110 protein-coding genes and 1 riboswitch (1 of these 111 only partly in view) are annotated in these 115343 nt (G+C 44.5%); of the genes, 90 read left to right on the top strand and 20 right to left on the bottom strand.

Features of this window, described 5'->3' with window-relative positions:
* Positions 1-210: 210 nt before the first annotated feature.
* Positions 211-1851 (top strand): ABC transporter ATP-binding protein, encoded by a 1641-nt coding sequence (locus DWB64_RS06615; RefSeq protein WP_164980278.1) that lies wholly within the window; start codon positions 211-213, stop codon positions 1849-1851.
* A gap of 219 nt (positions 1852-2070) precedes the next feature.
* Here DWB64_RS06615 and DWB64_RS06610 read toward each other — a convergent pair whose 3' ends face one another.
* The gene (locus DWB64_RS06610) at positions 2071-3099 is read right to left on the bottom strand and encodes a helix-turn-helix domain-containing protein (RefSeq protein ID WP_129487423.1); all 1029 of its coding nucleotides are present in this window, start codon (positions 3097-3099) and stop codon (positions 2071-2073) included.
* Between the two features lie 218 nt (positions 3100-3317).
* On the opposite strand from DWB64_RS06610, the gene DWB64_RS06605 reads away from it, so the two are divergent.
* The 15 genes from DWB64_RS06605 (at position 3318) to DWB64_RS06535 (ending at position 18026) form a co-directional block, all read left to right on the top strand.
* Positions 3318-4196 carry a radical SAM/SPASM domain-containing protein gene (locus DWB64_RS06605; RefSeq protein ID WP_164980277.1) on the top strand — a complete coding sequence of 293 codons (879 nt, stop codon included), beginning with the start codon at positions 3318-3320 and terminating at the stop codon, positions 4194-4196.
* 37 nt (positions 4197-4233) lie between these two features.
* Complete coding sequence (locus DWB64_RS06600) at positions 4234-5100, top strand: serine hydrolase (protein WP_129487421.1); 867 nt, start codon at positions 4234-4236, stop codon at positions 5098-5100.
* Between the two features lie 46 nt (positions 5101-5146).
* Positions 5147-5626 (top strand): helix-turn-helix transcriptional regulator, encoded by a 480-nt coding sequence (locus tag DWB64_RS06595; protein WP_129487420.1) that lies wholly within the window; start codon positions 5147-5149, stop codon positions 5624-5626.
* A gap of 171 nt (positions 5627-5797) precedes the next feature.
* Positions 5798-7381, top strand: a complete 1584-nt coding sequence (locus DWB64_RS06590; protein ID WP_129487419.1) for a hypothetical protein — start codon at positions 5798-5800, stop codon at positions 7379-7381.
* Positions 7382-7393: 12 nt separating this feature from the next.
* The gene (locus DWB64_RS06585; RefSeq protein WP_129487418.1) at positions 7394-7813 is read left to right on the top strand and encodes a hypothetical protein; all 420 of its coding nucleotides are present in this window, start codon (positions 7394-7396) and stop codon (positions 7811-7813) included.
* A 211-nt stretch (positions 7814-8024) separates the two neighbouring features.
* Positions 8025-9014 carry a polymer-forming cytoskeletal protein gene (locus tag DWB64_RS06580; protein WP_129487417.1) on the top strand — a complete coding sequence of 330 codons (990 nt, stop codon included), beginning with the start codon at positions 8025-8027 and terminating at the stop codon, positions 9012-9014.
* A 197-nt stretch (positions 9015-9211) separates the two neighbouring features.
* Entirely contained in the window at positions 9212-10261 is a 1050-nt protein-coding gene (locus DWB64_RS06575; protein ID WP_129487416.1) for an FAD:protein FMN transferase, read from the top strand.
* 12 nt (positions 10262-10273) lie between these two features.
* Complete coding sequence (locus tag DWB64_RS06570) at positions 10274-12127, top strand: NAD(P)/FAD-dependent oxidoreductase (RefSeq protein WP_206736652.1); 1854 nt, start codon at positions 10274-10276, stop codon at positions 12125-12127.
* 15 nt (positions 12128-12142) lie between these two features.
* Positions 12143-13123 (top strand): polyprenyl synthetase family protein, encoded by a 981-nt coding sequence (locus tag DWB64_RS06565; RefSeq protein ID WP_129487415.1) that lies wholly within the window; start codon positions 12143-12145, stop codon positions 13121-13123.
* An 11-nt stretch (positions 13124-13134) separates the two neighbouring features.
* On the top strand, positions 13135-13479 hold the full coding sequence (locus DWB64_RS06560) for an FMN-binding protein (RefSeq protein WP_129487414.1): 345 nt from the start codon (positions 13135-13137) through the stop codon (positions 13477-13479).
* Positions 13480-13487: 8 nt separating this feature from the next.
* Positions 13488-15059: a sensor histidine kinase gene (locus DWB64_RS06555; RefSeq protein ID WP_129487413.1), complete on the top strand. Its 1572-nt coding sequence runs from the start codon at positions 13488-13490 to the stop codon at positions 15057-15059.
* A complete protein-coding gene (locus DWB64_RS06550; RefSeq protein ID WP_129487412.1) occupies positions 15037-15726 on the top strand; it encodes a response regulator in 690 nt (229 codons plus the stop codon). The genes DWB64_RS06555 and DWB64_RS06550 overlap by 23 nt, the downstream gene beginning before the upstream one ends.
* Before the next feature lie 14 nt (positions 15727-15740).
* Positions 15741-16697 carry a 1,4-dihydroxy-2-naphthoate polyprenyltransferase gene (locus tag DWB64_RS06545; protein ID WP_164980276.1) on the top strand — a complete coding sequence of 319 codons (957 nt, stop codon included), beginning with the start codon at positions 15741-15743 and terminating at the stop codon, positions 16695-16697.
* 102 nt (positions 16698-16799) lie between these two features.
* Complete coding sequence (locus DWB64_RS06540) at positions 16800-17051, top strand: DUF2164 family protein (RefSeq protein ID WP_129487410.1); 252 nt, start codon at positions 16800-16802, stop codon at positions 17049-17051.
* Between the two features lie 9 nt (positions 17052-17060).
* Positions 17061-18026, top strand: a complete 966-nt coding sequence (locus DWB64_RS06535) for a TIM barrel protein (protein WP_129487409.1) — start codon at positions 17061-17063, stop codon at positions 18024-18026.
* 59 nt (positions 18027-18085) lie between these two features.
* Here DWB64_RS06535 and DWB64_RS06530 read toward each other — a convergent pair whose 3' ends face one another.
* Complete coding sequence (locus tag DWB64_RS06530) at positions 18086-18394, bottom strand: hypothetical protein (RefSeq protein WP_129487408.1); 309 nt, start codon at positions 18392-18394, stop codon at positions 18086-18088.
* Between the two features lie 220 nt (positions 18395-18614).
* Between DWB64_RS06530 and DWB64_RS06525 the strand changes: the two genes are divergently transcribed.
* From DWB64_RS06525 to DWB64_RS06470, 12 genes are all read left to right on the top strand, one after another.
* Positions 18615-19352 carry a GntR family transcriptional regulator gene (locus tag DWB64_RS06525; RefSeq protein ID WP_129487407.1) on the top strand — a complete coding sequence of 246 codons (738 nt, stop codon included), beginning with the start codon at positions 18615-18617 and terminating at the stop codon, positions 19350-19352.
* Positions 19353-19373: 21 nt separating this feature from the next.
* Complete coding sequence (locus tag DWB64_RS06520; protein ID WP_129487406.1) at positions 19374-20171, top strand: GNAT family N-acetyltransferase; 798 nt, start codon at positions 19374-19376, stop codon at positions 20169-20171.
* Positions 20168-21013: an S-adenosyl-l-methionine hydroxide adenosyltransferase family protein gene (locus tag DWB64_RS06515; RefSeq protein ID WP_129487405.1), complete on the top strand. Its 846-nt coding sequence runs from the start codon at positions 20168-20170 to the stop codon at positions 21011-21013. Before DWB64_RS06520 ends, DWB64_RS06515 begins: the two co-directional genes overlap by 4 nt.
* 140 nt (positions 21014-21153) lie before the next feature.
* Positions 21154-21711, top strand: a complete 558-nt coding sequence (locus DWB64_RS06510; protein ID WP_129487404.1) for an ECF-type riboflavin transporter substrate-binding protein — start codon at positions 21154-21156, stop codon at positions 21709-21711.
* A gap of 45 nt (positions 21712-21756) precedes the next feature.
* Positions 21757-23460 carry an ABC transporter ATP-binding protein gene (locus tag DWB64_RS06505; protein ID WP_129487403.1) on the top strand — a complete coding sequence of 568 codons (1704 nt, stop codon included), beginning with the start codon at positions 21757-21759 and terminating at the stop codon, positions 23458-23460.
* Positions 23457-24290: an energy-coupling factor transporter transmembrane protein EcfT gene (locus DWB64_RS06500; RefSeq protein WP_129487402.1), complete on the top strand. Its 834-nt coding sequence runs from the start codon at positions 23457-23459 to the stop codon at positions 24288-24290. The genes DWB64_RS06505 and DWB64_RS06500 overlap by 4 nt, the downstream gene beginning before the upstream one ends.
* Positions 24291-24338: 48 nt before the next feature.
* Positions 24339-24896, top strand: coding sequence for a nitroreductase family protein (locus DWB64_RS06495; RefSeq protein ID WP_129487401.1), 558 nt, complete (start codon positions 24339-24341; stop codon positions 24894-24896).
* A 108-nt stretch (positions 24897-25004) separates the two neighbouring features.
* A complete protein-coding gene (locus DWB64_RS06490) occupies positions 25005-26783 on the top strand; it encodes a diguanylate cyclase (protein ID WP_164980275.1) in 1779 nt (592 codons plus the stop codon).
* Between the two features lie 75 nt (positions 26784-26858).
* Positions 26859-27287: a MarR family winged helix-turn-helix transcriptional regulator gene (locus DWB64_RS06485; protein ID WP_129487399.1), complete on the top strand. Its 429-nt coding sequence runs from the start codon at positions 26859-26861 to the stop codon at positions 27285-27287.
* 95 nt (positions 27288-27382) lie between these two features.
* Positions 27383-28267, top strand: a complete 885-nt coding sequence (locus DWB64_RS06480) for a permease (RefSeq protein WP_164980274.1) — start codon at positions 27383-27385, stop codon at positions 28265-28267.
* Positions 28268-28514: 247 nt separating this feature from the next.
* On the top strand, positions 28515-30440 hold the full coding sequence (locus DWB64_RS06475; RefSeq protein WP_164980273.1) for a translation factor GTPase family protein: 1926 nt from the start codon (positions 28515-28517) through the stop codon (positions 30438-30440).
* Between the two features lie 147 nt (positions 30441-30587).
* The gene (locus DWB64_RS06470; RefSeq protein ID WP_129487396.1) at positions 30588-31214 is read left to right on the top strand and encodes a hypothetical protein; all 627 of its coding nucleotides are present in this window, start codon (positions 30588-30590) and stop codon (positions 31212-31214) included.
* 161 nt (positions 31215-31375) lie between these two features.
* Here the strand turns inward: DWB64_RS06470 and DWB64_RS06465 are convergent, their stop codons facing one another.
* Both DWB64_RS06465 and DWB64_RS06460 read right to left on the bottom strand, forming a co-directional pair.
* Positions 31376-31819 carry a MarR family winged helix-turn-helix transcriptional regulator gene (locus DWB64_RS06465; RefSeq protein WP_129487395.1) on the bottom strand — a complete coding sequence of 148 codons (444 nt, stop codon included), beginning with the start codon at positions 31817-31819 and terminating at the stop codon, positions 31376-31378.
* A 5-nt stretch (positions 31820-31824) separates the two neighbouring features.
* Entirely contained in the window at positions 31825-32301 is a 477-nt protein-coding gene (locus tag DWB64_RS06460) for a glutathione peroxidase (RefSeq protein WP_129487394.1), read from the bottom strand.
* Positions 32302-32603: 302 nt separating this feature from the next.
* Here DWB64_RS06460 and DWB64_RS06455 point away from each other — a divergent pair, with 302 nt between their 5' ends.
* The 3 genes from DWB64_RS06455 to DWB64_RS06445 all read left to right on the top strand — a co-directional run bounded on the left by DWB64_RS06455 (position 32604) and on the right by DWB64_RS06445 (position 35155).
* Entirely contained in the window at positions 32604-33662 is a 1059-nt protein-coding gene (locus DWB64_RS06455) for a GNAT family N-acetyltransferase (protein ID WP_164980272.1), read from the top strand.
* A 25-nt stretch (positions 33663-33687) separates the two neighbouring features.
* Positions 33688-34716, top strand: a complete 1029-nt coding sequence (locus tag DWB64_RS06450; protein WP_129487392.1) for a S66 peptidase family protein — start codon at positions 33688-33690, stop codon at positions 34714-34716.
* Positions 34717-34807: 91 nt separating this feature from the next.
* The gene (locus tag DWB64_RS06445) at positions 34808-35155 is read left to right on the top strand and encodes a hypothetical protein (RefSeq protein ID WP_129487391.1); all 348 of its coding nucleotides are present in this window, start codon (positions 34808-34810) and stop codon (positions 35153-35155) included.
* 41 nt (positions 35156-35196) lie between these two features.
* On the opposite strand, the gene DWB64_RS06440 is transcribed toward DWB64_RS06445, so the two are convergent.
* The gene (locus DWB64_RS06440) at positions 35197-35766 is read right to left on the bottom strand and encodes a DUF5052 family protein (protein ID WP_129487390.1); all 570 of its coding nucleotides are present in this window, start codon (positions 35764-35766) and stop codon (positions 35197-35199) included.
* A gap of 162 nt (positions 35767-35928) precedes the next feature.
* Between DWB64_RS06440 and DWB64_RS06435 the strand changes: the two genes are divergently transcribed.
* The 8 genes from DWB64_RS06435 to DWB64_RS06400 all read left to right on the top strand — a co-directional run bounded on the left by DWB64_RS06435 (position 35929) and on the right by DWB64_RS06400 (position 46980).
* Positions 35929-37644 carry a methyl-accepting chemotaxis protein gene (locus DWB64_RS06435; protein WP_129487389.1) on the top strand — a complete coding sequence of 572 codons (1716 nt, stop codon included), beginning with the start codon at positions 35929-35931 and terminating at the stop codon, positions 37642-37644.
* Positions 37645-37809: 165 nt separating this feature from the next.
* The gene (locus DWB64_RS06430) at positions 37810-38757 is read left to right on the top strand and encodes a substrate-binding domain-containing protein (protein ID WP_164980271.1); all 948 of its coding nucleotides are present in this window, start codon (positions 37810-37812) and stop codon (positions 38755-38757) included.
* Positions 38758-38770: 13 nt separating this feature from the next.
* Positions 38771-40273: a sensor histidine kinase gene (locus DWB64_RS06425; protein WP_164980270.1), complete on the top strand. Its 1503-nt coding sequence runs from the start codon at positions 38771-38773 to the stop codon at positions 40271-40273.
* Between the two features lie 4 nt (positions 40274-40277).
* Positions 40278-41849: a response regulator gene (locus DWB64_RS06420; protein ID WP_129487386.1), complete on the top strand. Its 1572-nt coding sequence runs from the start codon at positions 40278-40280 to the stop codon at positions 41847-41849.
* Positions 41846-42892: a sugar ABC transporter substrate-binding protein gene (locus DWB64_RS06415; RefSeq protein ID WP_129487385.1), complete on the top strand. Its 1047-nt coding sequence runs from the start codon at positions 41846-41848 to the stop codon at positions 42890-42892. Before DWB64_RS06420 ends, DWB64_RS06415 begins: the two co-directional genes overlap by 4 nt.
* Positions 42893-43060: 168 nt before the next feature.
* Positions 43061-44152: a sugar ABC transporter substrate-binding protein gene (locus DWB64_RS06410; protein WP_129487384.1), complete on the top strand. Its 1092-nt coding sequence runs from the start codon at positions 43061-43063 to the stop codon at positions 44150-44152.
* A 117-nt stretch (positions 44153-44269) separates the two neighbouring features.
* Positions 44270-45787, top strand: a complete 1518-nt coding sequence (locus DWB64_RS06405; protein WP_129487383.1) for a sugar ABC transporter ATP-binding protein — start codon at positions 44270-44272, stop codon at positions 45785-45787.
* Positions 45788-45798: 11 nt separating this feature from the next.
* A complete protein-coding gene (locus DWB64_RS06400; protein ID WP_129487382.1) occupies positions 45799-46980 on the top strand; it encodes a sugar ABC transporter permease in 1182 nt (393 codons plus the stop codon).
* A gap of 112 nt (positions 46981-47092) precedes the next feature.
* Here DWB64_RS06400 and DWB64_RS19340 read toward each other — a convergent pair whose 3' ends face one another.
* Positions 47093-48895, bottom strand: coding sequence for a putative Na+/H+ antiporter (locus DWB64_RS19340; protein WP_206736651.1), 1803 nt, complete (start codon positions 48893-48895; stop codon positions 47093-47095).
* Between the two features lie 163 nt (positions 48896-49058).
* On the opposite strand from DWB64_RS19340, the gene DWB64_RS06390 reads away from it, so the two are divergent.
* The 15 genes from DWB64_RS06390 to DWB64_RS06320 all read left to right on the top strand — a co-directional run bounded on the left by DWB64_RS06390 (position 49059) and on the right by DWB64_RS06320 (position 59638).
* The gene (locus DWB64_RS06390) at positions 49059-49352 is read left to right on the top strand and encodes a hypothetical protein (protein ID WP_129487380.1); all 294 of its coding nucleotides are present in this window, start codon (positions 49059-49061) and stop codon (positions 49350-49352) included.
* Positions 49353-49415: 63 nt separating this feature from the next.
* On the top strand, positions 49416-49907 hold the full coding sequence (locus tag DWB64_RS06385) for a Na+/H+ antiporter subunit E (RefSeq protein WP_129487379.1): 492 nt from the start codon (positions 49416-49418) through the stop codon (positions 49905-49907).
* Positions 49907-50158, top strand: coding sequence for a monovalent cation/H+ antiporter complex subunit F (locus DWB64_RS06380; RefSeq protein ID WP_129487378.1), 252 nt, complete (start codon positions 49907-49909; stop codon positions 50156-50158). The genes DWB64_RS06385 and DWB64_RS06380 overlap by 1 nt, the downstream gene beginning before the upstream one ends.
* Positions 50158-50451 (top strand): monovalent cation/H(+) antiporter subunit G, encoded by a 294-nt coding sequence (gene mnhG / locus DWB64_RS06375; RefSeq protein WP_129487377.1) that lies wholly within the window; start codon positions 50158-50160, stop codon positions 50449-50451. The genes DWB64_RS06380 and mnhG overlap by 1 nt, the downstream gene beginning before the upstream one ends.
* A 3-nt stretch (positions 50452-50454) precedes the next feature.
* A complete protein-coding gene (locus tag DWB64_RS06370) occupies positions 50455-50997 on the top strand; it encodes a DUF4040 domain-containing protein (RefSeq protein ID WP_129487376.1) in 543 nt (180 codons plus the stop codon).
* The gene (locus tag DWB64_RS06365; RefSeq protein WP_129487375.1) at positions 50994-51263 is read left to right on the top strand and encodes a hypothetical protein; all 270 of its coding nucleotides are present in this window, start codon (positions 50994-50996) and stop codon (positions 51261-51263) included. The genes DWB64_RS06370 and DWB64_RS06365 overlap by 4 nt, the downstream gene beginning before the upstream one ends.
* Entirely contained in the window at positions 51256-51642 is a 387-nt protein-coding gene (locus DWB64_RS06360) for an MnhB domain-containing protein (protein WP_129487374.1), read from the top strand. Before DWB64_RS06365 ends, DWB64_RS06360 begins: the two co-directional genes overlap by 8 nt.
* 4 nt (positions 51643-51646) lie before the next feature.
* Positions 51647-52021: a sodium:proton antiporter gene (locus DWB64_RS06355; RefSeq protein ID WP_129487373.1), complete on the top strand. Its 375-nt coding sequence runs from the start codon at positions 51647-51649 to the stop codon at positions 52019-52021.
* Positions 52018-53622 carry a complex I subunit 5 family protein gene (locus DWB64_RS06350; protein WP_129487372.1) on the top strand — a complete coding sequence of 535 codons (1605 nt, stop codon included), beginning with the start codon at positions 52018-52020 and terminating at the stop codon, positions 53620-53622. The genes DWB64_RS06355 and DWB64_RS06350 overlap by 4 nt, the downstream gene beginning before the upstream one ends.
* Before the next feature lie 99 nt (positions 53623-53721).
* Complete coding sequence (locus DWB64_RS06345; RefSeq protein ID WP_129487371.1) at positions 53722-54162, top strand: SoxR reducing system RseC family protein; 441 nt, start codon at positions 53722-53724, stop codon at positions 54160-54162.
* Between the two features lie 150 nt (positions 54163-54312).
* The gene (locus DWB64_RS06340) at positions 54313-54987 is read left to right on the top strand and encodes a response regulator transcription factor (RefSeq protein WP_129487370.1); all 675 of its coding nucleotides are present in this window, start codon (positions 54313-54315) and stop codon (positions 54985-54987) included.
* Positions 54988-54996: 9 nt separating this feature from the next.
* Positions 54997-56439, top strand: a complete 1443-nt coding sequence (locus tag DWB64_RS06335; RefSeq protein ID WP_129487369.1) for a cell wall metabolism sensor histidine kinase WalK — start codon at positions 54997-54999, stop codon at positions 56437-56439.
* An 89-nt stretch (positions 56440-56528) separates the two neighbouring features.
* Positions 56529-56987 carry an Hsp20/alpha crystallin family protein gene (locus DWB64_RS06330; RefSeq protein ID WP_129487368.1) on the top strand — a complete coding sequence of 153 codons (459 nt, stop codon included), beginning with the start codon at positions 56529-56531 and terminating at the stop codon, positions 56985-56987.
* Between the two features lie 72 nt (positions 56988-57059).
* The gene (locus tag DWB64_RS06325; RefSeq protein ID WP_164980269.1) at positions 57060-58322 is read left to right on the top strand and encodes a S1C family serine protease; all 1263 of its coding nucleotides are present in this window, start codon (positions 57060-57062) and stop codon (positions 58320-58322) included.
* Between the two features lie 161 nt (positions 58323-58483).
* Entirely contained in the window at positions 58484-59638 is a 1155-nt protein-coding gene (locus DWB64_RS06320; protein WP_129487366.1) for a hypothetical protein, read from the top strand.
* Here the strand turns inward: DWB64_RS06320 and DWB64_RS06315 are convergent.
* The 3 genes from DWB64_RS06315 to DWB64_RS06310 all read right to left on the bottom strand — a co-directional run bounded on the left by DWB64_RS06315 (position 59622) and on the right by DWB64_RS06310 (position 61350).
* Positions 59622-60527 carry a DUF2156 domain-containing protein gene (locus DWB64_RS06315; protein WP_129487365.1) on the bottom strand — a complete coding sequence of 302 codons (906 nt, stop codon included), beginning with the start codon at positions 60525-60527 and terminating at the stop codon, positions 59622-59624. The two genes, DWB64_RS06320 and DWB64_RS06315, sit on opposite strands and share 17 nt — an antisense overlap.
* Positions 60528-60660: 133 nt before the next feature.
* The gene (locus DWB64_RS19220) at positions 60661-60804 is read right to left on the bottom strand and encodes a hypothetical protein (protein ID WP_164980268.1); all 144 of its coding nucleotides are present in this window, start codon (positions 60802-60804) and stop codon (positions 60661-60663) included.
* A gap of 222 nt (positions 60805-61026) precedes the next feature.
* A complete protein-coding gene (locus DWB64_RS06310) occupies positions 61027-61350 on the bottom strand; it encodes a hypothetical protein (protein WP_129487364.1) in 324 nt (107 codons plus the stop codon).
* A 280-nt stretch (positions 61351-61630) separates the two neighbouring features.
* Positions 61631-61726, top strand: a riboswitch (glycine riboswitch).
* A gap of 65 nt (positions 61727-61791) precedes the next feature.
* On the opposite strand from DWB64_RS06310, the gene lipA reads away from it, so the two are divergent.
* From lipA to lpdA, 6 genes are all read left to right on the top strand, one after another.
* On the top strand, positions 61792-62658 hold the full coding sequence (lipA, locus tag DWB64_RS06305) for a lipoyl synthase (protein ID WP_129487363.1): 867 nt from the start codon (positions 61792-61794) through the stop codon (positions 62656-62658).
* An 18-nt stretch (positions 62659-62676) separates the two neighbouring features.
* Positions 62677-63783 (top strand): glycine cleavage system aminomethyltransferase GcvT, encoded by a 1107-nt coding sequence (gene gcvT, locus DWB64_RS06300; RefSeq protein ID WP_129487362.1) that lies wholly within the window; start codon positions 62677-62679, stop codon positions 63781-63783.
* Positions 63784-63869: 86 nt separating this feature from the next.
* The gene (gene gcvH, locus DWB64_RS06295; RefSeq protein ID WP_129487361.1) at positions 63870-64253 is read left to right on the top strand and encodes a glycine cleavage system protein GcvH; all 384 of its coding nucleotides are present in this window, start codon (positions 63870-63872) and stop codon (positions 64251-64253) included.
* Between the two features lies 1 nt (position 64254).
* Positions 64255-65601, top strand: coding sequence for an aminomethyl-transferring glycine dehydrogenase subunit GcvPA (gcvPA, locus tag DWB64_RS06290; RefSeq protein ID WP_129487360.1), 1347 nt, complete (start codon positions 64255-64257; stop codon positions 65599-65601).
* A complete protein-coding gene (gcvPB, locus tag DWB64_RS06285; RefSeq protein ID WP_129487359.1) occupies positions 65598-67055 on the top strand; it encodes an aminomethyl-transferring glycine dehydrogenase subunit GcvPB in 1458 nt (485 codons plus the stop codon). The genes gcvPA and gcvPB overlap by 4 nt, the downstream gene beginning before the upstream one ends.
* A gap of 9 nt (positions 67056-67064) precedes the next feature.
* Positions 67065-68462 (top strand): dihydrolipoyl dehydrogenase, encoded by a 1398-nt coding sequence (gene lpdA / locus DWB64_RS06280; RefSeq protein WP_129487358.1) that lies wholly within the window; start codon positions 67065-67067, stop codon positions 68460-68462.
* Between the two features lie 62 nt (positions 68463-68524).
* Here lpdA and DWB64_RS06275 read toward each other — a convergent pair whose 3' ends face one another.
* The 4 genes from DWB64_RS06275 to DWB64_RS06260 all read right to left on the bottom strand — a co-directional run bounded on the left by DWB64_RS06275 (position 68525) and on the right by DWB64_RS06260 (position 72050).
* Positions 68525-69715 carry a hypothetical protein gene (locus DWB64_RS06275; RefSeq protein ID WP_129487357.1) on the bottom strand — a complete coding sequence of 397 codons (1191 nt, stop codon included), beginning with the start codon at positions 69713-69715 and terminating at the stop codon, positions 68525-68527.
* A gap of 125 nt (positions 69716-69840) precedes the next feature.
* Positions 69841-70323: an RNA polymerase sigma factor gene (locus DWB64_RS06270; protein ID WP_129487356.1), complete on the bottom strand. Its 483-nt coding sequence runs from the start codon at positions 70321-70323 to the stop codon at positions 69841-69843.
* 152 nt (positions 70324-70475) lie between these two features.
* Positions 70476-71330 carry a DUF4438 domain-containing protein gene (locus DWB64_RS06265; protein ID WP_129487355.1) on the bottom strand — a complete coding sequence of 285 codons (855 nt, stop codon included), beginning with the start codon at positions 71328-71330 and terminating at the stop codon, positions 70476-70478.
* A 9-nt stretch (positions 71331-71339) separates the two neighbouring features.
* Complete coding sequence (locus DWB64_RS06260; protein WP_164980267.1) at positions 71340-72050, bottom strand: LytTR family DNA-binding domain-containing protein; 711 nt, start codon at positions 72048-72050, stop codon at positions 71340-71342.
* 121 nt (positions 72051-72171) lie between these two features.
* Between DWB64_RS06260 and DWB64_RS06255 the strand changes: the two genes are divergently transcribed.
* From DWB64_RS06255 to DWB64_RS06240, 4 genes are read left to right on the top strand one after another with little or no spacing between them, the layout of a single operon-like run.
* Complete coding sequence (locus DWB64_RS06255) at positions 72172-72459, top strand: DUF503 domain-containing protein (protein WP_164980266.1); 288 nt, start codon at positions 72172-72174, stop codon at positions 72457-72459.
* 5 nt (positions 72460-72464) lie between these two features.
* The gene (gene nth, locus DWB64_RS06250) at positions 72465-73118 is read left to right on the top strand and encodes an endonuclease III (protein WP_129487352.1); all 654 of its coding nucleotides are present in this window, start codon (positions 72465-72467) and stop codon (positions 73116-73118) included.
* Position 73119: 1 nt separating this feature from the next.
* The gene (locus DWB64_RS06245) at positions 73120-75159 is read left to right on the top strand and encodes a cell division protein FtsA (protein ID WP_129487351.1); all 2040 of its coding nucleotides are present in this window, start codon (positions 73120-73122) and stop codon (positions 75157-75159) included.
* Between the two features lie 9 nt (positions 75160-75168).
* Positions 75169-75861, top strand: a complete 693-nt coding sequence (locus DWB64_RS06240) for a DUF2225 domain-containing protein (protein WP_129487350.1) — start codon at positions 75169-75171, stop codon at positions 75859-75861.
* A 42-nt stretch (positions 75862-75903) separates the two neighbouring features.
* Here the strand turns inward: DWB64_RS06240 and DWB64_RS06235 are convergent, their stop codons facing one another.
* Positions 75904-76260: a hypothetical protein gene (locus DWB64_RS06235; protein ID WP_129487349.1), complete on the bottom strand. Its 357-nt coding sequence runs from the start codon at positions 76258-76260 to the stop codon at positions 75904-75906.
* Positions 76261-76527: 267 nt separating this feature from the next.
* On the opposite strand from DWB64_RS06235, the gene DWB64_RS06230 reads away from it, so the two are divergent.
* The 8 genes from DWB64_RS06230 to DWB64_RS06195 all read left to right on the top strand — a co-directional run bounded on the left by DWB64_RS06230 (position 76528) and on the right by DWB64_RS06195 (position 86751).
* The gene (locus DWB64_RS06230; RefSeq protein ID WP_129487348.1) at positions 76528-79212 is read left to right on the top strand and encodes a methyl-accepting chemotaxis protein; all 2685 of its coding nucleotides are present in this window, start codon (positions 76528-76530) and stop codon (positions 79210-79212) included.
* Positions 79213-79285: 73 nt separating this feature from the next.
* Entirely contained in the window at positions 79286-79795 is a 510-nt protein-coding gene (locus tag DWB64_RS06225; protein WP_129487347.1) for a DUF2179 domain-containing protein, read from the top strand.
* A 104-nt stretch (positions 79796-79899) separates the two neighbouring features.
* On the top strand, positions 79900-80784 hold the full coding sequence (locus tag DWB64_RS06220) for an ROK family protein (RefSeq protein ID WP_129487346.1): 885 nt from the start codon (positions 79900-79902) through the stop codon (positions 80782-80784).
* A gap of 31 nt (positions 80785-80815) precedes the next feature.
* Positions 80816-81877 (top strand): serine hydrolase, encoded by a 1062-nt coding sequence (locus DWB64_RS06215; protein ID WP_129487345.1) that lies wholly within the window; start codon positions 80816-80818, stop codon positions 81875-81877.
* Positions 81878-81974: 97 nt separating this feature from the next.
* Positions 81975-82550, top strand: coding sequence for an NfeD family protein (locus DWB64_RS06210; protein ID WP_129487344.1), 576 nt, complete (start codon positions 81975-81977; stop codon positions 82548-82550).
* Positions 82551-82582: 32 nt separating this feature from the next.
* Positions 82583-83995, top strand: a complete 1413-nt coding sequence (locus DWB64_RS06205) for a flotillin family protein (protein WP_129487611.1) — start codon at positions 82583-82585, stop codon at positions 83993-83995.
* A 177-nt stretch (positions 83996-84172) separates the two neighbouring features.
* Positions 84173-85852, top strand: a complete 1680-nt coding sequence (locus tag DWB64_RS06200) for an S-layer homology domain-containing protein (RefSeq protein WP_129487343.1) — start codon at positions 84173-84175, stop codon at positions 85850-85852.
* Positions 85853-85932: 80 nt separating this feature from the next.
* On the top strand, positions 85933-86751 hold the full coding sequence (locus DWB64_RS06195) for a hypothetical protein (RefSeq protein WP_129487342.1): 819 nt from the start codon (positions 85933-85935) through the stop codon (positions 86749-86751).
* A gap of 42 nt (positions 86752-86793) precedes the next feature.
* Here DWB64_RS06195 and DWB64_RS06190 read toward each other — a convergent pair whose 3' ends face one another.
* The 3 genes from DWB64_RS06190 to DWB64_RS06180 all read right to left on the bottom strand — a co-directional run bounded on the left by DWB64_RS06190 (position 86794) and on the right by DWB64_RS06180 (position 90425).
* Positions 86794-89031 carry a methyl-accepting chemotaxis protein gene (locus DWB64_RS06190; protein ID WP_129487341.1) on the bottom strand — a complete coding sequence of 746 codons (2238 nt, stop codon included), beginning with the start codon at positions 89029-89031 and terminating at the stop codon, positions 86794-86796.
* A 100-nt stretch (positions 89032-89131) separates the two neighbouring features.
* Entirely contained in the window at positions 89132-89434 is a 303-nt protein-coding gene (locus DWB64_RS06185) for a YerC/YecD family TrpR-related protein (protein WP_129487340.1), read from the bottom strand.
* A gap of 76 nt (positions 89435-89510) precedes the next feature.
* Positions 89511-90425 (bottom strand): LysR family transcriptional regulator, encoded by a 915-nt coding sequence (locus DWB64_RS06180; RefSeq protein WP_129487339.1) that lies wholly within the window; start codon positions 90423-90425, stop codon positions 89511-89513.
* Positions 90426-90554: 129 nt separating this feature from the next.
* Here DWB64_RS06180 and DWB64_RS06175 point away from each other — a divergent pair, with 129 nt between their 5' ends.
* The 15 genes from DWB64_RS06175 (at position 90555) to DWB64_RS06105 (ending at position 110190) form a co-directional block, all read left to right on the top strand.
* Positions 90555-94292: a phosphoribosylformylglycinamidine synthase gene (locus DWB64_RS06175; RefSeq protein ID WP_129487338.1), complete on the top strand. Its 3738-nt coding sequence runs from the start codon at positions 90555-90557 to the stop codon at positions 94290-94292.
* Between the two features lie 119 nt (positions 94293-94411).
* The gene (gene purE / locus DWB64_RS06170; protein ID WP_129487337.1) at positions 94412-94903 is read left to right on the top strand and encodes a 5-(carboxyamino)imidazole ribonucleotide mutase; all 492 of its coding nucleotides are present in this window, start codon (positions 94412-94414) and stop codon (positions 94901-94903) included.
* Between the two features lie 11 nt (positions 94904-94914).
* Complete coding sequence (purC, locus tag DWB64_RS06165; RefSeq protein WP_129487336.1) at positions 94915-95613, top strand: phosphoribosylaminoimidazolesuccinocarboxamide synthase; 699 nt, start codon at positions 94915-94917, stop codon at positions 95611-95613.
* Positions 95614-95624: 11 nt separating this feature from the next.
* Positions 95625-97040 carry an amidophosphoribosyltransferase gene (gene purF / locus DWB64_RS06160; RefSeq protein WP_129487335.1) on the top strand — a complete coding sequence of 472 codons (1416 nt, stop codon included), beginning with the start codon at positions 95625-95627 and terminating at the stop codon, positions 97038-97040.
* Positions 97041-97052: 12 nt separating this feature from the next.
* A complete protein-coding gene (gene purM / locus DWB64_RS06155) occupies positions 97053-98084 on the top strand; it encodes a phosphoribosylformylglycinamidine cyclo-ligase (RefSeq protein WP_129487334.1) in 1032 nt (343 codons plus the stop codon).
* A complete protein-coding gene (gene purN / locus DWB64_RS06150; protein ID WP_207713437.1) occupies positions 98081-98707 on the top strand; it encodes a phosphoribosylglycinamide formyltransferase in 627 nt (208 codons plus the stop codon). Before purM ends, purN begins: the two co-directional genes overlap by 4 nt.
* 41 nt (positions 98708-98748) lie before the next feature.
* Positions 98749-100278 (top strand): bifunctional phosphoribosylaminoimidazolecarboxamide formyltransferase/IMP cyclohydrolase, encoded by a 1530-nt coding sequence (gene purH, locus DWB64_RS06145; protein WP_129487333.1) that lies wholly within the window; start codon positions 98749-98751, stop codon positions 100276-100278.
* Between the two features lie 257 nt (positions 100279-100535).
* Positions 100536-101783, top strand: a complete 1248-nt coding sequence (gene purD, locus DWB64_RS06140; protein WP_129487332.1) for a phosphoribosylamine--glycine ligase — start codon at positions 100536-100538, stop codon at positions 101781-101783.
* A gap of 149 nt (positions 101784-101932) precedes the next feature.
* Entirely contained in the window at positions 101933-102625 is a 693-nt protein-coding gene (locus DWB64_RS06135; protein ID WP_164980265.1) for a polyphosphate polymerase domain-containing protein, read from the top strand.
* Positions 102626-102639: 14 nt separating this feature from the next.
* Positions 102640-103308 (top strand): DUF4956 domain-containing protein, encoded by a 669-nt coding sequence (locus DWB64_RS06130; RefSeq protein WP_129487330.1) that lies wholly within the window; start codon positions 102640-102642, stop codon positions 103306-103308.
* Complete coding sequence (locus tag DWB64_RS06125) at positions 103301-104686, top strand: CotH kinase family protein (RefSeq protein ID WP_129487329.1); 1386 nt, start codon at positions 103301-103303, stop codon at positions 104684-104686. Before DWB64_RS06130 ends, DWB64_RS06125 begins: the two co-directional genes overlap by 8 nt.
* Positions 104683-106767, top strand: a complete 2085-nt coding sequence (locus DWB64_RS06120; RefSeq protein WP_129487328.1) for a hypothetical protein — start codon at positions 104683-104685, stop codon at positions 106765-106767. The genes DWB64_RS06125 and DWB64_RS06120 overlap by 4 nt, the downstream gene beginning before the upstream one ends.
* Before the next feature lies 1 nt (position 106768).
* Positions 106769-107929, top strand: coding sequence for a HEAT repeat domain-containing protein (locus tag DWB64_RS06115; protein ID WP_129487327.1), 1161 nt, complete (start codon positions 106769-106771; stop codon positions 107927-107929).
* The gene (locus DWB64_RS06110) at positions 107919-109325 is read left to right on the top strand and encodes a glycosyltransferase family 2 protein (protein ID WP_129487326.1); all 1407 of its coding nucleotides are present in this window, start codon (positions 107919-107921) and stop codon (positions 109323-109325) included. Before DWB64_RS06115 ends, DWB64_RS06110 begins: the two co-directional genes overlap by 11 nt.
* A gap of 10 nt (positions 109326-109335) precedes the next feature.
* Positions 109336-110190, top strand: coding sequence for a hypothetical protein (locus DWB64_RS06105; RefSeq protein WP_129487325.1), 855 nt, complete (start codon positions 109336-109338; stop codon positions 110188-110190).
* Between the two features lie 91 nt (positions 110191-110281).
* On the opposite strand, the gene DWB64_RS06100 is transcribed toward DWB64_RS06105, so the two are convergent.
* Entirely contained in the window at positions 110282-111163 is an 882-nt protein-coding gene (locus tag DWB64_RS06100; protein ID WP_129487324.1) for an alpha/beta fold hydrolase, read from the bottom strand.
* Between the two features lie 189 nt (positions 111164-111352).
* On the opposite strand from DWB64_RS06100, the gene DWB64_RS06095 reads away from it, so the two are divergent.
* The 3 genes from DWB64_RS06095 (at position 111353) to DWB64_RS06085 (ending at position 113664) form a co-directional block, all read left to right on the top strand.
* Positions 111353-111886 (top strand): GNAT family N-acetyltransferase, encoded by a 534-nt coding sequence (locus DWB64_RS06095; RefSeq protein WP_129487323.1) that lies wholly within the window; start codon positions 111353-111355, stop codon positions 111884-111886.
* 288 nt (positions 111887-112174) lie between these two features.
* Positions 112175-112795, top strand: coding sequence for a class I SAM-dependent methyltransferase (locus tag DWB64_RS06090; protein ID WP_129487322.1), 621 nt, complete (start codon positions 112175-112177; stop codon positions 112793-112795).
* Between the two features lie 185 nt (positions 112796-112980).
* Positions 112981-113664 carry a Type 1 glutamine amidotransferase-like domain-containing protein gene (locus tag DWB64_RS06085; protein ID WP_164980264.1) on the top strand — a complete coding sequence of 228 codons (684 nt, stop codon included), beginning with the start codon at positions 112981-112983 and terminating at the stop codon, positions 113662-113664.
* Positions 113665-113717: 53 nt separating this feature from the next.
* Here DWB64_RS06085 and DWB64_RS06080 read toward each other — a convergent pair whose 3' ends face one another.
* Both DWB64_RS06080 and DWB64_RS06075 read right to left on the bottom strand, forming a co-directional pair.
* Entirely contained in the window at positions 113718-114440 is a 723-nt protein-coding gene (locus DWB64_RS06080) for an MBL fold metallo-hydrolase (protein ID WP_129487320.1), read from the bottom strand.
* A gap of 361 nt (positions 114441-114801) precedes the next feature.
* Positions 114802-115343: the 3' portion of a hypothetical protein gene (locus DWB64_RS06075; RefSeq protein WP_129487319.1), read on the bottom strand. Its footprint extends 241 nt past the window's final position; only the last 542 of its 783 coding nucleotides appear in the window; the start codon falls outside the window, past its right edge — the gene reads right to left on this strand; its stop codon occupies positions 114802-114804.

Here is a 115343-nt window from a genome sequence, read left to right as displayed (position 1 = left end):
GTTGAATGATGGACAGTATAGCTTAAAGAGGGGTGCATCTGTCTTAAATCATGCCGTCTTTGAAAGCTAAAGGATAATTGATCATATCGAAAGGTCAGATGTCAATGGAATGATTCAACTATTGATTGAATCAACTCTCTGTTTGGGTTATTGAAGGACATGCCCAGCTTCACCATACTTGAATTAGCAAAGGAAGATGGAGGAGTGAAAATGAAAAAGTATAAAATGGAATCGTTGTGGCTGTTGTCGCTTATGGTTATTTTGGGTGGTCTTTCGAGTATTGCCCTTGGTTCGATGGCATTTTTATCGAAGGTATTAATTGACTATGACTTTGAACGTGGTATCAGTCGCGTTGTTCTGATCGTTGTCTTTTATCTGGTCTCAAGTAGTTTAAATTTACTATTTGAATATGCCAGTCAGAGAATGTCATGGAAGTTCAGAAAAAAACTTACGCTTTCATTGAAAAAAGATCTTTTCAAGGCAATATTCAGCTGGTCATATGAGCGATTTAGCGGTGAGGAGATCGGTACCTATCTTTCTGTCTTTTCTAATGATCTGGAGTCTGCTAAAAACTACATTGAGCAGCATGCCGAGGTGGTGAAGTATCTGATTCAACTGATTGTCTTTACCACATTCTTAGTAAAACTTGACTTTAGGATAGCGATTGTAATCGCCTTATTTTCATCTCTTGCAGCATTTCTGCCATCCATCACTAATCCGAAATTGTCTCGGTATAAAAAGAATCATCTAAAGAGTCAAGCGAGCTATAGCAACGTGCTAAAGGATTTGCTTTCCGGGTTCAAACTGATTTCTGTCTCTCCGAAAGATAAATTTGATAAGGTTCATTATGAAGAGGCTGACTGCTGTGAAAAGAGTCTTATGAAATTTTCGATATTCAAGTCATTCTCTTTGATGGTCAATGCCGGATTTATGTATCTGCTGAACTGTACAGCCTTTGCCATGATCGCTTTGTTGCTTTATAAAAAGCAAATCACACTGGGATCTGCGACGGCAACGCTGTATTTTATGGAGAATTATGTGTTTTACATTCGTTATCTTCTTGAAGGTTACAATAATTTAAAAGCGTCGAAGGCGGGAGCGGATAGGTTGCTCTACTACTTGGAACAAGATGACACACACAAAAAAGAAGATGCTTTTGAAAGCTGCATTGAACTTGAAGCGGTTGAGTACCATGTCGAGGACTTCCGTTTATCTGAGTTGAATCTTGTATTTGAAAAAAACAAGAAGTATGCGATTATCGGTGAAAGCGGATCAGGTAAATCGACATTGCTGAATCTGATTGCGGGACATCTGCAACCTTCAAGCGGACAGATTAGAATAGATCAAGAAAGTTTGAGGTGGCAAAGGCCTAACGTTCCACTTCTGAAAGTAGATCAATTTGAACATGTGTTCAGTTGCGGTTTCTTTGATAATGTGACCCTGTTTGACACATACGATAAAGACGATTTAGTGGGAATTTTGGATACACTTTGCATGGACAAGCTGAAGCGACTTGTCAGTCAGGAGAATGTCAGTGGAGCAAGCGGAGGTGAAAGGCAGTTAATCGCACTAGTCAGAGCGATGCTTATTGACGCTAGGGTTCTACTGCTGGATGAGCCTTTTGCATCGCTTGACATACATCATGCATCAAAAATGAGAGCATGGTTAAGGTGTCAGAATAAGACCGTCATCACTGTCACGCACGATTTAACCTATGATAACTTGAGCGACTATGATGAGATCATTATGATGAAATCCGGTAAGGTTGAATTCACACTAAAAACAAATGATTATTTTGGATCGGATGAATATCTAAGCAAAAGTAAAAAGCTTGGAGGCTTGTCGGCATAATAAGGAGAATCTTGAATTGCTGATATAGGATAAGGATTTGAAAATGCCCGACCGCGACGATGCGATCGGGTATTTTCTTCGAGATGTAGACTCGGCGAGACTTAGCTGAAAATGCTTTAAAGAGTGTGTCATCTGGAAGCTGATACGATCAGAGACACAATTATAGCCTTTTATGGGATTAACTGTGTCTCTGTGGGAAGCTGATACGATTTGAGAAAGTTAGTTGATGAGGGCTTTTAAGCGTTCTATTTCTCGTTTGGGGCCGTCTATGCCTTCGCCGAAGGTGATGTTCCATTCGGTTTTCAGTACATTTATGGCGTCTTCCCATGCCCTGATCGCCTGGTGGTAGTCGCCTTTTATTTCGTAGATGTGCGACATGCACTCATGGGCGTCGATGTATCTTGGTTTTGGCTGGACCTCGAGGACTTTCAGGTTGTCCTTGACGGCTTGGTCGTAGTTGGTCACGCGTGCGTGTTCATCTGCTCTTGTCGCCCAAACCATCCAGTTGTCGGGATCTGTTTCGACCATCTTGTCGAAGTATTCGAATGCCTTTTGATGGTCACCGGCAGCCTTCGCTATCCTGCCTTCGTACCATAGGACCCTGAAGTCGTCTTCTACCTGCTTGAGTTTTTTGAGCGTCTCTTTGGCTTCTTCGAGTCTGCCGTCTTCTATGAGGTGGTCGAGCAGATACATGTGGCCCCTTTGGACGGTGGGATTGTTTTGCGTGAACTCCTTGTAGTAGTCGATCAGTTTTGTGTGGTTCGAGTAGTTCCAGTCGCAGATTTTTCCTCGCATGGATTCGATCAGCGCACTGTGGCTGTGCTTGTGCACCGGGTCGATTTCGAGCGCCTTTTTGATGTAGCCTGTAGCCATTTCGTAGTCGCTTTTTGCAAGGTGTGTGTGCAGTACGCCTAATAGGTAGTAGGCTTTTGCGTTCTTTTCAGGGTTGTTTAAGAGCTCATTCAACTGAGCGCTTGCGTAGGTTTCATCCTGCAGTGTCAGGTGCCTTTCGTTTTCGAGCATTCTTTCAATGCGTTCCAGATGGGCGTCATCGCTTAGTGTGAACAGGTCGTCTATGGTGATTCCAAAGTAGGTCGAAAGTAAAGGCAGCAGGGAGATGTCTGGCGATGTTGCGCCTTGCTCCCATTTTGATACGGCTTGAAAGCTGACGTTGAGGTGTTCTGCGAGCTTTTCTTGTGTGATGCCTGCGCTTGTTCTGAGTTTTCTAATTTTTTTACCTATTTCCATGTCATGTCTCCTAATTGTTTGAGTGGGTGTGTTTCATTTGCTTAACCGGTTGACTCAAGTATAGGTTTTGGCTTTATATCTTACAATAACTTACTATTTGAGTCGATTCAACCGCGGGTTGAGTCTGATATGACATTTTATTTTTAGAAGGAGGAGTATAGGTTTCGATTATCTGATATAGTGATAGCATGCATGAAGTCAAACGTAAGGAAGATGAGATGAAAACCTTTAAACGGATCTATATAGAAATTACCAACAGCTGCAACCTAAAGTGTAGCTTCTGCCCTCCCTCTAAAAGGGAGAGCAAGAGGATGAGCCTGGCTGAGTTTGAGGCGGTGCTAAAGAAAATCGACGGGCACGGAGACTTCATCTACCTGCATATAAAAGGCGAACCGCTGATGCACCCCGAGTTCGACCAAGTCTTAGAGCTTTGCGCCGCCTACGGCAAGAAGGTGAACTTAACGACAAATGGAACGCTGCTGGATGTGCGCGCGCAGAGTATCTTGAAGAACAAGGCCGTCAGGCAGGTCAGCGTCTCGCTACAGAGTTTTGAAGTGATGGAGAACGAAAGAGCCTATGAGATGTATGTGAGAAAAGTGCTCGATTTTGTTGCCAGAGGGATTGTGGAGTCGGGGATTATTTTTGAACTCAGGTTATGGAACTTCGAGGATGAAAAGCTCCTAGTCGATGAAGTGAAGCAGAAGACGCTTATGATGATCGAGGAGCGGCTTGGGCTCGATGAGAAGGTGACATTGTCCGCGCCAAAGGGCAAAGGGATCAAACTCTTGCCGAAGGTGTATCTGAGCAAGGGGTATGAGTTCAAATGGCCTGACTTGTCGGTGGATGTGATTGCTACAAGGGGAACGTGTTACGGTCTCAGACAGCAGGTGGGGATACTCTCAAACGGCGATGTCGTGCCCTGCTGCTTGGACGCGGAAGGAAGCGTGGTGCTTGGCAATGTCTTTGAGACCGATTTTGAAGGAATTGTAAGTTCAAAAAGAGCCCTTGAGATGATCACCGGATTTGAAAACAATCACCTGGTGGAGGAGCTTTGCATGAGGTGCGGTTATAGGGAACGATTCAATCTTAACAACTAGATGATGGGTGCAAGATAATGTGCGTCCATGGAGAGCGATGGAGTATTCAATTAAGAACCACGAAGTGAATTCACTGACTGCGAATATTACTGTGCCGTGGTGGAGTTTTGGCAAAACAGTGCTGGCAACAGCGATTCTCGTACTGGTCGAACAAGGGAAACTGGATTTGGAGACCAACTACTACGGATTAAGAGCGACGTTGAAGGAGCTGTTACAGCACCGGTCGGGGCTCAAGGACTATGGTGACTTTGAATCCTACCAGCTAGACGTTAAAAACAAGGCGTTGCCATGGACCTTTGAAGAAATGCTGCTGAGGACAAACTCGGATGAGCTGCTATTTGAACCTGGAACGGAGTGGAAGTACTCGAATATAGGGTACGGCTACATCAGGAATCTGATTGTCGAAACGACTAAGATGGACCTTGAGGGCGCGTTAAAGAGCCTGATCTTTGATAAGTTGAAGTTGACGGATGTGAAGGTGGCGGTCACTTCGAACGATTTGAAGTACTGCGCGTACGTGGTGAAGAACTATGATCCTGGGTGGGTATATCACGGTATGATCACAGGATCTTTGAAAAGCGCAGCCGTTTTTTTTGACCGTCTGATGACAGGTGAGATCCTATCCATGGAAAGTATAGATCTGATGTTTACTCCACACCTGCTGATCATTGATTCTGATGACAGGCCGTGGAAGGTTCCTGCCTATGGACTTGGAATGATGATGGATATGCAGGAAGGAAATCTTCATTGTATGGGACATACCGGCATTGGCCCTGGGAGTGCGATCGCTGTGTATCATTTTCCTCATGGAAAGGTACCGATCACTGTCGCGATTTCTAAAAACGTGACAGAAGAGGGGCCTATCGAGCATGATGTGGTGAACAACGCGAAGTACAATCAATAAACCTTTATGTTATAATGGTAAAAAGTAAATTAAAGGTGGTTATATCATGAAAAAGGATAATATCTATCGCGAAGCCCGCGAAAAGTATAATGAGGAAAATGAAGTCCCCCTCAACAGGGAAGAGGCCGCAGACCGCTTGCATGTGAGTGTGGCGACGCTTGGCAGGTATGAGACAGGTGAAAGTGAGCCGGGACCCGAGGTCGTGTATGCCATGAGCAAGGTCTACATGAATCCCGCGCTACGAAGAAAGTACTGTTCGGAGTGCTGCCTGATCGGTCAGGAGGATCATCCCTACAGCGTACCGAAAACGCTCTTCGAATCGGGATATGGACTGATCAACGCCAACAAGGTGCTCGACATGTTCAAGGATGAACTGTTTGAAATCTTATCGGACGGCAAGGTGGACGAGTTTGAAATCATCAAGCTAAGGGAAATGATTCCTCAGATTAAAAATGTGCAAAAGCTTTTGAGCGATATTGAAATCGAGATAGAAAAGCATTCCCTTATGCACCATATTGTCGATTGACTCATGACTACAAATTTTTTAATGCTATATTTTACAGCACAGCTTATCAAAGATGAGCGATTGTGCTGTGAAATATAGCATTTTTGCTTTTGATGGATCAAGGATTAAGACTCATAATTAAAGTAGAAGGGCGGGTCATGGATTCGCATGATATAGAGAGGGAGGAATACAATGAAACATACTTTGATAGGTGCGGTGGCCGGTGGGCTTGCAACCGCACTGATTGCGATACTGGTCTTACCGGTAATCAGCTTTAATTTTTTAGGTGTCATCTTCTTGCTAGGAGTGTTCTCTGTGGTGGCGATCACTGCGGGGTTCATCGGTCAGGATGTGAAAGCGGTGAATCTGACACACGCGAAGATCTTTGGAGTGATCCTTGCGGCATCGCTCGGTTATTTTGTGATCGGAACGATCGGGTCATCGGCGATCTTCAATGCGTCGACAAAACAGCAGATGCTTGATGTGAAGGAACTTGTTTTTGATGAATCGGTGCCCAATGTCGATATGGAGAACCTGATTATCTGGGATGAGTCGGATGCGATCAGATTCGGTGAAAAACTGATTACTGAAAAAGACGCGTCACTGGGTTCCATGTATTACATTTCAGAGGAATACGGTACCCTTTCTGTGGTGGACGGCAAGCCCAACTGGCTGTTTCCACTTGAACATTCCGGGTTTTTCAAGTATTTGTCCAATAAAACGATACCTGGATACATCAAGGTGAACGCCACAACAGGTGATGCGGAGTTTGTCGATCTGGAGTATAGTGTCGCTCCATCTGCTGCATTTGGTGACGACTTAAAGCGAGTGGTCTATTCGAAATACAAGACCGTGGGGCTCACAGACTTCTCTTTTGAAGAGGATGACAAGGGACATCCTCAGTGGGTGATCACGGCCTATACGCACAAGACCTGGCTTACTACCAGTGATGTGCTTGGGGTTGTCATTGTGGATCCTGTGACAAAAGACGCGGCTTTTTATGATAAGGGAGAACAGCCGGAGTGGGTGGACAGGGTCTCTTCGATGGACATTTTCTCTGAACAGCTCGATGACTGGGGCGCATATGTGAACGGATGGTGGAATCCATCGGATGCGGGCAAGCTGCAGAATACAAACGGCATCGGCTATGTCTTTAAGGAAGGGAACCTTTATTTCTACACAGGTATCACGTCTTACGGCGGAGACGAGGCGACCACGGGATTCATGATTTACAATCCCAGGACCTGTTCGGCGCAGTACAACAGGATGTCGGGATCGACAGAGCAAAAGGCGATGGGACTTATGGAAGAACTTGTGCAGAACGCAGGCTATACGGCCAAGTATCCGTATCTGATCAACATCAATGGAGAGGCGACCTATCTTTCCACTTTAAAAGGAAACAGCGGCAATGTGGTGGGATATGCGCTATCTTCAGTCAAGAACTACCGCGCGGTCGCATGGGGCAAGACCTTAAGGGAGGCACAGACCCAGTACAACCGTATCCTCATCTCAGAGGGGGCATCGACGAATGCGTTAAGCGATCAGTTTGATTCTTTAGAAGAGGTGAAGGGAACGGTATCCAGGGTGGGTGCTTATAAAGACGGCTATTATCTGCTAAAGATCGAGTCGAACGAGACGCTGTACATGGTTTCAGCAGACCAGTATCCTAGAATCGCCCTTACAGAAAAGGGGGACCAAGTGGTCGTCTCCTTTCTTAAGACTGATGAAACGGTTAAAATCGACGCTATCGACTTTAAGAACACTTCTATAAAATAATTTGGAGGACAAATGAGTTCAAGACCAAAAATACTGAAAATCATCAAGAACTGTATTGTCATGACGCCTGCCTTTTTCATAGCGGTTGCTCTGATGATAAAGGTGGTGCTACTTTTTTTCTCCAAAGGGGATCAGGACATGACGATTATCCTGATGGTGCTGATCTTTTCGATGATGGTGATCATCATAAAAGTGGCAAGCGTCTATCATCACCTATCAAATGGCAGGAGAGTATGCGCGGAAATCGATGGGCTAGAGGGGCTTGGCGGGTTTAGACGTGTGGTTTACAGGTATCGTATTAACGATGTCATCTATAGTGACCACGATCTTATTCCTTGCTCAAAAACGCTGAAATCCATCAACTATCCTGTCACCATGATTGTCTGTAAAAAGAATCCGCAGAAGGCTTTGGTTGAAGCGATGTTCTTTTAAATAGGATCGAAAATCAAGCAAATCAAAACGCGTAGGGCAACGCTTCTAAAAGAACTAGATTTAATTAACATAATGAACAATAAGACCAAAATTCGAGTACGGGCTAAAATCGTTAATTAGTTAACTTAGAATGGAATAATCTATGCTATACTCATGTTGAATGGCGCTTCGGTGCTAAAAAAAATTATTCCATTATGAGGAGGACAAATTAATGAAAAAGACATTAATTATTATTTTGGCGATTGCGATGATGGCGTTTGCTTTCACTGGATGTGCTAAAACAGAAGAACCAGCAGCTACAGAAACACCAGCTACAGAAACACCAGCTACAGAAACACCAGCTGAAGAAGTTGACGTTGTAACTACCGCATCTATCGTCGACAACGGTGAGGCACTTGTTAAAGCCCTTTCTGCTGAAGGTGCTTGGATTGCGGCTACACTTAAGGATATCGAATTAAGTGAAGATCTTGTAATCGACGGTGAGTTGATGAAAGGTGATGCGGTTGCTAGAAAACTTGCTCTTTACACGCAAGACGAAAATCGCAATATCACTGCTCAGTTCACGTTAACTGCTCCAAAAATGATCGTAAAAAGCCCTATGTTCAAACTTACTGGCGGAACTTTCAAAGGTGATGTTTACGTAGAAGCAGAAGGATTTATTTTAGATAAATCCGCTACTATCGATGGTAACCTTTACTTCGCATCTCAAAAAAACCTTGATACTTTCACGATGACTGATTCTGCTGTAGTGACTGGCATGATTCAAGTTGACGGTGTTGACGTTGTTACAACAGCTTCACTTGTTATTGATGCTAACGATCTAGTAAAAGGATTAAGCGCAGAAGGTACTTGGATTGTCGCTGCATACAACAACATGGTTCTTTCACAAGAAATCATCGTTGACGGCGAGTTCATCAGCAAAGAGAAAATTGCTAGAAAATTAGCGCTTTACACTCAAGATGAAGAACGCAACATCATTTCTCAATTCACGCTTAAAGCACCAAAAATGACGGTTAAATCTGAAAACTTCAAGATTCAAGGTGGAACATTCATCGGTGATGTCTACGTTGAAGCTAACGGTTTCCAACTTGCAAAAGCAACAACTTTAAAAGGCAATATCTTCTTCGCTAAGCAAGAGTACATGGATTCATTCATCATGGATGAATCAGCGGTTCTTGAAGGCGAAAAGTCAGTACAATAGTTTATTCAAGAAAAAGCTCTCACATTGATGTGGGAGCTTTTTTTATATCATGAATTTTTTTGCGATTTGCTAAATAATAAAGTCAATTACAAAATGAACAAAACGAACAAATCACGACTAAAGAGTGACATAAATTTATCAGAAGGTATAGTGGAAAGGTAGAGAAATCATACAGTGGAAGAGCGTAAGGGGCAAGGATGAATAAGAAGTTGTTTATTTTACTTTGTTTGTTAATTGTTGTAATTAGTGGCTGTTCATTAAAAGACTCAGGCAGCAAACCTGCAACAGATAAGGAAACAGCAGATTCTGAAATTAGCGAGACACAATTTGTACTCGGCACGATAGCGACGATACAGATTAGAGATCATGGAACAAATGACTTGATGAAGGCGTGTTTTGAGCGCTTGGTCGAAGTGGAAAACCTGATGTCCACGTCGATAGAAGGTAGCGATATTTGGAACGTCAACCACAATGGTCAGGTGAAAACGACAGTTTCTGAGAAGACCGCTTTCGTCATTGAAAAGGGAATTGCTTTCGGGGCGGTTTCTGAAGGTAGGTTTGACATCAGCATAGGTCCGCTTGTCGACTTGTGGAAGATAGGAACGCCAGAAGCAAGGATACCAGAGCCCGAGGAAATCACAGAGGTGATGAAAAGGATAGACTATAAAAAGATTATGCTTGACGGCACGAATGTCAGCATCATGGAGGGAATGTCAATCGATCTTGGCGGTATCGCAAAAGGTTACGCGGCCGATCAGGTGGCACAGCTCTTGGTTGACAGTGGTGTGAAAAGCGCAATCATCAACTTAGGCGGGAACATCAAAGTAATCGGATCAAAAGAGGGAGGCCTACCCTTTAAAGTAGGCGTTCAAAATCCTTTTGATGGCAGAAATAGTTACTTGGGTATTATTAGCACTAGGGACATGTCGGTGGTATCCAGCGGAGACTATGAGCGGTATTTTGAAGAGAACGGCAAAAGGTATCATCATATCTTCGATAAGCAGACAGGATATCCTGTCGATACACAAATAGCGTCTGTAAGCGTTGTGACACCTGATGGAATCAAGGCGGACGCCTTGTCGACCGTATTCTTCTCGATTGGGGTCGACAAGGGATTTGAACTCGCACGTGAGCTTGGCGATATAAGCCTTGTGTATGTGATGAAAGACAAAACAGTGTTTTTATCAAAAGAGCTTCAAGAGACTTTTGAATTAAAGGATAATACGTTTAATGTTATGGTAAAATAATGGGAGGAGAGTATGATGAATAAAGAGACGCACATAGTTGTTCTCGGCGGGGGCTACGGCGGAATTTTGACCGCGAAGAAGCTCGCTAGAAAGTATCACAAGCATAAAGAGGTCAAGATCACACTGATTGATAGAAAACCCTATCATACCATGCTGACAGAGCTTCATGAGGTTGCGGCAGGCCGTGTACCTGTAGATGCCATCAGAATCAATTACGACAAGGTGTTCGCAGGTCGGGCGGTTAAAGTGGTGCTTGATGATATTCACAATATCGACTTTGACAACAAGGTGCTTGAAGGAATTGTCACTTGCTACGATTATGATTATTTGGTTTTAGGTACAGGTTCAAAGCCGACCTACTATGGTACTACTGGTGCCGCAGAACATTCGTTCTCACTTTGGTCGTATGAGGATGCGGTTAAAATCAAACACCATATCCTAGAAGTGTTCGGTAAGGCGTCTTATGAGCTTGATCCTGAAAAACGCAGACACTTGTTGACCTTTGTTGTCATCGGTTGCGGCTTTACAGGTATCGAGATGATCGGTGAGCTTGCCGAATGGCGGGATAAACTGTGCAAAACCTTTAATATACCAGAAGAAGAAGTTAGAATGATTGTAGCGGACATGCTACCTAAAGTGCTTCCGAACTTCGATGATAGACTGATCAGGAAGACCATGAAACGCCTTCAAAAAATGAAGGTGGAAGTGCTTCTTAACTCTCCGATAAACAATGTACAAGAAGACTTTATCGAGATCGGCGGAGCTGGTAAGATTGAAACCTATACGGTCATCTGGGCTGCAGGTGTCGAAGGTTCTGACATCATGGCCGCCATCGACGGAGAAAAGATAGAAAAACTGGCGCGTAACCGCGTGCAGACAGATATGTACTTAAGAGCAAAAGGTTATGACAACGTGTTTGTCGTCGGGGACAACATCTTCTATATTCCTGAAGGTGAAGAAAGACCTGTTCCGCAAATGGTTGAAAATGCCGAGCATTCAGCTACGACTGTCGCTAAAAACGTGGTCGCCACACTTAGTGGAAAAAAACTTCATGCGTACAAACCCGAGTTCCACGGAGCAATGGTCTGTATCGGTGGTAAATATGGTGTCGCTCAGGTAGGCAACAACAAGCGTCAGTTTGTCTTATCAGGATTTTTCGCGATGCTTACCAAGCATTTGATCAACTTCATCTACTTCTTGCAGATCGCTGGATTCAATAAACTTTGGACCTACTGGATGCATGAGTTCTTCCATGTGGAAGACCGAAGAAGTTTCTTTGGCGGCTATTTTGCCAAGCGTTCTCCAAACTTCTGGCTTGTGCCTCTTAGAATGTTTTTAGGGGTGATGTGGTTCCTAGAAGGATGGCATAAGATCGATAGGGTTCTGAAGGATCCGAATGATATTTTCCTTCTTGTTTCAAAACTTCCTGTCGCTGCGGCGTCTGAGGAAGCGACTGAGGCTGCGGGTGCCGCTGCCGAATGGGGTCAGGCACTTCCTGTTCCTGAGTTCATTTCGAACATCGTCGATTGGTCGATGGACCTTGTCTTCTATACGGCAGACGGCGCGTTTACCTTTATGGCGACTATCTTCCAGACCGGTATGGTCTTTGCAGAGCTTGCTGTGGGTCTATGCCTACTTGGCGGACTTTTCTCGGCTCCTGCTGCGATAGCATCGATCATCATGGGTATGATGATTTGGGCGTCTGGAATGGCTCCTCCTGAAATGCTTTGGTATATCTTTGCAGGTGTCGCAATGATCGGCGGTAGCGGATCGACATTCGGTATGGATTACTATGTATTGCCGTTTCTTAAGAAGCATTGGAAGAAGCTCAACTTTGTTAAAAAATGGTATTTATATACTGATTGATGAAAGGTTGGTTTTATGGCTAACTGGTTTGAGGATGAAAAACTTGAAAGCCAATTGAATATTGTAAAAAACAAGATGCAAAATGATTTGAAGTCGGGCAATGCCTATTTGAACGAGTCTTTGGATTATTTGATGATGAGCGGGGGCAAAATGTTGCGCCCTGCTTTCTTGTTGATAGGTAGTCGATTTGGCAAGAGTTATAAGAAAAAAGAGAACGAGCTGATTAAGCTCGCTACTGCGATTGAGACACTCCACATCGCGACGCTGCTTCATGATGATGTGATCGATGAGGCGACGCTTAGAAGGGGTCAGGCATCCATTCAGTCGAAATATTCCAAGGAGTATGCGATCTATATGGGGGATTATCTGCTGAGTCGATGTTTTTTGCTGTTGACTGAACTTCAAGTTCCTAAGGAACTTGCTGTACGGCTTGCCCGTGTGGTCAGCAAAATATGCCTAGGTGAAATCAGACAGCACACAAACCGTTATAATCTTGAGGTTACTCCAATGGATTACATCCGGATCGTTTCGGGTAAGACGGCAGCCCTGTTCGCTATCGGTCTGAGTGCAGGCGGATACATGACAAAGGCTAGTGAAGATGTGATCAAGAAACTGGCTCATGCGGGCTATGAGCTTGGAATGGCGTTTCAGATGATCGATGATCTGCTCGATTATTCGGGTAGTGAAAACGAAGTCGGCAAGGACCTTAGGATGGACCTGCTTAACGGGTATTACAACATGCCGGTTATCTTCGCACTTAAGGATGAGTCCGTCTACCGCGATGAGATAAGGGACTTACTGTCACAAGGACTTGAATCACATCAGGTGGAACATGTGCTTGACCTGATACGTAAGGCAGGTGCTATTGATAAGACAAAATCCCTTGCGCTTAAGTATCATAGACGTGCAGTGAGTTTGATCGAGTCGCTTCCTGATAACGAAGGAAGAACGATTCTGCTAAAACTTGTCCCCAAACTGCTGGAACGTATCTACTAAGGTGATCTCGTATGAAAAAGTTTAATTTGTTTTCCATAATACTTGTTCTTTTGTTAATGTTCAGCGGCTGTGACAAAGGTGAACCCCTCTATTTGGCAGGTACTTATCTCGGCCAATCGGAGGGGTATTATTCTAAGGTCACGGTTAGCGTCGTGGTGGACGACTATCAGATTATGGATATTGAGATAGTGAGCCACGAGGAACCTGAAATACTATCAAAAATAGTCTTTAAGGAATTGCCACCAAGAATCATCAAGAAGAACAGCACAGAGGTGGATGTGATCAGTGGTGCTACATATACAAGTCTGAGTCTGCTCGATGCGGTTGAAAAAGCGCTGACCAGTGCGAGACAGTAGGTGATGGTATGAAGTTACATTATAAGATTTTGATGAGTGTCTCCGCGATGATCGCGTTTGTGGTCGCAGTGCTTGCAATTGTTGTCTATAGTCAGTTCAATGCGACGCTAAAGGCACAAATGGAGTTTTCTGCGATGGACATGGCTACGACCTTCGCTTCGATGGGCGATATTCAGCATGGGCTGGAAAATGGCGCCACTCCTGAGCAGATTCAGAGCATCGTAGAACCGATAAGAAAGGGTACGAGATACCAATACATCATCGTCATGGACATGACGGGCAAGCAATACTCTTATCCATATGAAAGCGGTCTGGGAAAACCCTATAAGAACGGCGGAGAATCCAGGGTGCTCGATCATGGCGAAGCCTATCTGCTCGCCGACAGCAATAAGCTGATATCTGCGATTAGGGCGTTTGTTCCGATAAACCATGATGGAAAACAGCTTGGAGCGGTACTTGTGGGGCTTCTTACCGATCAGGTGAAGGTGGAGAGCGAGATTCATCAGCGATCACTTGAACTGGCCCTCGTGGTTTCGGTGTGTATCGGGATCATCATCGCTTATTTTTTGTCGATGAACATTAAAAAATCAATTTTCGGACTCGAGCCTAAGGAGATAGGGCTTTTGCTTTCAGAAAGAGATCTAATTTTTCAAAGTATGGATAAGGGCATCATCGCAGTCGATACCAAAGGAAAGTTGCTGCTTTCGAACGACAAGGCAAGAACGCTATTAGGACTGCCAACCGATGCTGACAATCAGGAACTGTCGGCTTATGCCTCAGGCCTCTCCAGCCGCCTGATGCAGGCGCTTGAAAAGAGAACCGGATGTGAGAATGAGACATTTGCGATACACGGCGCGAATACGGTCGTGATCAATGTTTGCCTTATGCATGATTCGAAGCATGAAGTGACAGGCGTGGTCGCTAGTATCGAGGATTTGATTCAGGCAAGGGCCTTTGCCGAAGAAATAACAGATTATAGGACATTAGTGGATACGCTTAGGGCTCAGAACCATGAGTTTATGAATAAACTGCATACGGTCTCAGGATTACTGCAGCTGGGTCACTTGGATGAGGCCATAGATTTTGTGGACCAGATCTCCCAGGGGAGCTCACAACTGGATCACCTGCTTACAGAACACATCAGGGACCATAAGCTTGCGGGCCTGTTACTGAGCAAGTACAATCAATTCAGTGAAAAACGGGTGCAGCTTGAGATCACTGACGAGAGCCATTTGGTGGAGCTGCCGGATAAGCTGAACTCCGAGGAACTTTGCTCGATTGTCGGAAACCTGTTGGACAACAGTTTTGACAGCATTATCGAATCGGATGTTGCCGAAAGAAAGATTTCATTTTTCATCAATGACCTTTCCGATGTGCTTGAAATAGAAATCTACAATACGGGACCTGAAATTGACGAATTGACTGGTGATGCCATTTTTAACAAAGGGTACACCACTAAAAAAGACGGTCAGGGAATCGGCCTTTATCTGGTGAAGAGCATTGTGAGTTCGATTGGCGGAACGATAGAGTGGCAAAACGACGAGGGGGTATTCTGGCATGTTGTCATCCCATTTGATTAAGGTGATCATTGTTGAAGATGACCCGATGGTCCAAAGGATAAATGAAGAATTTTTAAGTAAGATAGACGGTTATGAATGTTTGCAGTCGGTTCGTTCGATAGAAGAGGCCAAGGCTGTGCTCAATACCGAAGCTGTGGATCTTGTGCTACTGGATGTGTATCTGCCTGACGGTCTGGGAATCGATCTTTTGAGATGGATCAGGCACAAGGAGATGGATACAGACGTCATCATGATCACTGCCGATAAAAGATCGAACGCCGTCGATTTCACAAGGCGTTTCGGGGTATTCGACTATTTGGTGAAACCATTTAAGTACGAACGCTTCTCCGAAGCCCTGACTAGGTTCAAGAGCATGAGACAAAGCATGCTTAAGGGTGAAGAGCTAGCTCAGGAAGACATCAACAAAATCATGAATATCGCATGTGAAGTCGTGGTGGAAGAACCTGTGAACATGACTCAGGACCTAATCTACCGATTTTTAAAAGAACATCCCAATGAGGGATTCACGGCTTCCATCATCTCAAAGGAGCTTGGAATTTCGAGGATCACCGCACGGCGATATCTAGAAGAGCTTGAAAGAGGACATTTTGTAAAGATGGAACTATCGTATGGCGGTGTGGGAAGGCCTCAGAATCTGTACCACATCATTTTAAATAAGCCATTGTAAAGTAGGTGGATATTTTGAAGTTAAAATCATTTTTAAAGCTAGTGGAGATCCAGACGAAAGTGGCAAGCGTGATTCCACTTCTACTGGGAATCCTATTTTGTAGTTACAGGTATCAGGTGTTTAAGCCTGGACTTATTCTTTTGTTTTTGATCAGCATGCTGTGCGTCGATATGTCTACGACAGCACTCAACAATCTTGTCGATTATCGAAAAGCCATCAAACGTGAGGGGTACAATTACGAAGAGCATAACGCCATGGTTAAGGACGGAATACATGAGAATACGGCTGTCGCCGCTATCGTCATGATGCTCCTGATTGGTGTTGCCACCGGATTTGCCCTGTTCTTATTGACTGACTGGGTCATTTTGTTGGTTGGCGCGATCGGATTTTTCGTAGGAATCTTGTATTCTTATGGTCCACTACCCATCTCGCGCACACCCTTAGGAGAGCTGTTCTCCGGTCTTGTGATGGGTGGTCTTATTTATTTTGTTGCGATCTATATGCAGATCTATCAGAACGGACTGGTAATCGCTTATATGAGAGGAGCATACTACAATCTGCAGGTGAACCTGGTCGAGCTTTCGATTATCGGATTTACGGCTTTGCCGCTGATTTTTATGATTGCTGGGATCATGCTTGCAAACAACATCTGTGATGTTGAAGATGACATTCACAATAAGAGATTCACACTTCCATATTTCATAGGTAGGGAGTTGTCACTCAAGTTGTTCGCGCTGCTTTATCTTGGATCTTTTGCCGTGGTGATTGCTGGAGTGCTCTTCAATCTGCTGCCTGTGATCAACCTACTGGTGGTCGTGTCGGCCATACCGATCGTACAGAATTTAAAAAGCTTTTTCAAGGAACAGAACAAGGCGACGACCTTTATCGTGTCGGTTAAGAATTTTGTTCTGTTTTCGGGAATCTGGATGGCAAGCTTCGGCCTTAACAGCCTGATAGAAGTGTTTGTATAGTTCAAACAGGCTAGAATCACAAATTAGACTGTCGTCAGTCTTTGGGCTGCCTTACAGAACGGATGTAGTTTCGAAAATTTATTTAAGACAAAGAGGGATACCATGGAAAAAATTAAATTGACAGAAGCGATAAAGGACCAGATACTCTACGACCTGCAGACCTTCTTTGAACGAGAACGCGAGGAAGAACTAGGTAGGGTAGGTGGTGAAGTCTTGCTGGATTTCATTTTGAAGGAAGTAGGTCCTATGATCTACAATCAGGCACTAATTGATGCGCACACGCTGATGCTTGAGCGCGTGGACGACATCTACACACTTGAGATGGAAGCGTTGAAGTTTAATGACGAGAAATAGAGGTTCATCATGTATCTGATCAATCTGTCCAATTTTAAAAGCCGATTGGATTGGTTCAGTGATTTCAGTGGCGGCTTGTCGGCATTTTTAAAGGAACATCAGCTGGATGGCATCGAACTGATTCTATTTGAGGATGAAATCGGTGTTCCAAAGGAACTGGTAAAGGGATTGCACCTTAGGTACTGGCCCTACTGGATGGACTTATGGACTGGGGATACGCAAGCGCTCATCCGTAATTTGGGTGACCTTGAGGCTGCCAAGAGGCTCTACGGAGGTCATGGAAGGGAGTCCTTAGTGGACCGCTACCGGTTTGAACTGAAGAAGGCTGTAGAGCTTGAGGCGCAATATATGGTGTTTCATGTGAGCCATATCGGAATGCATGAGGTCTTTACCGGTGATTATGCCTATACGGATGAGGAGATCATCGATGCCACGATCGAGCTTGTGAACGAGGCGTTCGATGTGGATGTGGACATACCGCTCCTGTTTGAAAACCTATGGTGGCCGGGACTGCGCCTTGATAAGAAAGAGCTGATCGAACGGTTGTTCAGTGGAGTCCGTTATAAAAACAAGGGGCTCCTACTCGATGTCTCACACCTGTCCATCGCACAAGGAGATGTCGTGGATGCACGTTCATCTCTCGAAGCGGTGAAAAAGGTCCTTGATGAGCTTGGCGCATTGAAGCAGCTGATTCGGGGTGTTCATCTGAATGGTTCTTTTCCCGGTGACGGACTTTCAAGACTTCAGGTTCATGAGGTGAGCCCTATCCTTGATGTGGATGTCAATGAGCGGTTCAAACAGATTATACATGAAATCTCAAAACTTGATACGCATCTACCCTTTCACGATGAGATCGCTCAAGAGATTCTAGGTCTGATCGATCCCGAGTTTGTGGTTTTTGAAGTGTTACCCAAAAACTTGAAAGAGCTTTCGGATTGGATCCTAATGCAAAACGAGTTTTTAAAGAGACCCTGAGGTAAGGGCTTGAAGCGATATACATAAAAAACGTATCCAAAATTTTTGGATACGTTTTTTTATGCCAGTCCGTTGTCTTTTTCGTATAGGAACTTATAGATCAGGTAGGGAACATATCTTGAGCTTCTTAAATCGTACCTGCCGCAGTTTTTCATGATGCTTTTGTAGAGCTCGTCATTGAGCTTTAGCGTGACTTTTTTAAACTCCGCTTCACTTGTCGCAGGAAAGTAGTCTGTAAAGTCAGAAGGATCGGTATCCTTGGCGAGCAGTACGTTCAACTTCTTTTTAATGGTGATATCCTCATCAAAACAAATGTCCTGAAACCTTGTATAATACGCTTCGTTGATTGCAAATTTTATCACTTTCATTCGGTTCCTCCGTTTTCGTACTTGTCAGTCACGCTATTATATCACAGTTGCTAGGGATAATTAGGTTTTACCCATAAAAAGCAGGTCTTATTCCGTTCGTTTTGAGTTGTGTGAATTTTCAGTATTCGATTGACGGATGGTCAGGCTATGATATAATTGGATATAACTTGTTGAACAAGTTAGTTATATGTAGGACAAGCTTAGACAAGGGGGCGACAAATTGAGTTCAAAGACGATTAAGGCGAATGATTCCGAGAAGATACCTTTATATGTGCCTGTTTATAACGCTCTATATACGAAAATCATGAGCGGTGATTACAAGGACGGCATGCAACTGCCCAGTGAGGCGGTTCTGACAAAAGAGTTCGATGTGAGCAGGCATACCTTGAGACAGGCGCTGACGATTTTGACAGAAGACGGACTCATTCGTAAACATCAGGGAAAAGGCTCGATCGTGAGTAAGACAAAAAAACAGTTTGATCCGCTGCAGAAGGAACTTTTTAATCCGATGATCGAATATGCGGTCAGTGAAATCGACCAAATCGAGATCAATTATAATTTTGCGCCACCGACGGATATCGCAAGTCAGCAGCTGGGGATTGAAAACCACGAGATCATTCTTGCGAGCAATGCGGTCTATTCAGTGAAAGACGAAGTTTTCGGACATGCGTTCATTCAGATTCCGCTAAAGCGCTTCGACCATTTGAAAATAGATCTGAACGATAAGGATTCGGTTTCTGATCTGATCAACCAGACGATCTTCAAAATGGCGAGCCGTGCGAGTATGGCTATCAAGCTGGTTGTGGCTGAGGACCATATCACAAAGTTTTTGAAGGTGAAGGAGAAGGAACCGATCATATTACTGGAGGAGCTGCTCTATACGGATGAAGGAGATCCTATTTGCAGGTGTAAGTTTTACTTTATTCCTGAGAAATACGAGATAAGCATCTGGATATAAGGATGAAAAGGAAGTGTTAATGTGCTATTGAAAGCGACGGAAGACCATCGGGAAAGCCTATTGGAGTATTTGACAGAAGAACCGAGCATCAACATCTTCATCATTGGGGACATAGAAAGGTTCGGATTTGACAACGACTTTCAAGAGGTCTGGATTCAGACTGGTGGACAAGGGTTGAGCGGGGTGGTGCTTAGGTATCACGATAATTTTATTTTATACACCAAAACAGTGCTCCAGTGCGAGCCTATTCTTGCCCTTTTGGAAACCTATGAGGTAGGGCTTATCAGCGGAAAAGCAGCGGTCATCGATCAGATCTATCCGCTAGTGAGGGAAAGGTTTGACTATAAGGCGATGAATTTTGCCCAGCTGACAAGTACTGAGTCGCTGTCAGAGGACAAGGGGGCGGTAAAGACAGCAAGCGAGGCGGACGCACTTGCCATCGCCACCGCCTACGGTCACATTGAGGAGTTTAAGCAGCTTTATTCATCCAGTGTGAGCGAGCGGTGCAAGCAAATAGAGAACAGGATTAAAAGCGGTGAGGGGACACATGTGTTCATCACCGAAAACGACCGTATCGTATGCCACGGGAACACCGCTGCCCAGACTGGCGTTTCAGCCATGATCGGTGGTGTGATGACGCTTCCCGGCTATAGGAGGCGCGGGCTTGCAAGGCAAGTGATCTCAAGACTTTGTTCAGACCTGATCAGTCAGGGGAAAACCGCTTGCTTGTTTTATAACGGTATAGGACCTGAGAGCTTATTTAAGAGTCTAGGTTTTAAGGAGATTGACAAATGGATTGTATTAGGAGGGAAACCATGAGTAGCGTTTTAGTTTTTCAAAGTGATTTCGGTCTTGTCGATGGTGCGGTAGCGGCGATGCTAGGTGTCGCCTTTGAAGTGGACAAGAGTCTTAACGTGCAGAATCTGACACATGACATCACGCCCTACAATGTGTGGGAGGCTTCCTACAGGTTATACCAGACCGCCGAGTATTGGCCGAAAGGAACTGTGTTCGTGTCAGTGGTGGACCCCGGTGTGGGATCATCAAGAAAAAGTGTTGTCGCTAAAACAAGTACGGGGCAGTATATCGTCACGCCCGACAATGGCACTTTGACGCACCTTAACAAATACGTGGGGATTGTCGCCGTACGTGAGATTGAAGAGAATGTGCATAGGAGACGTAACTCGGAAAACTCGCATACCTTCCATGGAAGGGATGTCTACGCCTATACGGGTGCCAAGCTTGCGGCGAGTGAGATATCTTTTGAAGAGGTCGGCGAGGAACTGTCTGTGGAAAAGATCGTTGAACTCAATATCGGCGAGGTTGTAAGGAGTGAAAACAGCATTTTGGGATGCATTGACATTCTAGACGTGCGTTTTGGAAGCCTCTGGACCAATATCCCAAGTGAGGACTTCCTAAGCTTAGGGTTTAAACATGGGGACAGGGTCGAAGTCTTGATAAAGAACGGTCCCACAGTCGTTTACAACAACAGGATCATCTACGGAAAGTCCTTTGACGATGTGTACGTGGGCGAACAGATCATTTATATGAACTCGCTCTATAGGACCGCCGTCGCCATCAATCAGGGCAATTTCGCCAGAGCCTATAGCGTAGGAACCGGCATACACTGGACCATCGAGTTCAAAAAGCTGTCGGATTAGCTTAGTAGGGTAAATTAAGTAAGGTTCCGAACGGGTTTTCGGTTCAAAACTATTAAGGGTCCTATACTTATGATATAATTCAGTAGTGTTCATATATGTCATGCAGGGGAATGTTTCATTGTCAATTACAGGAGGAAAAGATGAATAAGTACTTTAAAGTTACAACAAGAACAATTGTAGCAACAGGTCTTGGTGCTGCGATATTTACGCTATTATTTATGTATATTAAGATTCCGTCTCCGATTCCAGAAACTAGCTTTCAATCCGCTTATGGCTTGAGCGCTTTCTTTGCTGTGCTGTTCGGACCGATCGCAGGCGGACTGATCGCCTTTATCGGACATGCCCTAAGTGATTCGCTTCAATACGGATCGCCTTGGTGGAGCTGGGTTATCGCAAGTGGTGTGGCAAGTTTTGTATTTGGTTTCGCATTTACAAGAACAGGCATCGAAGGCGGAGAGTTCGGCATGAAGGATATCATGACCTTCAATATCATTCAAGTTATCGGCAATGCGATCGCATGGGTGATCGTTGCTCCTGTGCTTGATATCGCGATTTATTCAGAACCTGCAAATCTTGTATTTACACAAGGGGTTGTCGCTGCTATCATGAATTCAGTGAGCGCGGGTGTCTTCGGTACGCTTCTGCTGATCGCTTACTCAAAAACAAGAACTAAAAAAGGAAGCTTATCCAGAGACTAGAGAGAATTAAAGAAGGTTGCATTTTGCTTATTGCAGGAGACATATATGAATAGAGAACCGATTATTGAATTTAAGAATTATTCATTTCAGTATTATAGTCAATCTGAACCGACATTACATAACATCGATCTGACTATTTATCGTGGTGAAAAAATATTGATTGTCGGACCAAGCGGCAGTGGCAAAAGCACTTTAGGCCACTGCCTCAACGGTCTGATTCCCTTTGCCTACCATGGCGAGTATCAGGGCGACCTGATCGTCAATGGAAGGTCGTCACATGAACAGGATATTTTTGAGCATTCAAAGATCATTGGCACCGTCCTACAGGATTCGGACGGGCAGTTTGTCGGTCTTACCGTTGGAGAAGATATAGCCTTCGCACTTGAGAACGACAATGTCGTTCATGAAGAGCTTAAGGAAAGGGTTCAGCGAGTCGCCGAGATGGTGGACATGTCGTCGATGCTCGGGGCGTCGCCCTTTGAGCTGTCTGGCGGACAAAAGCAGAGAACCGCGCTTGGTGGGGTACTTGTAGACGATGTGGAGGTGCTTCTCTTTGATGAGCCGCTTGCCAATCTGGATCCTCTTACGGGTAAAGCCGCGATTGAGATCATCGATGAGATCCACAAAGAGACCTCAAAGACGGTGATCATCATCGAACACCGGCTTGAAGATGTGCTTCACAGAAAGATCGACCGTGTAATCGTGATGAACAACGGCAGGATCCTGGAGGATATGACCCCTCATGAGCTGGTTTCATCAAAGGTGCTTATCGACAACGGAATCCGTGAACCGCTTTATATCACAGCCTTAAAATATGCCGGTATTAAGGTGGAGCCTCAGATGAACCCGGGTTATCTTTGGAGTCTTGATTTAAGTGGTGAAACGGAAAAATTAAAAACCTGGCACCATTCGTTTGAAAAGACCTCAGCTCCGGTGAAGAAAGCATCGATTATCAGTATGAAAGATATTCATTTCGCATATGATATCTCAAAGAAGATCATCAGAAATGTGAATGTAGAAATAGAAGAAGGTGAAATGCTTGCCATAGTAGGGAAAAACGGTGCTGGAAAATCCACACTTTCAAAACTGCTTGCCGGATTTGAAAAGGAGGACCAGGGCCAGATACTCTATTTAGGCGAAGACATGAAGGACCTAACCATAAAAGAACGCGCCCAAAGAATCGGCGTTGTGATGCAAAATCCCAACCAGATGATTTCGAAAGCGCTCATCTACGATGAAATCGCCTTAGGCCTTAGACTACGCAATGTGGATGAAGCTGAGATCGAAAAGAGAGTGGACCATGTGCTGGACATCTGCGGGCTTAGACCATTTAAAAAGTGGCCTATCGCGGCACTGAGCTACGGGCAAAAAAAACGCGTCACGATCGCAGCCATCCTGGTGCTTGACCCTAGGGTCATCATTCTGGATGAGCCTACTGCCGGTCAGGACTTCAAACACTATACAGAAATCATGGAATTTTTAAAGGAAATCAACGCTCAGGGCGTCACGATCATCCTGATCACGCATGACATGCACCTGATGCTCGAGTATACGAGCCGGTCTGTTGTGATCGCTGACGGCACGAAGATCGCCGATGCGAGTCCGGCGCAAATTCTTACAGATAGCCAGACGATTGAGAAGGCGAACCTGAGGGAGACTTCTCTTTACTACCTTGCAGGACTTGCAGGGATTGAGGAAGGTACACAGTTTGTTCAGAACTTTATTGATTTTGAAAGGAGCAGAAGATGAAAAACAAACTCTTTTCTTATCAGATCATGGACACCCCCATACACAGGCTTAGCGGACTGACAAAACTGATCGCATTCTTATTTCTGACGTTTGCGGTGATGTTTTCCTATGACACCAGAGTCATTGCGTTTATGATCGTGTTCTCAATGTATCTTCTTAGAATATCGAAGATAACCTTCAAACAGATCAAGATCATGGTGATCTATGTCGCAGCCTTTGTACTGACCAATGCGGTCATCACCTATCTTTTTTCACCCGAACTGGGTGTGCAGCTGTATGGAACAAGGCATGAGCTGTTCACCATCGTCGGAAGGTACACGGTAACTGCTGAGCAACTGTTCTATCAAGGCACCAAACTCATGAAATACGTGTCTGTGGTTCCCTTTGGCATCATGTTCCTCTTGACGACCAATCCGAGCGAGTTCGCTTCGTCGCTTAACAGGATCGGGGTTCCCTATAAGGCGGCGACCGCTGTCGCGTTGACACTTAGGTATTTTCCTGATGTGCAAAGAGACTACAACAACATCTCCCAGGCACAGCAGGCCAGAGGACTCGACCTGTCGCATAAGGCACCCCTTAAGGAGCGGTTCAAGAATGCGCTTTTGATCGTCGTACCGCTGATTTTTTCGACGCTTGACCGAATCGAACTGATCAGCAACGCGATGGATTTAAGAGGCTTCGGCAAGCATAAGCGAAGAACCTGGTATACGACGAAGAAGATGACAAAAGAAGATGGAGTCGCACTGGCTGTTTCGATAGGACTATTCGCCCTTTCGATATCCGTGTCACTCTTTATCAACCATTCCAGATTCTATAACCCATTCTTATAAATTGAAACCTCTCAAAGAGAGGTTTTTTACTTGGACAAGGAGAATACAATGAACACGACTATCGAATGCATCAAATCGCGTAGATCCACTAGGAAATATACAGATGAGGCGGTCAGACAGGAGGATATCGAACAGATCATCGAAGCGGGTCTTTATGCTCCGAGCGCCCACAACACGCAACCATGGCATATCACGGTGCTTAAGGACAGAAGTCTGGTGGAAGACTTAAACAAGGCTTCTTTAAAGCTTATGGAAAACAGTGAAGTGGAAACTTTTAGAAAGATGGCCGCAAAAGAAAACTTCGATATCTTCTACCACGCATCGGTTGTCATGATCATATCCGGTGAAGAGGCGTCTATGAATCCCAAAACGGACTGCGCCGCAGCGACACAGAATATGCTGATCGCCGCCGAATCCTTAGGGCTTGGGACCTGTTGGGTGGCCTTGGTGCAGTATGCCTTTAAAAGTCAAGAGGGTCCTGAGCTGATAAAGAGGCTTAAGCTTCCTAAAGGCTACAGCCCCTACTATGCGGTGACTCTCGGGCATAAAAAGATCAGCGGTCAAAAGGCTCCAAAGAGACGCGAAAACACGGTCAATTACGTTTAAACCAATAGGCATCCCTTAAGGCGGATGCTTTTAAAGATCATGCATAAGTTCTTGTCCGGTAGGGTATATGTCTGATAAAGGTTCGACCTAAAATTAATGGAGATGACTATGGATAAGAATACAACAGAAATCTACAAAAATATATTTGATGAGCTGAACATGATGGTGGTGGTTCTGACCACAGATTCCACCTTGATGCTTGCCAATAAGGCGATGCTCGATTTTTCGGGCCTTCCTCTTGAGGAGCTCATAGGAAAGGCGGCCTGGGATCTTCCCTGGTGGCATCAATCAGAAGAGATGCAAAACGAGCTGATGTTCACTTTGGGGCATGTGTTCAGTTCGGAAGAAACCATGAGGTTCGGCGGAACCCACTTGGATAAGAACGGCGAGTCGTTTGAAATCGATTTTGTGCTGAAACCGATGACCATCGCAGGTGAGGTGGAAAGCATCATCGCCATGGGATACAACATCACAGAGATGGTAAAGGCCAAGGATGCGCTGACTCAGCGTGAGAAGCAGATCAACGCGTTTTTCGAGTATTCGACCGAAGGCTATTTCTTTCAGATACTGCCCCAAATCGCCTTGATACCGGATGAGATCGATGACAAGTTCATCGAGCAGGTGATCGAGGTTCAGCGGCTGGGAAGCATCAACAAAAAACTGCTTGAGTATCTTGGCTTTGAAAGCAAGGACGAGGTAAGGGGCAAGCGGCTTCTAGAATATCTCGGTGTCAATGCCCAGCTACACAAGCATATCTGGAAAGAAATGATCACAGAAGGAGTTGCGACGATACAAACAGAAATATTCAATCGGGTGACCGGAAAGAAGATTTTCTTAAGGTTGAGATTTGTCGCGATCTATAATGACTCTCACTATTTTGAAGGTAACTTCTGTATTGTCTCCAATATCACACAGCAGCATCTATACGAACGGGAACTCAATTTTTTAGCCAACAAGGATCCCCTTACCGGTCTCAATAACAGAAGAAACTTTAAGAACATGACGAATGTGCTATTCGATAGGGTCGGACCCGATTCTCCGTATTCGGTGTGCATGCTCGATATCGACAAGTTCAAGAAGGTGAACGACTCTTATGGTCATGATGTCGGTGATATCGTAATCAGAACCGTCGCCGAAGTGATCGAAAACGGCATCGGCGAAAACGGCATAGTGGGCAGGTATGGCGGTGAGGAGTTTATTATCATCACATCCATGTCAACAGAAGGTACCTTCAAACTGATCAACGATATCAGAATCGTTTTGGAGAACACCACCATCTCCTTCGGTAGCGGGTCTTTGGTGGTGACGGTAAGCGGTGGAATCAGCGAGGTAAGTGCCAACAGCGATGAGATGTTTGACAAGGGAGTTGTTTTTGCAGACAAGGCGCTTTACGAGTCCAAGAACAGTGGTAGGAACAGGGTGACCATCTATGACGACGAGCTTCATGGACGAATGGCGATAGACAGGCTCACAGGCGTCTACACAAGAAAAGCGATTGTCAACAAGACCAAACAGCTGCACGTCGATTTAAGAAAACTCGATCGAAGTTATGCGGTAGTTAGAATAAGCCTTGAGACACTGATCGTAAAGGAATTTGCAATTTTGAACCAGTTTATCAAGCAGACTGCCGGAATCCTCTTAAGCCTTACAAGAACCGGTGACTTTATAGGTAGGTATGACGATCTGACCTTTATCGTTCTCATTTCGGGTGCGAATGAAGAAGCGCTTAACCATATACAGGGCCGTATCACCGAATCGATGACCAAACTCAGCAACAAGTTCGAAAACCTCATATTGGCAGAAATAAAGTCCATCTGCTTCCACGACTGGACGATGAGGTTTGAAAAGGAATTTTCTAGACTAATGAATGATGATGAATCAAGCTGAAAATAGCTTGATTCATTTTAATTTTATAGTTGCATATAGCAACAGTTGTGCTATAATGAATGTAAGGAGGACGATATGAAACAGTTGATCAGAAATCAGTTTCGCGAGTTGATTCAAAAAATGGGACTACTTGAAGAGCAGCAGACCAAGTGCTGTGAGCTATCACTTGTTCAGTGCCACGCCCTTACAGAAGTGGGTGATTTGGATGGCCTATCTGTCAACGATCTGGCGCAAAGGTTGAATCTTGACAAGAGCACCACTAGCAGGCACGTCTCCAATCTGGTGGACAGGGGACTAATCGAGCGGCTGGAGAACCCAGAGGATAGAAGGTATTTCACCCTGCACCTAAGCGGCAAGGGCAAAGATACCTATCTATCGATAGAAGACACGATGGATGCCTATTATGAGACGTTGGTGAACTCACTCACTGCTCAAGAACAGGAAAAAATCATGGATGCGCTTGCGCTTTTGATAAAGGCGATCAATCAACTTGATTGTTGCTGAGATAAGGCTACTTGAAAAAGTAGTTTTCATTTTACCGATATAGTTGCATAGTGCAACTTATGATTATAACAACATTTAAATTTAGGAGGATACTTATGGACTTTAACTTCTTTATTCAGGAAATGATACTGCTACCGGTTTTGATTCTTGGGATGGCGACACTGACGACCACGATCAGACTAAGCTTAAAGCCCCATGTGCTGGTCGATCTTCTCAGCAAGACCAAGGGGGTCAAAGGATATGCGCTTGGTAGCCTGATTGGAGCGATCACACCATTTTGCAGTTGTTCGTCAGTGCCGATTTTTTTAGGAATCTCACAAATGGCACTGAAGCCCGGTCTGTCATTTTCTTTTCTGATCACCTCACCGCTTGTGCACGAAGTCGCATTTGTGATGGTATGGCAACTCTTCGGATGGAAACTCGCGCTCTTTTACCTCACATTCAGTCTGCTGCTTGGCATCTTGGGTGGATTTTTGATGGAGAAAACAGGCATAGGCTATGAGCTGATCACCGATAAAGCGATGAAGGACATCGCTAATCCCTATATTGAAAACTTTAAAGAGAGAGTGGGCTATGCCTTTAAAGACAGCCTTAGACTACTTAAAAAGATTTTGCCCATGCTTGTGGTGGGCATATTGATAGGAAGTGTGCTTCACAACAGAGACCTAGGATTCATGAGCGCGCTTCTTGAAAACAGCACCAGCTCCTCCCAAGTACTTCTTGCTGTGCTTGTGGGAATCCCCCTCTATTCGGGTATCGCTGTGGGAGTACCTATAGCAGCTGGGCTGATCGGCAGCGGCTTAGGGCTAGGTACGGGTATCGCTTTCATTCTGTCTGTGGCGGGACTGTCGCTACCCGAAATGATCATGCTTAAGGGCGTCATGTCGACAAGACTGCTTGTGGGATTTGTCCTCTATATCGCGATGGGGATGATAGTTGCTGGGACGGTTCTTAATTATATGCAGCCGCTATTCTTTTGATATAGCTGTTTTTTCCATAGTAAGACAGGAGATGAAAAGCGAAATTTGAGATATGATTGACGTGGTGACAATAACTATAGATAAACTTCAAATAGAAAAGGAGAAAAAATATGAGAAAGATTATGAAACTTTTAAACGAGAACTCGAACACGAAATGGATGAACCAGGTTGTGTCTTCATAGCATAGAGATTTGCCTTTAGAATGCACTCTGATTTGTCCTCAACTGAAAGGATGAATCTTATCTTAATGAATAAAATTATCAAGAACATAGGCATTTACGCACATGTGGATGCAGGTAAAACAACACTTACAGAACAGCTTTTATACCATACTGGCGTCATTAGGTCGGCAGGACGTGTAGATGACGGCAACACGCACACGGACACGATGGACCTCGAACGCGAGCGCGGCATATCGATCATGTCGGCACCGATTTCCTTTATGCACGCCGGTGAGAAAATCAATATCATCGATACACCGGGTCATGTGGACTTTGTTGCCGAGGTGGAACGATCGATGCTGGTGCTTGACGCGGCGATCCTCGTGATTTCGGCAAAGGAATCCGTGCAGTCGCATACCAAGCTGCTCTTTCAGGCACTGAAAAGGCAAAAGGTGCCTACTCTTATCTTTATCAACAAAATTGATCGGATGGGCGTCAAGCTTGTGGATGTTTTTGAGGATATCGACAAGTTACTAACAGACAGGTCACTGCCACTTCAAACAGTTACTGATGAAGGGGCTAGAGGTGCCGCCGTGAGCGACCTTTTCGGAATCGATCATGAGAGCCTCGCCGAGCGGTTGGCCCTTTACGATGACGCTTTCTTTGAAAGGTATCTAAGCGGCGAACTGAACCGCAAGATGATGGAAGAGGTCATACGCACCTTAATGTCGACATGCCAAGTCTACCCGCTGCTATTTGGGAGCGCGATGCATGGCGTGGGTATTTCGGGCTGCCTAGAAGCCATCCATAAGCTGATGGATGCGCCTGCCTATAATAGTGAGGAAGCCCTTGGCGGAATCGTCTTCAAGGTGCAAAGAAACCATGTGAAGACAAAGGAATCCTTTATCAAACTGACTACTGGACATATTGGAGTCAGAGAACTCATCGGTGAGGACAAGATTACTAAAATTGAAGCGCTCATCGACGGGGAGCTGGTGAAAGTGGACAGGTTATATGCTGGAGATATCGGCATCGTTCAAGGGCTTCAGCACTATCCTATGGGCAGCTCATTCGGGATAGACCAAACGGTCACTGGCGAGCAACTTGCTAAGCCGACCTTAAAGGTGAAAATACTGCCGGAAAAGTTTTCGAAAAGAAAACAGCTCCTCGACGCACTCGAAATACTCTCAGAAGCGGATCCTTACCTTGAATTTGAACTCAATGAGTTCAACGACGACATCTACCTGAAGCTGTTTGGCTTTGTCCAGATGGATATTGTTTATGAGATGCTGCTGCGCAGGTTCGACCTTTCAGTGACCTATAAGGACCCGATGACCATCTATATGGAGACGCTTAAGTCTCAAGCAAGCTACGAAGTACGTATGTATGAAGAGGGGCTTCCTTTTCATGCCGCTGTCGGTTTTAGGGTAAGTCCGCTACCGATCGGTTCTGGGATCGTGTATGAGTCCCTTATCACCACAGGATACCTGAAGCAGACCTTTCAGAATGCGGTGGAAGAAGGCGTATTCGAATTTTTGGACCAAGGGCTTTTAGGCTGGGAAATCACAGACATGAAGGTGGAGCTGATCAGCTACATGTTCAGTAGTGTCTGCAGTTCTCCTAAAGACTACAGGGATCTTGCGCCGCTTGTCCTTTTCGAAGCGATAAGACGAGCAGGCACCTATCTGTTGTGGCCGATCAGCAGGTTTGACCTAAGCGTGCCGCTTGATAAGATTGGAAAATCAATCGCCGACCTTTCGAGAATGAAAGCGACCTTTGACGAACCGATCATCAAGGATGGTAACTATTTGATCTCAGGCACGGTCCCTATCGAACTCAGTCACAACTACGCACTTGAAGTGCACGCCTACACTTCTGGAAAAGGATACTTTGAAACCAAGTTTTCGGGGTATGAACCGGCTCCGGAGTGGGTTGTGAAAGAGAGAGAGAAGTTTAAGACGGATCCGTCCAATCGTTCGACCTATTTGATGAGCAAGAGCAGGGTGATTTAAAAAAAATCGAAAAATTCTTTGAACCACCTCGGAATTATGTCGCCCTATACGTATAATAAGAAGAGCATATCTCAACTGATTTTGGGCTTGACTGGAACGCGTATAGATTAGGAAAGACAGATGTAAACAGTTGTGAGGAGGTATATCATGAAAAGAATTTTAAGCATGGTGATGGTTCTGATGCTTTTAGTGGGCATGAGCGGTCTATATGCTGATCCTGTTTTCGACGAGACTGGAAGAACGGTGGATTTGGAGAATGAATTCTTTATGACCCACTGGAAATATTCCAAAGGAGTCGATAGGGTAGGAGACGATTTTGACGCATACGATATCAGCAACTATGAAGATGTGCTCGACGATGCCGGCAACTTCGAATGGAGCAATTTTGACGTAGGTAAGGGTAAAAAAACGAAGTCTGATTACTTGCTACTCAATGTGACCGCCTATTCGGAGAATCTGATAGACTTTGTAGCGCTAGCTGACCTTGAGGGTATTGAGGACATGTCTGAGATGCCGCTGTATAAGGCAGTGATCACTGTGAAGTTCAGACCGGTAATCATCGATGAAGAAGTTGAGGGATGGGAAATATTCCATGCGCAAGGAAAGCTTTATATATTAGATGATGTTCAGGATTATGTAACATACCCAGAAGGTGAACCAATATATGAGTATGTTGAAGACTTATCTATGATCATCGACGACATCTTTGAGGACGTGATGAACGAGCCGAACGGATTCGGTAATTTGATGGTTATCGACAATTTAGAGGATTAGAAGATTGGAAGATTGGAAGATTAGAAGATTAGAAGATTAGAAGATTGGAGGATTTGAGGATTTGAGGATTCGAGTGAGGCCCAATTTGCTCTGATTGGAAGATGTCTTTTAAGACGATATGAAAACGGCCTCCCACCCAAGTCAAGGTGGTGGGCCGTTTTTTATGTGTTTTTTTGAAGTCGATCAACAAGTGATCGGAGTGTCTCTCTCAGTTCGACGATCTGGGTCGGCTCGCAGCCGTATTCACGGAAAAGGGTCATCGGTACATCTGCTAGCGATTCCTTTAACTTTACCGCTTTTGCAGTCAGCGAGATCAGGACTTTTCGCTCGTCCTTCGATGACCGCTGACGGCTGACGAGTTTCGCCTGCTCCATTCGCTTAAGCAGAGGCGTGAGTGTGCCTGAATCGAGGTAAAGCCTGTCCCCGAGTTCGTTCACAGTCAGCTTGTCCCTTTCGTACAGCACCAACAGTACCAGATACTGGGGGTAGGTGAGGCTAAAGGGATCGAGCAGGGGTTTGTACATTTTTGTCATCGCCCTGTTGGCGGCATAGAGTGCGAAACAGAGCTGGTTGTCGAGTTTTAAGATCTCATCGCTGTTCATCATCTGACCTATAAGAGCTCTTTAATGGATTTTTCAATCTTTTTTGGTGTGTCTGTCGGAGCAAATCGTTTGACGACTTTTCCGTTTTGATCGATCAGGAACTTGGTGAAGTTCCACTTGACGTCTTTTGATCCGAGCGCGCCTTTTTTCTGGTTTGTCAGGTAATCGAAGATGGGGTGGATGTTCTCCCCCTTCACGTCTACCTTTTCAAAGATTTCGAAGGTCACTCCGTAGTTGAGCTGACAGAACTGAACGATTTCGTCTTGCGAACCCGGTTCCTGTTCTTTAAATTGATTACATGGGAATCCTAGAATCTCGAGGCCTTGATCCTTATAGGTCTTGTACAGTTCTTCAAGCCCCTCGAACTGAGGTGTGAATCCGCATTTGCTTGCCGTGTTCACCACAAGAACCACTTTACCCTTGTAGGCTTGCATCGATTTTACCTTGTTGAATCCATCCACTGCTTCTAGCTGATAAAATGACATATGTTTCTCCTTAATTTAGGTTGCGCGCAATTTTATTTTATGCAACCATTATATTGCGCACAATATAGTTTGTCAATCGAGGAAATTGCATAATTACATTCAAAAAGAAGATCACACTATATCTAGTAGAGTAGACTCTTTAGTATACCAATATATATTATGCAATATCCCTTGTGACCTATTATGAAATTTTCTCAATCCATAAGTTAAAAAGGAGCGGTTTTGAATTTTGCTGAAACAGAAAGGGACTTTAAAGGTTATACTTAGAGTAACACCAAATTATGACCTAAATGGAGCCCACTATGGAAAAACTAATACTTGAAATTGAAGAAATAATTCCTCAGCAGCATTTTTTAAGCGATGAAAAGCTGAGGTCCGCTCTGGCGAGCTTTGAAACTTATGAGTCTATCGGTGACATTTTTGTGATCAGGTATCTGGACAAATGGTTTTCAATCGACGGCCATCACAGGCTTCTCCATCTGTATAGGCAGGGAGTCAAGCGTGTTGAGGTATGCCACGACCCTGCGGATGATGATCATTTCTTATATAGACGACTTGCCAAGGAGTCCCTGAATATAGGCCTTAAGACGATTGCAGACCTAGAAGACAGAATACTCACCAATGAGGATTTTTTGGTGGACTGGGTCGGCAAATGCCAGTTGATGCTCAAAGAACATTCGACACCTGAGGACAACATGAGGTTTTTCATGAGTCATCATGAAGCTTTATTCGACTATGAAAACAAAAACAACCATGTCTTTGTCGGATATAGCGACAGGCCCTGGACCTATTTGAGCGTGGACTCGGAGAAGGGGCTTTGTGAGCTACTCGAACAGGTGCCCAAGGTCTACTCGAACTTCGCGCTGATCGAGGACTGGATGGTCAAGTTTATCGATCCGACTGACATAAGGGTCAGAGAACTTATCTGCGAGAGGCTCTACCTGCCAGCTTCAGTAGAAGTACAAGGTGATATGAGTGCTGTAGAAGAACTGACTTTACAGGATGCGCACGCGATTCAGAATGCGCACGCTTATGGCGAATACACGGATATCGATTATGTGAAGAAGCAGATCGACTACGGCTATCACGGCGGAATACGTGTAGACGGAGAACTTGTCGCCTGGGCGCTGACCCATGACGACGGCGCGATCGGATTCTTATATGTGATGCCCGACCATCGAGGCAAGCACTTCGGCGAGCAGATCACAGCCTTTATCGTGAAAAGGATGAGAGAGGACGGACTGCCCGTCTATGTCCATATCGAAAAAGAGAATCTGCCTTCTATCAGGCTCGCTGAGAAGATGGGATTTGTCATCGACAGGACAGTAAGATGGTTCAGCCTTGTAAGTGACAAGACATGAACCGATTGGAGAGAGGAGGGACAAGATGCATATCATAAGACCTGAGAAGTTGAAGGCGGGAGACAAGGTCGCAGTTGTGAGCTTATCATGGGGCGGAGCAGGAGACCCGGTGATTCATGAGCGCTACCTGCTCGCAAAAAAAAGACTTGAGGAAGATTTTGGACTAGAGGTGGTAGCCATGCCCCATGCCTTGAGGGGCACGGAGTTTGTCGAAGCACATCCCGAGCTGAGGGCGAAGGACCTCATGGATGCCTTTAAGGATACGAGTATCAAGGCGGTAATTTCAGCTATCGGAGGCAATGACACCATTCGATTACTTCCTTTCATCGATTATGATGTCATTAGGGAAAATCCAAAGTTCTTTATGGGCTATTCCGATACGACGGTGAACCATTTCATGATGCTTAAGGCAGGTGTTCAGAGTTTTTACGGACCGTGTATCCTGATGGAGTTTGCTGAAAATGTGAAGATGCACGACTACACCGACACCTATCTGCGAAAGGTGATGTTCAGCGAGGAGCCAGTGGGTGAAATCATGCCTGCGAAGCTGTGGACCGCTGAGTATCTGCCTTGGGACAAGACGGAAAACAATCAGACCTTAAGGACGATGATTGAGGATACCAAGGGGTATGAAGTCATCCAGGGCTCTGGAAGGGTGGAAGGCCATCTGCTTGGTGGCTGTGTCGAAGTTTTGGACTGGCTGAGGGGTACTGAACTCTGGCCCGACAAGGAAGTGTTCAGGGGGGCGATCCTGTTTCTTGAGACCAGTGAGGATCAGCCAAGCCCGGATGCGCTGCTCTTTATGCTTAGGGCCATAAGAGCCACAGGGGTGCTTGATGAGCTAGCGGGCGTATTCGTAGCAAAGCCATACGATGAATGCCATTATGAAGCGTACAAAGACGTCTTTAAGAGAGTCTTTACCACTGAGATGGATCGTCCTGACCTTCCGGTGCTTTATAACGGCAACTTCGGACACACTTCACCCATGCATGCTATGCCTTACATGCAAAAGGCAAGGATGGATCTTGATAACAGAAGATTTCATATCTTATAGGAAGGTCTCTTCAATTGAAATATAACTGTAACCTAATTGCATCGATCCAACATGTTACAATAAGTTTAGAAAGGTTAGGGGGGATGCCATTATGACGGTTTATGTAGTGACACTTTTTAAGATCATCAGTGAAATACGCATTCAGGATATGGTATCTCAAGAGATTGACAAACGTGTCCTAAAGCAGTTTGAGAGCGAGAAAGAAGCAATCGATTATCTCAGAGGCATCAAGAATCAGATGATGATGTACAATTTTCCATTCGCGATGATTCAGGAGTTCGAACTAGAGGATATCTACTATATCAGCAATCAGGTGCTGTATCTGTTCGACGACCTTAGGGCGTGTTATCTGCCGATTGACGGAATGGCAGGGCTCAGTCAGTCCACACGTCGAAAATTACACGAGTTTGACACTCGAGTTGAATTCAGAATGAAATAACAAACACCCTACATCAATGATGTGGGGTGTTTTAGTGTGACTTAATCAAATAATGACTTTTCGATGATCTCTAGGTCTGCCCGGTAGACATGCAGGCGTTTGTTGTCGATCAGTATCTTTGTCGTATTGGGGAGCGCGGATGCCTCTACAAGCACTTTGTCGCCTTCGTAAACTGCAATCGGCATGCCTGTCTGTGTTTTGATGATGACGACTCTCGCAAGTCCTGACGTGTTCGAGAAGAACTGGTTGAGCGCCTTGTCGATAGAGGTGATGGTGCCGCTGTTGTCGCCGCTTAAGTCAAGTGCGTCCTTGTAGGCGTCGATGTGATTGACAAGCCCTGTTTCAAATGCGATCATTGTCGATCCCACGTGCTGCCATCTGCTTCCGTCGACTTCGATCATCAGCACGTTTTCAACTTCTGAGGGTTGCATGTCGGTGTTGGTGCCTGTGACGGACATGGTGATGTCACCATAGTCGTTGAAGACCGTGAAGGTTCTTTCAAGTCCCACCCATTCGGCGCTTAAGTCCTTGAACTGGGATTTAAGGCTCGTGCATCCGCTGAGGGTGAGCATTAACAAGAGTGTCGTGATGAATATGATCTTCTTTTTCATGGTATCTCCTTCGATTGAATGATCGGATTTTCCTCAATAAGTTTCATTGTGTCATTTTTATAAGTCACTGTCATCAGATAAAGCAAAAACATAATCTATTTTTAATGTTGAGTTAAGGTTAATCTGCTATGATATCAAGGTCATTAATAAGGAGGAGCAAACATGAAACAGCATCAAAAAATAAGTGTTAAGATTATAGGCCTGGTGTTGATCCTAATCATCATGCTAGTAGGAGTGATATCGGTGACGACCTACAGCGCACTGTCCACATCACTTTCAAGGCAGATGCAACAGACGGTAAATGGAGTCTACAGCGCAGTCTCATCAAGAGTGAACTTTGAGGAGCTATTGACAGACGGTATCGAGGAAGACGATGCGGACTATGTGAAGGTCAAGGCCAACCTGATCACGATCAGGGATTCTGCCAATCTTGAGTTTTTACATATTGTAAAGAAAACAGATGCCGGTTACGTGTACATCGTAGATGGATTATCTGTGGATGATGAGGAGTCGGTGGATATCAACGAGCCGACAGAAAATGAATACGATACCTTCTATGATAAGGTATTTGAGTCGAAAACCAAATTGTATGGAAAGTTCGAAGAGTATAACAATGAGATACTATACAGCAACTACTTTCCACTGCTTAACCAGGATCGAGAGGTGGTTGCAGCCCTAGGGATGGATTTTGATGTCACCGACGAGGTGGATCAGGTAAAAAAGGCCTTCATAAAACTGGAACTCATCTCGATTATTGCGATGATCGTCATAGCCGTCTCTCTTTCCGTTTCGATTCATTTCTTGCTTAGACCGATCAAGGAACTCAAAAGCGCATGTGAGCAGATGGCAGGGTACGACTTGGCTGTCACCATCAAGGAAAACTATCAAGGTGAGTTCAAAGGTCTGGCGGAGGCTCTTGGAACTATGAAGATCAACAACCTGCTGCTTATCGGAGAGATCCAACAGCTGACACGAGGTATCCATTCGACGTTCAACGGAATCCAAGATGCGACTACGGGAATTTCAGCGATGGTTCAGGAAAACACGGCAAGTCTAAGTGTGGTTCAAGAAAATGTGGATGGACAGGTAAGGGCTGTGGACGACCTTGGACTCATCAGCGAAGACACCCAGTCGAGTGTGAACTCCATCTTTGAAACGATCGAAGGGGCGACAACGGCAGGTGACGCTGTGAGAGGGTATGCCGACGCTTCGAATAAGGCGATGCAGGAAATGAAGACGACGATCGATTCGACTGCCAAAGGATTCATGGCGATCAATGACAAGTTGTCGGTTCTCTACGACACTTCGGGAGCGATCCTATCGATCATAGGAACCATCAAGGGGATTGCCAACCAGACCAACCTGCTGGCGCTCAATGCATCGATCGAAGCCGCACGAGCAGGTGAGCAAGGGAGAGGATTTGCGGTAGTCGCAGAGGAAATCAGAAAGCTCGCCGAGGAGTCCGCTGTCTCTGTAGAAAAAATCGACACTATCGTCCATACGGTCCTTAACGACATCCAAGCGTCAAACAGCATCGCCAAGGAACAGGTGGGGGCGGTCGCAGGTGCGCAGACACAAGTGATAGAGACTATTTCCGCTTACGATACGACTGAGGAATCCACAAGGGAGATCATCTCTGAGATGACAAGAGTGAAATCTCAAATGGAGACCTTGGTGAGGCATCAGGCCCTGGTACTTGAAAGAACTGACTTCATCAAGGACTTGTCCCACAAAAACCATGAAGCCATAGGCGAAGTGAACAGTGCCTCTCAGGAATCCGCATCGCATGTCGAGGAAATCAGCTCCAGCATGCATGAGCTGCAAGAAATCATCGACAAGCTTGAAAAACAGGTCAATCTATTTCATATCGAATTGTAAGAAGGGGTCAGACGAAAAAATCGTCCTTGAATTTCACCCGAGCGGGTGTAAGTGACTTGACAGCAACAAAGGATTAAGATATTGTCATAATTGAATGTGCCAAGAAACCACGTAAGCCAAACGGCATTCGTGGTTTTTTTTAAAACCTGGATGATGAGGACGGATATGAAGCGGATAAAATGGCTTGAAATAGCACTAATACTGGCGCTGGTTATTTTGATTACCTATGCGGTTGTGCTATCCCTTGACTTAGGGCACTACCGTAGTGAGTTTTTTAAGGACAATCAGTCGCCAGTCATTCATTACGCATTGATTACTGATGACGACAGCTCGCAAAGCGCCGCTGATTTTTTTGCGGGCATGGAGGATGCGATCAATGAATATAATGTGGTTCTTGAAACGACCCTTGTGACAGAAGACGAGACAAGTATCAATCAGGCATTTGAAATAGCCGAGCAAATGAAGGTGGATGGTATCATTGTGAAGCTCAAATCAAATTCCAAAGCGAAGGACAATATTATAAAAATGCAGCAAAAGGGCATTTTTATCGTACTTGTCGGCAATGATTCTCCGGAATCCTATCGAGATGTCTACATCGGCAGCAACAAGTTCAACGCAGGTAAGGTAAGCGCCGCTCTTGCGACTGAGGGGCGTACGGACAAGGCAAAAGTACTACTTTTACTTGGAAGAGATTATGAGTCCAGTTCGGGTTCTGCAAGGAATAATTTTCTGAATGGTTTTAGACCGGTAGATTCAGAGGAAGGCGTCCTGGAAATCGTCTATATCGGTTATACTGCCCAGACAAGGGCTGAACTGTTATTGGAAAGTCACTTAAGTGAAGACAGCATCAATACCGTAGTTTGTACAGATCCGCTTGATACTACTAGGGTGATGAACCTACTTGTCGACCTCAATCGAGTAAGTGACATAAGGTTGATCGGTAGCGGAAATCTCGAGGCAACGCTTGAAGGAATTAAAAAGGGTATCGTTTACGCAAGTATCGACCTTGGTTTTGATATTATGGGTGATGAGGCGATTAGAGCTTTGATCGCACTTAATCAGAATAAGTCTCAATCGTCCTATGTGAATATCGAAATCAATGTCATGGAATAGAACAGAGGAAGTTATGTCGTTATTTAAAAGGCTTAGAAAAACAACCATAAGAACAAAGGTTACCGGTTTTACGCTTACGATACTTGTGAGCTTGTTAGTTGGCTATCTTAGCATGTTTTATATTACGCTTGATATCAGCAAGAATTTTACCGCGATGTTTTCTGACAGCCTGACGCTTGATACGCTGGCCGATGAAATGATCCGCTTTGAAAAAAACCTTGAATCGTATTTGAACACGAAGAGTTCTGACAGTTTTGTCAGTTATCTAGACTCGCTCGAAAGACTGCGTGAGATGCAAAAGAAACTTAGATTGGGACTTAGTCATCAGGAGTCTGTTTTAAAGTTTAACGGCATCGGCAATATGCTTGACGGTTATTTTGAAGAAGCATCTAAATCGATTACCAATAAAAGGGCTAGAAATATCGAAGCAACGATCTTGTCCTTTGAGAGACTACAGAAAATAAGTGCCAATATCGCTGTGGTGATGGATGACATCAACGGCGGAGCTTTCAACAACAATGTTGATGAGTTCATTGCGATGACCAGGACAATTGATCAGATCAAACTCGTTTTCATCGGTATTTTTGTAGTCGTGCTGCTGCTTGGTGTCGTATTCATTGTCGATTTTACCCAGGCGGTCGCAAATCCGATTGAGAAGTTATCTGACTATGCGACAAATATCTCAGCCGGCAATTACGACTTTGAAGTGGAGACGGTTCATGGATATGACGAGGCTAAGGTACTTACTCAAACATTTAAAGAAATGTCTGCGAATATCAAAAGCTATGTTGAAGCCTTAAAGGATAAGGCAGTAACTGAAAACAAGCTTCGATTGACTGAAGTAGAAAACTTAAAAATGCAGAACCTGCTTAAGCAAGCAGAACTGATGGCCTTGCAATCACAAATCAATCCACACTTTCTCTTCAATACAATCAATGCCGGATTACAACTTGCGATTTTAGAAGATGCCGACAGGACTGCTGACTTTTTAGACCATATGGCCCGTATGTTCAGGTATAATATTCAAAGCCTTGATAACTCGGTGACATTGTACGATGAGATTAAGAATATCAGACATTACGAGCATTTGATGGCAGTTAGATTTGGAGAGATGTTAAGCATCACTTATGAGATCGATGATCTTGCCCTTGAACAAGTCATGCCCCCGCTGGTGCTTCAACCGATTGTCGAAAATGCGCTTATTCATGGATTGAAAGATAAAGAGGACAATGGAAAAATTGAGATTTATGCTGAAGTTGGAGAAGACGTGCTGAGTATTACCATACTTGACAATGGAAAAGGGATGGATGAATCAACGCGTATGGAGATGTTAAGGACAGCCTACGAGCCTCAGATCGGATATCAAAATGGACTGGGACATACCACAGGGCTGGGAATTGCCAACGTATACGAGCGTCTTTGCGCGTTTTATGGTAAGTCTCATGTACTTACCATTGACAGTACACAGGGGATTGGAACAAAAGTGATTTTACAACTACCAATAAGAAACAGGTGATAAAATGAGAATTCTTATAATCGATGACGAGCAAATTGTACTTGATTCAGTTTCACATATCTTAAAATTGAATTTTACGGATTTCGAAATCTACACCGCTAGAAATGGCAAAGAAGGTTTGGTTCAGCTTGAGAATGTTCGGCCACATATCGTAATGACTGACATAAGAATGCCTGGAATTACCGGAATTGAATTTATCAGACGTGCAAGACGCTTTGATACAAGAGTGAAGATCATCATCGCCACAGCTTTTGATCAGTTCGACTACGCAAAAGAAGCCTTTAGGTTTCAAATTGAAGATTATGTACTCAAGCCACTAACAAAAGCAAAGCTGATCGAACTGATCAGTGCTGTTGTAGAAAAGATAAAAAGAGAACAAAATCGAAGGGATATCGAGTTAGAAAGCATCGATAAACTGTATAAATCGCTAAGTATCGTCGAGAACAATTTCTTTCATTCCATCATTAACAATCGGGCGGTACCCCATATGTATTCCCACTATAGGGAATTGCTAGGTTTGGATTTTGTAAAGGGACGAATTGTCGGACTTGAGGCGATCGGTCTTCCTGACGATGTGAACTGGAAGCAAATCAGCGATTACAACAGTCGACTGTTTGACGCATCGGAAAGTTTTAGAAGTGCGATAAAGCTCGATTTTGATGCCTTGTCCTCAGATGTAATGGGGAATAAGATATTCGGTTATATCGAAACGTATGACGAGGATGACCTAGAGAAGCTCAGTCAGCTGTTGTCGGGATTGCATGATGAGTTTATCAATGTATGGGGCATTAAGGTGAAATCGGTAATTGGCCCAATCGTGGAGATCGATCAAATGAATGAATCCTATGAAGCGGTGGAATCGCTTTTGAAACATAGTAAAGAGAAAGTTTCTGTATATTCGACAAGTGAGCTTGGAAGCTATACGGCAGCGGATCTGATCGCTTTTTCCGAGGACGTGTTCGGCAAGGTGACATCGTTAGATGACAAATGGCATATGTCATGGACACTTGTAGAAAGGGCTTATTTGAGTTTAACTGCAAATCCAATGTATGCATGCGAGGCTGTTGACATACTGAGCTTGCTTTTTATGAAACTGGTCGTACTTTTTGATGAAGAAGGTGGAAACAGTCTGAGTTTGATTCAATCGGGCAAGATCAATCAGTTCATCTTAGCCAATGAGCAATCCAAGTTGACGCTTACGCATAACATGATGGATACGCTTGTGAGGATGCTGTCACTTGGCGATAGGAACTACTCTGAAATCGTCTCGAAAGTGATGGATAAGATCAAAGACTGCTACATGGAGGACTTAACCCTTGAGGGACTGGCGAATGAAGTACATGTCACACCTCAGTATTTATCAAAAGTGTTCAAGCAGGATACTGGAATCACGTTTAAAACATGCCTGACGGATATGCGTTTAACGAAGGCGAAAGTGCAGATGATAAGCACCAAGGACTCCATCAAAGATATCGCCTATCAGGTGGGGTATAATGATCCCAATTATTTTGTCAGGCTGTTTAAAAAGGTTACAGGATTTACTCCTGGAGAATATCAAAAGGTGATGTCAAAATGAAGAAAGTGTTTGCTATCCTACTGATCGTCATGCTGCTGTTTAGCTTAAGCGCTTGCTCAAAACCAAGTGAAGCAAGCTCTGACAAGCCGATACTGATCGGCTTGTCGCTTGATTCATTGGTGGTCGAGCGCTGGCAACGCGACATGGAGATTATCGTTGCCAATGCGAATCAAGAAGGTTATGAAGTTGATGTGCGAATTGCAAATGAAAACGTTGAAAGGCAAATCAGTCAAATCGAGGATATGATCAATTCAGGTGTAAAAGTCCTAATCATACTACCTAATGATGCGGATAGCTTAAGTGAGGTTATCCAAAAAGCGAAAAGGCAAGGCATTTATGTGATCGCCTATGATCGTCTGATCAAAAATGCTCCTGTCGATCTCTATATCTCTTTTGACAATCGTGGTATAGGCAAGTCTCTTGCCAAGGAGCTGATCGGGAAAAGCGATTTGGAAAACAGAACTACTCCACTGCATCTGGCAATTATCAATGGTGATCCAAAGGATAACAATGCCCACCTTTTGAATCAGGGGTATTATGATGAAATCAGAACTTTGGTCGTTACAGGTAAAATAGAGGTGGTAACAGAAGTTTGGGCTAACGAATGGCGAGAAGCTGTTGCTAAGTCTGCAATAGAGGAATTGGTACTCTCAGAAATCCCTTTAGATGGCATCATCGCGGCAAATGACGTATTGGCGACTGGTGCGATTCATGTACTTTCGGAATTCAAGTTGGCAGGTGATGTGATTGTAGTATCACAGGATGCGGAGTTGTCTGCATGCCAACGTATCGTTGAAGGAACTCAATTGGCCACGATTTACAAGCCGATCAACGATCTGGCAAATGAAACAGTCAGTGCTGCGGTTCAAGTGTTAAACGGCAATGAGGTTGCATACGGAGAAACCATATGGAACGGCGAGCGTGAAGTGCCATTTAAAAAACTGGAGTTTCAAGTGGTGAATGAAGCTACGATTAAAGAGATCATTATCGATTCAGGCTTCCATTCAGCACAAGATGTCTATTTACATGTGAATCAGCAATGAGAAGAAATTAATCTTAAATTAGTGCTATCCCCGCAAATGGAGCGGGGATTTTTTTATGACTTCAAAGAAAACGATTTCAAGTGTGTAAATTAAACCAGTGTCATTATGCAAGCGTTATCCTATACTTAAGCTGATAAAACAACTACACTGCAAAGGGGAAGAGAAAAGATGAAAAAGTTATTGGTTTTGGTTTTAGTATTTGTAGTTATGTTGAGTTCAGTTGCTTGCACTCAATCAGAAGGCAAGGGGAGTTCAACACTTGATATTGGAATTATCTTACCAACTCAAAATGAGGAAAGATGGACTCAGGACAAAGAAAGATTCTTAGCGGCGGCAGGCGAAACTGACTACAATGTTGAAATATTGTTCTCAGAAGGGGATTCTGCAGTTGAGGCGACAAACATCGATTCCTTTATTTCAAAAGGCGTAAAAGTCATCATCATCACTGCGCACGATTCAGGCGCGGCGGAATCAGCTGTTCAACGTGCTATTGACGCTGGTGTAAAGGTAATCGCTTACGACCGTATCGTCGATCTGCCAGGCGTTTCGTTTTATGTGACATTCGACTCGATCGTTGTCGGTAACGAACAAGGTCAGTTCCTAATTGATAACGCTACAGGCAAAGACAATGAACTATACCTGTTCTCAGGCGGTACTTGGGAAGGAAATGCACCATTGTTCTTCCGCGGTGCATGGGAAACGCTACAACCTAAAATCGCTGACGGTACATTCAAAGTGATGAACATTCCTGCACATACGGAATTTATCGACAAAGCGGTGTTAACAACTGAAGAAGCACTTGTAATGATGAAACAAGCGGATACAGACTGGTCTCCTGAAGCGACTGCGACTTTAGCTGCGAACCATGCGACTACTTATCCTCCAACAGGCACTAAAGCATACTTTATCGCACCGAATGATTTCACTTCACGTGCTATCAACGATGCATTTACAGCAGCTGGTGTGACAGATGTGATCATTACCGGTCAAGATGCTGATATTCTTTCTGTAGCACGTGTTCAAGACAGCAAGCAATCAATGACTATCCTAAAAGACGTTCGTACATTGGTAGCCAACGCGTTTGAAATTGCTACATTACTATTGGATGGCAATGATTTGCCAGCGGCAACTCATTTTTATGGCGAATCTGATGTTCCAGCAGTTCCAACTTCTGTAGTTGTTGTAACTCCAGAAAATATCGACAAGGAAGTTGTTGAATCAGGATATTACACTCAAGAAGCGATCGATGACGCAAAGTAATATTGTAACAATTGTATAATGGGTAAACACTAATAGTGACATTGAATGGTCAATGTCACTATTAGTCTGTTTTGCCTGTTACACTATTTACTTTGAATATCAGTATAAGGAGGTAATATGCCTAAGCATATTTTAGAAATGAAAAAAATCACCAAAACATTCCCAGGGGTCAAAGCGCTTGATGAGGTAAGCATAGCTGTTGAGGAAGGTGAGATCCATTTTATCGTGGGTGAAAATGGTGCTGGTAAATCCACACTGATGAAAGTTCTAAGTGGTGTATATAAAACGGGGTCGTTTACAGGAGATATTATTTTTGACAATGAAACTAGACATTTTCATGGTATTAAAGATTCTGAAAAAGCGGGTCTTGCTATTATTTACCAGGAACTTGCCTTAGTACCTGAATTGTCGGTATTTGAAAACATCTATCTAGGACACGAAATTACAAAATCATACGGAATTATTGATTGGAATGAAACGATAATCAACGCGTCAAAACAACTGGAAAAAGTTAAGTTGAATGTCAACCCTTCTGAAAAAGTCAGGAATTTGAATGTTGGGAAACAACAATTGGTTGAGATCGCAAAAGCGCTCAGTAAAGAAGTTAAGTTGCTGATTCTAGACGAGCCAACCGCCGCGCTAAATGAAGATGATAGTGAAAACCTACTTCGCTTATTAGTGGAACTCAAAAAACATGGAATCACATCGATAATGATTTCTCATAAACTTAAGGAAGTTACTGCTATAGCTGATAGTGTCACTGTTTTACGGGATGGAAAGACAATTTGCACACTTCGTGGGCAGGAAATAAATGAAAATGTAATTATAAAAAACATGGTTGGTAGGGAAATTGACGATATCTATCCCAAAAGAGAGAACTTTATTACAGATGAAGTTGTTCTGGAAACCAAAAACTGGAGTGCTTTCGATCACCAAAAGAAAAAACATGTTATTAAAAACGTAGACATCAAACTAAGAAAAGGTGAGATAATCGGTCTTGCTGGTCTGATGGGAGCGGGAAGAACAGAATTCGCACTCTCTCTGTTTGGCAATGTAAAAAAATATCATGTGTCCGGAGAGTTGTTTGTCCATCAAAAAAAGGTGAGCTATCAACATACGAGCGATGCGATAAAATCAGGAATTGCTTATGTATCGGAAGACAGAAAAGGAGATGGATTGATCCTCATTCAAGATATCAAGGAAAACATATCCATTGCAAACCTTAAACAACTTGCCAAATTAGGTGTCATTGATCAGAATGATGAAATTCTCATTGGTGAACAGTATAGGGAAAAGTTGAACATAAAAACACCTTCGATCAACCAAACGGTATCCAATTTAAGTGGCGGTAACCAGCAAAAGGTAGCCCTTAGCAAATGGTTGTTTACAAACCCGGATATTCTTATCTTGGATGAACCCACTAGAGGGATCGATGTTGGAGCGAAATTTGAAATATACACGCTAATCAATCAACTGATCGAAAATGGCATGAGTATCATCATGATTTCATCGGAACTACCGGAACTCCTTGCAATGAGCGATAGACTTTACGTTGTTGCAGAAGGTGTGATCACTGGAGAACTTGATAAAGAATCAGCTACCCAGGAAAATGTGATGAAATTGGCGACATTGTAAAGGAGGACAATTTGAACTTTATTAACGAACTTAAAACATCGCTGGTAAGCAATATACGCGACTATGGAATGTATTTGGCCCTTGCGGTCATCACGGTGGTGTTTACATTCCGTACTGGCGGATTGTTTATCAGCCCAAACAATATTTACAATATCATTATCCAAACAGGATACATCGGTGTTATGGCAGTGGGAATGACTCTAGTGATAGTGATCAGGCATATCGATCTGTCCATCGGGTCGGTTTTAGGATTTGCTAGCGCCGTGTCCGCGATTTTGATGCTGAAGACTGGGATAAACAGCGTAACCGCGCTGTTGATCGCCCTTGCATTTGGTGCACTTGCAGGAACCATCACCGGACTTTTGGTTGCACGAATTGGAATACCGGCCTTTGTAGCATCCTTGGCAGGTATGTTCATTTATAGGGGCATGATGTTTCAGGTGCTTTCGGTAAACGGTGGTGCGGCAGTAAGATTCAAGGATCCCTTTATCGATGCGATAGGGAATGGTGCTATTCCAAGATTATTTGAAATAGGTCCTTATGCGGGTTCAACCGTAGTAATTGGAGTCCTATTGATTGTATTGTTTGCATATGGCCGAGTGAAAGACAGAAAAATCCAGCAAAATTATAAGTTTGAGGTGGATTCTTTCGCACTCTTTATGATGAAGTTACTCTTTGTTTCCATCATAATTCTACTGTTTACATTGCAAATGGCACTTGGTAGAGGTTTTCCTGTAACACTTGCTGTTGTCGGACTTGTCATCGCGATTTTCCATTTTGTAACAACCAAGACAGTGCTGGGACGTCATATCTATGCAGTCGGTGGTAATCCGGAAGCGGCTGAGCTTAGCGGTATAGACGTTAAAAAAATTACGATCATTGTATTTGCAGCGATGGGCCTACTTGCAGGACTTGCCGGTTTCATGTATGCCGCAAGATTAAACAGCGCAACCTTGACAGCAGGCAGAGGACTTGAGCTATTCGCTATTGCCGGCGCATTTGTAGGCGGCGTGTCTGCGGGTGGTGGTATCGGTAAGATTACAGGATCAATCATCGGTGCCCTTGTAATCATGTCTTTAAGCAATGGAATGCAAATGTTAGGTGTCGCGACAGATACAAAAGATATTGTAATCGGTGTGGTACTGGTGCTTGCTGTAGTATTTGACATCTATACGAGAAATTTAAAACACTAGTGGTAGGAAAACAACTGAATGACGAAATAAGGAGTTAATCCTCTTTTCAAATATCCTTCTTGTATTAAGGGCTGCAATCATTAGATTGCAGCCCTTTTTCGTGTGTTTCGGTTTATCTTGTCAGGAAGAAGATCAGTCCTGTGATGAAGGTCGGAAGCAGTGCGAACTTCAATAGTTGAAGCGAGGAGACCCCTTTTTCAAAGTGTTTCTTTAGAATGGACTGACCGACTGGGTTTGGTGAGTTGGCGATGACGGTTAGTCCACCGCCGGTGATAGCCCCTGTAACGATGGCGTACTTGAGCGTATCAGGAAAATCAGTCACAAGTGTGCTCAAATAGGTGATCGCGGCGTTGTCGTTAAATGCTGTCAGGACAATCGATGTGATGTTTAGTCCAAGCTCAGGAAGATTGGCAAGTAGCGGAGCTATCCACCAACCTTGAAGACCACCATGAACCATCAATCCTCCGATAAAGAATGCGACTAAAAGAGCGGGTTTTAAGTCCATTCGATTTTGATAGAATGCAGTTACCTGGTAAAATCCTAGATAGAATAGAAAACCTGATAGAAATAGAACGGGTTCGTGTGAGTTGAAAACGGTCCAAATTAAAAATAGGATATTTACGAGCATGATCCATTTTGGAACACGGTCTTCTCTTGCATCCCAGTTAGCATCGAATATCTGGGTTTCGTCCTTATTGGGCATTAGACCTGGTATCGTCCTGTTAAACTCTTCAATTTTTATGCCTTCAAATTTCTCATCGATAGCATTGCTGATATCGTACTTCGCCTGTTCTTCCTCAGTGAGCTTTAAAGCCGCAAGCTCTTTGATATTTTCTTTTAAGATAACAGAATATGCGTTGAGCTCGCTAGTAAATCCGACACGTTTATCCACAAGTTTTTCCAGATCGTCGAAATTGGATTCGAGCTCCTTTTTACTGATAAATCTGTGTTGAATGTGCCTTTTGTATCTATAGTCCTCATAGGTTTCTTTCAAGTCCGAAAGATCTTTTCTAAATAGGATAAAGTAGACAATTGTGCAAAGAATAATTGCGGCTATTGATTTGAATCCAAAGGTTAAGAGCATGAATTGACTGTCCCACCCCCATGGACCTGCGACCATTAAGATTGGCGGTGAAGCAAAGTTCGTTAACGACCCACCTACTGAAACGTTTACAAAGAGTAGTGCGAGCGTAGCATATTTCAGTCGATTTGACGGTTTCAAAATATAGAACTTGTCTGAGAGCAAGAATGCTGCAATCGTCATCGCTGCGGGCTCTGTGACTAAGGAGCCTAATAGCGGCGCGAAAATCAAGATGATCAGCCACCATGCCTCAAGCGTTCCACCAAAAAAATTAACAATTCGCCACATAAGCAGCTCAAAGAGCTTGAGTATGGGACGGCTAGATGCTATAGTCATAACAACTACAATGAATAAAGGTTCAGTATAATGCAGGTTGTTCACATAACTTACAAAGGTATGCCAATTAAAGAAAGACGCGATAGCGACTGCAAGCGCAATCGCCCAAATTCCGAAAACGGCTTCTACCTCGCCCAGAAGATGACAGACTCCCGCCATCATGGACTGTGAGGACTTGTCCCTTAGCCCTTCTTTTTTGAGTTCTTCATACCTATGCTCAAATTTAAATGCCCAGTTATGAAAAAAACTGACCAGCATGGTATGTATGATCGCCGCGAAAAAGATAAGCGTCGCCACGACATTGAAGGGGTGCTCCTTGATGCGTGAGCGGATAATGGCTAGAATACTTGCGTCCTCGGGATCCTTATAGCTTTCGAGCTGTTTTGGAAAATCGACTCGTGAAGTGTTTGAGTCGGTATGAGCGAAACATACACTGAGAGCTGTTAGCGCAAGGAGCGCCGTAGTAATTAAGAGAATCGTCTTATGCTTCAACTTCATAGTCATACCTCCAGGTTCAAGTAGTATAATCATACCCAATTGCATTTCATTAACACGTTTTGCAAGAGAAATTTGTAAATCCTAACAGGATAATAACTTTTATCGGTTGCGGTTTGCGAAGAGCTACTGCGGGGTATCTATGGAATAGAACCGGGGTGATGAGATGGTAAACAGAATTGAAATGGATCAAACTGGCTATCACTTGCAGACCAAGAAAGTTGTCAAAGTAAAAAAGAACGATTCTGTTCTTAAAAATCAAAATGAGCAGCAAGTCGTAAAAAAGACGACTTCACTAAAAACAGACATAAAGAAGCTTAAAGTGGCTCAAAAGTCAGATTACAAGCGGATGAATTCAATCAATGCTAAGGCAGCTAAGCAGGTGATAGAGACGTACGCGAGTTATCGAAAAAAAATCTATGAAGAAAGAATCAAAACTCGATTTGACTTGTTGTTATGACTGGTTATTTTTTTTAAATTACTCTAAACAGGGGACGCTTTATCTTATAATAGGAGGACAAGCATGAAAAAATGGTTATTGGATATGCAGTGGTTGTTTGTTTTTGTCGTCGTATGGATTATACTATATGCAAGAGCGGATCTGATAATCATTTTATCTGGAGCGCTTGTAGGGGTTTTCAGCCTTTGGATCACAGAAAAGTACTTGATAGGCTCGTCCTATTATCATCACTATCCGATCAATCTGTTCAAACTGATCTCCTATTTTGCCTATTTGCTTATTGAAATTTATGCATCAGGCATCCACACCATAAAACTTATCATTACGGGAGCTGTGAATCCTAAAGTGATAAAAATCACTACGGAACTTGACGATGATTATTCGATTTCAATTTTGGCGAATTCCATCACCTTGACTCCCGGAACAGTCACGATCGATAAAAATGGAAAGGAACTTACCGTATTGTGGCTCAACGCGGTCACAACGGATCCTAAGATAGCCGGTCGTATGATAAAGGGAAATCTGGAAAGAAGACTGATGCACAGGAGAGAATAATGACGATCATTCTTATAGTACTGGTTCTGATGGCCGTGCTTAGCGCGGTACGAATCATGATAGGTCCTACCATGTGGGACAGATTGCTGGGGCTAAACATGGTCTCTTCAAAACTGATAATGGCAATCGTTGTGCTGGCGTCGATGAAAAAAGAGGCAATGATTCTTGACATTGCTCTTCTATATGGACTTTTGGGATTTGTAGGGGTGACATTCATGGCCATATTCATTCAAAAGAGGGGGCGCTACTGATGCTTGATTTCTTGGGTACTCTTATCATCGTCTTGGGGCTTGTCTTTATCGCCTTTGGCATAATCGGAATTTATAAGTTCAAGAATTTTTATCCTCGCATACTGGTGGCATCCAAAATCGATACGGTAGGATACATCACCTTGATGACAGGAGTCATGATCAAAAACGGCTGGTCTTTTTTTAGTTTAAAGGTTCTTATCATCGTCATACTGATGGTCATCGTGAATCCCTTGGTTACACATTCTATCGCCCGTTCGGCTTACTATAGTGGCTATAAGGTACGTAAGGAGTAGGTCATGGAAAAAATCGCTTTGATTCTATGCGTCATCTTCGCAGTTGTCACCATCCAGACTCAAAAGCTTAGGCGTGCGGTGATTTATCTGGGGGTGTTTTCACTGAGCATTTCATTTGTGTATACGCTTTACAACGCGCTGGATGTGGCTATCGCCGAAGCGGTGATCGGATCGACGCTTGCGACGATACTCTTTTTGGTGGCACTTCAAAAATACCTGGTTTTCACCATCTACTATCATGTGGAAAAGGGCGAGGTGGATGACGGTCACTATAAAAAAAGAGACAAGCAGAGGTTGATGAAGCAACTCGAGATCTTTTGCGCGAAGCAGGAACTCGAGCCGCAAGTGATCTTTACCACTGAGTCCATCGACCATATCATGAAAAATCACCAATATGCGATCATCATCGAAGAGCTCGAAACACGTCTTAGAATATACGGACACCCCGAGAATTACAAACTTGACCAATTGGAGACCTATTTGATCAACTATATCCATCAGAACAAGTCTTATGAGTTCATCCATGTGAAAGAGGTGATCGAATGAGACGAAAGTTGATCGGCATATTCCTAGCGGTGGTCACGATTATAGTTCTTTTAAGCCATCAGGGAATCGACAATCGTTTCGGTTATCCTATGTATAATCATTATGTGACCTTGGCGGCTATTGAAACAGAGTCTGTGAACATCGTTACAGCTATCTATCTTAATTATAGGTACTACGATACCCTTTTTGAAGCGCTGATGCTTTTGTTCAGCATTATCGCTGTAATTTACATGTCGATACATGAAGGAGGAGGATACCATGAATGATCATTCTGAACTCTTGTCCAGAACACTTGCCGTACTCTACCCCTTTATATTGATCATCGGCATTTATTTGACACTCAACGGCCATCTCTCGCCCGGAGGCGGCTTTCAGGGCGGTGCTGTAATCGCTGCCATCTTTATCAGTAAGTATCTGGTTCTTCCAATTCATGATACGCATCTTGACGGAATCCAGTTTACAGAAAAAATCACTCTGATCTTTATCCTACTTATACCGATTTTCTTTCTTTACCTAGGGCTTAACGCTGTTTATCCAATGTTCAACACGATTTACCTTATCGGACTAAATGCTTTGATCAGTCTTAAGGTCGCTTGTGGTTTGACCATCATATTCTTTAGGTTTGTCTTTTATGAGGCAAGGTGACAACATGATAGAAAAACTAATTTCATTAACAGATCATATCAATGGCGAAAACATAGCGATTGTCATTTTTTTTATCGGTGTGTACGGATTGACTGCAAGAAGAAACATCATCAAATCGATCATGAGCCTGAGCATCATGCAGGCAGCGATCATCCTTTTTTTCGTCTCCATGCATGCGAGCGTGGAGACCCCTGCACCGATCGGACGTGTTTTTAGAATGCCACCGGCTGATCCTGTTCCGCATGCGCTGATGATCACAGCGATTGTCATCGGAATTTCAGTAACGGCTGTCAGTCTGACCATGTTCATCACACTTTATCATAAGTTCGGTTCTACGAACTGGAACAAAGTTAAGCAAAAAAGAGGGGGGATCGAATGATATTGCCGCTAGTTTTGATGGTGCTTGCGCCGATTATGCTTGGACTGGTCTTTTTCATCTGGCCTAACCGCTTTGCCAAACCAATCCTACTGTCCCTTCAGGTCGTTTTAATTCTTTCAGTGCTTTATCTATTCTATCGCTTGGGAAGCAAGCAGGAGATCATCACCCTTTTGAGTGTCCATAAACTTCCCATGGGAATGAGCCTGCGCTTTGATACATTAAGCGGTGTGCTGCTTTTGCTTAACAGCCTTCTTTTTTTTAGTGCAGTTGTCTTTAACATACATAAGTACTACATGGACAAACTGTTCATGTTTCTCTTTTTGAGCCTTCAAGGTCTGATCAATGGTGTATTCTTATCCAATGACTTATTTAATGTTTATATACTGATTGAAGTTGCCACGGTTGTTGTGAGCATACTGATCATGTTTAAGAAAGATGCGATGTCCATGTACGATGGAATGCTGTATTTACTGGTGAATCTAGCGGCCATGGCGTTTTTCTTATTTGGAGTGGGTTACATCTACAAGTATTTTGGTGTTTTCGACTTTACAGGTGTCAAAAGACTCATTCCGCTTATCAGTGATCCTAAACAGCTTATTGTGCCATATGCATTTTTGCTTACCGGTGTCAGTATGAAAGCTGCTATTATGCCTCTTTTTAGCTGGTTGCCTAAAGCGCATGGTACAGCGAGTGCGCCTTCTATCGTGTCAGCCATTCTATCAGGGATTTTTGTCAAATCAGGTGTTTACCTGTTTATCAGATTGTCGATACTGTTTAATCCGATTTTGAACATACAGGAATACTTCTTATGGGCCGGATTTTTTACTGCGATCGCCGGTTTTACCTTTGCTATCGCCCAGACGGATATCAAGTTGATTCTTGCCTATCATACGATATCGCAGGTAGGGCTGATTATGATTGGAATAAATATTGGTACAGAGGTAGCTTATCAAGGCGCCCTGTATCACATACTTACCCACGGGATATTCAAAGGTCTGCTGTTTATGACTTCTGGTGTGATGTCTGAGATTTACGAGACAAGACGGATCAAGGAGATGAAAGGTCTTTGGAAACGATCTAAACTGACAAGTATCGCGCTCCTAACTGCTGTCTTGAGCATAACAGGAGCGCCATTCTTTAGCGGAGCCTATTCAAAAGCAATGATTTCAGCTGGGCGATCGGACAATCTTTTTCAGATCGCTATGCTGATTGTCAGTTTTGGTACGATGATATCATTCATTAAGTTCCATATTGTCATTTTTTCAAAAGACGAAGCTGCCAAACCTCAAGCGATTGCTTGGAACCAAGGGTTTGCATTTGTTCTTATGCTGGCACTGTGTTTACTTTTCGGTCTATTTGGAGATGTCATCACGCATATGATTTTCAGAGCCGATTTCTCATTTTCTGTCGTTAAGCAAGCATCTAAAATATTGGACTTTGTTGTAAAAATGGCCATTTCTGCTTTGGTTTATAAGTTATGGTTGTCTGAAGGTAAACATTTAGTCTACTTTAAAGGAATGGAGTTATCCTTTAACAATATCTCCTTGGCGATTGTCAGCTTTTTTACAGTGACGGTCCTATATTTGAACTTGTTGTACTGACGGTTTGCTTTCTATGATTGATAAAATCGACCTGCTTGAGCGTAGAATTGATGGGTAAGATATAAATGATAACGTTTATCACTTGCGTGGAGGGATTAAATGGAAAAAACAGGTTTTGTTGTAGGGATAGAGGACCAGCGGGCGCTTGTTAATGTGATCAGACCTTCGGAGTGTGGTGACAAATGCAGCGGATGCGCAGGAGCATGTGAGATTAAGACGATGGTCGTAAAGGTGGATAATACCTTAGAAGCGCAGGTCGGAGACCGTGTGGAACTAAGCCTTGCGCCCACGCAGTTTGTCAAACTTAGCTTCCTACTTTATACCGTACCGCTTATCACCTTCGTATTGGGGGTGTTCATAGGGTATTCACAAGCAGGTGTGATCGGTATCGCCGGTGGCGATGTCACAGGATTAGGATTAGGTTTCACGATGATGATCGCTACCTATGTGATCATCAACAAGCTTGTGGGCCGCAGTAAGAAGGGCGATGCCCTGACTATGGTGGGTGTGATCAGGAAAAACGATATTATTTCCGACTGATGTCAGCGGACCAGATACCATATGGATAAAAAGCGCGCTGCAGCGCGCTTTAATTTTGTAATCTTTTTTTTTGCGTTCACAGTTTATTCAAACCAAAATGGTTTACTATAGGTAAATGAAAAACGATCAAAGGATAGGTGAGGTGTTACAGTGGATAAACATATTTTTGTGGTAGATGACGATACGAATATTTCTGAACTGATTCAGCTTTATTTTGAAAAAGAAGGATATAGGGTCAGTGTATACAATAACGGTAAAGATGCGCTGATGGCACTCAAGCAGCAGGCTCCGACCTTGATGGTGCTCGATGTCATGATGCCGATCATTGACGGATATGAGGTCCTCAAAGAAGTCAGAAGGATGTCAAAGATGCCTGTGATCATGCTGACTGCAAAAGGTGAGACCTTTGACAAAGTGCTTGGTCTTGAGCTTGGTGCGGACGATTATGTGGTCAAGCCCTTTGAGCCCAAGGAGCTTCTAGCAAGGGTCAAAGCCGTACTTCGTCGGTCGATGGATGACGATGAACATGCCGATGTGACTATTCTTCCCAATTTGACCATAGATATGGGGCAGTTTGTCGTGAACTACCATGGTGAGACACTGCAGTTGCCGCCTAAGGAGCTGGAGCTTTTAAACCATCTTGTAAAACATCCCAACCGCGTCTTTACAAGAGAGCAGCTCTTAGACCAGATTTGGGGATTTGACTATTATGGTGATACGCGTACGGTGGATGTCCATATCAAACGGCTCAGAGAAAAATTCGACAAGGAAGATCCCTGGGAAATCAAGACGGTATGGGGAGTGGGTTACAAGTTCACAAAATAGGAGGAAGGCATGAAAACTATATATTCAAGATTAATACTTGTAAGTCTTAGCGTATTAATCGTAGGGATGATCATGCTTACTGTAGGTCTTAATATCGTCTTTAAAAACTATATCGTCAACCAGAACCACCAGGAGATGTTAAGACTGGCTCAAAACTTCAATCAGCTTATCGACAATCAGGTTTCGCTCGGAGTGATTGACGCGAAAACGATCAGAGACGAACTTTACAGGCTTGAGCGATATGCCAACCTTAAGATATGGATGATTCCAAGCGGCGATGAAAATGTGATTATGGCCGATGAGAACACGGATATCAATCTGATTTACAGCGAACTCGACCAGCTTGAAATCGATCGTGTGCTGGAGTCGGGTCAACCGATTTTCAGATCCGCCAACTACAAGACGCTCAGCGGAAATCAGTATTACACCTTGATATTCCCTGTGACTGTAAAGGACAAGGAACTGTTTGTCCTTTATCTGAACAAATCGGTCCCTTTTGTCAACAATACGGTAAAGGAAATCAATCGATTTGCACTTATCACGCTTTTTTTAGCGTCGCTTTACGCGGCAACCACGATCTTCTTTTCTGCTAAGAGCGTTTCCAACGACATCAAACGCCTTAACAACGGAGTTAAGTTCGTATCTAAAGGAAATTTCGAGTACGAGTTCAATACGGACCGCAAGGACGAGATCGGCGAACTCACTAAAAACTTCAATCAGATGACCAAAGAGCTGAAGAGCGTCGAGGAGTCCAGACGAAAGTTCATCTCGGACCTGTCGCATGATCTGCGCTCGCCGATCACCTCGATAAAAGGGTATACCCAGGGGATTCTTGATGGAACCATCCCCGCTGAAAAATGGGAAAAGTACTTGAACATCGTTTCAGAAGAGACCGATAGACTCACCAAGCTGATCAATGATATTTTGGACTTGTCCAAAATGCAGACGGGTGAGCTACATCTCAACAAGGTGGACTTTGACGCACATGAACTCCTCTTGAACGTACTCGACCGATTCGAAGAAAGAATCGAAAAGAAAAGTGTCGAGGTCAGCCTCAAGCTTGCAGAGGGAAACACGATGGTCGAAGGCGACAGTCAGCTTATCGAACGCGTTGTCTACAATCTGGTGGACAATGCCGTTAAGTTTATCAACGAGGACGGACTGCTTGAAGTCTTGACGGATATCAAGGAAAACAAAATGCTGATCGGTGTCAGAAACACAGGTCCTCTCATACCGGATGACAAGCTGGCGAATATCTGGCAGCGGTTTTCAAAGCTAGACAACTCTCGCGGTATCGAGAAGAAGTCTTCAGGTCTTGGCCTCTCCATCGTCAAGGAGATACTCGATGCCCACGGTGAGAAAATCGATGTGTATTCCAATGAATATCTTGGAGTGATGTTTGTGTTTTCCTTATCCAGAAGCGCTTTCTCCAACAATGGCAAAAATTCATAAAATATTCATAGATCTTTAAAAACTATATTTTATACTATGTATGTAAACAAATCAGATAGCATTTCAATTTTAAAAATAGGAGGTGTCATATGTTTAAACTAATTCCTGTAAGACCGGTAAGAAAACTCACTACCAACGCCAAATCAGAAGATATTTTCGATCAATTCTTCGACAGCTTCTTCAATGATGACGTATTCACTCCTTTCAATAAGGTAGACAAGAGGGTTTCGGGCTTCATGGTCGATGTGCTGGATGACGGTGACAAGTACGTTGTCGAAGCGGATCTGCCTGGATTTGAAAAGGAAAATGTCAAAGTGGAGTATTACGACCAGCATCTATCGATTCTAGCGAAACGCGAAGATATCAACGAAGACAAAAAAGACAACTATATCAGAAGAGAGAGATATTCAGGCGAATTCAGAAGAAGCTTCTATGTCGACAATATCGATCCAGATCAGATAACGGCAACCTTTGAAGATGGTGTATTGACCGTGACCTTGCAAAAGAAACCATTAAGCAACAATTCTAGAGAAATTACGATTGATTAAGCCTAGGTTTAATGAACGAGAGGGCTGAGGCCCTCTTTTTTAGTTAAGTGGACAGCGAGTCAGGAGGTTATGATGGTTGAATATATTGAATCAGAAAAAGATAAGGAATTAAACGATAAGCTTATCAAGCCTGCTGTAGAAGTGAAAATCACAGCGGCTGAACATCCGTTCATGGAAGAACCGCAGGTGAGGCAGCCTGTTAAAGCAGGCAAATGGACATTTACAAAAGTCCTGGCACTTGTACTTGCAGGCGCGCTGACAGCGGGTGGTGCGGCAGGTGTCGGATATCGGCTGTCCGGAGGACTTGGTAGCGGGGAGCGGGTGGATGGCGCCTACTATTTGGAGTCGGAGTCCATTAAAAGGGTATCGAATGAGTTTAATGCTGAAAAAACGATTCCAAGCATAGTAAAGGAGCTCGGACCGGCAATCGTATCCATCACAAGCAAGATCACTACAAGTGACTTCTTCTTCAACAGTTACGAATCGGAAGGCTCGGGTACGGGTGTGGTGTTCAACATCAATAAGGACTCCATTTTAATAGTAACGAACAATCACGTCGTTGAAAATGCGAACTCCCTGCTTGTAGCCTTCAATGACACCGATTCTGCAATCGGAGAAATCGTGGGCGTGGATCCGGATGCGGACCTGGCTGTGCTTAAAGTGAAAAAATCGGATGTGAGCGCTGAGGTGCTTAGCGGACTGAATCCGGTGGTGCTCGGAAATTCGGATGATCTCGAGGTGGGAGAGCTGGCAATCGCAATCGGTAATCCGCTAGGGTACAGCGATACCGTCACCGTAGGGTTTATCAGCGGCATCGACAGAATGCTCAATATGTCAGGAAGAAACTTCAATCTGATTCAGACCGATGCCGCAATCAATCCGGGAAACAGTGGCGGGGCACTTGTGAATGCAAGGGGAGAGGTCATCGGAATCAATACGATAAAAATCAGCAGCACGCAGGTGGAAGGCATCGGATTTGCCATTCCTATCAATACGGTCAAACCGATTGTGGCGGAACTGATTGAAAAGGGTTACGTTTCAAGACCTTATCTGGGAATCGCCGGACGGGACATCACAGATGAGATTTCGGAGCTTTACGACCTGCCTGTCGGTGTGATGGTCAGGGATGTGGTTCCACAGAGCGGCGCGAGTGAAGCCGGCATTATGCGTGGAGACATCATCACGGCTCTTGACGGAAAAGAGGTCAAGAACATGAACGAACTCATTTTGATGATCAGCGGCTATCAAGTGGGTCAAACCGTAACGCTTTCCGTTACAAACGATGCGATCGAAAGAGAAGTAGAGGTTGTGCTCAAGGATAAGAACGCAAAGTGAGCTAATGACCTTTAAAAAAGAATGAAAACTCCTTTTCAGATGGATGGGTTAGTCAAATGACTACATCGGTCTGATTAGGAGTTATTTTGTTTTTTGAGTGGATGGGATATGCGCTTTCATGAAAAGAATTGTGATAAAATGATACTAATGGAGGTGGCAAAATGAAAAAGATAATCCTTGTGCTCGATGGAATAGTAGACAGGGCTGTAGATGGCATGACCCCGATGATGAAAGCACATACCCCTTATCTTGACGAGCTGTCACGCTGCGGAGTCATGCTTCGTGTCAAGACGGTTCCTGACGGCTATCGGATAGGATCGGATTTCGCAAACATGACGCTCATGGGTCTTGATCCAAGAAAAGACTATCCGGGTAGGTCGGCTTTAGAAATGCTTGGAATAGGGCAACCGATCCCAAGCGGACAGTTTACATACCGCATGAATCTGATCAGTTTTAAAAGTGGAAGCAGGTGTCTTGAAAGTGCGAATGCCCATGGAGTCACCGATGAGGAACAGGAATCACTTTTTGAAGCGCTTGAAAAAGTCGTATCTCAGTCCGACCTGGAGTTGTTCGGTATCGGAGGGCATGTGTTTTTGCTAAAAGGTAAAACGCAGATGGTCAGTCTCGACGCTCCAACGGATAAGTTCGGCTATGACCTTGCCTACCAGTTTAGGGGGGATAGGGTACTTGAAACCCTATGTCAAAAAATTGAAAAGGTCCTGAAGGGTCATCCGGTCAACATAAGACGTTCTTTAGAGGGAAGACCTACAATCGATGGGGCTTGGATATGGGCGAGAGGACAATCTTTGGAACCTTTGAAACACACCAAGCAGTCCAAGTGGGGAATTGTAACAGGAACTCCGATCATTAAAGGACTGGCTAGGCTTAAGGGTGACGATGTCATCCAGGTTGAAGGAGCGACAGGAGCCTTAGACACCGATTACAGCAATAAAATAAGAGCCGCACTCGCAGCTCTTTCTAGATATGATGTCGTCTATTGCCATGTGGAGTCACCGGATACCGCCGCCCATCTGAGAGACAGCGAACTAAAAAAACGGGTGATCGAATCCATCGACGAAAGGCTTTTCGCGGTTCTCTATGAGGAGCTAAAGAGAATCAGCGGCAATGTCGAAGTGTATGTGATTTCTGACCATGGCACCTGCAGTGAAACAGGAGAGCATTTCGGCGATGTCATGCCTTGTCTTCACGTGATCGCACCGTGGCGCAGGGGTCTTAATATGGAGCCCTTCAATGAAGAAGCAGGAAAGGACGCGCCGATACTCGATGACCATCAGTGGATTAAACGGTTTGGATGACGAGCTCACACTTTTCGATATAGTGGTGCGGGTGGTAGGATTTTTTTGCCTTGATCAGGCCAGGAATACCTAGATCCTGTTCACGGTTGACATACTGGAATCTGCCTGAAACCGCACCTGCCATAAGCATATTGAGATAAGGATAGATTCCCTGGTATCTGGTGTCGCCCTTTTCGATATGAACGACAAAGTAATCATCTGTGAGCATCTCTCCAAAGGAGTATCCGATCACGATCTGGTCATGTCTTATGAGTAGTCCTTCAACAGGATAGTCGTTCCAGTTTTTTAGTACGTGCAGTATTCCGAGATACTCAAAACACAAGTCCTTCGATCCGTCACAGTTTTTATCTACGCACCAGTTTTGTGAACAGATCAGACAGTCAAGCGCGTTAGCCGCAGTGATAGCTTCAATTTGATGATTATCTCCGTAGTGGTGGATAAACTGGTTTACGTGATTCTTCTTTTTATGATATCTGTTTCCCTTAAGCTCTGACAGTTCAGTGGTGAGGTAGCAGTAATCATTGTGCTCGGGGCTTGGAAGCATATGGACGTGAGAGAGGTTGCCTGCGATGAGCTCGGCGGTTTTTCTATCCATATTTCTGAAGGTCAGCGACTGGCCGCCCACGATTTGAAGCTTGACCAGCGCCTTGACGCTTTCCAGTAGCCCCAAACTGTCATCGTAGTCGCCTATTGGTTGCGAATAACTGGTAGCGCCGTCTTCGTGAGTATAGATAAGATAAAGAAAACCCTTGAGTGTCAGATACGCGGTGGCGTATTTATCTTTCCACATCATCACGTTGGTAAGCGTGAGATCTGAAACAGGAATGTTGAATGCGTCGAAATAGGGTGTTAGCAATGCTTTATCGTGATAGGTCAGTTTTTTGATCATAGAATCACCTCACATTTTATTTACCCTTAATTTTCTAAAAAGAACAAAAAAAAAGACCCGAAGGACTTTTTAAAAAAACTTTTGTGCATGAAGTTGACTGCCAATCAAATACCAGCTTGGTATGGACGCATGATTAGCTTAGTTTTGCAATGTTAATTGAATCAAAATAAGGGACATCGTTTGTAACATCATTGTTGACGAGACGTTGAATTTCCTTTTCGTTCTCAGATGTTTTAGAAAGCGTTGTCGGTACTTTGGGTTGAGGAGTTGTGAACATAAGTATCACCTCTTGTGAACAAATTAACAAAAGTTCTTAAAAAAAAGTTTTTCTCGAATCCCGTAATTATGGAGAATTACAATTGGGAAAATATTTGTTAATATTATATCATGAAATTGAAAATAACAAAAGAAAAAATACCTGAATTCAGGTATTTTTTTAGTGGATGCAGAATAAATGAATAATAATAGCGCATTAAAAGTTAGATAATTAACGAACAAATCAACTTTCTTTTCTCTTTAGAAACAGCTTTTCAAGGATTAAGCGGTCCGTATCGGTGCTGATATGATGATCAAGCATTTCCTGATAGGCCTCATCATGGGTATGGCCGCTTTTAAGATAGGAGACAGTAAAGCTATAAAACTGTTTCGCACGACGCTCGATATGCGCGAGGTCCTTTCCCATATCGCTCAGAGACATACCGTTAGCTTGGCAGTGTTCCACTCTTAGCCTCTTCAGCTCTTTAAGCGCACTTGCATAATCCTTTGTCAGTTGACGACCATTCGTGACCGTTTTAACTTCTTTTTTTGAGAACAATCCAAACATATTAGCAGCCCCTTTCTACTATCTAGTTTAAGCTTTTTTTTTTTAGATGTCTAATAAAATTAATAAAGGGAAACAAAGTGCCTGTATTGTTTCGAAATATTAATACAAACTGCATGAATTAGCTTGAACCCAGAGGGCTTATGGCATATAATTTCACTAGGATAAAAAAATAAGGTTCAGGTGATGATGACGAGAAATGTACTTAAGTGTGCAACCGAAGAGGCAATCGCCCACTCAGCCAGAGTGTAGCGAGAAACTTTCAGGTAATAATATCGTTATTGGATGAGTCTCTGGAGAGTCCCGAAGAAGTAAACGGGCACCGGCGGGGCAAGGTCTTAGGACTAAAACTCTCAGGTTAGGTTACAGAGGAGATATGGCGCTCGTTTAGAGTACCCATATCTCCTTTTTTATATTCAATTTGCAGGTAATGGAGGATAGCACATGCCAAGAAAACGTTTACCGGAGTGGTTCAAGATCGCTAAGCCGGATGCTGCCGCACTGAGAAGCATGGAAAAGTTAGTGCATAACAAAAAGCTTCATACCGTCTGCCATGAGGCGAACTGTCCGAACAAGGGAACCTGTTTCAAATCTAAATCGGTAACCTTCATGATTTTGGGTAAGAACTGTACACGAAACTGTAGTTTTTGCAATGTGAGCTATAAAACGCCGATGGCGGTGGATCCCGACGAGCCCATGCATATCGCAAACGCGGTGGTGGAGTTAGGACTCAAACATATCGTAATCACCTCTGTCACAAGGGATGACCTTGAGGATCAGGGTGCCACCCAGTTTGCAAATACGATCAGGGCTATTAAAGAGAACAGCGATGCGACTGTCGAAGTGCTCATCCCGGATCTGCAAGGAAATACAGAGCATCTGAAAATCATCACCGATGCAAAACCTGATGTCATAGGACACAATCTTGAGACAATCAGAAGATTATACGATACGGTCAGACCGGATGCAGTCTACGAGCGCTCACTTTCTGTCTTAAGGACGATCAAGGAGCTGGATCCTGCTATCTATACCAAATCAGGAATAATGGTTGGCCTAGGTGAGAAAACTGAAGAAGTTCATTCGTTGATGGGCGACCTTCGCGCTGTCGACTGTGATATATTTACCATCGGTCAGTATCTGAGACCGTCTGATGAACACATTGAAATTGAAGAATATGTAACACCACAAGCTTTTGAAGCCTACGAGGCAAAAGGCAAGGAGCTAGGCTTTAAAGCCGTGGCGGCAGGGCCGTTTGTGAGAAGCTCGTTCAATGCTTTAGAAGTATTTGATCAAAGTAAGGAAGTCGATTAAGTTTAAGAGGAGGATTACATGGAAAATTTGAAGCGCACGCCCCTTTATGACGCACATGTGGCGGCTGGAGCGAAAATGGTGCCCTTTGCAGGTTGGGAGATGCCAATCGAGTACACGGGTCTTGTGGACGAGCATACTGCAGTACGCGAAGCAGCCGGTCTTTTCGACGTGTCTCACATGGGAGAGGTAGAAGTAAAAGGTGCGGATGCATTTAATTTTGTTCAGTATTTGGTTTCTAACGATGTGAGCACACTTGAGGACAATCAGATCCTATACACGCACATGTGCTATGAAGACGGCGGAACAGTGGACGATCTGCTTGTATACAGATTCGACAGTGAGTTCTTCTATCTTGTCATCAACGCGTCAAACATCGATAAGGATGTCGCCTGGATTAAAGAAGTAGCGGCTAAATATGATGTTGAAATCACAAACGTTTCAGATGATGTGGCAGAAGTGGCGATTCAAGGACCCAACGCACAAACAATCCTACAGCTTGTTTCGGATGTCGATTTGACTGAAATCAAATTCTTCTACTGCAATAGAGAAGTGAAGATTGCCGGCAAGACTTGTCTTGTGTCTAGAACTGGCTATACTGGCGAGGATGGATTCGAAGTATACGCGAAACCTGAGGACATCACTGAGATCTGGAATGCGCTGATGGAAGCTGGAAAAGAACATGGCTTAAAGCCTGCAGCTCTGGGCTGCCGCGATACGCTACGTTTTGAAGTGGCTCTTCCTCTATATGGCAATGAGCTTTCAAGTGAGATCTCACCTCTAGAAGGCGGTCTTGGATTCTTCGTTAAGCTGGATGCCGGCGATTTTATGGGTCGCGACGCTTTAGTAAAGCAAAAAGAAGAAGGTCTGACTAAGAAGATCATCGGATTCGAGATGACTGAAAAAGGAATTCCAAGACAAGGTTATGAAGTGCTTGTCGCAGGCGAGATTGTCGGTACGGTGACTACAGGGTATCTGTCGCCATCGACAGGAAGAACTGTAGGTCTTGCCCTTGTTAAGAACGGTGTGACTGAAATGGGTTCTGAAATTGAAATCCAAATCCGTAAAAAGACAAAAAAAGCAACGGTTGTCGCTAAAAGATTTTACAAAAAAAGCTACAAAAAATAGTATAATAGACGTGAATGAACGGGGCTTGCCCTGTTAAATAAAAGCTAACAAAATCAATCAAGTTAAATTACTGGGAGGAATATTTCATGAAAGTTGTTAAAGATTTGTTGTACACAAAAGATCACGAGTGGGTTAAAGCAGAAGGTAACACAGTAACTATCGGTATCACAGATTACGCTCAGCACGCACTTGGCAGCATCGTATTCGTAGAACTTCCAGAAGAAGACGAGTCGTTTGAAGAAGGCGACGAGTTTGCGGTTATCGAATCTGTTAAAGCTGCTTCTGACGCTTACATGCCAGTGAGCGGAACAATCGTTGCGATCAACGAAGAGTTAGATGACGAACCTGCCCTTCTTAACGATGACGCCTACACGAACTGGCTTGTAAAAGTAGAACTTTCAAATCCGGCTGAGCTTGACAACTTGATGACAGCAGAGGCGTACGAAGCATTTTGTAACGAGGAGGAATAAGATGTTTCCATACATCCCTAATGGCGCCAAAGAAGAGCAGAAAATGCTTGATCTTATGGGCGTTTCCGGCGTGGATGCGCTCTTTAGAGACATTCCAGACAATGTTAAGCTAAACAGAAGGCTTGACCTTGACGCGCCAAAATCAGAACTTGAAGTGACAAGACTCATGGGCGGCCTAGCCAAGCAAAACGATACGGTGGATAACAAGATCTGCTTTATGGGAGCTGGCGCTTATGACCATTATATCCCGTCGATCATCGACCATATCACATCGCGTTCTGAATTCTATACGTCGTACACTCCATACCAGCCTGAGATTTCTCAGGGAACCTTGAGAGCGATTTTTGAATATCAGACGATGATCTCAAACCTTACAGGTCTTCAGATCGCAAATGCGTCACTTTATGATGTTCAAACCGCAGTTGTCGAAGCGGCCCTTATGGCGATCAGCAGCGTGCGTAAATCGAATACGATCCTGATTTCAAAAGGGGTACATCCGGAAAGTAGAATGGTACTTAAAACCTACTTTAAGAACAGAGACCTGAACGTGGTTGAAATCGATCTTGTGGACGGAAGAACATCGGTGGAAGACCTAAGCGCGAAGCTTGGAGCTGAAGTCGGTGGTGTGATCATTCAAAGTCCTAACTTCCTAGGCGCGATTGAAGATGCGAAGTCGCTTGAGGCGGCAACACGTGCGACGAAGGCTAAGTTCATCATGAGCGTTGACCCGATTTCACTGGGAGCCCTTAAGCGTCCTTCTGAATTTAATGCGGATATCGCAATCGGTGAAGGTCAATCGCTTGGCAACTACCTGAACTACGGTGGACCTTACCTTGGTTTTATCGCTGCCAAAGAAGACCTTGCTAGAAAAATGCCAGGTAGAATCTGCGGACAGTCTGTCGATCAGGATGGAAAACGCGCATTCGTCTTAACCTTACAGGCGCGTGAGCAACATATCAGAAGATTCAAGGCTACATCGAACATATGCTCCAACCAAGGTCTTCTTGCCGTACGTGCGACGATTTACCTGTCGACACTTGGCAAAAAAGGACTTAAGGAAGTGGCCAACCAGTGTCTGTCAAAAGCGCACTACGCCTTCGACTCCTTACTTGCCTCCGGCAAAGTCAAAAAAGCGTTTGAGCAGCCTTTCTTTAAGGAATTTGTCATCACCATTGAAAAACCTGTTCATGAAGTGAATAAGAAGCTTCTTGAAATGGGGATTCTAGGCGGATACGATTTGTCTTGCGAGTACCCTGAGTTAGGCAACGCAATGCTGATCGCAGTTACTGAAAAGCGTACAAAAGAAGAGATCGACGCGCTTGTCCATGCTTTGGAGGTGATCTTATAATGTTCTACGATAAACTCATTTTTGAATTATCATCCGAAGACCGTGTGGCATTTAGATTACCTGCTTGCGATGTGGAAGAAAAGCTTTGTGAGCATACGCTTCCTGAAGACTTGCTTACACAAGAGAACTTGATTCTTCCTGAAGTAAGTGAAGTGGATGTCGTCAGACACTATACTAATCTTTCTATGCTCAACTACGGTCTTGACGCCGGTTTCTATCCTCTTGGTTCTTGTACGATGAAGTACAATCCTAAAATCAATGAGAATATGGCGGGGCTTGACGGTTTTAAGAACCTACACCCGTACCAACCAGAGACGACTACTCAGGGCGCGCTTAGCCTGATGCACGAATTGCAAGACATGCTGGCTGAAATCGCAGGCCTTAGCCAAGTGACGCTTCAACCTGCTGCCGGTGCGCACGGCGAATACGCCGGTCTTCTAGTAATAAAGAAATACCACGAGAAACGTGGCGACCATAAAAGAACCAAGATCATCGTTCCTGATTCGGCGCATGGGACTAATCCATCATCAGCATTTGTCGCAGGTTTCGATATCGTAGAAATAGAATCCGACAAGAACGGCCATGTCGACATCGATGCGCTTAAAGCAGCGCTAAATGATGAAATCGCAGGTCTGATGCTTACAAATCCTTCGACTCTCGGTTTGTTTGAGAAGAACATCAAAGAAGTCGCAGACCTTGTCCACGAAGCCGGCGGACTTCTTTACTATGATGGCGCGAACATGAATGCGATCATGGGCAAGGCAAGACCTGGCGACATGGGCTTTGACGTACTTCACTACAACTTGCACAAGACATTCTCTACGCCTCACGGCGGTGGAGGTCCTGGTGCGGGTCCTGTTGGTGTTAGAGCGGATCTTGTGGAGTTCCTTCCTGTTCCGATTGTGGAGAAAAACGAAAGCGGAGAGTTCTTCCTTAATTACAATAAGCCGGATACGATCGGTAAGATCAAAGGCTTCTACGGTAACTTTGGAATTTTGGTTCGAGCATATGCCTACATCAAGACGATGGGAGCAGAGGGGCTTACGCGCGCTTCTGAAATGGCGGTGCTTAATGCGAACTACCTGATGCACAGACTTAAAGACTACTATTACCTGCCAATCGACGAAGTGTGCAAGCACGAGTTCGTACTAGGCGGTATCAGCAAAGACCTATCTGAGGTATCGACACTTGATGTGGCAAAGAGAATGCTTGACTTCAACATTCATCCACCAACTGTCTACTTCCCGCTGATCATCAAGGAAGCGATCATGATCGAACCGACTGAAACGGAAAGTCTTGAGACTTTGGACAACTTCGTGGATATCATGATTCAAATCAGAAAAGAAGCAGATGAAAATCCAGAACTGTTGAAATCGGCACCGCATACGACGAAAGTGAAGCGTATCGATGAGGTCAAGGCAGCGAAAGACATGATTCTTAAATGGACTGAATAGGAGCTGAGCATGAAAGATATTATCATCATTGGTGCAGGTCCCGGTGGGTATGAGGCGGCAATCAGAGGCGCGCAGCTTGGCGCTTCTGTGGCACTCATTGAAAGAGACGAAGTCGGCGGCACTTGCCTGAACAGAGGCTGCATTCCGACAAAGGCGCTTTATAAAAATGCCGAAGTGCTTCACACGATGAAGCACGCGGATACCTTTGGTATTGAACTTGAGGGGTATACGCTTAACCTTGAAAAGGTCAGAAACAGAAAAAACCAAGTCGTTTCCGACTTAGTTGGAGGTATCCATCAGCTTCTTGAAGCAAACGGTGTGGAACTCATTAAAGGTCTTGGACGGATTGTTGATAATGAGACCGTATCGGTCACAACAGCAGACGGTGAACTAGAAGTCAAAGGTAAGCACATTGTGATCGCGACGGGTTCAAAACCGATTCAGATTCCTATTCCAGGTGCCGACCATCCAGGTATCTTCACTTCGAATGAGGTATTAAAGCTTGAGGAAGTACCAAAACGTCTACTGGTAATCGGTGGCGGGGTGGTTGGAATTGAGTTCGCTACAATCTACAATGAGTTCGGTTCTGAAGTCACAGTACTTGACGCGATGCCCACGATTCTTCCATTCCTTGATGCGGACATCTCAAAACGTCTGGCGATGGGACTGAAGAAAAAAGGGATAGCGATCGAGACGAAAGTCGGTGTCAAATCCATCAGCGAATCAGGTGGAGTCTTCACTGTCATCGCCGAAGATAAAAAAGGCGAGAAGACCTTTGAAGCGGACCGCATATTGATGGCTGTGGGCAGAATGCCTAACATTTCAGGACTTGGTCTTGACGAAGCTTGTGTCGAATACGACAGAAAAGGCATCAAGGTAAGTGAACGCTTCGAAACGACGCTTAAAAACGTTTATGCGATCGGAGACGTCAACGGCAAGTGGATGCTTGCCCATGTCGCTTCGCATCAAGGTATTGAAGTGGTTGAGCGTATCATGGGGCAAATTCCTGTGATCAATCAGGAGATCGTACCAAGCTGCGTTTTCACCTTCCCTGAAGTCGCGACTGTCGGAAAGTCCGAAGCTGATCTGAAAGAAGCCGGAGTGGACTATAATTCCAGCAAATTCATGTTCGCAGCCAACGGCAAGGCGTTAAGCCTTGGCGAAAGCGATGGCTTTGTAAAGGTCATTGAAGCGGACGGCAAGATCGTGGGAGTTCATATTTTGGGACCGCATGCGTCCGACCTGATCCACGAAGCTGCGATCATCATCAACAAAGGTTTAACTGTGAAAGATGTCGCAGGCACGATCCATGCTCATCCTACACTTGCTGAAGCGTTTGTTGAAGCAACACTGGCACTTCACGGCGAGGCGATCCACATGGTCCCGAAAAAGCCGAGAAACAAATAAACGAGGTAACACTCACACTTAAGCATAAAACGACTGTCCGATCACGGACAGTCGTTTTTATTTTAAAGCTTCACATACTCCATGTTGCTGATAAGGACCTCTTCCTGATCGACCCATCCTTCATCGGTTTCGAGATCGTCTTTGATGGCGCCCATGTTTTGAGAGCAGACGCTGAGCACTGCGGTGTACTGTTCTTTTGTGCATGAGATTTTACCCATGTTGACCAGATTTGAGACATTGGACCTGATTAGGGAAGCAGGGATGTCTTTTGCGAAAACCAGTTTACCCATGTTCTCGATGCTTAGATTGTCGCTTTCTTCAAGTAGGGCTTTTGTAACGACTGTTTTTGCCATGTTCTGGATTGATTTTGGATCGCGTACCTTGATGTTTTTCACATCCTTAAACAAGTGACGGATGCTATCGGCATCTGTCTTTGAGACGGATACGTGGCTTGCGATGATCGAATCCACATGTTCGAGTACGCTTTGAGCGCTTGCTACGATGTTGAGCGTGCCTGTTACAAACAACTTTCTTGAGGGCAGGAACTCAAGTGTGCTCTCATCGAGTGTCAGACGCTCATAGTAGGTATGGTCATCAGGAGCGATGATTTTTTCAACCTGATTGTAGTTGACGATCTTTGAAACGAGTTTTCGGATATTGCTTTTTGTCGCGATAATGAGCGTGTTGACCTTCAGGCTGCCAATCGCTTCACTAATGTCTTCATCGCTAAGCTCTTCAAGCGCCTCGAGGACATCTGTGACGATGCTGGACCCAGCGGGGATTCCCAGAAGTTCGATATCGTTCAATTTAAAGCGGTTTGGTATGACCAGATCACCTTCCTTGTAGACGATGCCGCTACCGTTGATCTGACATGTGGAAGCGAATGTTGCAAAGTCTGCGGATGTGGCATAGACGTTTCCGTTGATGATGCCTGAGTCGATCTTATCAAGCATGGTCCGGTCCTTTAGGGGGTGTACCAGCACATTGCCATTGAAGTTGAAAGCGCATGGATCAGGCAGCTGACTCAAGTAATTGTCGTCAAGTGTCATGTCGCCGCTTTGATGGACGACGGAGACCTCTTTTTCGAGTGTGATGATGTTGCCCACATTGGTCATGGCGATTCGATTTGAAGCCGCCTGCTGGTTTGGTGTCATGATCAGCGTACCGATGTTGGTGAGTTTGCTGATCTGAGCAAGTGTCTGGTCCTGTGCGAATCGTGCATCGATGATTCCGATATTCATATAAGCTTTCATGTGTTGCTCCTCCCTAGGATTATTTAGTCAAAATCTCTTTGTTTATTCTTCTTCTGAATTTCAAGTGTGATTTGGCGTCTTCCATAAAGATTTCTTTTTCATAATCGATAAGTAGTGGTGAAAAGTTAGTTCCAGTCATGATGACCCTCCTTTAACATGTTCGTTCGGATACGGTTGATTCCCTGGCTCAACTTGTTTCTGACAGTCGAGGGATTCATGCTGAGTTTTTCAGCGATCTCCGAACTGTTGTAGCCTTGGATATACCGCATGCTCACTAGGCTTCGTTCCTGTTCGTTTAAAAGCGCTAAGGTTTGTTGTATGAAGGTGGCGCTGTCAAAATCCGGCGTATGGTTTCCACTGTGTTCAGGGGTGAAGGCGACCAATCGACTTTGCTTTCTTCTGTCGTCGATAAACCTGTTCCTGATCGTTGTGAAGAACCAACCTTTGATCTGTTGACCGGACAGACTGTCAAAGAGCTCGTCCTGATCGAGGGCCTTTAGGTAGGCCTCCTGTACCAAATCTTCCGCTTGCGTCATCTGATGTGTCAGAGAATTGGCAAACCGTATGAAATCAAGCTGGTGTTCCTGATAGATTTGATAAAGTTTCATATGTTCGCACCTTGCCTTTTAAGCTGTTTGACTATAAGACGTTTGAGGAGGGGAAAGTGTCCTAGGAATTTTAAATATTTTTTGAGTGTCGGGATTTGATCTTAGCTATCTGTCAAAAAACAAAGACAGCATACGATGCTGTCCCTATCACTTTACTTACCCATATATATCGCAAGATTCGCATTTTTATCGATTTTAGCTTCAAGTGTATCTTTCTTTGAGGTCATCACGACCGATATGCCAGGGCCGTGACCGTTTTTAATGCAGTCTGAATGAATGACGACGCCGATCGTTGTAGCCCCTTTCAGGTAGCCTCCAAGACCGTAGGTGCAGTCCGTATTTTCAAGAAGTACAAAGTCTCCGAATCGAAGGTCGTCAAGGCCCAGTCTTTCGATTTCTTCCTTGTCGGAGGTGATCAGGTCGTAATCGCCTTTTTGAGAGTAGGGAGATCCTACGCCTGATCCCATCAGTCCGTGGGGTATCCTCGCTACGACAGGAACGATGAGCTTGCCGTCTTTTTCTTCTATCTCCATTTTTTCGAGCAGCGACGGATCGATACTCATCACTTTAAGCTCAGGGTAATCGGTCAGTTCAAGACCTTGACCGTATCCCTTGATGAGAATCTTGTCGTCTGTGGTCATCTTTTCGAGTGTTTCCTGAGGAAACTGCACGATCACATGTTCCACTCCGCCGTGGGCGCCAAGCACATACCCAAGATCGCCTTTGGCATCGCCGCTGATGACCTTTGCCTGATTGCCGACACATGCGAAGATGTTAAGCGCGGCATTGGAGGGGGTATCGCTGTTTTTAATCGTCACACCCGGCTCGATATGGTCTCCCGCCCAGCCGAAAGCGCTGTCGCCAACCTTTACGTTGTAGTTGATGGCACCGGTGCCTGGAATGACAAAGGGATTGCCGTTGTTGTCTACCCTATAGCCGGCGAATTTCGGGTGTGCGACGGTTCCTTGCACACTATGCATGATGACGCGGTCCTTATTTGTTTTCATAGAATCCTCCTAAAGTGATTGCGAATGTGTCAGTTGCTCCTTAAATTCCTCGTAGGACTTTTTACTGAGCTGTGCGTAGGCATTTGGGTTTTTGAGCTTGATCATATACGAAGTACGGTTCAGTTTCTCAAGTCCTTCGACTTGTTTCAGGTTGACGATATAGGAACGGGAGCTCTTATAAAAATCGATATTCGAGAGTAGGCTTTCAAAGGTCTTGAAACTGTCTTTCACTTCGAATGCGGATTTTGTGGTGTAGAGTATGCAGTGTTTTCCTTGGGCTTCTATCGCCACAAGATCTGGCAGTGATACGAACCTGGACCCGTCCTCTGTGTGAACCTCGATGACCTTGTTCTCGTCGGGCATGTTTTGATTAAGCCTGTAAAGGCTACCTGTCAACCTTTCAAAATCGATCGGCTTCTCGATGAAGTCGTAGGCATAGACGCGAAAGGCGTCCTTGATATACGCTCCGTGGCTCGTACAAAAAATCAATTTGGTCTGAGGACTATTCTGATTGATCCACTGAGCAAGCGTCAGCCCGTCGATTTCAGGCATGTCGATGTCTAGTATGGCTACATTCGCCTCTGACGACTCGAAATAGCGCTTGCTGTCAGCTGAACTGGTGGTTGAACAAATCAATTTCACATAGTCGAGCTTTTTGATATGGCTTACGATGGAATCCAGTATGATCTGCTGATCATCGACGACGATAGTTTTTAACATAAATAATCTCCCATGATATTTTGCAATTTCAAGCCATACTATATTATAATAAAAAGGTAGGACATTTACGAGCGTTTTAGCTGAATATTCCAATTTGACGAATAATATGGAAGAGGACCTTATGACAATAGCGGTAATGACGGTGATCTTATATACGCCCATGTGTCATGATTTGAAGTGCAAGCGCAGAATCGTGAAAAGTACCAAGGATAAATTAAGCGGCCACTTCAATGTGAGTGTCGCAGAGTGTGACTACCATGAGGATTACCATAGGGCTCTTATCGGTATCGCCATGATAGGAAGTGACGCGCGGTATCTGGAAGCAAAAATACAGACCGTGATCAACTTTTTAGAAAAGACAGTGACTGTGGATTTTGATATAGTAGAACAAACAATTGAAAAGTGGTGAATGATTTGAAGAGGAGACTACTAACGAAAGAAGAACGTGAGCAGGCGCTTGAGATCCTGTTAAGGACCTACCCCCATGCAAAAGCCGAGCTTGACCATGAGAATGCGTTTGAACTGCTGATTGCCACCATGCTGTCCGCCCAGTGTACGGACATAAGGGTCAATATCGTAACCAAGGAGCTGTTCAAAGTGCTTAAGAAACCTTGTGACATCAGTGGGATAGGGCAAAAGGAGCTTGAGGACATCATAAGGACTTGCGGTCTTTATCAGACCAAGGCTAAGAACATCAGGAAAACCTGTGAGCTGCTTGAAAGGGATTTTGACGGTCAGGTTCCAGGGGATATCCAGACGATGACCACACTCCCTGGTGTCGGCATAAAGACCGCCAATGTAGTAGGGTCGAATGCGTTTGGAATACCTGCCATAGCGGTTGACACCCATGTGCAGCGAGTTTCGAATCGTCTTGGACTTGTCAGTACAAAAGATGTGATCAGTACCGAAAGGGATCTGATGAAGCGAATACCAAAGGTCTTATGGACAAAAATGCATCATGTCCTGATCTTTCACGGAAGATACCACTGTAAGGCGAGAACACCCATGTGCGAAACTTGCCCGGTGAATCATTTGTGCATATCCTACAGAAAGCAGATTGGTGAATAAAATGACGGATTTGAAAGTATTGCCTGAACATATGATCTATGCGCTAGATATAGGAACAAGAAACGTGGTGGGCGTGGTTGGCAAGTATACGGATGATATCTTTCATGTACAAGCCCATCACATGGTTTCGCATCCCGAACGAGCCATGTATGACGGTCAGATCCACGATATCGAAAAAGTGACCAAGGTGGTTAAGACCGTCACAGCGGAGCTTGAGAAGCAAACGGGATACTCGCTTAAAAAAGTTGCGATCGCGGCTGCGGGTAGGGCGCTTAGGACTCAAAGGGTCGAAGTGACTAGAAAGATCGATTCGACCGTTGAAATCGATAAGGGCATCTTGGATACGATTGAGATCGAAGGTATTCAACTTGCGCAGTCCGAACTTGAAAAGGGGGGAGACAAGAAAGCCTCCTCCTACTACTGTGTCGGATATTCTGTAGTGAACTACTACCTGGACGAGGTGCTGATCGGAAATCCGCTAAGCCATAGGGGCAGTCAGCTCACCCTGCAAGTGATTGCGACCTTCCTGCCGCATTCTGTCGTAGATTCCTTATATACTGTCGTAGATAAGATGGGACTCGAGGTAGTCAATCTGACACTTGAGCCGATTGCGGCGATCAATGTCGCGATTCCTCCTAAGTTCAGGCTGCTTAACCTGGCCCTAGTCGATATAGGTGCAGGCACCTCGGATATCGCCCTTACAAAGAACGGAGCAGTCTTTTCCTATGCCATGGTCGATGTGGCGGGTGATGAACTGACTGAGGCGCTGGTTCAGAAGTATCTGCTGGATTTTGATACTGCTGAAGCCCTCAAAACCAACTTGAACAAATCTGAGGAACAGATCTTTAGCGATATTGTCGGCATACCCCATAAGAAATCGACGGATGAGATCATTCTCGAGCTTGAGAATGACGCACAACGAGTCGCTGAAAAGATAGCCGCACGCGTGATTGAAGCAAATGGTGGTGTTCCAAGCGCCGTCTTCCTTATCGGTGGCGGATGCCAAGTTCCCGGATTCAAAAGCCTATTGGCCAAACATCTGGATATAGCAGACGAACGTGTTGTGATCAAAGGTGCGGAGCTGCTTGAGAATATCACTTATGAAAGCGATCCCTTCAAAGGTCCTGAGTTTATCACCCCCCTTGGGATTGGATATTCGGCACTTAAAGATAGGGAACACGACTTTTTACAGGTCCATGTCAATGAAACACCCTTAAGGCTTTTCAATTCAAAAAAACTTTTGGTTTCAGATGCCTTGGTTCTTATCGGCTACAGCGCCAGAAAGCTGCTCCCGGAACGCGGCAAATCCATCACCATCGTCCTCAACGAGCACAGCAGAAAGATTCAGGGCGGATACGGCGAAGCTGCCAAGGTGTATATCAATGGTGCGCTTGCCAGTCTGGATTCTCCGATCAAGAACAAGGATGTGATCAATGTCGAACCCGCTGTGAAAGGGGAAGACGCCTTTGTGAAAATCGCAGATATCGTAGATCTTGAAAATAGAGTCTACTTTAACCAGGAAGTCCTAAGGCTTGTACAGGACGTGTGGGTGAATGAAGCGCCCGCAGATTCCGACCATATCCTCACCCATAATGATCAGGTAAGCATCAAAGCCCTCAATACGGTCGAGGACCTGATGGAGTTTAAGGGGATAAGGACCAAGGACGCCTTAAGGATCAACGGCCGCGAGGTGGAACTGGGCGTTAAACTCAAACATGGAGATTACATCAGCTGGGATCCGCTTGAGGAAGGTCCTTCAAGGAGTGTGACAAAGGAAGCCGATGAGCGATTAAATCCTCAAGTCGTGGGTAAAGAGAAGACATTGGAACAACAAAACAACTTCGATCTGGTTGTAAATCATCGAGCACTTTCGATCAAAACAGACAAGAAGACACTCGTATTTGTCGATGTGTTCGATTACATTGATTTTGATCTTACAAAACCCAAGGGCATTATCGATTTGCAGCTGAATGGAAGTAGGGCTAGATACACCGATGTACTGAAAAACGGAGACGTCATCTACATCGGCTGGAAGAAATGATGTGATCGAGTGAGCAATCTGTACTTAAAAGAAGTGACTTGTCCGATTTGTAGTAAAAAGTTCAAGACACCTAAGATTAAGCAGGCCGGAGTAAAACTGATCCGAAGGGATGAGGACTTCTGCGGATATTATGAAACCTACAATCCTACGTTTTACGGTGTGTATGTATGCCCCAACTGCGGGTATTCGGCGTTTGAAGGTGATTTTTTACAGATCAATGAAATGCAAAAGACAATCGCCAAGAACAGGATCATGCCCAAATGGAAGCCTAGGACCTTCGCAGAGGAACGGTCCATTGATGAGGCGATCTTGATCCATCAGTTGTGTCTTTTGACCTATAACCTGATCGGTCAGAAAAAATCCGATATCGCAAAAGTCTGCTTGCGGCTTGCGTGGTTCTATAGGATGAACGAAAACGAGGAGAGAGAAAGACACTTTCTTACATTTGCGCTGGATAACTATAAAAGGGCATACGATGAAGAGCATCTGGAGGAAAATCCAGACAATCAGATTTTAATCTATTACCTGATCGGTGAAATAAGCAGAAGGCTTGATAACTTCAAGGAGAGTATCTACTGGTTTCATGAAGCGCTTAAATTACCGCACATGAAAAACAAGAGAAAGATTGAAATCCAGACCAGAGACCAGATCATACTGGTGAAAAAGCAGGCGGAAAAACAAAAAAAAGAAGCAACGGAATAGAAACCATCAAAAAAGGTATGCGCGCGCATACCTTTTTGATAATTAATGTATCATCCAGCTTTTCGCTTCTACCAGTGTTTTGAAAGATTTCGTATGGTTGTTCTCCAGACTCATTTCTAGCAGAGAAGCATACTTTTCGCTGATACTGTCGATATGTGAAAGTAGCGCGACTTGGTTGTGCCAACCGGACAGTACGGCAATCAGCATTTCAAAGGCATCGACATAGAATCCGTCGATCTGGGAAATGTCGAGTAGGATAGGATGACTCTCGTCGTTCATCACCCGGTTGTCGGAAATGATTTCTTCTAGGGTTTCCATATCTACTATTTCATGATTTTTAAAATGAATCCAAGTGAATTCAGGTAAGTATTCGATTAAGGACTGTTGATGATGCTTCATGATAATCACCTCGTCTTATGTTTACCCACATGGGGTAGAGGATACGCAAAATATGAAATCTCGCTGAAGACGTTTCAAGGTTTGCGTATCGCTCATATTGGGTAGGCATTTCGATTCGTAATTAATTTCAACTATATATTGTGTACCCTCAAGATTTCACTTTAAACATGCTAATTTAGATTAACATGGATAACGTCCACTTTTGCACACCAGGTTTATCTTTAACCCGCAGCGGGTAAAACTTTTGAGCATAAGGGGGTTTTCAATATGAAGAAAATCAGTGTAAGGATACTAGTAATGTTATTGACAATAATTATTGCAACAACTGCGATCATTGGAATCAGCGTCAACCTTAAAATCAAAAATACACTTGAAAGTCAGACAGTGGAGAGGTTGAACGTTTTAACCGACGGACTCGTGCAGAGAGTGGGGCTGATTCAGGAGCATGTCCAAGAGACAATCGGGGTGATCAACGAACTCCCCCAGGTCAAGGTAAGCGTCAGCCAATCAGGAACTTCAGAAACAGTCGCTCAACAGCGTCAAATAGTCAACGACCTGTTGAAGGAGTTTCAAAAGGGGATTGAGGGGACAGTCGAAGTGCTCTTCATTTCGGACTTGGACGGAAACGTCATCATGGATAGCCTGGATGGCAGCTATTTCGGAATCTCGGTTCTGGATCGAAGTTATTTCGCAAGTGCTTCCTCTGGAATCCCGGCCTGGAGCGAGGTAATCTTCAGTAAAGGCACAGGAAACAGGATTTCGGTTTATGCGACACCGCTCACAGACAGTGCGGGGAGAATACAGGGAATACTGGCTTCGGCGATAAAATGGGAAGTCATTACAAAATCGCTCGATGCAGTCGACGTCGGCGAGGGCGGATATGCCTATATGATTGATAAAACGGGCTTAGTGCTCCATCATCCGGACCGCGAAAAAATTCTTGTCGAGAATTTGGGCGATTCGGATAGTGAAACACTCAATACGCAAGTAGAGGAAATGTTAAGCGGAAAAGAGGGCTTTGGATATTACACCTATGAAAACATCGAAAAAATAAACGTGTTCAGACCGCTTGGCGATTGGTTCCTCTCGATTACTGTACCGACAGATGTGGTATTCAAACCCGTCAGGGAGATGACGACCTACATCCTTTCGGTATCCATGATCGCCATCTTGCTGACCGCCCTTATCTCACTCTTGATTTCACGCTCCATTTCGGTTCCTATCGAGAAAATGAAAAGAGCGATGGCCGATGCCAGCATGGGTAGACTCGATAATGAAGTCATCGTGAGGCAAAAGGACGAAATAGGTCAGCTGGGCACAAGTCTGAATTCGCTCTTATCCTCACTGAGGGTTAAGCGCGACCAGGTCAATGCGATCGCTTGCGGCGATCTTGAGGTCGAAGTGATCCCATCCTCTAAGGAGGACGGCTTAGGTGAGGCGCTGGTGGCTCTGAAGGACACCATGTCCTCCATCAAAAATGACATCAAAGAAATTATCATAGCGACAGAACAGGGGGAGCTTAAAACAAGACTCAAGTCCGAAAGCTATCAGGGATCATGGAAGGAGACAATGGTCGGCATCAATACGGTACTTGAAACCTATAATCGGCCGATTCAACTCACCAAGGACTATTTGAACAGAATCAGTCTAGGAGACATACCGGCTAAGATCGACGAAGCCTTCTTTGGTGATTTTGAAGAGATAAAATCAAGTATCAATGGGCTTATCATTGCTATCAGCAGTTTAGTGGGGGATACCAAAAAGTTCATAGACGCGGCGATTGAAGGGAATCTGGACTACAGGGCGCAAACAGACGGGTTTAACGGAGACTACAAAGAGATCGTAGATGGAATGAATGCCATTATGGATGCGGTTGTCGGTCCAATAGCTGAAGCCGCAACAGTACTTGACGCCCTCAGTAGGGGTGACTTAAGCGCCAGAGTCATGGGCGACTACAATGGTGACCATGCAAATATCAAGGATGCCCTTAACCATACCATGATATCGCTTGAAGCATATATCGCCGAACTCGCCTCTGTGCTTGAATCAGTCAAGAATAAAGATTTGAAGGCGAAAATACGGGGCGACTTCCAAGGTGACTTCGTTACGATAAAACGTTCGACCAATATGATCACAGCGGCTCTATCCGAGTTCATCCAAGAAATCGACGTGGCGGCTTCCCAAGTTAGAATCGGGGCCTCTGCAGTCGCACAGGCCAGTGAAAGCCTTGCGCAAGGAGCGACTGAACAAGCGAGTTCTGTAAGCCAGATCTCAGAGTCGATGCGGGAGATTACCAGTCAGACCAATCTCAACGTATTGCAGGCGAAAGAAGTCGCAAAAGAAACACTGATGATCAGCACACATGCCAGTGAGGGCAATGAAAGCATGAAAGAGCTCTTAAAGGCGATGAGCGATATCGATGAAGCCTCCAATAGGATTTCCGGTATCATCAAGGTAATAGACGAAATCGCCTTCCAGACCAATATACTCGCACTCAACGCCGCTGTGGAGGCCGCCAGAGCCGGCGAACACGGCAAGGGCTTCGCGGTGGTCGCAGAAGAGGTGAGAAACCTAGCGTCTCGAAGCGCAGGCGCTGCTAAAGACACCACCGCACTGATCGATCAGACAGGCAAAGTCGTCGCTAAGGGAATGAGTATCGCAAGCGGAACTGCCAAGCAGCTGCTTGAGATCGTGCAGCAGATCAAGTCTGCAAGTGAAAAGGTGGATCAGATCGCAAAAGCATCTGAAGAGCAATCCATCGCAATCAGCGAAATCAATGTGGGAGTCGATCAGGTGGAAAGGGTGACCCACATGAATTCAAGTTCTTCTGAGGAAAGTGCTGCGACAAGTGAAGAGATGTCATCTCAGGCCGACGTGCTCAAAGATATGGTCGAGCAGTTCGAAGTGAGTCGGGGCAGTATCTCGCTCTATGATGACGAAAGTGCGATGTAATCGACCGATATTCATATAAAGACGTGCATATGGGCATGGTATCCGCTATAATTAGCTTAAAGGAGCGGATACCATGCTAATTTATTTTTTGATATTCTTCGGTAAAATAATTGAAGTCAGTCTTATGACGCTAAGAGTCGTCCTTATCACCAAAGGTGAACGTAAACTCGGCGCCGTTATCGCCTTTTTCGAAATCTGCCTATGGATGCTGATCGTATCGAATGTGATCGACGGACTGATGGATGACCCTTTTAAAGCGATTGCTTACGCCTTGGGATTCTCGCTAGGCAACTATCTGGGTAGCTGGCTTGAGAATCAGATCGGCATTGGGACCTCCCAGGTGCAAATCATCGTAAGGGCGGAGCACGGATATGATTTAAGCCAGTACCTATACAAGCAAGGCTATGCGTGTACTGTGGTCGAGGGGCAAGGCAAAACCTTCACAAGAAACATCCTTTATGTGATCGCTCCCAGAAAAAAGGTGCAGTCGATTATAAAGCTTGCAAAACAGCACCAAAAAAACGCGGTCATCTCCGTGCACGATACAAAACCGTTTTATGGCGGCTACGGTATCAGAAAATGACTTAACAGCCTACTTTAGATGCATTCACAATTGTCTTGCGTCCTAATGGTGGTTATGATAGACCTATGGGTATTACTTAATAAAATAAACTGTTGGAGGTAAATATGAGATTAGGATTCGATTTAGGTGGAACAAATTTGGCATATGGGATTGTTGATGAGGGTAAGATCATTGAAAAAGGTTCTGTGAAGTTGACCGATCTGTCACCTGAGGCTATCTCGAACCACATGACCAAGGCGTATGTGGAGCTGAAAGAGAAATATACGATTACCGCAGTAGGAATAGGCGTTCCGGGAATCGTCTCACAACTCGACGGTATTGTCGTCAAGTGTGTCAATCTGAACTGGGTGATGGTTCCGCTTGCCGAGCTGCTTAAGGAACACATCGAGGTTCCGATTGTAGTCGGTAATGACGCGAATGCGGCTTGTATCGGCGAGGTCGCCTTTGGCGGTATGAAAGGTTATCATGACGCTATTCTTCTGACTTTGGGAACCGGTCTTGGCGGCGGCGTCGTAGCCGGTGGAAAACTTCTGCTAGGGCATCAGGGCGCTGGCACAGAAATCGGACATATGATCATCTCAAGTGGAGAAGCGACATGCAACTGCGGAAACAAGGGCTGTTTTGAGACCTATGTATCAGCGACGGCGCTTATCAGAAAATACAACGAACTTGGAACGACGCATGTCCAAGACGCAAAATCTGTTTTTGACAGACTCGAAAATGGCGATGATGTCGCTGTAGAAGTGGTGGATTGGTTCTGCGAGCATTTCGCAACAGGAATCGTCAATCTGTACAACATCTTCGCTCCTGAAGTAATCGCCCTAGGTGGCGGGGTTGCAAAGGCGTTTCCAAAATTCGAGGCTAGACTGCTTCATGCGATCAGCAATCGTCTTTTTACGAATGATTTGACTTATGGTAAAATAGTGGAAGCGGAGCTTGGCAATGATGCGGGAATTATCGGCGCCGCTTATTTAGCTGACTACCAATAAAAGACATAGACAGAGGTAACGGTGGGTAAAAATGAAAGATTTTCAAGAAATCGTAGATAGTCATGCAACAAATCATCAGTTTTCAGGGGTTGTCCGAATCAAACAAGGGGAGTATACCGTTTATGAAGGAGCTTTCGGCTACGCCTCAAAAGCTTTTAGGATTCCCAATAAGATGGATGTCCGTTTCGGCACCGCCTCGATAACCAAAATGTTTACCGCACTTGGCATATTGAAGCTGGTTGACAGCGGACGGGTAGGTATCACGGATCTGTTATCCGAGTACCTGCAGTTTGATGATGCGACACTTGATCCTGGCATTACTATCGAGCAGCTGCTCACCCACACCTCTGGAATCGCCGATTATTTCGATGCTCGCAATCCAGAAGGCTTTGAGAAATTGTGGAGTCAGGTTCCTAGTCAATATATCGACCGCTTGGACAAGATATTGCCGCTTTTTATCGATGAAACTCCTGAAAACAGACCGGGTGAACAGTTTGCCTATTGCGGTTCGGGCTTCATACTCTTGGGGCTTGTTATCGAGAAGGTGACTGGTATGGACTATTACCAGTACATGAGGGAAGAAGTCTTTAAGAAGCACTATCTATTCGATACGGATTTTATTCCTCTTCAGCAAGTATGTGAAAATGTCGCCGAAGGGTACATTCCTGTGAAAAACGAAAAGAATCAACTGATCGGTTGGCAGAGGAATATTTTCTCGGTACCGTCCAATGGCCTATCGGATGGCGGTGCTTTTTCAACGGCAAGGGATATGATCAAGTTCATGAGAATGCTTAGGCAGCACGAGTTCTTAAGCGAGGCGACGACCAAAGAATGGCTATGGCCAAGAATCGAAGTCGGGTCAGGTCTTTTTTATGGTCTTGGAGTATGGATCGCATATGATGAGCAGGGCGATTTGATGAAATACGGACATACCGGTGAAGACCCAGGAGTCAGTGCTAGGGTCTACCACTATCCTAAGCAGAACATCGATCTTGTCTTGTTCTCGAATCATGGACTTTCGACAAGTGCTTTGCTTTCTGAGCTTGAAGCCTTGATAACTTCTGGCAAATATGATGTCGGATTACAAATTTAAGAAAAATTTAAGGTGAATTTTGGTATATAATGGTAAAAACAGCTTTCATGTGAAGCTGTTTTTTTTTATAATGGGAACATGGAGGTGAAGTCTAACAATGTTAGAGCAATTACTAGGATTAGAAAAATTCTACTTGTATGTCGCGGTGCCCGCATCGATTATCCTGATTATTCAGACGGTACTTACACTAGTGGGTGCGAGTGGAGAAATAGATGTGGACTTTGATGCGGATGGAGACACCGATGTTATCGGAGGTTCTGGGCTGAGTTTGTTCACAATAAGGAATCTCATCGCATTTTTCACCTTTTTCGGTTGGAGCGGACTATGGCTCTTAAGTAGTGGGGTGAATAAACTTTTTACGGTGGTGATGTCGTTCTTTATCGGTGTGGTCTTTATGGGTATCTCGATGGGGACCTTCTATCTGATCAGCAAAATGCAGCGAAGCGGGACGCTCAACATCAAGAATGCGCAATCCCATATCGGCGAAGTGTATATCCGCATACCCGCAAATCGGGAGGCGACAGGAAAAGTGCTCATCAAAGTACAGGGCGCGCTTCGTGAACTTGAGGCGGTCACCGATGATGTGGACGGCATTAAGACAGGAACACAAGTCAAGGTGGTCGACATACTTGATAATTCAAAATTAGTCGTAACAAAGTTTTATTTTGACTGATGTAAGAACTTTAGGAGGAATTCATGATAGGAATGGGTAACATATCAGGCTTGGCTTTTTCATCATTGGCCATAATCTTTATCTTTGGACTCATCATCGCGATCTTATCAAGGTATAAGAAATGTCCATCCGATAAGATACTTGTAAAATACGGTATGGTAGGCTCCACAGACAGCGGTACCAACAGCGCCAAATGCATACATGGTGGGGCGACTCTGGTTTGGCCGGTGTTCCAGGCGTATCGATTTTTGGATCTTACGCCGATGTCGATTGAAGTGAATCTGCAGAATGCGTTATCGAAGCAGAACATCAGAATCGATGTACCATCGCGTTTCACTGTCGGAATCAGCACGGAACCAGAGGTCATGCAAAATGCGGCGGAACGTCTTCTTGCCCTAAAGAACGAGGAAATTCAGGAGCTTGCAAAGGATATCATCTTCGGTCAACTCAGACTTGTGGTTGCAACGATGGATATCGAGGAAATCAACACGGATAGGGATAAGTTTTTAGAAGAAGTGTCGCGAAATGTGGAATCTGAACTGAAGAAGATCGGTTTGAGACTGATCAACGTGAATATAACAGATATCAGTGATGAATCAGGCTATATCGACGCGCTTGGTAAGGAAGCCGCCGCAAAGGCTGTCAATGACGCTAAAATCTCTGTGTCTCAAAAGAACAGGGACGGTCTGATCGGTGAAGCGAATGCTGTGATGGACCAGCGTGTCAAGGTATCGGATGCGAATGCGATTGCAACTGAAGGTGAGAATGCTGCAAAAATCAAAGTGGCTGAATCCGATGCGACAAGAAGAGAAATGGAAGCTATCGCGAATAAGCGAGCGGTCACAGCAGAAAAAATCCAGCAGGCCAAGGCGCTTGAAGAGTCCTATGCCGCTCAAAAGGCAGCTGAAATCGCTCGTGCCGAAAAAGAACTTGCGACCAAAGAAGCGGACGAAATCGTTCAGGCTGAGATCGATAAACGCAGAATGGAAATCCAAGCAGAAGCCGAGGCTGAACGTACTAGACGTCATGCCAAAGGTGAGGCGGATGCCATCTACATGAAGCTCGAAGCCCAAGCAAAGGGTCTCAACGAAATGCTTGTAAAACAGGCGGAAGGCTTCAAGAAGCTTGTTGAAGCTGCAGGCGGTGCGGAAGATGCCATGAAGCTGATGATCGTAGACAAGCTTCCAGAACTCATTGAAAAGCAAGTGGAAGCGATTAAGAATATAAAAATCGATAAAGTCACTGTCTGGGACAATCTAGGCGGAGATGACGGAAAGACCAATACAGCTAAGTTCGTATCGGGTATGATGAAGTCGGTTCCGCCGCTAAATGAGATCTTCGATATGGCCGGACTCGATCTGCCAGGCTACCTTGGTACAAAGAAAGTGGAAGCACCGACCCCTAAGGAAGAAGTACCGACACTTGTGGAAGAGCTAGAGGAATAAGCGATAGATTGCTGCTGTAATGCCGAGCCGGTGTTACAGCATTTTTTTACGCAAAATAAGGCTTTTGGCCCAGTTGTTAAGTAATAAGGTCCATAGTATTAAAAAACCATTACATGCTATACTGGGCATTAATAAGTGGTACTATAATAATAGCAATTTACAAAAGGAGGAACACTAATGAAACGGATTTTGAGTTTGTTTTTATCAATGATGCTCATCCTGTCCTTGTCTGTCAGTTTTGCAGACGGCACCGAGAGTCAGAGCATTTTTAATGATCTTTCAAAGGATCATTGGGCTTATGACGCCATCAAGCAGATGGTGGAGAACAATGTGCTGTCGGGTTATCCAGATGGAACGTTCAGACCGGAGGCTAAGGTCAGCCGTGCCGAGTTTGCAAAACTCATGGTCAAGGCACTCAACCTACCTATCGATGAGAATTCCAAGTCGTCTTTTGTTGATGTGGATGATTCGCACTGGGTGGTTCCCTACCTTGAAGCGGCAAAGCAGTATCTTACAGGCTATCAGGCCTTGAACGGCATTAAGTACAAGCCGGACGAACCTGCGCTTCGTGAGGATATGGCTGTCGCTCTTGTAAACGCGCTTAAACTACCACTTACATCGACTGAACCGCTTAACACCTATACGGACAAATCAAGCATTTCGACTCAGCTTAGAGCCCATGTCGCAACCGCTATTTCAAACAATCTGATCAAGGGCTATGAAAAGGACGGCGTAAAGACATTTAAACCGCTTGGTGAGCTTACCAGAGCGGAAGCTGCGAAACTTTTACTTAACGTGATCGTAGAAGAGAAGATCATTCTTCCAACAGAGGAGAAAGTGATTTTAGATGACTCAGGCAACTTTGTCGTCAAAGGCTCTGTAAATGAGAACGGCATATTACTCCAGTGGTCCATTTCTGATCTTGAAGGAATTCAAGGTTTTAAGATAGTGGCTTCAAAAAACAATTCGAATCCTAGATATCCGGAGAGCGGATATTATACTTACTTGAGAGACACAGGCCTGCGTACTTATCTGATAGATGGTAAAAGCTATAACAGCGGTGATTTCGGATCCTTCGAATCTGGTGAGGAGTATTACTTTAGCGTGACAGCCATTTATGAAGATAAGAAAGTAGCTGGAAATTCAGTCAGACTGACTTACCCAGGATCAAGCGAACCGGAAGTCACAGAACCTGTGACAAGGGTTTATGATTTGAAACTCACACTTGTTTCGGATGACGACTATCTGAAATTTGAATGGACCAAGGTACCCCAAGATCAACTTAAATACTACAAAGTGGTGGCATCAAAATCGGATAGCACACCCATGTATCCGGATAACGGTTATCAGACCTACATGTCTGACAGCGACGACAACGATATAAAAATCATGTCAGGCATGAGTTATAACGGTGGGGACATCGGGAAATTCAGTGCGGGAGAAAGCTACTACTTTGCAATCACGGCTGTGATGAAGGATGGCTCCAAAGTGACTAGTAATGCTATCAAAGCAACCGTGCCGGGCGATGAACTCGTAATCGTGAAGGACACGATTGTACTTAAAGCGTTTGAAAGCGACGGTAAGTTGGTTCTGGAATGGACCCCATCGAAGAGGGGAGACTTTAGAGGCTATAAAGTCGTGGCGTCAAAAACAGACGACACACCTGCCTATCCTGACAACGGCTATTACAAGTATATCACCAACATTGGAACAAGTAGGGTGGAGATACCTGTAGGAGCAGGCTATAACAACGGATTCGACTCCTTTGAAGCAGGTGACTACTACTTTGCGATCACAACGCTCTATGAAGACGGTCAAAAGGACATCTCAAATACTGTTATTGGAACCGTAAAATAAGAAAAGTTTAACCCATCTCCATAGAGGTGGGTTTTATTTCGCCACTCAAAATGTTATGATAATGGCAGGAGGATTTTTAAATGACAACTAGAAGATTAATGGATATAGCCCTTGCTCTTGCAGGACTTGAAAAAGAACCGCATGATACGGTTATTTCCGTAGCGGGTGAAGGAATCGAAAAAGTGTTGATAGGTATCGACATGGATACGCCGGAACTATTACTTGCTGAGAAGCTCGGATACGACTGCGTCGTATCGCACCATCCTAAAGCTGATTCGGGTTCGATGGACTTTCACAAGGTGATGAATGTACAGATCGATAAGATGGTGGAGTTCGGTGTGCCGATCAACAAGGCGCAGAAGAAGCTACGCAAAAAAGTGGCGGATGTGGATTTAGGATCTCATGTAGGAAACTACGACCGCACAAGTTCAGCTGCAAGACTGATGAACATGCCTTATATGAACATCCACTTGCCAGCGGATATCCTGACTGAAAACTTTGTACAGGAATATCTGGACACCAAGTTCGAAAAGCAACCCAAGACGACACTTCAGGACATCTGCGATGCCTTAAACGAAATCGAAGAGTATCAGAAAAGTCTTGCAAAGCCTGTGATCAGAGTGGGTGGAGCTGGTGATTACGCTGGAAAGATCGCCGTACTCATGGCTGGTGGAACCAACGGTGGAGCCGAAGTATTCAAATCTTATTTCGAAGCAGGTGTAGGAACCATCATATGCATGCATGTGCCTGGCGATGTGAAGAAAGCGGTCGAGGAGCAGGGGATTGGCAATGTGATTGTAGCAGGCCACATGTCCAGCGATTCGATCGGGCTTAATATGATCATCAAGGAATGGGAAAAAGCGGGCGTTGAAGTCACAAAAATGTCTGGAATCGTATAATAGTGTATAAAAAAATGCCGCTCAATTGAGCGGCATTTTGCTTTAGTCGACTTTAAACCTATTTGTTTCTGTTTCAAGGATCTGGGCCATCGTCTTAAGTTCTGATATGCTGGCACCGATTTCTTCGAAGGTGGCAACTTGCATTTCAACGCTCTCGCCGATTCTTTCAGCGGATGTCGCGTTGGTCTGCATGATATCCGACAACTCGTCGATCGCTTTAGCCATATCATCAGAGATTTCGGATTGCTGTGTAGCTCCATCTGAAATCGTATTGAGCTTGTCGTCGATCGCCTGGATCAGTTCAAGAATTTGCGTGAAGCTCATATTTGTTTCATAAACCTGTTTCACACTTTCTGTTACGTAGGTTTGTTCTGTAATCATCGTTTCGTTGGCGCCATCGATATCTTTTGAAATCTGCTTGATGATACCGTTGATCTCGAATGCCGAACCTTTGGACTGTTCTGCGAGCTTTCTGACTTCCTCGGCGACAACTGAGAATCCACGACCGTGCTCTCCGGCTCTTGCAGCTTCTATAGAAGCGTTGAGTGCGAGAAGCGATGTCTGCTCCGCGATGGCGTTGATGATACTTACGATACCTACGATTTCTTGTGAGGATAATTTAAGTGTTGAAATCACATTTGCCATCGATTCCGAAGATTCTTTCACCTGTTCGATGCTCTTGACTACATGGTTGAGCTTTTGGGCACCCTGCTTGGAAGCTTCTAAAACTTCTGTCGAGTCATTTGCCACAGCGTGGGCTTCTTTTGCGATCATCGCCGCACTGCTTGAAAGTTCCTGAATGCTTGCTGTTGTTTCCTGAACTACGCTTGCGTTGTTCTGTAGCCCGTCGACCATCGCCTGTACTTCGATGTTCATATTCTCGATACTGTCGTTGGCTTGTTCGATAGCACCGTAGATCTCTTCTGTATAAGTCGTTAGCGTAGTCACACTTGATTTAACTTTAATGACGACGTCTCTGATTTTAGTGACAAAGTTATTGAATAGGGTAGCCAGTAAGCCAAGCTCTTCTTTCGTCTTGACTTCGAGCATTTTAGTGAGGTCTCCTTCACCTTCAGAGATATCCTTAAGCATCACGTTAAGGTTTTTAACCGGTTGCGAGATGATACGCGAGATGATGATGGCGAAGATGATGACGATAACGAGCATGATACCGACAATGATCGCCACACTTGTCACCATGGAACTGATTTGACCCATGATCTTCTCTTCAAACAATTGATTGAGTTCTTCAGAGGATACAAGCACTCTATTCAGTGCTGCGTTCATATCTCCGTAGATTCCTTCTGAGTCTGTTTTACCAATTTTATCGTTCAGTGCGATCAGCGCCTCGAATGATGTGATGAACTCACTGTTCATTTCACTGTAACCGTCTTTGAAGCTATCCGGTTTGTCACTTTGAATGACCTTTTGGTTTAGCGTGGTAAAGACACCTTTGATTTGGTTGAAGTACTGGATGTCCATCGTATAGAGATAGTTGACATATGCCGAGTCCACTTCGGAAAGCATTTTTTGGACCGCCTGATCTGAAGAGAAGACGATCAGCTTCGATTTCAAATCATTCTTAAGCTTAGTTGTGTCACCGATCAGTCCTGCATCACCAAAACCCTTGAGTTGTGTGTTGAAGTGCATCTGATCGAAGTAATAGTTGTAATCGTCCAGATTGCGCTGGACATCTTTGATCTTATCTTTGATGCTGAGGTTACGCTTGACTAAATCTGTGCCGAGCATGATTTCGAACTTTTTATTTGCCTGCTCCAGCAGGGCATAGAACTGGATTGTTCGAGGTGTCGAATTCAAGGTGAAGTCATCGTTGTTGGTGTCGTCCTTGAAGAACTGCGGATTCTTAGAATCTACAAGCAAGAAGTCCTTTTGGGTGGAGTTCATGTCCTTGACGATCTGATTGAGTTGCATCTGAGATTGAATCAGCGGAATATCATCATCCTTTATCGAAGAGATGAGGGTATAGCCGCGAAGTACGATATAGATAACTGCGATAAGGACAAGAATGAATGCAACGATGATTTTAGTCCCGATTTTCCAGTTCTTAAAGGAGAGGCTACTGCCTGGACCTTCATTTTTAACGGATTTCGATTTTTTAGAACGCTTGGACGGTTTGTCGGACCTTACAGCTTTTTCTTTCTTCGCTTTTGGGGTCTTTTTCGTCTTTTTTACCTTCTTCTTCTTCTCATCAGCTGCTTCGCTTATTGAAGCACCATCGATTACAGGTGCTGTCGCTTTCTTTTTTTTGCCCTTAAACATACTAGCTCCTCCTCAGTACCATGCAACAGGTTCACACGATAACATGTTTAATATTCTAAAATTTCGGATACTTTATTATAACAGCAAGTGTTTTAACTTTCTACTTCTGTTTTGCCTTGAGTCGTTCAAGGATGAGTTTATACCCGCCTGTTTGCGACTGTAAACACTTACTTATTCTACTGATTGTAGCGGTCGACGCTCCAGTGACGTCCTCGATATGCGAATAAGTCTCCTGATTATCCAGGAGCTCAGCCACCTTAAGGCGCTGGGACAAGGACTGGACTTCGCTGATCGTACAGATGTCGTCGAAGAACCGTTCGCAGTCCTCTTTTGTTTCTAGGGTTAGAATAGCTTTGTAAAGCTGATCGATCAGTGGATCGGTGTACTTAGGCTGATAGGACATGCTTGGTATCCTCCTTGGATTGGTGTGATGATTCCTTAACAGTTTATCAAAAAAACACACATGTAGCATCAGTTTCTTAGTCTTTACCCAATAAATCTTTAATGAACTGTTTAGTCGCGATGTTTTGCGGAAGCTTGGAGGACGTGACGACACCGATCTGTCTTTTTTTAGCTTGGGCTTCGGATGGGGTTTTAGAGCTCAAGGTGCCGTCTAGTGGAAGCTTTACGACTTTGATGTCCTGATGCGCCTCAAGGGCATACTCGGGAACCACTCCGATACCGAAGCCAGCTTTTACAAAATCAAAGATCAGATCTAGGCTGCTTAGCTCTATCTCCGGTTTGAACTCAAGTCCATGTGCTGCGAATATCATTTCGGTATAGTCCCTTGTGGTCGCCCCTTTTTCTAGACTGATAAAGGGATAGTCTATGAGCTCCTCAAGTGTGGTCAGCTCGTCGATAGCGCTGTCGACTCTAGTTATGAGCACCTCATCAAAGGATTTCAGTTCGATGATGTCGGTGTCAGGTCCCTTCATGTTTGGAAGGACATTGACAACGGCCAGATCGATTTCGCCGCCTCTTAGCGCTTGGACAGAAACCGCCGAGGGTCGGTTTGAAAGGGTGATATGGATATTCGGATAGGCTTTTTTATAACGGCTTAAGTAGGGCATCAGAAAGTACCTGCAGATCGTATCGGACACCCCGATACTGATCGAGCCCTCATCCATGCGCACAAGCTTGGCCATTCGCTTTTCACTATGGTTGATGCGCTCGATTACTTCTGTGACATCGGCATAAAGCAGTTCTCCCGCGCTTGTGAGCTTCATGCTCTTGGTGGTTCTTTCAATAAGTGTCAGACCAAGCGCTTCCTCAAGTTTTGCCAGCGACTGGCTGACGCTTGACTGAGAGACGAATAAGACTTTTGCGGCTTTTGAAAAACTGCCGGCTTTAACGATTTCATAGAAGATCCTGTAATAATCAAGTGTCACATTCATCTATAAGCCTCCTTAATAAATACATGAGTAATATTAATATTTATTATAGATCATCCTGTGATAAAATCAAGCTGTGAAGATTTGATGCGGTTGCATCTATAGTGAATAGATAAGGTGAGAGGTGTTTAAATGATTGCTAGAGTTTATGTCGAGAAACAAGCAGGATTTGATGTGGAAGCAGACCACTTGGTCAAGAGTTTAAAAGAAGGTCTAGGCCTTGACGGACTGAAAAAGATGCGTGTGATCAACGTCTATGACGTTGAAGGTATCGATGAGGCTTTGATGCGTGAAGCCACTTTAAACATTTTATCTGAGACGAATGTGGATACGGTATACGATGAAAGCTTTGATTACAAAAATGCCGATTTCTACTTTGGTGTCGAATACTTGCCAGGCCAGTTCGATCAGAGAGCGGATTCTGCGGCGGAATGTATCCAGATCTTAAGCGGTTCTGTAAGACCGGCAGTCAGATCATTCAAGTTATACATGCTTGACGGGCAGTTTGACGAGGATACAAAAAAAGCGATTGTGAATTACATGATCAACCCGGTTGATTCCAGAGAAGCCATTCTTGAGATACCAAAGTCGATTGTGATGGACTTTGAAGTACCTCACAAGGTGGAATCGATTGACGGATTTACGACGTTCACCTTAGGTGAGATGAAACAGTTCAGCTACACGATGGGTTTTGCGATGACGCTGGATGATCTGATGCATATACAAGAGTACTATATCAACACCGAAAAGAGAAATCCGACGATCACTGAGCTTAAGGCGATCGACACCTACTGGTCGGACCACTGCAGACATACGACATTTATGACTGCGATCGACGAGATCGCTTTTGACGAGGATCCGTCGCTATTACCAGTAAAAGAGGCCTATGACAGATACCTTGAAGTAAGAACTGCTGTCTACGGTCAAACGGACCGTCCTGTCACCTTGATGGACCTTGCAGTGATTGCGATGAAAGACGCTAAAAGGACAGGCGATCTTGATAACCTGGATGAATCGGAAGAAATCAACGCCTGCAGCATTGAGATTCCCGTCAATACTTCTGAGGGCACGGAAGAATGGCTCCTCATGTATAAGAACGAGACACACAACCACCCGACTGAAATCGAGCCTTTCGGTGGAGCGGCGACTTGCCTTGGTGGGGCTATCAGGGATCCGCTTTCAGGTAGAGCCTACGTCTATCAGGCGATGAGGGTCACAGGTGCTGCCGATCCACGCACGCCTTTGAGTGAGACGCTTGCAGGAAAGCTTCCTCAAAAGAAAATTACGAAAGAGGCCGCTAGAGGTTATTCATCTTACGGCAATCAGATAGGTCTTGCAACAGGACAGGTTGCAGAAGTATATCATCCGAACTATGTGGCAAAACGTATGGAAGTGGGTGCGGTTATCGCGGCCTGCCCTAAGGATTTTGTCCGTAGAGAAACTCCGATGCCTGGCGATATCGTCATTCTGGTCGGCGGTAGAACGGGTAGAGACGGTTGTGGCGGAGCCACAGGTTCTTCTAAAGAGCATACGGAGGATTCGATCCTCGCATGCGGAGCAGAAGTACAAAAGGGCAATCCACCGACGGAGAGAAAAATTCAAAGACTATTTAGAAATAAAGAGCTGACGAGACTGATCAAACGTTGTAACGACTTTGGCGCAGGCGGAGTATCTGTCGCCATAGGTGAGATCGCAGACTCGATAGATATCCACTTGGATAGGGTTCCAAAAAAATACGACGGACTCGACGGCACCGAACTTGCAATTTCGGAATCGCAGGAACGTATGGCGGTAGTGGTAGAAAAAGAAGATGTAGATAAATTCCTGCATCTATCTGCGAAAGAAAACGTGGAAGCGGTGGTTGTCGCCGACATCACGGATTCAGGTCGATTGAGAATGTTTTGGAAGGATCAGACGATCTTCGATGTTAAAAGGGAGTTCCTCGATACCAATGGAGTAAGACAGACTCAAGCTGTTGAAGTCAAGGCTTATGACGCCTTGGAAACTTTCTTCAAACCGTCAATGACAGATGATGAGTCTGTGGTATGGCAACTTAAAGCCAAGTTGAGCTCACTTAATATCACCTCGCAAAAGGGGCTTCAGGAAATGTTCGACTCGACGATTGGAGCAGGAACGGTACTGATGCCGCTTGGTGGTAAACATCAGTTGACTCCTGTTGACGGTATGGTCGCTAAAATCCCTGTGCTTGGCAAAGAGACGACGACCTGTTCTGCGATGACCTATGGCTTCCATCCGGATCTTGCTTCTTGGAGTCCTTTCCACGGCGCTTACTACGCTGTAGTGGAGTCTCTTGCGAAATTAGTCGCTTTAGGATTCGACGTGAACAAGACTAGGCTGTCGTTCCAGGAATATTTTGAAAAACTAGGGGAGAACCCGGCAAAATGGGGTAAACCATTTAGTGCGCTTCTTGGGGCTTTTGCCGTACAAGATGCGATGAGAATACCAGCGATCGGCGGCAAGGACAGTATGTCAGGTACCTTTAAGGATATCGACGTACCTCCGACGCTGATCTCCTTTGCTGTGAATCACGGCGAAGTGGATGAGGTGATTTCACCGGAACTAAAAGGTGCGGGCAATATGCTTGTCGCATACATGCCACCTTACAATAAGGATTTCACCTTGAACCTTGAATCACTGAAGAAGGACTTTGAAGCAATCAACAAACATATGAGAAGCGGTGACGTCCTTTCAGCCAAAACGATCGGTCAAGGCGGTATGCTTACAGCGATGACTGTGATGGCGATGGGTAACGGCATCGGGTTCGATGTGGAAGTCGGTTCGATAGATACGCTATCGACACCTTGGATCGGTGGCATGGTACTTGAAGTTAAACCGGGCAGCCTTTTATCGGTACCACATTTACCGGTCGCCCTTACAAGAGAAGACAGCCTTGTTTCTATCGGAAGCGAAAAAACAACCCTAGAAGCATTGAGATCTGATTATACAAAAGGACTTGAAACGATCTTCCCAAGTGCTGAGACAGCGGATGGTGAAGTTAAATCCTTGAGCTTTGAAACAAAGAAAGTGTTCACATCAGCCATCAAAATCGCTAAACCGAAGGTTTATATTCCGGTATTCCCTGGCACCAACTGTGAATACGACATGGCAAGAGCCTTTGAGCTAAACGGTGCTGAAGCTGAGATTCAAGTATTCAGAAACATCGGAGCGGGCAATATAGAAGAATCGATCGCTGCGATGGTCAAAGGGATCGAAAGCTCGCAGATGATCGCGCTACCTGGCGGATTCAGCGCTGGTGATGAACCGGACGGTTCTGCCAAGTTCATTGCAACTGCCTTCAGAAATCCTGCAGTGACAGAAGCAGTCATGAAACTGTTAAAAGAAAAAGACGGTCTGATGCTCGGTATCTGCAACGGATTCCAGGCACTGGTAAAACTCGGTCTTATCACCCATGGCGAGATCAGATCGCTTGATAAGCACGATCCTACTCTGACCTACAACAAGATAGCACGCCACGTATCGACGATTTCAAGGGTGAAGGTAGCATCGAACAATTCACCATGGCTTACTACCACGCCTGTGGGCGCTGAGTACAATGTCGCTGTGTCACACGGCGAAGGTCGATTTGTAGCAGAAGGTGACGCGTTAAGAAGACTGATTGAAAACGGTCAGATCATCACGCAGTACGTTGACCTCAATGGTGATGTGACGATGGACGGTCAGTTCAATCCAAACGGATCTGTTTATGGCATTGAAGGTGCAGTGAGTCCTGACGGTCGAGTATTTGGAAAAATGGGTCACACCGAAAGATTCGGAAAAGGACTTTATCAGAATATTCCTGGCGACTTCGATATGGACATTTTCGCGTCAGGTGTCAAGTATTTTAAATAATGTTCGTCATATAACGAACATTGATTTATTAAAACAACTTAATAATTCGTATTTGTATTGAAAGAAAAGTAGAGCTTTGGTAAGATGATATTAACGGGAAGAAAGAAAGAGGTAAGCATATGAAAGTAGCAATTTTGATGGGTTCTGATTCAGATTACAGTGTTGTAAAAGGTGCGATTGACGAATTAAGCAAATTTGGTGTCGAATCGGTTGTGCGAGTACTTTCAGCACATAGAACACCGCATGAGGCGGTCGAATTTGTTATGAATGCAGAAGATGAAGGTATAGAACTCTTTATCGGCTGTGCAGGTAAAGCGGCTCACCTTGCAGGTGTTATCGCAGGCGTATCCTCATTGCCTGTTATCGGGCTTCCGATCAAGTCTTCAACAATGGATGGTTTGGATTCACTGCTTTCAATGGTTCAAATGCCTAGCGGGGTCCCTGTGGCGACAGTCGCTATCAACGGATCTCAAAACGCAGGTCTGCTTGCGGTTCAAATTCTTTCACTTAAGTACCCTGAACTTAGAGTGGCTTTTAAAGCATTCAAAAAACAAATGGCTGATGAAGTACACGCAAAGAACGCAAAAGTTCAAGAAATGCTAAAGGCATAGGAGGATCTATCATGCAAAAGCTAGAAATGCTATATGAAGGTAAAGCAAAGAGAGTTTATAAAACAGATGATGCGGATGTTTACTTGGTAGAATACAAAGATGATGCGACGGCTTTCAACGGTGAAAAAAAAGGTATGATTGTGGGTAAAGGCGTTGTAAACAACAAGATGTCCGCGCTGATTTTTAAAATGCTTGCTGAAAAGGGAATTCCAAACCATTTGATTGAACTTGTCAGCGACAATGAGCAACTCGTCAAAGCAGTTGAAATCCTTCCACTTGAAGTGATCATCAGAAACGTGATCGCAGGTTCTATGGCAAAGCGTGTAGGTATCGAAGAAGGTACTGAGATCAAACACACGATCCTTGAGTTCAGCTATAAGAATGACGCTTACGGCGATCCTTTAATCAATGACGACCATGCGATCGCAATGGAGCTTGCAACAGCTGAGCAAATTGCGACAATTAAAAAATATACACACCAGATCAACGAAATCTTGAAAGCCTTTTTCCTTGAAAGAGGAATGAAACTGATCGACTTCAAACTTGAGTTCGGAGTTTATAAGGGTGAGGTTATTCTTGCCGATGAAATTTCACCGGATACGTGCAGACTCTGGGACGTTGAAACCAATAAAAAACTGGATAAAGACCGTTTCAGAAGAGACATGGGCGATGTGGAAGCAGTATACCAAGAAGTTCTTAACAGACTGTAACGGAGGTTATGATGCATATATTCGATGATAAGCTAAAAGAAGAATGTGGGGTCATCGGCATCTATAAATCAGGAGCGGAGCATTTATCACAAATGCTCTGCTTTGGTCTTGTTGCCCTACAACACCGCGGTCAAGAGAGTGCGGGAATATCGGTAAGTCGAAACGGAAAAGCAAGCTATTACAAAGAGATGGGACTAGTACAGGAAGTCTTCAACGACAAGGTCCTAGAAAGAATAGGCACTGGTGATATCGGTATAGGCCACGTGAGATACTCGACGACGGGTGAAAGCTATGTTGCAAACGCTCAGCCGCTTGTAGTGCAATATAAGGGCGGTTCGATCGCACTAGCACACAACGGAAACCTAGTGAATGCCACAAAAATCAGAGAAGACCTTGAAGATGAGGGTTCGATCTTCACTACTTCTATCGACTCTGAGGTTATCGCCAACCTGATCGCACGTCACTATAGCCTCGGCTACAAGGACAGCATCGTCAAAGCGCTTGAAAAAATCGAAGGCGCATACGCGCTTGTGATCACTTGTGAAGACAAACTGGTAGGAGTTAGGGATCCACATGGCCTTCGTCCTCTTTGCCTAGGTCAGTTCGACGACGGCGGCTATGTACTCGCATCAGAAAGTGTCGCACTTGACGTTGTAGGTGCCAAGTTTGTAAGGGACATCAACAAGGGTGAAATGGTCATTATCGACGAAAACGGTGTGGATAGCCATACCGTTTGCATGTCAAAACGCAAGGCGGTTTGCGCCTTTGAGTATGTCTACTTCGCCAGACCCGATTCCATCATGGATGGACAGAGCGTCTATATCGCAAGAAGAAACGCGGGCCGCTCGCTTGCCAAACAGCATCCTGTGGACGCAGACCTTGTGATCGCAGTGCCCGATTCAGGCATCGCAGCAGCTATCGGTTATGCAGAAGAATCAGGTATCCCATATGGTGTAGGTCTGATCAAAAACAAATACATGGGTAGAACCTTTATCCAACCGGATCAAAAATCAAGAGAACTAGCTGTAAGACTGAAACTAAACGTACTTACAGACAACATAGTAGGGAAGCGCATCATCATGATCGACGATTCAATCGTGCGCGGTACGACAAGCAGACGTATCGTCGACATGCTTAAGAGCGCAGGCGCCAAGGAAGTCCACGTACGCGTGAGCTCACCACCTGTAGCCCACAGCTGCTATTTCGGTATCGACACGCCAAGCAAGAAACAGCTTGTCGGTGCGACACATACGGTAGAAGAGATCAGAGACATGATCCACGCCGATTCGCTTGGCTACCTTAGCATAGAAGGGCTTGTGGAATCGATCGGTGCTGATTACAGCACGCTTTGTACGGCTTGTTTCAACGGAGATTACCCGATGTCCGTACCTGCCATCGGTAATAAATTTGTGTTCGAGAAGAACTAAGGAGTTTAAACTATGTCTGAAAAAATCACGTATAAAGACGCCGGAGTGAATATTGAAGAAGGCTATAAAGCCGTTGAGCAAATGAAGGAACATGTGAAGAGCACTTTCAACGAAAACGTGCTCACAGGCATCGGAAGCTTCGGCGGTCTGTTCCAATTACCTATGAAAGGCATGGAAGAACCGGTACTCGTATCAGGAACCGACGGAGTTGGAACAAAACTTAAAATCGCATTTATGACGGATATACACGATACTGTCGGGCAGGACCTTGTCGCCATGTGCGTGAACGATGTTCTCTGTCAGGGCGCTACGCCCCTGTTCTTCTTGGATTACCTTGCGACAGGTGCCTTAAAGGCTGAAAAAGCCGCCGCACTGGTCAAAGGAATCGCTGATGGATGCAGGCTTGCGGGTTGTGCGCTTGTCGGTGGTGAAACTGCCGAAATGCCGGGCTTTTACGCGGATGGCGAATACGATATGGCAGGCTTCACGGTGGGTATGGTCGATAAGAAGAAAATCATCGACGGCTCAACGATTGTAGAGGGTGATGTGATTATCGGACTGCCATCTTCAGGAATCCACTCAAACGGTTACTCACTAGTTAGAAAGCTGATCTTTGATGTTGCAGGATTGACGCTTGAGGATCAACTTGCCGATACAGGCATGACAGTGAAAGAAGCACTGATCACTCCTACAAGAATTTATGTGAAACCTGTGCTTAAAGTAATCAATACGGTGACTGTAAAGGGTGCCGCCCATATCACAGGTGGTGGATTCATCGAGAATATTCCAAGAACATTACCTGCTGGAGTCAGCGCTAAAATCGACAGAAGCTCATGGGAAGTACCAAAACTCTTTAAGGCGCTCAAGAAGTATGGCAACCTTGAAGATACGGATATGTTCAACACCTTCAACATGGGGGTAGGATTTGTACTCGTGATTGCAAAGGAAGATGTGGAAAAAACTCTGAAAACCCTTGAATCAGAAGGCGTTCATGGCATTACACTGGGATCGATTGTAAATGGTTCTGAAGGTGTGATCCTATGATAAAAAGGATTGCTGTTTTCGTATCGGGTTCTGGCAGCAATTTGCAGAGCCTTATCGACGCCACCTTAAGCGGCGAAATCGAAAACGGCAGTATCGATCTTGTCGTAGGTTCAAAGCCTGGTCTTTATGCTTTTGAACGGGCTAAAAGCCATCAGATACACCATGTGGTCAAACGAGTGAAGGATTTTAGCACGACTGAAGCATACAATGCGGATGTGTTGGGACTTTTAAAAGATAGGAAGATAGACCTGATCGTGCTTGCAGGTTACCTGGCTATCCTGACCCCAGAAATAACAAAGGCGTATGCAGGTAGGATTCTCAATATCCATCCTGCCCTTATTCCTTCATTTTGCGGCAAGGGATACTACGGCATGCACGTGCATGAGGCGGTTTACAAGAGCGGTGTGAAACTAACAGGCGCCACCGTCCACTTTGTGGATGGCGGCATCGATACGGGTGCCATCCTGATTCAGGAGTGCTGCCCTGTGAGTCTGAAAGACACGCCCGAGACGATTCAGAAAAAAGTACTTGAGATAGAACATCGAATTTTACCAAGAGCCGTAGATGCAGTGATAAAAGGCGAAGTGATCTTTGATGGTGAAAGAGTCTTTATAAAGAAATAAGTTAACGTTGGGACGATCGTTGTGTTTTGTGGAGGAAAGTAATGAAAAAGCGGGCTCTGATTAGTGTGTTTGATAAGACAGGTGTTGTGGAATTTGCTGCAAACCTGGTTCGATTGGGTTTTGAAGTCGTATCGACTGGCGGTACGCTAAAACTTTTGAAAGACAAGGGGATTGCTGTCACAGGCATCACCGAAATCACAGGGTTTCCGGAATGTCTGGATGGAAGAGTGAAAACACTGCATCCTGTCGTTCATGCAGGGATTCTTGCGATGAGAGAGAACAAAGAGCATATGGCCACACTCGATGAGTTTGGCATCGCTACGATCGATGTTGTCGCCATCAATCTGTACCCATTCAGAGAAACCGTGTCAAAACCGGAATGCACGATGGAGGACGCGATTGAAAACATCGATATCGGCGGTCCTACCATGTTAAGATCTGCAGCGAAAAACCATAAAGATGTAATCGTTGCGGTTGATCCGGCGGACTATGCCTGGATCGTAGAAGGTCTTGAAAAAGAGGATATTTCCTTCAATCAAAAGCAACTGCTCGCACTGAAAGTATTTGAGCACACCGCACATTATGATGCGATGATCAGCGACCACCTAAGAAGAAACATAGAAGGCGCGAACCAGTATCCTGAAAAACTGACGATGGCGTTTGATAAGGCGTCAGACCTTAGATATGGTGAGAATCCGCACCAGAAGGCGGTATTCTACAAAGATGCGCTGCCGCTTACGATTGGACTTGCAGGTGCCCAGCAGCTTCACGGAAAACAGCTTTCGTTCAATAACCTGAACGATGCACAAGCTGCGATCAACTGTGTGAGGGAATTTGAAGAAACAGCATGTGTCGCAGTGAAACATGCCAATCCATGCGGAGTAGGCGTCGGTCGAGACGTGTTCGAAGCCTATACTAGAGCCCATGACTGTGATCCTAAGTCGATCTTTGGCGGAATTGTGGCATTCAACCGTGAAGTAAACGTGGAAACTGCCGAAAAGTTACATCAGATCTTTTTAGAAATCGTCATCGCTCCAAGCTTTGATGAAGAGGCGCTTGCTATCTTAACACAAAAAAAGAACATCAGACTGCTGGTTCTGGATGTTGCGAAGGTGGTTCCTACTTATGATGTCAAACGTCTTAGTGATGGCGTATTGATTCAAGATGAAAACACTGAACTTTACACAGAGCTTAAAACAGTAACCGATAGATTACCAACAGAAAAAGAAATGGCGGACCTGATTTTCGCATATAAAGTTGTAAAACACGTGAAATCAAACGGTATCGTACTTGCGAAAGGACTGCAGACAGTGGGTCTTGGACCTGGCCAAGTCAACAGGATCTGGCCGACTGAAAACGCGATCAGACAATCCGAAGTGGAAACAAGAGGATCTGTACTAGCATCGGATGCTTTCTTCCCGTTTGAAGATGTCGTGGAGGCTGCTGCAAAAGCGGGTGTCACCGCCATCATCCAACCTGGAGGATCGATGAAAGATCAGGATTCGATCGATAAGGCGAATGCCTATGGAATCGCCATGGTCTTCACCGGAATGAGACATTTTAAGCATTAAAAAAAAGTGCGAACGCCCGAAACGTTCGCACTGCACATTCGCGCAGGTGTGAGTTAACTTAAAAAGTTACCTCTTTGTCGATTAACCCTCACATCTGCGCTTGTGGTCCGCAGGATTTTCTTGCGGATAGAGGTAGGAGTCTACCCAACTTCTACCTCGCCCGGATTATTTTAAATAGTCCGGGTTTCTATTATTCCATAAACAATCCGACGTGTAAAGGGTATGCGGATGAGACGATATAAATGGAGGACGATGGTGTGAGAGTACTATTGATAGGCGGTGGCGCAAGAGAGCATGCGCTTGCATGGAAACTTGCTCAAAGTGAGAAGCTGACTAAGCTGTATGCGGCACCGGGTAATCCTGGAATCGCAGAAATTGCCGAGTGTGTGGATATCGGGGCGACCGACATCGACAGACTTGTCGATTTCGCAGTGGATGAAAATATCGAGTTTGTCGTGGTGGGACCTGAAGATCCCCTTTGTATGGGAATCGTAGACAGATTAAACGACAAGGGCATCAAGGCGTTTGGCCCCCACAAGAAGGCTGCAAGGCTTGAAGGCAGCAAGGCCTATTCAAAAGAGTTCATGCTCAGACACGATATCCCCACAGCCAAGTACGGGCGGTTTGATGATGTGGCTAAAGCGGTCGCCGCGCTTCCTGGTTTCGGTCTGCCGGTTGTCATCAAGGCGGACGGTCTGGCTGCCGGTAAGGGTGTAATCATCGCACAAACAGCCAATGAAGCGGTCGAAGCAATCAAGGACATGCTTGTGGGCAACAGTTTCGGTGAAGCCGGAAGCATCGTTGTCATCGAAGAGTTTTTGACGGGCATCGAGGCATCCGAACTTTGCTTTGTAGACGGAAATACGATAGTATCCCTTGAAAGCGCTCAAGACTACAAAAGGGCTTATGACGGTGATCTGGGGCTAAACACAGGCGGTATGGGAACCTATTCGCCAAGTAGGCTATATACGGATGAGATAAAGAAAACAATCAACGACAAAGTGCTGCAGCCCTTTATCAAAGGACTACAGGCGGATGGGCTTGAATATCAGGGACTTGTGTTCATCGGCCTGATCCTAAAGGACGGTCAACCCAAGGTGTTCGAGTTCAACACAAGGTTCGGTGATCCTGAAACGCAAAGCCTGATGGTGCGTCTTGAGAACGACCTTCTTGACGTCATGTTGAAGACCGTCGCCCAGCAGCTGAATCAAGTGAACCTGACATGGTCTGATGAAGCTGCGGTAACGCTTGTGATGGCGGCGGGAGGTTATCCTGAGGCCTACAAAAAAGGCGACGAGATCACAGGCCTTAAAGAAGTGAAAAACGCGGTGGTCTTCCATGCGGGAACAAAAGAAGTAGACGGCAGGATTGTGACAAACGGCGGAAGGGTGTTAAGCGTGGTTGCCAAAGGCGACACGATAGAAGCCGCTAGAACACTCGTTTATGAGGAAATGAAACATATCAAGTTCAAGGATATGATGTATAGAACAGATATCGCAAAGTAGGAAAAGTCCATGTCGGAAGACATGGATTTTTTCATGTGTACGTTTTGCGGTAAGTGGTCGCATAGACTAAAAAAATGAAATGACTTAAAGCAGGATAACCGGCGATAATTGCTTAAAAAATGTGTATAATTGTAGAGGGGGGGAAAAACATGCGAGTTGATAGAAAAGAAACTAAATATCGGTTAAATGTGACTGAATACGGAAATTTATGCAGTCTCTTACCGAGAATGCTGGAGCCTGATATAAATAATGGGGATTATGGGTATTACATAAGGTCGCTTTACTTCGATAGCATCAATGATAATGACTATTTTGAAAAAGTAAACGGAGTTGAGGTCAGAAAAAAAATTCGCCTAAGAGTTTATGGTGATAAAAAGAAGGTCAAACTCGAGATTAAAAGAAAAATGGGTGCTTTTCAAAGAAAGGACAGCTTGTGGATTAGCATGGAAGATGCGATGAAACTACAAGCCTGCGATTATGATTGCTTAGACAATTATGAAGATGAACTTGCCGGTGAAATTCGGCACTTGCTTGTGGCAGGCGGCTACAAACCGGTGGTGCTCATCGATTATTTAAGAAAAGCCTATACGTCCCTTGCGAATGATACGAGAGTAACACTCGATTCAGAACTCAGATCTTCTGAGTTTGATCTTGACCTGTTCTCAGACGGTGATCAGTTGATTCCCGTACAAGATAATTATTTCGCAATTCTTGAGATTAAGTCTTCCGGTGGACTGCCACGCTGGATTAGCAGGCAATTAAGCGGAATAGAAGAAGCAAGCAGAGCAGTAAGCAAATACAGCAATTCACGATGGTTTTATGAAGAAAATAATATGCTATAGGCTGAGGAGAAATCATGAGAGAAACATTATATAAACTTTTAGAGGGCGCAAGCAGCGATGTCACGATGCTTGTGATGTTGCAAAGACTGTCAGTCGCACTTGTACTAGGCTTAATACTGTATGTGACCTATAGGTTGTCATTTTCAAGCGTCACCTATAATCGAAAATTCAATACATCGCTGATTATGATCGGCATGGTCACTACTGCCGTCATGATGGTGATCGGTTCGAGTGTCGCGCTTTCGCTTGGGATGGTCGGTGCCTTATCCATTGTCAGATTTCGAACAGCCATCAAGGACCCAAGAGATGCCGCGTACATCTTCTGGTCGATCGCCATCGGATTATGCGCCGGAACAGGTAATTTTAGCCTTGGAGTTGGAACAACCCTTGCGATAAGTGTTGTCCTCCTATTTGCAGGTGTCGGACTTAAGTTCAAAAAAGATATCTATATCGTCGTCATCAGGGGTGATCGTTCTGAAGAAGAAAATATCATGGGAGAAGTCAATAAAACCTTTAAGACGTATTTATTGAAGTCCAAACATACGACTGAGACAAGCCTAGAACTTGTTTATCAGGTAAAAATGAAAAACGGTGATGACAAAGGATTTGCACATCGGTTATATAAGTTACATGGAATGAGAAGCATAAATATTCTGGCACAGAGTGGTGAGACGATTGGTTAAGAAGACAAAAAGGTTGGCACTGGCTGTCGTTGCTGTCATCATGTTGACAATTTCATTGATGGGGCTTTATTATCTGTTGGATATACAGGAGTCTGAGGTGGATGTGGAACAATATCCTTTTCCACCACTTCTTGACGTGTCCAAAACAGTATTCAGATTGCCTCAAGCGGTGACAGACAGAACGCCTGTCGCAGGGACGATGAGCATAGAATATGGTAAAGAAAAGAAAGAGTATGGGATAACGGCTTCAAAAAGAGGCTCAAGCTCCTACCTATTTAGCAAACCTCAGTATTCACTTTCGCTTATCGGTGAGGATGGCGTTGAGGTGAGCCGGTCTATCATGGATATGCCATCCGGTGAGGACTGGGTTTTAAATGGCCCCTTTATCGACAAGACGATGATCAGAAACTATTTAGGCTATTCTGTGGCGTTCGACATCATGGGTTATGCTCCTAGACTTCAGTTTACAGAACTCCACCATGAGATTAATGGAGTGTTATCCTATAGGGGACTCTATGCTTGGACAGAAAAGATACGCCGCGACAATCACAAAGTCAAGATCAGCGCGTCGCTTCAAGGATACGAAGAGACTTCATTCATTGTGAAACGCGATACTTACCGGATTGGAGACACGCTCTTGAAAGTCTATGGGAAAGAACTCTATCTGTATCCCAATGAGATGCTGCAGGTTTATCCGCGAGTGAATCTAACGGATGCTCAAAGAAACTATACGGAAGATACGATCAGTCTTTTTGAACGGAACCTGTATCATGACAATTATGACGTGGAGGGCCTGGGATATGAGGAGTATGCGGACCTGCTTTCTTTTGTCGACTTTGTCATTATCAATGAGTTCTTTATGAATACGGATGCAGGCATCAAAAGCACCTACTTTTACAAGGATGCACGTGGAAAACTGATGGCAGGTCCGGTGTGGGATTTTAACAACGCCATGGGCAATGTCAATTTCAATTTTGAAATGTATGATTACAAAGGCTTTTTTATGCATCAGCGAGCATGGTTCGACAGACTTTTGAATGACAAGAAGTTTGTGGGTATCCTAATCGACAGGTATAAGCATTTACGTAGGTTGGAGTTAAGCGATGATGTGCTTCAAAGTAAGATAGATGAGGCGATGTCTGTGCTAAGCCCATTCATTGAAAGGGATCAGACGCTCTATACTGCGAGTAAAGTCAATGTGGCTTATCGCGGCTTCTTAGGTCTCGAAGATATGCGCCTAGCCGATCATATGAATCAGATGCTTCTCGATGAACATCATCTGCCGACAGAGGTGTCACGACTTAAAAACTTCATTACAAAGAGGGGTCAGTGGATGGACGAGAACATCGATAGTCTTTTAAAGTGGGTGGACCAATGAATATGAGACGGTTTATCTTCTTCACGGCCCTTGGCCTACTGATTGCGATCACAGGCGGATTAATGTTTCTTCAACAGACAAGTGCAAAAAATCGAGTGGAAAATTTTTCGGTGGTCAATCATGTTTTTATAAAACGGACAGATGACAAATGGACCGCAATCACTCTCAATGGCACCAACTTGACTCCGGTTCAGCCTGGTACGTTTCCTGGGGAGGAAGATGTGGCGGTCGAAACCTATGTAGAGTGGTTCAAGATGATGTCCGAACTTGGACTGAACACGATAAAAGTCGAGGCAAAGATGCCAGGTAGGTTCTATCAGGCACTTAAACAGTACAATGACTCTGTCGATTCCCCGCTGTATTTCATTCAGGGAATCTACTTTGATGAGGTAGCCCTTAAAGACGGTGAGATCCCGCTTGCAGAGCATCTCAAACAAGCCTATCGGACGGAAATAAAAGCTACGATCGACAAAGTTCATGGAAACAAGACTTTCTGGTCGAGCATCTATTTATTTGAAACCGAGTCGGTCGATGTTTCAGAGTATTTGATAGGGTATGTGATGGGTGTCGAATGGGGCATTGACGATATCGCCATATCAAATCTCATTTTTGATACAAGCACCTATCAAGGTGATTATTTCTTTACGAAGGGCCAGTCCACCCCTTTTGAAGCATTTATCGCTGAGATGATGGACGTTGCTGCAAACTACGAGTTTAATAAGTACTTGCAACAGAGCTTATATTCGACTGCAGGTCATCTTGGCATGCTACATAAGAAACTGTATGATTCTACCGAAGTGAAAGAGCACTACGACTGGATTAGGTCGTATGCGACTGCGGATATGGAGCACATCGGAGTGACTGAGCGTCTTCATACGGGGACCTTTGCCAGTTATGACTATGAAGGATTCAATGTGTTCAGATCGCAAGACACTGATTTGCCGAGTGACCAGATACTGAAACTTGTCAGTGAGTATCATACCATTCCGGTTGTGATTTCTGCTTATGGGGTTCCAAGCGGGAGGTTCTGCGCAGAGTATGCGGATCATGAACCTACAGCATCTATAAGTGAACAACGACAGGGGGAACTAACTGCGATTCAATATAATGAAATCACTGAAAATGGATTTGGAGGTCAATTTCTAAGAGATTGGCAAGACGCTTGGTTTAAGTCATCTTGGAACACGGTGGAGCTTAAACTTCCTGACCAGTCGCCTTACTGGCATGATCCTCAAACATTTGGACAAGGTTATGGTCTAATAGGCTTCACGGCAGATAGTGAAGCACTTAAATATCCGGATGAGTCCATCGAAGACTGGGGAAATGAAAAACCTTTCCTATCAGCATCGAGCGGTGACTATTATGTTCATGCCGGTGTTGACTATCTGTATTTGATGATCGATCCTGTGAAGGAGTTGTCCGCGTCGACGTCGACGGTTATTGGATTCGACATCACTCCTTTATCAGGTCACACCTATTTTGAGAAATTTGACATCACCTTTGACCGGCCTGTTGATTTTGTGCTCGTACTTTCTGAAGAAGGGGTTCAGGAAATGTATGTGCATGCCTATTATGACACTTTCAGCTTTAGAAAAATGGCTCAACAGATTCGTGTGAGACCTGATTTGCTTCCCTTTGAGAAGGCTGAACCGCTCTTCGTTAAAATGTACCAGTTTACAGACAGCAGCGCACTCAGTCAAATGGATCATGTTACCGATTTGAACGATTTTAGATTGACAGGAGCTTTTGTCCGTGGAATTTCGGATCCGAGTGACAAACGGTTCGATTCGGCAGCGGATTGGTATTCGACAAAAGACCATCTTGAAGTCAGAATCCCGTATGCGCTTCTAAATTTTATGTCTCCGGCAAGTCAACTGATTCAAGGTGACTTCTATGAGACCCATACCATCACACCGCTGAAAATAGATGGAGTAGGTCTTGCTTTCGGTAGGGTTGATGAGGATGAAACAATTGTTTTCCCAACGGTAAGGCTTGATTGGGAAGAATGGTTCAAACCGAGTTTTGAAACAAGAAAAAAGCAATCTTATCAACTGATGAAAGATCTTTTTATGGAGAACTGATATGAATTCAATCGTACTGATATATATGATGCTTTTTTCATTTATTATCATCATAATCACAAGCCTTCTGTATTTAATGTACGTGGATGCGGTCAATAGACGCTTTTTACGTCGAGTGGGTGTTGTTTCAAAAGGGTATGAAAATATAATTATGGAAGGGCTGTCGGCTGTGGAATCTGGTGGTACTGTTTCACTAGAACACATCAACCTGATTAATAAAAGAAACAAATCACAGTCTTATGAGCGTGTTTTTCAAAATGTGATGATCGACTATGCGACAAATAAAGAAAACAGAGGGAATGTGATCGCATATATGAGTTGTTTTGAATCCTATGTGAACCACAAAATCCAAACTGTAAGAAGGAACCGTTCTGTCAAACATGTGCAAAACGTTTTTTTAGTCGGTGAATATCGACTTCGGACAGAACAGGTTGTGGAATATCTGATAGAAGGAGTACATTCAAAGTCGATCGCCTTAAAATTCAACAGCTTATCCGCGCTTTCAAAAATTGGTGATGCGGATTTTCTTGTGCGCGCACTTGTGATCACAGCAAAGGAAAAAGGGTATCTAAATCAAAAGGTACTAACCGATGTGCTGGATTCCTTTGAAGGAGACAGAGAGGATTTAATTGAAAAACTGGTGGAGAACATCAGGGAGTTGACAGGCTTATTTAGGCGTCTTGTGATCAACTACTTTCTCAATCAGAACGAGAAAAGCCCTGCGAAGATGATAAGTCAGCTGTTGAAAGAAGTTACAGATAAAGAAGAGCATATCATGATTCTCAAATATTTTGGAAATATCCATTACAACGAAGCGATTGAAGATGTGCTGAAAGCGACGCAGCACGAGATATGGGAAATTCGGGCAATCTCTTCAAAAACGCTCAGAATCTATGTACAAGAGTTGGAGCTTCAACAACTGCTACCGGTTTTGTCCGATGACAACTGGTACGTTAGGATCAATATGGCGACCACGGTGCTTGATTACATCGATCATCATCAAAAAACATTGAAACATGATTTTGAGTTGATAAAGCAGAGTCTTGACGACCCCTATGCGATCGACGCCTTGGAATATGCCCGTCATTTGCAAGAAGAACCTTCACATCTCAAGGAATCGATCGGGGAGATACTCAGGAAAGGGGTGGAGTATGCTCATTAAATTACTTGATTTTCTCAACTGGGCGTTCATGTACTACATCTTCGGGTACGCAATTACTTTTTTCGTATCTACGCTATTTGCAGTAACGTATCTTTTTGAGCGTAAAGAACAGGAACGACACGACAATGACTACTATATAAGGAATGAGAAGAATTTCATACCGATCTCCGTACTTGTTCCAGCCTATAATGAGGAAGTCACCATCGCTGACTGCATCTTATCGCTTATCACTCTTGATTATCCTGAATATGAAGTAGTGATCATCGATGATGGTTCCAAAGACGGTACGGTGGACCACCTGATTGAGAGTTTTAACCTGGAACAGACTGCGCGACCTGTACGAAAACTTCTTGGCACGAAGCCTTATCATGAAATATACACACGGAACATTAATGGCGTCATGGTCACACTTGTCAAAAAAGAAAACGGCGGTAAGGCGGATGCGCTCAACATGGGAGTGAATATCTCCAGATACCCGTATGTGGTGGCGCTTGATGCGGATAGCATGTTACTTAAAAAAGATTCGCTGAAGAAAATCAGCATGCCCATCATGGAAGATGAAAGGACGGTCGCTGTAGGTGGAAATATCAATATCGCCAACTCGGTCGTCATAGAAGACGGAGAAGTGGTGAAGACTTTTTTACCTAAAAACTTCGCCGTGCTGATGCAGATGGTGGAATATGCAAGAATATTCATTACAACTCGCGTATGGTTTAATCAATTTAACGGAAACCTGATCATATCCGGTGCGTTCGGCCTGTTTAGAAAAGATGTTGTGGTGAGTGTAGGCGGGTACAAAAGCCAGAGCATTGGCGAAGACATGTTGATGGTTGTTGATATCCATGCGTTTTTCAGGCGTAATAGAAAAGAATATAAAATAAGCTATGTGCCCGATGCGATCTGTTGGTCTCAGGTTCCGGAGAAATGGAAGGACCTTGCCACACAAAGAAAGCGATGGCACATAGGACTGATGCAGAGCATATTCCAGCATTTTTATATGTTTTTAAATCCGACGTTTGGCTGGATCGGCATGTTTTCTTTTGTCTATTACTTCTTCTATGAAACAATATCCTGTGTGATTGAGCTGGTCGGTCTAATCATGATCATCACGTCCTTTTCACTTGGACTGATCAACGTTCAGTTTTTTGCCACCTTTTTACTTGTTTACGTATTGTTCAGCAGTGTCATATCAGTTTCATCAATTCTACTGAGTTACTACCTGCTTGAAGACAGGTATAACTTGAAACGCTTATTGGCCTATATCCTACTCAGTCTCATCGAAGCCGTCGGCTACCGTCAGTTTTCTACAATTCAACGACTTATCGCCATGTTGGGGTACAAGAAGTACTCTAAATCATGGGGGAGAATTGAAAGAAAATCGCATTTGAAGTCATAAAGGAGGGCGCATGCATCTTTTAATCGCTATTTTACTAGTTTTGCACACCTCGCTAGCACCTGTTATAAGCGATTCTGACATATCGGATTCACCTGACATGTCCATGTTTGTGTGGAATCTAGAAGAACTGACCTCCGACTCGATTGAAAAACTTAAAAGCGATGAATTCAATACGATCTACTTATATTATTCGGCTGACGATGAAGAAAGATTCATCAGTAAATGCAATCTGGCCAAATCATACGGCTTCAAAGTCTATGCCCTTGGCGGGAGTGCAAAATGGGTTGATGACAATGAAACCGCCTTCGATGCGTTTATGAGTCATCTTGTGGATCTTAAAAAGCGCCAAGTGTGTGACTTTGTCGGTATCATCCTGGATATTGAACCCTATGTCCTAAAGGTGTCAGAAAAGAAAATGCTTAAGTACTATGAGGTGTTTCAAAATCACATCGTGGAAGCAGATAGTATTTGCCGAATGAATGGACTTGAACTTAATATCGTCATTCCTTTTTGGTATGAAAAAGTAGAACTTGACAATGGCTACGGAAAAACGAATCTCGCTGAGTGGATCATGGGCAAAGTGGATACAGTCACTGTAATGGCATACCGCAACAAAGTCATCGGCAGCAACAGTATCACCGCACTGATTAAAGAAGAAGTCCATTATGCAAGAAAGTTTGGAACCACGCTGATTATTGCTGTGGAGACGCGGCCGTCACAAGAGGGTGATAACGTATCATTTGCGGGATATTCAAAAAACGAAGTCATGTTGGTCCTATATGAACTAAAAAAAATAGGCGTCACCATTGACTGTGACATACAGGTGGCGGTGCATCACCTAGAGACATGGCTTATCTTGAATTAAAGTGAAATTGGAAAGAAGCGACCGGATGAGGTCGCTTCTTTTTAATTGGATATTATTAGATAAATTATATTGATATAATTACCCTATCTACTCAGACCAAGAAAAATGCTCTGATATCATCACTCAACCTTTCAGGCTGGTCATAATGGACCATATGTCCTGTGTTCTCATAGAGCACGCAGTCCACATCGAACTTCGATTTGAAGATGGCAATCTGTTCTATTCGAGACTGATAATATTCTGCTGGCTGGTCCGCATAAATCAACTTCGTTTTTGCCATGATCCGCTCGAATGCAAGTGTCTTTTGCGAGTTGTACTGGAAGTTAAGCGCCTTAACGGCGGTGGTTCCGTTTGCGTGCCAGCAGAACTTTCCGTTTCTTTCCACAATCAGATCCTCAATCATGGTTCTTTTTAAAGGATTCAGATTGGTGTGGTTATCAAGCTCCGCCTGGACTGCGCCTTCAAAATCATCGAAGACGTACCCGTCAAAATCATCTATGTAATAGTTCTTTTCATCCTCAAAACACATGAAGGGTTTGTAATCCAACTGCCCCTTTTCATATAAGCCGGTGAAGTAGGCGTAGCCGTACTCCGGGTCGTGATATCCTCCATCTAGAAGTATCGATTTTTTTACCCTGTCAGGATATGCCGCGCTGAAGTGTAGTGCGACACTCGCACCGTAGGAGTGCGCGAGTAAGTAGAACGGCTGTTTTGTTATGGTATCTATCACCTGAGACAACCAAGGCATGAGGTAGTCAGGTGAATAGTCTGTATCGAGATCCTCGCTTTTTCCGTGCCCGGGCAGATCGATGGAAACAAGGTGGTAGTCATGCATCAGTTGATGGGCGACCTCGTGAAACGTGCAGGCTGAACCTCCAAGTCCATGGATGCCAATGATAAGCGGCTTCTCGGGATCACCCCAAGAAATAAAGCGGACATTTCTGTTTTGTATGATAATGTTTTGAGTGGTCATTTAAAATCTCCCTTTCTTATAACTCTAAACAATTATCGCACACATGACTGCGGCTTGCTCTTGATAAAGAACAGTTAAAGAGAAAAAATCCATAAAAAGGACAGAAAGAGATAGATGTGAAATCCTTATTTTGGTAAGCTTGATTTAACAGGATACTCGATTTATATGTGAAAGGATGTGTGGAGGATTATGCTTAAACTGATCTCGAAAAGAATCTATCTTGCGACACTCGAAAAAGAGGATTGTGTAAAGCTTTGGAACGATTTTGAATACGACTTCGATCAGCTTACAGAACCCCTTAATATCGGTCATTCTTCTGTCAAGGCGGATACCTGGTTTGAAGAGACTCAAAAAGATCAGGGCGACAAGCATGTGAGACTGGGCATCTTCTTATTAAAAGGTGAAGTGATCGGCGATGTCGCGCTGCAGAATATCGACTGGAAAAACAGGTCCTGCTCGATAGGTCTGGGCATCTCAACCATCAACGACCGCAGCAAAGGATACGGGACAGAGGCGCTTCAGCAGATATTGGAGTATGGGTTCAACAACCTAGGACTTGAGAAGATCACAGCGAGTACACTTGAAAGCAATATCGGCGCGCAAAAATCACTCCTGAGATGCGGATTCAAAAAAGAAGGCACCGAGCGCAGCGCGGTCTACTTCGCAGGAAAAAGGTTCGACAGGATGCACTTCGGTATTTTAAGGGCAGAGTTCAACGGGTAGGTTTTGATGAGTGATATCCCCTCTTTTTAGACTGCTTTAAAGCTCTTTTCGAGTGAATTTAAGAACAAGTCCTACCGTAAAAGAGGACTTGTTTATTTATGTTTAGATGACGTGATAAAACGATTATACTTGAACGGTCAATGTGCATTGATTCCAATTATGATAAAATTGGAAATGCACGGATGATGCTATCGGCTGTTTGATTGGGACCGCTTGATGTTATAAGTCCTAGCGACCATTTAAAGAACTGGTGGTTTACACTACCTTGTTCATAAGGAGAGATAAAAGATGAACATTGTATTCAGACAAACCCAGCTCTATAAGTTTCTCTTTCTGTGCGAAGAGCAGGCAAGGACTTTTGAGCTTGAAAAGACAATTCTAGACTGTGGAGCAGGTGGAAACATGCCGCCGCTCGGCTTGTTTTCGAGTTTCGGTTATCGGACGACTGGAATCGAGTATTCGGACAGCCAGATACGCTTATCTCGAGGATTTGAAGAGAGACATGGCGTGCAACTCAATATAAAGAAGGGCGACATGCGAAGCTTACCCTTTGAAGATGAATCCTTTTCGTTTGTGTACTCCTTCAATTCCATCTTCCACATGACAAAACTCGAGATCGACCAGTCAATTGCCGAGCTTAAACGTGTGCTGAAGCCGAACGGTCTGATGCTGATCAATCTGCTCACCCATCAGGATGAAGGGTATGGCGAGGGCACAAAGGTTGGCGAGGACGAGTTTTTGCAAGATGAGCACGGTGATCAAGTCGTTCATTCCTATCATAGCGAAAAGGAACTGCGTGAGATCCTTTCTGATATGAAAATGATTTTTAGGGAAAACAGAGTGACAGAGAGAGAGATTGAAGGTGAGATGTACAGGCAGAGCTACTGCGAGCTTATTGTTCAGAAATAAAAGTTCTGACTTGCGGGATAAGGGCGAGGTAAAGTAGTGCGGTCAATCTCAGCTCGCTAGAAGGAGAATGGATATTATGTTCTGCATGAGCTTTGGAGTCGAGGTCGTCAAAGACAGACTCATCGAAATCCTAATAAAGGTAGTTAGCTTTGTCTTCAAAAGGTGCCAGCATGGGGGAGGCAGTGATGATCAATATCTTACATAACACATTCAACATCGATGAGGATTGGTGTTTTAAAGCGTATCGGAATTATATAAAAGCTGGTGATAAAGTCGTGATAGTGGCATTTTCATTTAGAGAGGAAAGAGTTAGGAATCAAGAGGACTGGCTAAGCTGCTATGGCCGCGCGAACGGTAAATACTACAGCGGTATGGTCGATGCGTTTAAAAGGTACAGTATTGCCGAATCCGACATCACGTGGGTCAACTACTTTGAGGATAGCGTGGAGGAATCTCAGCGAAAGATCAGTGAAGCGGATATTGTCTATTTTCCAGGCGGTCTACCAGACAAGATGATGGAGAGGCTTTATGAAAAAGAACTTGTCGATCTTATCAAACGGCATGACGGTCTTGTGATGGGATTCAGCGCCGGGGCCTTGATACAACTTTCGGAGTACCACCTGACGGCCGATGAGGATTACGATGAATTTTGCTACCATAAGGGACTCTCCCTTGTTCAGGATTTCTATTTTGAAGTCCACTATGAGGGTTCTCAGGAGCAAAACGAAAGCATCTTGAGAGTGCTACTCGAAAAAAAGAAAGACGTCTATGCGGTCGGTGACAAAGGCGCATTGATTCTTGCTGACAAGCAGGTGCAACTTGTTGGTGATGTTCGATATTTTAGTCAAAAGGTGCCTGGCACGATCTGACGTGTTCAAAAGGTGACTGGCACGTTTTGGGTGTTTAACTTCTAGTCGCATGATTATATCTCATAGGAATCAAAGTCATTTGGAAGGATCAGTTCAGATTCATAATTTTTACTGAATGCAGCTTTGATTTCACTTTCGCATGTGTCGTATCTTGTGGGTAACAGGAAAACTGTCTTCAGTTCTTTGCTTTGACAGATGTCTTCTACTTGGAATAGGTTCAAATGAACGGCATCTACAACACAACACGTCGAACTGCTTACCTGACCGGTAAGCTTTTTTATTTGCTGCGGGTGTCGGATTTCTACATCTCCGAAGAATGTGACTGATTTGCCGGCAGATGTAAAGGTGTAGCCGGTGGAATCCTCGGTATGGTAGGTTGGAAAAGTCTTTAGCGTGTACTGGTCGATTTGAAGGATTTGATTTTCCTTTAGGACGATATACTCCGCAGGGTCGTCGATAAAGGTGACAAATAGACGGATGCACTCTCTCGCAAGATTTATGGCGGATTCTGGTCCGTAGATCCTTATTTTATTGTGATGAAGATGATAGAGCATCATGACCACGCCGGGTAAACCTAGCGTGTGGTCGATATGCTCGTGGGTCAAGAAGATCGTGTCAAGCCCTGTTAAATCGATCCCCGTTATAAGCAGTTGTCTTTGTGTACCTTCACCGCAATCAATTAAAACGGCTGAGCGGTCATGAAAGGATAGCAAAGTACTTTGCGAGTTTCTGCTGGCAGTGGGTATGCTTGCTGTGCCTAGAAAGTTCAGTTTCATGTTGTTCACTCCCTTTATAGTTATTGTTGGCTTCCTATTTTGGAATGTTCAAATGCAAAGTTTGACGAGGAATTTTATAAAACCACACTAAGAAAATAGTATCGGCAAGACTTTAATCCCTTAATGCTCGATTGTATATAACCATATGTCCATTTTCACCTGTACATGTACTTTAAGGCGCTGCGCTTCAAATGCAAGAAAAGCAATAAGGTGAGAGAAATGTTTGCCTTGCTTTTGAAGCGTAGCGCCTTGAAATAGACGAGAGGCATGGTGGGATCAAATGTAGGATGACATGCCACTTAGGTAAATGAAGATTTGCAAATGAAGCCCCTTAGTGTGGTTTTAAAAATTGCGGTTCTCTTTAACTTTCATCAAACCCGAACAAAATCTCCAGCAACCGCTCTTCTTCCTCAACTTGATGGCTGCCATCGGGTGATAGGTGGAATAAGACTTCGTCCTCTTTCCATAGTCCGCCGATCGGCTTTAACATGTACTCTGCGATCTTGCTTAGCTTTTCGTACTTTTCCTCGAATTGTTGTCTTTCATATAAATCTTCGATGAGCCGGTATAGTTCAGGCTCGTTCTCTTCGATCAGCTTTAGATGCAGTTTCGGTTTTCCTGCTTCCCAGTTCCTGATTCTCGCATAACACGATAAGAACCAGTCCATGGAGGAATAGATGAAGTAGACGGTGTATAGCTTGTTGTCGTGAAGCCTATGGGTCAGTTTGTCCAGAATGTGCCTGAAGGTGAATCTGAAGAGCATGACTTCGAATTCGGACAGTGTATCGTCTGTTTTCCAGGTGGTATTAATTCTGTTTAACAAAGCCTCTGTGATTCCATCCTTGTCGTATAGGATGGTGCAGTTCATATGAACGTGCAAGAACTCGTTTAGCGGATGATCCG

The organism is Fusibacter sp. A1, assembly GCF_004125825.1.
Taxonomy (GTDB): Bacteria; Bacillota; Clostridia; order Peptostreptococcales; family Acidaminobacteraceae; genus QQWI01.
This window is presented reverse-complemented; position numbering and strand designations above follow the sequence as displayed.

Coding starts and splice junctions, on each gene's coding strand:
- DWB64_RS06615 (WP_164980278.1), top strand. CDS start 211: ATGAAAAAGTATAAAATGGAATCGTTGTGGCTGTTGTCGCTTATGGTT.
- DWB64_RS06610 (WP_129487423.1), bottom strand. CDS start 3,099: ATGGAAATAGGTAAAAAAATTAGAAAACTCAGAACAAGCGCAGGCATC.
- DWB64_RS06605 (WP_164980277.1), top strand. CDS start 3,318: ATGAAAACCTTTAAACGGATCTATATAGAAATTACCAACAGCTGCAAC.
- DWB64_RS06600 (WP_129487421.1), top strand. CDS start 4,234: ATGGAGTATTCAATTAAGAACCACGAAGTGAATTCACTGACTGCGAAT.
- DWB64_RS06595 (WP_129487420.1), top strand. CDS start 5,147: ATGAAAAAGGATAATATCTATCGCGAAGCCCGCGAAAAGTATAATGAG.
- DWB64_RS06590 (WP_129487419.1), top strand. CDS start 5,798: ATGAAACATACTTTGATAGGTGCGGTGGCCGGTGGGCTTGCAACCGCA.
- DWB64_RS06585 (WP_129487418.1), top strand. CDS start 7,394: ATGAGTTCAAGACCAAAAATACTGAAAATCATCAAGAACTGTATTGTC.
- DWB64_RS06580 (WP_129487417.1), top strand. CDS start 8,025: ATGAAAAAGACATTAATTATTATTTTGGCGATTGCGATGATGGCGTTT.
- DWB64_RS06575 (WP_129487416.1), top strand. CDS start 9,212: ATGAATAAGAAGTTGTTTATTTTACTTTGTTTGTTAATTGTTGTAATT.
- DWB64_RS06570 (WP_206736652.1), top strand. CDS start 10,274: ATGATGAATAAAGAGACGCACATAGTTGTTCTCGGCGGGGGCTACGGC.
- DWB64_RS06565 (WP_129487415.1), top strand. CDS start 12,143: ATGGCTAACTGGTTTGAGGATGAAAAACTTGAAAGCCAATTGAATATT.
- DWB64_RS06560 (WP_129487414.1), top strand. CDS start 13,135: ATGAAAAAGTTTAATTTGTTTTCCATAATACTTGTTCTTTTGTTAATG.
- DWB64_RS06555 (WP_129487413.1), top strand. CDS start 13,488: ATGAAGTTACATTATAAGATTTTGATGAGTGTCTCCGCGATGATCGCG.
- DWB64_RS06550 (WP_129487412.1), top strand. CDS start 15,037: ATGTTGTCATCCCATTTGATTAAGGTGATCATTGTTGAAGATGACCCG.
- DWB64_RS06540 (WP_129487410.1), top strand. CDS start 16,800: ATGGAAAAAATTAAATTGACAGAAGCGATAAAGGACCAGATACTCTAC.
- DWB64_RS06535 (WP_129487409.1), top strand. CDS start 17,061: ATGTATCTGATCAATCTGTCCAATTTTAAAAGCCGATTGGATTGGTTC.
- DWB64_RS06530 (WP_129487408.1), bottom strand. CDS start 18,394: ATGAAAGTGATAAAATTTGCAATCAACGAAGCGTATTATACAAGGTTT.
- DWB64_RS06515 (WP_129487405.1), top strand. CDS start 20,168: ATGAGTAGCGTTTTAGTTTTTCAAAGTGATTTCGGTCTTGTCGATGGT.
- DWB64_RS06510 (WP_129487404.1), top strand. CDS start 21,154: ATGAATAAGTACTTTAAAGTTACAACAAGAACAATTGTAGCAACAGGT.
- DWB64_RS06505 (WP_129487403.1), top strand. CDS start 21,757: ATGAATAGAGAACCGATTATTGAATTTAAGAATTATTCATTTCAGTAT.
- DWB64_RS06500 (WP_129487402.1), top strand. CDS start 23,457: ATGAAAAACAAACTCTTTTCTTATCAGATCATGGACACCCCCATACAC.
- DWB64_RS06495 (WP_129487401.1), top strand. CDS start 24,339: ATGAACACGACTATCGAATGCATCAAATCGCGTAGATCCACTAGGAAA.
- DWB64_RS06490 (WP_164980275.1), top strand. CDS start 25,005: ATGGATAAGAATACAACAGAAATCTACAAAAATATATTTGATGAGCTG.
- DWB64_RS06485 (WP_129487399.1), top strand. CDS start 26,859: ATGAAACAGTTGATCAGAAATCAGTTTCGCGAGTTGATTCAAAAAATG.
- DWB64_RS06480 (WP_164980274.1), top strand. CDS start 27,383: ATGGACTTTAACTTCTTTATTCAGGAAATGATACTGCTACCGGTTTTG.
- DWB64_RS06475 (WP_164980273.1), top strand. CDS start 28,515: ATGAATAAAATTATCAAGAACATAGGCATTTACGCACATGTGGATGCA.
- DWB64_RS06470 (WP_129487396.1), top strand. CDS start 30,588: ATGAAAAGAATTTTAAGCATGGTGATGGTTCTGATGCTTTTAGTGGGC.
- DWB64_RS06465 (WP_129487395.1), bottom strand. CDS start 31,819: ATGATGAACAGCGATGAGATCTTAAAACTCGACAACCAGCTCTGTTTC.
- DWB64_RS06460 (WP_129487394.1), bottom strand. CDS start 32,301: ATGTCATTTTATCAGCTAGAAGCAGTGGATGGATTCAACAAGGTAAAA.
- DWB64_RS06455 (WP_164980272.1), top strand. CDS start 32,604: ATGGAAAAACTAATACTTGAAATTGAAGAAATAATTCCTCAGCAGCAT.
- DWB64_RS06450 (WP_129487392.1), top strand. CDS start 33,688: ATGCATATCATAAGACCTGAGAAGTTGAAGGCGGGAGACAAGGTCGCA.
- DWB64_RS06445 (WP_129487391.1), top strand. CDS start 34,808: ATGACGGTTTATGTAGTGACACTTTTTAAGATCATCAGTGAAATACGC.
- DWB64_RS06440 (WP_129487390.1), bottom strand. CDS start 35,766: ATGAAAAAGAAGATCATATTCATCACGACACTCTTGTTAATGCTCACC.
- DWB64_RS06435 (WP_129487389.1), top strand. CDS start 35,929: ATGAAACAGCATCAAAAAATAAGTGTTAAGATTATAGGCCTGGTGTTG.
- DWB64_RS06430 (WP_164980271.1), top strand. CDS start 37,810: ATGAAGCGGATAAAATGGCTTGAAATAGCACTAATACTGGCGCTGGTT.
- DWB64_RS06425 (WP_164980270.1), top strand. CDS start 38,771: ATGTCGTTATTTAAAAGGCTTAGAAAAACAACCATAAGAACAAAGGTT.
- DWB64_RS06420 (WP_129487386.1), top strand. CDS start 40,278: ATGAGAATTCTTATAATCGATGACGAGCAAATTGTACTTGATTCAGTT.
- DWB64_RS06415 (WP_129487385.1), top strand. CDS start 41,846: ATGAAGAAAGTGTTTGCTATCCTACTGATCGTCATGCTGCTGTTTAGC.
- DWB64_RS06410 (WP_129487384.1), top strand. CDS start 43,061: ATGAAAAAGTTATTGGTTTTGGTTTTAGTATTTGTAGTTATGTTGAGT.
- DWB64_RS06405 (WP_129487383.1), top strand. CDS start 44,270: ATGCCTAAGCATATTTTAGAAATGAAAAAAATCACCAAAACATTCCCA.
- DWB64_RS19340 (WP_206736651.1), bottom strand. CDS start 48,895: ATGAAGTTGAAGCATAAGACGATTCTCTTAATTACTACGGCGCTCCTT.
- DWB64_RS06390 (WP_129487380.1), top strand. CDS start 49,059: ATGGTAAACAGAATTGAAATGGATCAAACTGGCTATCACTTGCAGACC.
- DWB64_RS06385 (WP_129487379.1), top strand. CDS start 49,416: ATGAAAAAATGGTTATTGGATATGCAGTGGTTGTTTGTTTTTGTCGTC.
- DWB64_RS06380 (WP_129487378.1), top strand. CDS start 49,907: ATGACGATCATTCTTATAGTACTGGTTCTGATGGCCGTGCTTAGCGCG.
- mnhG (WP_129487377.1), top strand. CDS start 50,158: ATGCTTGATTTCTTGGGTACTCTTATCATCGTCTTGGGGCTTGTCTTT.
- DWB64_RS06370 (WP_129487376.1), top strand. CDS start 50,455: ATGGAAAAAATCGCTTTGATTCTATGCGTCATCTTCGCAGTTGTCACC.
- DWB64_RS06365 (WP_129487375.1), top strand. CDS start 50,994: ATGAGACGAAAGTTGATCGGCATATTCCTAGCGGTGGTCACGATTATA.
- DWB64_RS06360 (WP_129487374.1), top strand. CDS start 51,256: ATGAATGATCATTCTGAACTCTTGTCCAGAACACTTGCCGTACTCTAC.
- DWB64_RS06355 (WP_129487373.1), top strand. CDS start 51,647: ATGATAGAAAAACTAATTTCATTAACAGATCATATCAATGGCGAAAAC.
- DWB64_RS06350 (WP_129487372.1), top strand. CDS start 52,018: ATGATATTGCCGCTAGTTTTGATGGTGCTTGCGCCGATTATGCTTGGA.
- DWB64_RS06345 (WP_129487371.1), top strand. CDS start 53,722: ATGGAAAAAACAGGTTTTGTTGTAGGGATAGAGGACCAGCGGGCGCTT.
- DWB64_RS06335 (WP_129487369.1), top strand. CDS start 54,997: ATGAAAACTATATATTCAAGATTAATACTTGTAAGTCTTAGCGTATTA.
- DWB64_RS06330 (WP_129487368.1), top strand. CDS start 56,529: ATGTTTAAACTAATTCCTGTAAGACCGGTAAGAAAACTCACTACCAAC.
- DWB64_RS06325 (WP_164980269.1), top strand. CDS start 57,060: ATGGTTGAATATATTGAATCAGAAAAAGATAAGGAATTAAACGATAAG.
- DWB64_RS06320 (WP_129487366.1), top strand. CDS start 58,484: ATGAAAAAGATAATCCTTGTGCTCGATGGAATAGTAGACAGGGCTGTA.
- DWB64_RS06315 (WP_129487365.1), bottom strand. CDS start 60,527: ATGATCAAAAAACTGACCTATCACGATAAAGCATTGCTAACACCCTAT.
- DWB64_RS19220 (WP_164980268.1), bottom strand. CDS start 60,804: ATGTTCACAACTCCTCAACCCAAAGTACCGACAACGCTTTCTAAAACA.
- DWB64_RS06310 (WP_129487364.1), bottom strand. CDS start 61,350: ATGTTTGGATTGTTCTCAAAAAAAGAAGTTAAAACGGTCACGAATGGT.
- lipA (WP_129487363.1), top strand. CDS start 61,792: ATGCCAAGAAAACGTTTACCGGAGTGGTTCAAGATCGCTAAGCCGGAT.
- gcvT (WP_129487362.1), top strand. CDS start 62,677: ATGGAAAATTTGAAGCGCACGCCCCTTTATGACGCACATGTGGCGGCT.
- gcvH (WP_129487361.1), top strand. CDS start 63,870: ATGAAAGTTGTTAAAGATTTGTTGTACACAAAAGATCACGAGTGGGTT.
- gcvPA (WP_129487360.1), top strand. CDS start 64,255: ATGTTTCCATACATCCCTAATGGCGCCAAAGAAGAGCAGAAAATGCTT.
- lpdA (WP_129487358.1), top strand. CDS start 67,065: ATGAAAGATATTATCATCATTGGTGCAGGTCCCGGTGGGTATGAGGCG.
- DWB64_RS06275 (WP_129487357.1), bottom strand. CDS start 69,715: ATGAAAGCTTATATGAATATCGGAATCATCGATGCACGATTCGCACAG.
- DWB64_RS06270 (WP_129487356.1), bottom strand. CDS start 70,323: ATGAAACTTTATCAAATCTATCAGGAACACCAGCTTGATTTCATACGG.
- DWB64_RS06265 (WP_129487355.1), bottom strand. CDS start 71,330: ATGAAAACAAATAAGGACCGCGTCATCATGCATAGTGTGCAAGGAACC.
- DWB64_RS06260 (WP_164980267.1), bottom strand. CDS start 72,050: ATGTTAAAAACTATCGTCGTCGATGATCAGCAGATCATACTGGATTCC.
- DWB64_RS06255 (WP_164980266.1), top strand. CDS start 72,172: ATGACAATAGCGGTAATGACGGTGATCTTATATACGCCCATGTGTCAT.
- DWB64_RS06245 (WP_129487351.1), top strand. CDS start 73,120: ATGACGGATTTGAAAGTATTGCCTGAACATATGATCTATGCGCTAGAT.
- DWB64_RS06235 (WP_129487349.1), bottom strand. CDS start 76,260: ATGAAGCATCATCAACAGTCCTTAATCGAATACTTACCTGAATTCACT.
- DWB64_RS06230 (WP_129487348.1), top strand. CDS start 76,528: ATGAAGAAAATCAGTGTAAGGATACTAGTAATGTTATTGACAATAATT.
- DWB64_RS06225 (WP_129487347.1), top strand. CDS start 79,286: ATGCTAATTTATTTTTTGATATTCTTCGGTAAAATAATTGAAGTCAGT.
- DWB64_RS06220 (WP_129487346.1), top strand. CDS start 79,900: ATGAGATTAGGATTCGATTTAGGTGGAACAAATTTGGCATATGGGATT.
- DWB64_RS06215 (WP_129487345.1), top strand. CDS start 80,816: ATGAAAGATTTTCAAGAAATCGTAGATAGTCATGCAACAAATCATCAG.
- DWB64_RS06210 (WP_129487344.1), top strand. CDS start 81,975: ATGTTAGAGCAATTACTAGGATTAGAAAAATTCTACTTGTATGTCGCG.
- DWB64_RS06205 (WP_129487611.1), top strand. CDS start 82,583: ATGGGTAACATATCAGGCTTGGCTTTTTCATCATTGGCCATAATCTTT.
- DWB64_RS06200 (WP_129487343.1), top strand. CDS start 84,173: ATGAAACGGATTTTGAGTTTGTTTTTATCAATGATGCTCATCCTGTCC.
- DWB64_RS06195 (WP_129487342.1), top strand. CDS start 85,933: ATGACAACTAGAAGATTAATGGATATAGCCCTTGCTCTTGCAGGACTT.
- DWB64_RS06190 (WP_129487341.1), bottom strand. CDS start 89,031: ATGTTTAAGGGCAAAAAAAAGAAAGCGACAGCACCTGTAATCGATGGT.
- DWB64_RS06185 (WP_129487340.1), bottom strand. CDS start 89,434: ATGTCCTATCAGCCTAAGTACACCGATCCACTGATCGATCAGCTTTAC.
- DWB64_RS06180 (WP_129487339.1), bottom strand. CDS start 90,425: ATGAATGTGACACTTGATTATTACAGGATCTTCTATGAAATCGTTAAA.
- DWB64_RS06175 (WP_129487338.1), top strand. CDS start 90,555: ATGATTGCTAGAGTTTATGTCGAGAAACAAGCAGGATTTGATGTGGAA.
- purE (WP_129487337.1), top strand. CDS start 94,412: ATGAAAGTAGCAATTTTGATGGGTTCTGATTCAGATTACAGTGTTGTA.
- purC (WP_129487336.1), top strand. CDS start 94,915: ATGCAAAAGCTAGAAATGCTATATGAAGGTAAAGCAAAGAGAGTTTAT.
- purF (WP_129487335.1), top strand. CDS start 95,625: ATGCATATATTCGATGATAAGCTAAAAGAAGAATGTGGGGTCATCGGC.
- purM (WP_129487334.1), top strand. CDS start 97,053: ATGTCTGAAAAAATCACGTATAAAGACGCCGGAGTGAATATTGAAGAA.
- purN (WP_207713437.1), top strand. CDS start 98,081: ATGATAAAAAGGATTGCTGTTTTCGTATCGGGTTCTGGCAGCAATTTG.
- purH (WP_129487333.1), top strand. CDS start 98,749: ATGAAAAAGCGGGCTCTGATTAGTGTGTTTGATAAGACAGGTGTTGTG.
- DWB64_RS06135 (WP_164980265.1), top strand. CDS start 101,933: ATGCGAGTTGATAGAAAAGAAACTAAATATCGGTTAAATGTGACTGAA.
- DWB64_RS06130 (WP_129487330.1), top strand. CDS start 102,640: ATGAGAGAAACATTATATAAACTTTTAGAGGGCGCAAGCAGCGATGTC.
- DWB64_RS06120 (WP_129487328.1), top strand. CDS start 104,683: ATGAATATGAGACGGTTTATCTTCTTCACGGCCCTTGGCCTACTGATT.
- DWB64_RS06115 (WP_129487327.1), top strand. CDS start 106,769: ATGAATTCAATCGTACTGATATATATGATGCTTTTTTCATTTATTATC.
- DWB64_RS06110 (WP_129487326.1), top strand. CDS start 107,919: ATGCTCATTAAATTACTTGATTTTCTCAACTGGGCGTTCATGTACTAC.
- DWB64_RS06105 (WP_129487325.1), top strand. CDS start 109,336: ATGCATCTTTTAATCGCTATTTTACTAGTTTTGCACACCTCGCTAGCA.
- DWB64_RS06100 (WP_129487324.1), bottom strand. CDS start 111,163: ATGACCACTCAAAACATTATCATACAAAACAGAAATGTCCGCTTTATT.
- DWB64_RS06095 (WP_129487323.1), top strand. CDS start 111,353: ATGCTTAAACTGATCTCGAAAAGAATCTATCTTGCGACACTCGAAAAA.
- DWB64_RS06090 (WP_129487322.1), top strand. CDS start 112,175: ATGAACATTGTATTCAGACAAACCCAGCTCTATAAGTTTCTCTTTCTG.
- DWB64_RS06085 (WP_164980264.1), top strand. CDS start 112,981: ATGATCAATATCTTACATAACACATTCAACATCGATGAGGATTGGTGT.
- DWB64_RS06080 (WP_129487320.1), bottom strand. CDS start 114,440: ATGAAACTGAACTTTCTAGGCACAGCAAGCATACCCACTGCCAGCAGA.